At 67.2% G+C, this 110,178-nt stretch carries 107 protein-coding genes and 2 riboswitches (2 of these 109 only partly in view); of the genes, 57 read left to right on the top strand and 50 right to left on the bottom strand.

The window, feature by feature from the left end; translation table 11 throughout:
• Window positions 1-922: the 5' portion of an exodeoxyribonuclease VII large subunit gene (xseA, locus tag ACSLUQ_RS11905; protein WP_461808655.1), read on the bottom strand. Its footprint begins 539 nt before the window's first position; only the first 922 of its 1,461 coding nucleotides appear in the window; it begins with the start codon at window positions 920-922; its stop codon lies off the left edge, out of view.
• Window positions 923-1,086: 164 nt separating this feature from the next.
• Between xseA and ACSLUQ_RS11900 the strand changes: the two genes are divergently transcribed.
• The 3 genes from ACSLUQ_RS11900 to ACSLUQ_RS11890 all read left to right on the top strand — a co-directional run bounded on the left by ACSLUQ_RS11900 (window position 1,087) and on the right by ACSLUQ_RS11890 (window position 4,247).
• On the top strand, window positions 1,087-1,836 hold the full coding sequence (locus ACSLUQ_RS11900; protein WP_461808654.1) for a 16S rRNA (uracil(1498)-N(3))-methyltransferase: 750 nt from the start codon (window positions 1,087-1,089) through the stop codon (window positions 1,834-1,836).
• Window positions 1,837-1,946: 110 nt separating this feature from the next.
• The gene (locus ACSLUQ_RS11895) at window positions 1,947-3,320 is read left to right on the top strand and encodes a glutamate--cysteine ligase (RefSeq protein WP_461808653.1); all 1,374 of its coding nucleotides are present in this window, start codon (window positions 1,947-1,949) and stop codon (window positions 3,318-3,320) included.
• Window positions 3,321-3,476: 156 nt separating this feature from the next.
• Window positions 3,477-4,247 (top strand): DUF937 domain-containing protein, encoded by a 771-nt coding sequence (locus ACSLUQ_RS11890; RefSeq protein WP_461808652.1) that lies wholly within the window; start codon window positions 3,477-3,479, stop codon window positions 4,245-4,247.
• Between the two features lie 212 nt (window positions 4,248-4,459).
• Here ACSLUQ_RS11890 and ACSLUQ_RS11885 read toward each other — a convergent pair whose 3' ends face one another.
• The gene (locus ACSLUQ_RS11885) at window positions 4,460-4,768 is read right to left on the bottom strand and encodes a DUF1127 domain-containing protein (protein ID WP_461808651.1); all 309 of its coding nucleotides are present in this window, start codon (window positions 4,766-4,768) and stop codon (window positions 4,460-4,462) included.
• A gap of 188 nt (window positions 4,769-4,956) precedes the next feature.
• Here ACSLUQ_RS11885 and ACSLUQ_RS11880 point away from each other — a divergent pair, with 188 nt between their 5' ends.
• On the top strand, window positions 4,957-5,841 hold the full coding sequence (locus ACSLUQ_RS11880) for a LysR substrate-binding domain-containing protein (RefSeq protein ID WP_461808650.1): 885 nt from the start codon (window positions 4,957-4,959) through the stop codon (window positions 5,839-5,841).
• A 7-nt stretch (window positions 5,842-5,848) separates the two neighbouring features.
• Here the strand turns inward: ACSLUQ_RS11880 and ACSLUQ_RS11875 are convergent, their stop codons facing one another.
• From ACSLUQ_RS11875 to ACSLUQ_RS11860, 4 genes are all read right to left on the bottom strand, one after another.
• Window positions 5,849-6,790, bottom strand: coding sequence for a DMT family transporter (locus tag ACSLUQ_RS11875; protein ID WP_461808649.1), 942 nt, complete (start codon window positions 6,788-6,790; stop codon window positions 5,849-5,851).
• Between the two features lie 63 nt (window positions 6,791-6,853).
• Window positions 6,854-7,441 carry a hypothetical protein gene (locus ACSLUQ_RS11870; RefSeq protein WP_461808648.1) on the bottom strand — a complete coding sequence of 196 codons (588 nt, stop codon included), beginning with the start codon at window positions 7,439-7,441 and terminating at the stop codon, window positions 6,854-6,856.
• Between the two features lie 71 nt (window positions 7,442-7,512).
• Entirely contained in the window at window positions 7,513-8,142 is a 630-nt protein-coding gene (locus ACSLUQ_RS11865; RefSeq protein ID WP_461808647.1) for a thioredoxin family protein, read from the bottom strand.
• Window positions 8,143-8,320: 178 nt separating this feature from the next.
• Entirely contained in the window at window positions 8,321-9,043 is a 723-nt protein-coding gene (locus ACSLUQ_RS11860; RefSeq protein ID WP_417772327.1) for a protein phosphatase CheZ, read from the bottom strand.
• A gap of 267 nt (window positions 9,044-9,310) precedes the next feature.
• On the opposite strand from ACSLUQ_RS11860, the gene ACSLUQ_RS11855 reads away from it, so the two are divergent.
• Together ACSLUQ_RS11855 and ACSLUQ_RS11850 are read left to right on the top strand one after the other, a co-directional pair.
• The gene (locus ACSLUQ_RS11855) at window positions 9,311-10,018 is read left to right on the top strand and encodes a DUF2927 domain-containing protein (RefSeq protein WP_417772558.1); all 708 of its coding nucleotides are present in this window, start codon (window positions 9,311-9,313) and stop codon (window positions 10,016-10,018) included.
• Window positions 10,019-10,212: 194 nt separating this feature from the next.
• On the top strand, window positions 10,213-10,953 hold the full coding sequence (locus ACSLUQ_RS11850) for a L,D-transpeptidase (protein ID WP_417772328.1): 741 nt from the start codon (window positions 10,213-10,215) through the stop codon (window positions 10,951-10,953).
• A gap of 102 nt (window positions 10,954-11,055) precedes the next feature.
• Here the strand turns inward: ACSLUQ_RS11850 and glcF are convergent, their stop codons facing one another.
• Genes glcF through ACSLUQ_RS11835 form a run of 3 tightly spaced genes read right to left on the bottom strand, consistent with a single transcriptional unit; the run spans window position 11,056 to window position 15,166 of the window.
• Entirely contained in the window at window positions 11,056-12,414 is a 1,359-nt protein-coding gene (gene glcF / locus ACSLUQ_RS11845; protein ID WP_461808646.1) for a glycolate oxidase subunit GlcF, read from the bottom strand.
• A gap of 2 nt (window positions 12,415-12,416) precedes the next feature.
• The gene (locus tag ACSLUQ_RS11840) at window positions 12,417-13,634 is read right to left on the bottom strand and encodes an FAD-binding protein (RefSeq protein ID WP_461808645.1); all 1,218 of its coding nucleotides are present in this window, start codon (window positions 13,632-13,634) and stop codon (window positions 12,417-12,419) included.
• Between the two features lie 35 nt (window positions 13,635-13,669).
• On the bottom strand, window positions 13,670-15,166 hold the full coding sequence (locus ACSLUQ_RS11835; RefSeq protein ID WP_417772331.1) for an FAD-linked oxidase C-terminal domain-containing protein: 1,497 nt from the start codon (window positions 15,164-15,166) through the stop codon (window positions 13,670-13,672).
• 157 nt (window positions 15,167-15,323) lie between these two features.
• On the opposite strand from ACSLUQ_RS11835, the gene ACSLUQ_RS11830 reads away from it, so the two are divergent.
• Window positions 15,324-16,274 (top strand): LysR family transcriptional regulator, encoded by a 951-nt coding sequence (locus ACSLUQ_RS11830; protein ID WP_461808644.1) that lies wholly within the window; start codon window positions 15,324-15,326, stop codon window positions 16,272-16,274.
• Between the two features lie 141 nt (window positions 16,275-16,415).
• Entirely contained in the window at window positions 16,416-16,817 is a 402-nt protein-coding gene (locus ACSLUQ_RS11825) for a c-type cytochrome (protein WP_417772333.1), read from the top strand.
• An 81-nt stretch (window positions 16,818-16,898) separates the two neighbouring features.
• Here ACSLUQ_RS11825 and ACSLUQ_RS11820 read toward each other — a convergent pair whose 3' ends face one another.
• Entirely contained in the window at window positions 16,899-18,236 is a 1,338-nt protein-coding gene (locus tag ACSLUQ_RS11820; RefSeq protein WP_461808643.1) for a DUF3422 family protein, read from the bottom strand.
• Window positions 18,237-18,897: 661 nt separating this feature from the next.
• On the opposite strand from ACSLUQ_RS11820, the gene ACSLUQ_RS11815 reads away from it, so the two are divergent.
• From ACSLUQ_RS11815 to ACSLUQ_RS11780, 8 genes are all read left to right on the top strand, one after another.
• Window positions 18,898-19,728 carry a (Fe-S)-binding protein gene (locus ACSLUQ_RS11815; RefSeq protein ID WP_417772335.1) on the top strand — a complete coding sequence of 277 codons (831 nt, stop codon included), beginning with the start codon at window positions 18,898-18,900 and terminating at the stop codon, window positions 19,726-19,728.
• Window positions 19,729-19,761: 33 nt separating this feature from the next.
• The gene (locus tag ACSLUQ_RS11810; protein ID WP_417772336.1) at window positions 19,762-21,207 is read left to right on the top strand and encodes a LutB/LldF family L-lactate oxidation iron-sulfur protein; all 1,446 of its coding nucleotides are present in this window, start codon (window positions 19,762-19,764) and stop codon (window positions 21,205-21,207) included.
• Window positions 21,204-21,899: a LutC/YkgG family protein gene (locus tag ACSLUQ_RS11805; protein WP_417772337.1), complete on the top strand. Its 696-nt coding sequence runs from the start codon at window positions 21,204-21,206 to the stop codon at window positions 21,897-21,899. Before ACSLUQ_RS11810 ends, ACSLUQ_RS11805 begins: the two co-directional genes overlap by 4 nt.
• A gap of 187 nt (window positions 21,900-22,086) precedes the next feature.
• Complete coding sequence (locus ACSLUQ_RS11800; protein ID WP_417772338.1) at window positions 22,087-22,773, top strand: DNA-3-methyladenine glycosylase I; 687 nt, start codon at window positions 22,087-22,089, stop codon at window positions 22,771-22,773.
• Between the two features lie 391 nt (window positions 22,774-23,164).
• Window positions 23,165-24,163, top strand: coding sequence for a TRAP transporter substrate-binding protein (locus ACSLUQ_RS11795; protein WP_417772339.1), 999 nt, complete (start codon window positions 23,165-23,167; stop codon window positions 24,161-24,163).
• Between the two features lie 67 nt (window positions 24,164-24,230).
• A complete protein-coding gene (locus tag ACSLUQ_RS11790; protein ID WP_461808642.1) occupies window positions 24,231-24,755 on the top strand; it encodes a TRAP transporter small permease in 525 nt (174 codons plus the stop codon).
• Between the two features lie 5 nt (window positions 24,756-24,760).
• The gene (locus ACSLUQ_RS11785; protein ID WP_461808641.1) at window positions 24,761-26,035 is read left to right on the top strand and encodes a TRAP transporter large permease; all 1,275 of its coding nucleotides are present in this window, start codon (window positions 24,761-24,763) and stop codon (window positions 26,033-26,035) included.
• Window positions 26,036-26,101: 66 nt separating this feature from the next.
• On the top strand, window positions 26,102-26,971 hold the full coding sequence (locus ACSLUQ_RS11780; protein WP_461808640.1) for an isocitrate lyase/PEP mutase family protein: 870 nt from the start codon (window positions 26,102-26,104) through the stop codon (window positions 26,969-26,971).
• Window positions 26,972-27,268: 297 nt separating this feature from the next.
• Here the strand turns inward: ACSLUQ_RS11780 and ACSLUQ_RS11775 are convergent, their stop codons facing one another.
• Window positions 27,269-28,729, bottom strand: coding sequence for an amidase (locus ACSLUQ_RS11775; protein ID WP_461808639.1), 1,461 nt, complete (start codon window positions 28,727-28,729; stop codon window positions 27,269-27,271).
• A gap of 278 nt (window positions 28,730-29,007) precedes the next feature.
• On the opposite strand from ACSLUQ_RS11775, the gene yciA reads away from it, so the two are divergent.
• On the top strand, window positions 29,008-29,418 hold the full coding sequence (gene yciA / locus ACSLUQ_RS11770; RefSeq protein ID WP_417772344.1) for an acyl-CoA thioester hydrolase YciA: 411 nt from the start codon (window positions 29,008-29,010) through the stop codon (window positions 29,416-29,418).
• A gap of 4 nt (window positions 29,419-29,422) precedes the next feature.
• Here the strand turns inward: yciA and ACSLUQ_RS11765 are convergent, their stop codons facing one another.
• Window positions 29,423-29,785: a hypothetical protein gene (locus tag ACSLUQ_RS11765; protein WP_461808638.1), complete on the bottom strand. Its 363-nt coding sequence runs from the start codon at window positions 29,783-29,785 to the stop codon at window positions 29,423-29,425.
• Between the two features lie 46 nt (window positions 29,786-29,831).
• Window positions 29,832-29,965: riboswitch (SAM-I-IV-variant riboswitch) on the bottom strand.
• Window positions 29,966-30,038: 73 nt separating this feature from the next.
• Window positions 30,039-31,451 carry an MFS transporter gene (locus tag ACSLUQ_RS11760; RefSeq protein WP_417772346.1) on the bottom strand — a complete coding sequence of 471 codons (1,413 nt, stop codon included), beginning with the start codon at window positions 31,449-31,451 and terminating at the stop codon, window positions 30,039-30,041.
• Window positions 31,452-31,865: 414 nt separating this feature from the next.
• Here ACSLUQ_RS11760 and ACSLUQ_RS11755 point away from each other — a divergent pair, with 414 nt between their 5' ends.
• A complete protein-coding gene (locus ACSLUQ_RS11755; protein ID WP_461808637.1) occupies window positions 31,866-33,011 on the top strand; it encodes a GGDEF domain-containing protein in 1,146 nt (381 codons plus the stop codon).
• 31 nt (window positions 33,012-33,042) lie between these two features.
• Here the strand turns inward: ACSLUQ_RS11755 and ACSLUQ_RS11750 are convergent, their stop codons facing one another.
• The 3 genes from ACSLUQ_RS11750 to groES form a co-directional block, all read right to left on the bottom strand.
• Window positions 33,043-33,258 (bottom strand): SlyX family protein, encoded by a 216-nt coding sequence (locus ACSLUQ_RS11750; protein WP_417772348.1) that lies wholly within the window; start codon window positions 33,256-33,258, stop codon window positions 33,043-33,045.
• An 83-nt stretch (window positions 33,259-33,341) separates the two neighbouring features.
• Entirely contained in the window at window positions 33,342-34,988 is a 1,647-nt protein-coding gene (gene groL, locus ACSLUQ_RS11745; protein WP_417772349.1) for a chaperonin GroEL, read from the bottom strand.
• 169 nt (window positions 34,989-35,157) lie between these two features.
• A complete protein-coding gene (groES, locus tag ACSLUQ_RS11740; protein WP_417772350.1) occupies window positions 35,158-35,445 on the bottom strand; it encodes a co-chaperone GroES in 288 nt (95 codons plus the stop codon).
• A gap of 288 nt (window positions 35,446-35,733) precedes the next feature.
• On the opposite strand from groES, the gene ACSLUQ_RS11735 reads away from it, so the two are divergent.
• The gene (locus ACSLUQ_RS11735; RefSeq protein WP_461808636.1) at window positions 35,734-37,398 is read left to right on the top strand and encodes a TadE/TadG family type IV pilus assembly protein; all 1,665 of its coding nucleotides are present in this window, start codon (window positions 35,734-35,736) and stop codon (window positions 37,396-37,398) included.
• Window positions 37,399-37,417: 19 nt separating this feature from the next.
• On the opposite strand, the gene ACSLUQ_RS11730 is transcribed toward ACSLUQ_RS11735, so the two are convergent.
• From ACSLUQ_RS11730 to ACSLUQ_RS11720, 3 genes are all read right to left on the bottom strand, one after another.
• Window positions 37,418-37,960, bottom strand: coding sequence for a hypothetical protein (locus tag ACSLUQ_RS11730; protein ID WP_461808635.1), 543 nt, complete (start codon window positions 37,958-37,960; stop codon window positions 37,418-37,420).
• A gap of 136 nt (window positions 37,961-38,096) precedes the next feature.
• On the bottom strand, window positions 38,097-39,614 hold the full coding sequence (locus ACSLUQ_RS11725) for a sigma 54-interacting transcriptional regulator (protein WP_461808634.1): 1,518 nt from the start codon (window positions 39,612-39,614) through the stop codon (window positions 38,097-38,099).
• Between the two features lie 332 nt (window positions 39,615-39,946).
• On the bottom strand, window positions 39,947-40,144 hold the full coding sequence (locus ACSLUQ_RS11720) for a heavy-metal-associated domain-containing protein (RefSeq protein WP_417772354.1): 198 nt from the start codon (window positions 40,142-40,144) through the stop codon (window positions 39,947-39,949).
• Window positions 40,145-40,385: 241 nt separating this feature from the next.
• On the opposite strand from ACSLUQ_RS11720, the gene ACSLUQ_RS11715 reads away from it, so the two are divergent.
• Window positions 40,386-41,993, top strand: coding sequence for an EAL domain-containing protein (locus ACSLUQ_RS11715; RefSeq protein WP_461808633.1), 1,608 nt, complete (start codon window positions 40,386-40,388; stop codon window positions 41,991-41,993).
• A 266-nt stretch (window positions 41,994-42,259) separates the two neighbouring features.
• Here the strand turns inward: ACSLUQ_RS11715 and ACSLUQ_RS11710 are convergent, their stop codons facing one another.
• From ACSLUQ_RS11710 to ACSLUQ_RS11680, 7 genes are all read right to left on the bottom strand, one after another.
• The gene (locus tag ACSLUQ_RS11710) at window positions 42,260-43,627 is read right to left on the bottom strand and encodes a M16 family metallopeptidase (RefSeq protein ID WP_417772356.1); all 1,368 of its coding nucleotides are present in this window, start codon (window positions 43,625-43,627) and stop codon (window positions 42,260-42,262) included.
• Window positions 43,628-43,671: 44 nt separating this feature from the next.
• Entirely contained in the window at window positions 43,672-45,201 is a 1,530-nt protein-coding gene (locus ACSLUQ_RS11705; protein WP_461808984.1) for a M16 family metallopeptidase, read from the bottom strand.
• Window positions 45,202-45,468: 267 nt separating this feature from the next.
• Window positions 45,469-46,197 (bottom strand): hypothetical protein, encoded by a 729-nt coding sequence (locus ACSLUQ_RS11700; protein WP_461808632.1) that lies wholly within the window; start codon window positions 46,195-46,197, stop codon window positions 45,469-45,471.
• A 195-nt stretch (window positions 46,198-46,392) separates the two neighbouring features.
• Entirely contained in the window at window positions 46,393-46,923 is a 531-nt protein-coding gene (gene lspA, locus ACSLUQ_RS11695; protein WP_417772358.1) for a signal peptidase II, read from the bottom strand.
• A 31-nt stretch (window positions 46,924-46,954) separates the two neighbouring features.
• Window positions 46,955-47,908, bottom strand: coding sequence for a DMT family transporter (locus ACSLUQ_RS11690; RefSeq protein WP_417772359.1), 954 nt, complete (start codon window positions 47,906-47,908; stop codon window positions 46,955-46,957).
• A complete protein-coding gene (locus ACSLUQ_RS11685) occupies window positions 47,905-48,906 on the bottom strand; it encodes a bifunctional riboflavin kinase/FAD synthetase (protein WP_461808631.1) in 1,002 nt (333 codons plus the stop codon). The genes ACSLUQ_RS11690 and ACSLUQ_RS11685 overlap by 4 nt, the downstream gene beginning before the upstream one ends.
• Before the next feature lie 182 nt (window positions 48,907-49,088).
• Window positions 49,089-49,538, bottom strand: a complete 450-nt coding sequence (locus tag ACSLUQ_RS11680) for a MaoC family dehydratase (RefSeq protein ID WP_417772361.1) — start codon at window positions 49,536-49,538, stop codon at window positions 49,089-49,091.
• 238 nt (window positions 49,539-49,776) lie between these two features.
• Between ACSLUQ_RS11680 and ACSLUQ_RS11675 the strand changes: the two genes are divergently transcribed.
• Both ACSLUQ_RS11675 and ACSLUQ_RS11670 read left to right on the top strand, forming a co-directional pair.
• A complete protein-coding gene (locus ACSLUQ_RS11675; RefSeq protein WP_067220588.1) occupies window positions 49,777-50,160 on the top strand; it encodes a response regulator in 384 nt (127 codons plus the stop codon).
• A gap of 142 nt (window positions 50,161-50,302) precedes the next feature.
• Window positions 50,303-50,965: a protein phosphatase CheZ gene (locus ACSLUQ_RS11670; protein WP_417772362.1), complete on the top strand. Its 663-nt coding sequence runs from the start codon at window positions 50,303-50,305 to the stop codon at window positions 50,963-50,965.
• A gap of 159 nt (window positions 50,966-51,124) precedes the next feature.
• Here the strand turns inward: ACSLUQ_RS11670 and ACSLUQ_RS11665 are convergent, their stop codons facing one another.
• Together ACSLUQ_RS11665 and ACSLUQ_RS11660 are read right to left on the bottom strand one after the other, a co-directional pair.
• On the bottom strand, window positions 51,125-51,997 hold the full coding sequence (locus ACSLUQ_RS11665) for a TIGR01459 family HAD-type hydrolase (protein WP_417772363.1): 873 nt from the start codon (window positions 51,995-51,997) through the stop codon (window positions 51,125-51,127).
• A gap of 120 nt (window positions 51,998-52,117) precedes the next feature.
• Entirely contained in the window at window positions 52,118-53,548 is a 1,431-nt protein-coding gene (locus ACSLUQ_RS11660; protein ID WP_461808630.1) for an Nramp family divalent metal transporter, read from the bottom strand.
• A gap of 190 nt (window positions 53,549-53,738) precedes the next feature.
• Here ACSLUQ_RS11660 and mutL point away from each other — a divergent pair, with 190 nt between their 5' ends.
• The 4 genes from mutL (at window position 53,739) to ACSLUQ_RS11640 (ending at window position 57,343) form a co-directional block, all read left to right on the top strand.
• Complete coding sequence (gene mutL / locus ACSLUQ_RS11655) at window positions 53,739-55,622, top strand: DNA mismatch repair endonuclease MutL (protein ID WP_461808629.1); 1,884 nt, start codon at window positions 53,739-53,741, stop codon at window positions 55,620-55,622.
• Between the two features lie 96 nt (window positions 55,623-55,718).
• Window positions 55,719-56,024 (top strand): hypothetical protein, encoded by a 306-nt coding sequence (locus tag ACSLUQ_RS11650; RefSeq protein ID WP_461808628.1) that lies wholly within the window; start codon window positions 55,719-55,721, stop codon window positions 56,022-56,024.
• A gap of 75 nt (window positions 56,025-56,099) precedes the next feature.
• Entirely contained in the window at window positions 56,100-56,708 is a 609-nt protein-coding gene (locus tag ACSLUQ_RS11645; RefSeq protein WP_461808627.1) for a hypothetical protein, read from the top strand.
• Window positions 56,705-57,343, top strand: coding sequence for a hypothetical protein (locus ACSLUQ_RS11640; protein ID WP_417772368.1), 639 nt, complete (start codon window positions 56,705-56,707; stop codon window positions 57,341-57,343). Before ACSLUQ_RS11645 ends, ACSLUQ_RS11640 begins: the two co-directional genes overlap by 4 nt.
• Here ACSLUQ_RS11640 and rsmD read toward each other — a convergent pair.
• Together rsmD and ACSLUQ_RS11630 are read right to left on the bottom strand one after the other, a co-directional pair.
• Window positions 57,318-57,875: a 16S rRNA (guanine(966)-N(2))-methyltransferase RsmD gene (gene rsmD, locus ACSLUQ_RS11635; RefSeq protein ID WP_461808626.1), complete on the bottom strand. Its 558-nt coding sequence runs from the start codon at window positions 57,873-57,875 to the stop codon at window positions 57,318-57,320. The genes ACSLUQ_RS11640 and rsmD overlap by 26 nt on opposite strands.
• Window positions 57,872-59,989: a pseudouridine synthase gene (locus ACSLUQ_RS11630; protein WP_461808625.1), complete on the bottom strand. Its 2,118-nt coding sequence runs from the start codon at window positions 59,987-59,989 to the stop codon at window positions 57,872-57,874. The genes rsmD and ACSLUQ_RS11630 overlap by 4 nt, the downstream gene beginning before the upstream one ends.
• Window positions 59,990-60,187: 198 nt before the next feature.
• Between ACSLUQ_RS11630 and ACSLUQ_RS11625 the strand changes: the two genes are divergently transcribed.
• Together ACSLUQ_RS11625 and ACSLUQ_RS11620 are read left to right on the top strand one after the other, a co-directional pair.
• Complete coding sequence (locus ACSLUQ_RS11625; RefSeq protein ID WP_461808624.1) at window positions 60,188-60,667, top strand: nucleoside deaminase; 480 nt, start codon at window positions 60,188-60,190, stop codon at window positions 60,665-60,667.
• Window positions 60,668-60,705: 38 nt separating this feature from the next.
• Window positions 60,706-61,053: an antibiotic biosynthesis monooxygenase family protein gene (locus ACSLUQ_RS11620; RefSeq protein WP_417772372.1), complete on the top strand. Its 348-nt coding sequence runs from the start codon at window positions 60,706-60,708 to the stop codon at window positions 61,051-61,053.
• Window positions 61,054-61,060: 7 nt separating this feature from the next.
• Here the strand turns inward: ACSLUQ_RS11620 and ACSLUQ_RS11615 are convergent, their stop codons facing one another.
• From ACSLUQ_RS11615 to ACSLUQ_RS11605, 3 genes are all read right to left on the bottom strand, one after another.
• Window positions 61,061-61,861: an MBL fold metallo-hydrolase gene (locus tag ACSLUQ_RS11615; RefSeq protein WP_461808623.1), complete on the bottom strand. Its 801-nt coding sequence runs from the start codon at window positions 61,859-61,861 to the stop codon at window positions 61,061-61,063.
• Window positions 61,862-61,920: 59 nt separating this feature from the next.
• Complete coding sequence (locus ACSLUQ_RS11610; protein WP_461808622.1) at window positions 61,921-62,772, bottom strand: patatin-like phospholipase family protein; 852 nt, start codon at window positions 62,770-62,772, stop codon at window positions 61,921-61,923.
• A 91-nt stretch (window positions 62,773-62,863) separates the two neighbouring features.
• The gene (locus ACSLUQ_RS11605) at window positions 62,864-63,562 is read right to left on the bottom strand and encodes a TylF/MycF/NovP-related O-methyltransferase (protein ID WP_461808621.1); all 699 of its coding nucleotides are present in this window, start codon (window positions 63,560-63,562) and stop codon (window positions 62,864-62,866) included.
• Between the two features lie 283 nt (window positions 63,563-63,845).
• Between ACSLUQ_RS11605 and ACSLUQ_RS11600 the strand changes: the two genes are divergently transcribed.
• Together ACSLUQ_RS11600 and ACSLUQ_RS11595 are read left to right on the top strand one after the other, a co-directional pair.
• Window positions 63,846-65,630 (top strand): monovalent cation:proton antiporter-2 (CPA2) family protein, encoded by a 1,785-nt coding sequence (locus tag ACSLUQ_RS11600; protein ID WP_461808620.1) that lies wholly within the window; start codon window positions 63,846-63,848, stop codon window positions 65,628-65,630.
• 132 nt (window positions 65,631-65,762) lie between these two features.
• The gene (locus tag ACSLUQ_RS11595) at window positions 65,763-65,984 is read left to right on the top strand and encodes a DUF2093 domain-containing protein (protein ID WP_417772560.1); all 222 of its coding nucleotides are present in this window, start codon (window positions 65,763-65,765) and stop codon (window positions 65,982-65,984) included.
• 31 nt (window positions 65,985-66,015) lie between these two features.
• Here ACSLUQ_RS11595 and lpxK read toward each other — a convergent pair whose 3' ends face one another.
• From lpxK to ACSLUQ_RS11565, 6 genes are read right to left on the bottom strand one after another with little or no spacing between them, the layout of a single operon-like run.
• Window positions 66,016-67,053 (bottom strand): tetraacyldisaccharide 4'-kinase, encoded by a 1,038-nt coding sequence (lpxK, locus tag ACSLUQ_RS11590; protein ID WP_461808619.1) that lies wholly within the window; start codon window positions 67,051-67,053, stop codon window positions 66,016-66,018.
• A complete protein-coding gene (locus ACSLUQ_RS11585; RefSeq protein ID WP_461808618.1) occupies window positions 67,050-68,393 on the bottom strand; it encodes a 3-deoxy-D-manno-octulosonic acid transferase in 1,344 nt (447 codons plus the stop codon). The genes lpxK and ACSLUQ_RS11585 overlap by 4 nt, the downstream gene beginning before the upstream one ends.
• Window positions 68,390-69,100, bottom strand: coding sequence for a lysophospholipid acyltransferase family protein (locus ACSLUQ_RS11580; RefSeq protein WP_461808617.1), 711 nt, complete (start codon window positions 69,098-69,100; stop codon window positions 68,390-68,392). The genes ACSLUQ_RS11585 and ACSLUQ_RS11580 overlap by 4 nt, the downstream gene beginning before the upstream one ends.
• Before the next feature lie 54 nt (window positions 69,101-69,154).
• Window positions 69,155-69,397: a DUF4170 domain-containing protein gene (locus ACSLUQ_RS11575; protein ID WP_417772380.1), complete on the bottom strand. Its 243-nt coding sequence runs from the start codon at window positions 69,395-69,397 to the stop codon at window positions 69,155-69,157.
• Between the two features lie 27 nt (window positions 69,398-69,424).
• The gene (locus tag ACSLUQ_RS11570) at window positions 69,425-70,216 is read right to left on the bottom strand and encodes a 3'(2'),5'-bisphosphate nucleotidase CysQ (RefSeq protein WP_417772381.1); all 792 of its coding nucleotides are present in this window, start codon (window positions 70,214-70,216) and stop codon (window positions 69,425-69,427) included.
• 7 nt (window positions 70,217-70,223) lie between these two features.
• Window positions 70,224-71,567 carry a TldD/PmbA family protein gene (locus tag ACSLUQ_RS11565; protein ID WP_417772561.1) on the bottom strand — a complete coding sequence of 448 codons (1,344 nt, stop codon included), beginning with the start codon at window positions 71,565-71,567 and terminating at the stop codon, window positions 70,224-70,226.
• Window positions 71,568-71,803: 236 nt separating this feature from the next.
• Here ACSLUQ_RS11565 and ACSLUQ_RS11560 point away from each other — a divergent pair, with 236 nt between their 5' ends.
• Window positions 71,804-72,418, top strand: a complete 615-nt coding sequence (locus ACSLUQ_RS11560; protein ID WP_417772382.1) for a DUF6101 family protein — start codon at window positions 71,804-71,806, stop codon at window positions 72,416-72,418.
• A gap of 82 nt (window positions 72,419-72,500) precedes the next feature.
• Here the strand turns inward: ACSLUQ_RS11560 and ubiA are convergent, their stop codons facing one another.
• On the bottom strand, window positions 72,501-73,445 hold the full coding sequence (ubiA, locus tag ACSLUQ_RS11555; RefSeq protein WP_461808616.1) for a 4-hydroxybenzoate octaprenyltransferase: 945 nt from the start codon (window positions 73,443-73,445) through the stop codon (window positions 72,501-72,503).
• 174 nt (window positions 73,446-73,619) lie between these two features.
• Between ubiA and purD the strand changes: the two genes are divergently transcribed.
• Both purD and ACSLUQ_RS11545 read left to right on the top strand, forming a co-directional pair.
• Window positions 73,620-74,897: a phosphoribosylamine--glycine ligase gene (purD, locus tag ACSLUQ_RS11550; protein ID WP_417772384.1), complete on the top strand. Its 1,278-nt coding sequence runs from the start codon at window positions 73,620-73,622 to the stop codon at window positions 74,895-74,897.
• 130 nt (window positions 74,898-75,027) lie between these two features.
• Complete coding sequence (locus ACSLUQ_RS11545) at window positions 75,028-75,945, top strand: alpha/beta fold hydrolase (protein ID WP_461808615.1); 918 nt, start codon at window positions 75,028-75,030, stop codon at window positions 75,943-75,945.
• Window positions 75,946-75,962: 17 nt separating this feature from the next.
• Here the strand turns inward: ACSLUQ_RS11545 and tldD are convergent, their stop codons facing one another.
• Window positions 75,963-77,387: a metalloprotease TldD gene (gene tldD / locus ACSLUQ_RS11540; protein WP_417772386.1), complete on the bottom strand. Its 1,425-nt coding sequence runs from the start codon at window positions 77,385-77,387 to the stop codon at window positions 75,963-75,965.
• 145 nt (window positions 77,388-77,532) lie between these two features.
• Window positions 77,533-78,024: an invasion associated locus B family protein gene (locus tag ACSLUQ_RS11535; protein WP_417772387.1), complete on the bottom strand. Its 492-nt coding sequence runs from the start codon at window positions 78,022-78,024 to the stop codon at window positions 77,533-77,535.
• A 564-nt stretch (window positions 78,025-78,588) separates the two neighbouring features.
• On the opposite strand from ACSLUQ_RS11535, the gene coxB reads away from it, so the two are divergent.
• The 9 genes from coxB to ACSLUQ_RS11490 all read left to right on the top strand — a co-directional run bounded on the left by coxB (window position 78,589) and on the right by ACSLUQ_RS11490 (window position 86,096).
• Window positions 78,589-79,581 (top strand): cytochrome c oxidase subunit II, encoded by a 993-nt coding sequence (gene coxB / locus ACSLUQ_RS11530; protein WP_417772388.1) that lies wholly within the window; start codon window positions 78,589-78,591, stop codon window positions 79,579-79,581.
• Window positions 79,582-79,679: 98 nt separating this feature from the next.
• Window positions 79,680-81,287 (top strand): cytochrome c oxidase subunit I, encoded by a 1,608-nt coding sequence (ctaD, locus tag ACSLUQ_RS11525; RefSeq protein ID WP_417772389.1) that lies wholly within the window; start codon window positions 79,680-79,682, stop codon window positions 81,285-81,287.
• Window positions 81,288-81,534: 247 nt separating this feature from the next.
• The gene (gene cyoE / locus ACSLUQ_RS11520; protein WP_417772390.1) at window positions 81,535-82,497 is read left to right on the top strand and encodes a heme o synthase; all 963 of its coding nucleotides are present in this window, start codon (window positions 81,535-81,537) and stop codon (window positions 82,495-82,497) included.
• A complete protein-coding gene (locus tag ACSLUQ_RS11515) occupies window positions 82,494-82,652 on the top strand; it encodes a hypothetical protein (RefSeq protein WP_417772391.1) in 159 nt (52 codons plus the stop codon). Before cyoE ends, ACSLUQ_RS11515 begins: the two co-directional genes overlap by 4 nt.
• A gap of 12 nt (window positions 82,653-82,664) precedes the next feature.
• The gene (locus tag ACSLUQ_RS11510) at window positions 82,665-83,315 is read left to right on the top strand and encodes a cytochrome c oxidase assembly protein (protein WP_461808614.1); all 651 of its coding nucleotides are present in this window, start codon (window positions 82,665-82,667) and stop codon (window positions 83,313-83,315) included.
• A gap of 57 nt (window positions 83,316-83,372) precedes the next feature.
• Window positions 83,373-84,239 (top strand): cytochrome c oxidase subunit 3, encoded by an 867-nt coding sequence (locus ACSLUQ_RS11505; protein WP_417772393.1) that lies wholly within the window; start codon window positions 83,373-83,375, stop codon window positions 84,237-84,239.
• A 58-nt stretch (window positions 84,240-84,297) separates the two neighbouring features.
• Complete coding sequence (locus ACSLUQ_RS11500) at window positions 84,298-84,846, top strand: L,D-transpeptidase family protein (protein ID WP_461808613.1); 549 nt, start codon at window positions 84,298-84,300, stop codon at window positions 84,844-84,846.
• A 46-nt stretch (window positions 84,847-84,892) separates the two neighbouring features.
• Complete coding sequence (locus tag ACSLUQ_RS11495; RefSeq protein ID WP_461808612.1) at window positions 84,893-85,306, top strand: DUF983 domain-containing protein; 414 nt, start codon at window positions 84,893-84,895, stop codon at window positions 85,304-85,306.
• A complete protein-coding gene (locus ACSLUQ_RS11490; RefSeq protein WP_417772396.1) occupies window positions 85,299-86,096 on the top strand; it encodes an SURF1 family protein in 798 nt (265 codons plus the stop codon). The genes ACSLUQ_RS11495 and ACSLUQ_RS11490 overlap by 8 nt, the downstream gene beginning before the upstream one ends.
• 90 nt (window positions 86,097-86,186) lie before the next feature.
• Here the strand turns inward: ACSLUQ_RS11490 and ACSLUQ_RS11485 are convergent, their stop codons facing one another.
• Window positions 86,187-86,669: a peroxiredoxin gene (locus tag ACSLUQ_RS11485; protein ID WP_417772397.1), complete on the bottom strand. Its 483-nt coding sequence runs from the start codon at window positions 86,667-86,669 to the stop codon at window positions 86,187-86,189.
• 171 nt (window positions 86,670-86,840) lie between these two features.
• Window positions 86,841-87,719 carry a protein-disulfide reductase DsbD domain-containing protein gene (locus ACSLUQ_RS11480; RefSeq protein ID WP_461808611.1) on the bottom strand — a complete coding sequence of 293 codons (879 nt, stop codon included), beginning with the start codon at window positions 87,717-87,719 and terminating at the stop codon, window positions 86,841-86,843.
• Window positions 87,720-88,007: 288 nt separating this feature from the next.
• On the opposite strand from ACSLUQ_RS11480, the gene ACSLUQ_RS11475 reads away from it, so the two are divergent.
• From ACSLUQ_RS11475 to ACSLUQ_RS11455, 5 genes are all read left to right on the top strand, one after another.
• Window positions 88,008-88,607 carry a YqgE/AlgH family protein gene (locus ACSLUQ_RS11475; RefSeq protein WP_461808610.1) on the top strand — a complete coding sequence of 200 codons (600 nt, stop codon included), beginning with the start codon at window positions 88,008-88,010 and terminating at the stop codon, window positions 88,605-88,607.
• Between the two features lie 317 nt (window positions 88,608-88,924).
• Window positions 88,925-90,334, top strand: coding sequence for a threonine synthase (thrC, locus tag ACSLUQ_RS11470; protein ID WP_417772400.1), 1,410 nt, complete (start codon window positions 88,925-88,927; stop codon window positions 90,332-90,334).
• A complete protein-coding gene (locus ACSLUQ_RS11465) occupies window positions 90,334-91,617 on the top strand; it encodes a M16 family metallopeptidase (RefSeq protein WP_417772401.1) in 1,284 nt (427 codons plus the stop codon). Before thrC ends, ACSLUQ_RS11465 begins: the two co-directional genes overlap by 1 nt.
• Before the next feature lie 19 nt (window positions 91,618-91,636).
• Complete coding sequence (locus tag ACSLUQ_RS11460) at window positions 91,637-92,314, top strand: GNAT family N-acetyltransferase (RefSeq protein ID WP_417772402.1); 678 nt, start codon at window positions 91,637-91,639, stop codon at window positions 92,312-92,314.
• A gap of 49 nt (window positions 92,315-92,363) precedes the next feature.
• The gene (locus ACSLUQ_RS11455; protein WP_417772562.1) at window positions 92,364-95,252 is read left to right on the top strand and encodes an EAL domain-containing protein; all 2,889 of its coding nucleotides are present in this window, start codon (window positions 92,364-92,366) and stop codon (window positions 95,250-95,252) included.
• A gap of 64 nt (window positions 95,253-95,316) precedes the next feature.
• On the opposite strand, the gene rnhA is transcribed toward ACSLUQ_RS11455, so the two are convergent.
• The 3 genes from rnhA to ispH form a co-directional block, all read right to left on the bottom strand.
• Complete coding sequence (gene rnhA / locus ACSLUQ_RS11450) at window positions 95,317-95,802, bottom strand: ribonuclease HI (RefSeq protein WP_461808609.1); 486 nt, start codon at window positions 95,800-95,802, stop codon at window positions 95,317-95,319.
• The gene (gene thrB, locus ACSLUQ_RS11445; protein ID WP_461808608.1) at window positions 95,799-96,764 is read right to left on the bottom strand and encodes a homoserine kinase; all 966 of its coding nucleotides are present in this window, start codon (window positions 96,762-96,764) and stop codon (window positions 95,799-95,801) included. Before thrB ends, rnhA begins: the two co-directional genes overlap by 4 nt.
• Before the next feature lie 143 nt (window positions 96,765-96,907).
• Entirely contained in the window at window positions 96,908-97,909 is a 1,002-nt protein-coding gene (gene ispH, locus ACSLUQ_RS11440) for a 4-hydroxy-3-methylbut-2-enyl diphosphate reductase (RefSeq protein ID WP_417772405.1), read from the bottom strand.
• Window positions 97,910-98,095: 186 nt separating this feature from the next.
• Here ispH and ACSLUQ_RS11435 point away from each other — a divergent pair, with 186 nt between their 5' ends.
• The 9 genes from ACSLUQ_RS11435 to ACSLUQ_RS11395 all read left to right on the top strand — a co-directional run bounded on the left by ACSLUQ_RS11435 (window position 98,096) and on the right by ACSLUQ_RS11395 (window position 106,160).
• Window positions 98,096-98,704 carry a hypothetical protein gene (locus ACSLUQ_RS11435; protein ID WP_417772406.1) on the top strand — a complete coding sequence of 203 codons (609 nt, stop codon included), beginning with the start codon at window positions 98,096-98,098 and terminating at the stop codon, window positions 98,702-98,704.
• Between the two features lie 169 nt (window positions 98,705-98,873).
• Window positions 98,874-98,966: riboswitch (glycine riboswitch) on the top strand.
• Window positions 98,967-99,169: 203 nt separating this feature from the next.
• Window positions 99,170-100,333, top strand: a complete 1,164-nt coding sequence (gcvT, locus tag ACSLUQ_RS11430; protein WP_461808607.1) for a glycine cleavage system aminomethyltransferase GcvT — start codon at window positions 99,170-99,172, stop codon at window positions 100,331-100,333.
• 64 nt (window positions 100,334-100,397) lie between these two features.
• Entirely contained in the window at window positions 100,398-100,769 is a 372-nt protein-coding gene (gene gcvH, locus ACSLUQ_RS11425; protein ID WP_417772408.1) for a glycine cleavage system protein GcvH, read from the top strand.
• 2 nt (window positions 100,770-100,771) lie between these two features.
• On the top strand, window positions 100,772-101,263 hold the full coding sequence (locus ACSLUQ_RS11420; protein ID WP_417772409.1) for an OsmC family protein: 492 nt from the start codon (window positions 100,772-100,774) through the stop codon (window positions 101,261-101,263).
• A 35-nt stretch (window positions 101,264-101,298) separates the two neighbouring features.
• Window positions 101,299-102,645 (top strand): aminomethyl-transferring glycine dehydrogenase subunit GcvPA, encoded by a 1,347-nt coding sequence (gcvPA, locus tag ACSLUQ_RS11415; RefSeq protein WP_461808606.1) that lies wholly within the window; start codon window positions 101,299-101,301, stop codon window positions 102,643-102,645.
• The gene (gene gcvPB, locus ACSLUQ_RS11410) at window positions 102,642-104,237 is read left to right on the top strand and encodes an aminomethyl-transferring glycine dehydrogenase subunit GcvPB (RefSeq protein ID WP_461808605.1); all 1,596 of its coding nucleotides are present in this window, start codon (window positions 102,642-102,644) and stop codon (window positions 104,235-104,237) included. The genes gcvPA and gcvPB overlap by 4 nt, the downstream gene beginning before the upstream one ends.
• A 139-nt stretch (window positions 104,238-104,376) precedes the next feature.
• Complete coding sequence (locus ACSLUQ_RS11405) at window positions 104,377-104,856, top strand: MarR family winged helix-turn-helix transcriptional regulator (protein WP_461808604.1); 480 nt, start codon at window positions 104,377-104,379, stop codon at window positions 104,854-104,856.
• 24 nt (window positions 104,857-104,880) lie between these two features.
• Complete coding sequence (locus ACSLUQ_RS11400) at window positions 104,881-105,582, top strand: cysteine hydrolase family protein (protein ID WP_461808603.1); 702 nt, start codon at window positions 104,881-104,883, stop codon at window positions 105,580-105,582.
• A complete protein-coding gene (locus tag ACSLUQ_RS11395) occupies window positions 105,579-106,160 on the top strand; it encodes a hemerythrin domain-containing protein (protein WP_461808602.1) in 582 nt (193 codons plus the stop codon). Before ACSLUQ_RS11400 ends, ACSLUQ_RS11395 begins: the two co-directional genes overlap by 4 nt.
• Window positions 106,161-106,274: 114 nt before the next feature.
• Here the strand turns inward: ACSLUQ_RS11395 and ACSLUQ_RS11390 are convergent, their stop codons facing one another.
• On the bottom strand, window positions 106,275-107,420 hold the full coding sequence (locus ACSLUQ_RS11390; protein WP_461808601.1) for a DNA methyltransferase: 1,146 nt from the start codon (window positions 107,418-107,420) through the stop codon (window positions 106,275-106,277).
• Between the two features lie 399 nt (window positions 107,421-107,819).
• On the opposite strand from ACSLUQ_RS11390, the gene ACSLUQ_RS11385 reads away from it, so the two are divergent.
• Complete coding sequence (locus ACSLUQ_RS11385) at window positions 107,820-109,373, top strand: AMP nucleosidase (RefSeq protein WP_461808600.1); 1,554 nt, start codon at window positions 107,820-107,822, stop codon at window positions 109,371-109,373.
• Window positions 109,374-109,391: 18 nt separating this feature from the next.
• Here ACSLUQ_RS11385 and ACSLUQ_RS11380 read toward each other — a convergent pair whose 3' ends face one another.
• Window positions 109,392-109,940, bottom strand: a complete 549-nt coding sequence (locus ACSLUQ_RS11380) for a 2OG-Fe(II) oxygenase (RefSeq protein WP_417772417.1) — start codon at window positions 109,938-109,940, stop codon at window positions 109,392-109,394.
• Between the two features lie 105 nt (window positions 109,941-110,045).
• Window positions 110,046-110,178, bottom strand: the final stretch of a protein-coding gene (gene mutY / locus ACSLUQ_RS11375; protein ID WP_461808599.1) for an A/G-specific adenine glycosylase. It continues 959 nt past the right edge of the window; 133 of the gene's 1,092 nt are visible here — the last part of the coding sequence; its start codon lies beyond the right edge, outside the window — the gene reads right to left on this strand; the stop codon is at window positions 110,046-110,048.

Raw genomic sequence — 110,178 nt, 5'->3', positions numbered from 1 at the left:
GGGCGGCCGCCGCCGCCCGCAGTTCGGTACGCCGGCCGGAGATCAGCCTCAGCAGCCCGGCAATCTGGCGACGGGCGAGGTCGTCGACAGAGGCGATCAGCTCGCCGCGCACGGGAACCGCGATTTCCGCCGCGCCTGTCGGCGTCGGCGCGCGCAGGTCTGCCGCATGATCGATCAGCGTCCAGTCGGTTTCATGGCCGACCGCCGAGATCAGCGGGATCGCGGAGGCCGCCGCCGCGCGCACCACGATCTCGTCGTTGAACCCCCAAAGGTCCTCCAGCGAACCGCCGCCGCGCGCCACGATGATGAGGTCGGGGCGCGGGATCGTGCCGCCCGAGGCAAGCCGGTTGAACCCCTCGATGCCGTTCGCCACCTCGCGCGCGGAGGTCTCGCCCTGGACGCGCACCGGCCAGACGAGCACATGCAGCGGGAAACGGTCGGAAAGCCGATGCAGGATGTCGCGGATGACGGCGCCCGTCGGCGAGGTGACGACGCCGATCACCCGCGGCAGATAAGGCAGGCGGCGCTTGCGGTCCTCGGAAAACAGCCCTTCGGCGGCGAGCTTCTTGCGCCGTTCCTCGAGCAGCGCCATCAGCGCGCCGACGCCGGCTGGCTCGATCGAGTCGATCACCATCTGGTATTTCGACTGCCCCGGGAAGGTTGTGATCTTGCCGGTGGCGATCACCTCCAGCCCCTGTTCGGGCTGGATCTTCAGCCGCGCCGCCTGACCGCGCCAGATGACGCCGGCCAGCACCGACTGGGCATCCTTCAGGTCTAGGTAGATATGTCCCGACGCGGGACGGGAGATGCGGCCAAGCTCGCCGCGCACGCGCACATAGCCGAACGTGTCCTCCATGGTGCGCTTGATCGCGCCGGAGATGTCCGAGACGGTATATTCGGCGACATTGTTGCTCTCGGCCAAGGCGAACTGCCTCTCCCTGCATGGTTCGAAACGGATGCCGAGGGGAGCCCAGCCGCCTCTTCCAGTCAAGGGGGCTGCCGGCCTTGTCGACAGGCGACGGCTTGCGGGGCAGGGCGCATGGCGCTAAGCCGCTTGGCAAGAGATGACTGTCCCAGTGAGGTATCATGCCGCGCTACGAGTTCCGCATGCAGCGCCTTTTCCTAGAGGCGGACCTGTGCGCCGAAACGCCGGTCGCCACCGACAGGGCGCAGGCCAACTATCTTCTCAACGTGCTTCGCCTGAAGGACGGGGAGCAGGTGCTGGTCTTCAACGGGCGTGACGGCGAATGGATCGCGCGGATCGCCGTTGCCGGGCGCAAGCAGGCGAGCCTTGTTCCGCTGGAACAGACACGCGCGCAGACACCGCCGCCCGATCTTCACTACCTCTTCGCGCCGCTCAAGCACGCCCGGCTTGACTATATGGTCCAGAAGGCGGTCGAGATGGGCGCGGGAACCCTCGTGCCGGTGCTCACGCAGCACACCCAGTCGACGCGGGTGAACCTGGAGCGCATGCGCGCCAATATCATCGAGGCTTGCGAGCAATGCGGGGTCATTTCCGTTCCCTCTATCCGTGAGCCCGTTGCGCTGACGAGGCTTCTCGCCGGCTGGAGCGCGGACGAGGAGAGCCGCCGGCTGCTGTTTTGCGACGAGGGCGAGGCGAGCCAGAACCCGCTTGCCGCGCTTGAGCGCCTGGAGCGCGGGCCGCTTGCCGTGCTGATCGGGCCGGAGGGCGGTTTTTCGGAAGCGGAGCGGACGGAACTGCGATCTTTCGATTTCGTCACGCCGGTGCCGCTGGGGCCGCGAGTGCTCAGGGCGGACACGGCCGCGGTGGCCGCGCTCGCGGTGGTCCAGGCGCGGCTCGGCGACTGGCGATGAGCTCGCCGCCGGCGTTGGGAACGTTCGCGCGCGATCACGGAAAATCTCATTTGTTTTGGCGGGGGGGGCTGAGTAAGGTGCCCGCCGACCACGCGAAGGAACCAATCTGAATGGCCCGCGACACCCTAGATTCGACCCCGATCACCGGGGTTGCCGAACTGGCCGCGACGCTCGAGGCCGGATGCAAGCCGGAAAGCGATTTCCGGATCGGCACCGAGCACGAGAAGTTCGGCTTCAACCTCTCCGACAATTCGCCGATTCCCTACGAGGGACCGCGCGGTATCGAGGCCGTGCTGACCGGCATGGAAAAGCTCCTCGGCTGGGAACGTATCGAGGATAACGGCCTCATCATCGGCCTTGCCGATCCAATTGGCGGCGGTGCGATCTCCATCGAGCCCGGCGGCCAGTTCGAGCTGTCGGGCGCGCCGCTCGACAATCTCCACCAGACCTGCCGCGAGACCAATTGCCATCTCGCCCAGGTGCGCGAGGTGGCCGAGCCGCTGGGTATCGGCTTCCTCGGGCTCGGCATGACGCCGACCTGGCGCCGGGAAGACGTGCCGGTAATGCCGAAGTCGCGCTACCAGATCATGGCGCGCTACATGCCCAAGGTCGGTTCGCTCGGCCTCGACATGATGTTCCGCACCTCGACCATCCAGGTGAACCTCGACTTCTCGTCGGAAGCGGACATGCGCCGGAAGATGCAGGTCGGCATCGCCCTGCAGCCGGTGGCGACCGCGATCTTCGCCAATTCGCCCTTCACCGACGGCAAGCCGAACGGCTTCCGCTCTTTCCGCGCCGAGGTGTGGAAGGACACGGACAACAACCGGTCCGGCAATCTGCCCATTGCCTTCGACCCGGCCTTCGGCTTCGAGAGCTATGTCGAGTGGGCGCTCGACGTGCCGATGTATTTCGTCAAGCGCGGCACGACCTACTACGATGTCACCGGCACCACCTTCCGCGCTTTCATGAACGGCGCGCTGAAGGACACCGTGCCCGATGGCCTGCCGAACATCGGCGACTGGAACAACCACCTTTCGACCCTTTTCCCGGATGTCCGGCTGAAGAAGTATCTCGAGATGCGTGGGGCGGATGGCGGCCCGTGGCGGCGCATCTGCGCGCTTCCCGCGCTGTGGGTCGGCCTTCTCTATGACGACGGCATTCTGGATCAGGCGGCCGATATGGTGGCCGACTGGACCCAGGAAGAGCGCGATGGGCTTCGCAACGACGTGCCGCGCGGCGGCCTGGAGACGCGCTTCCGCAACCGCACCGTGCTCGAGCTGGCGAAGGACATGGTGGCGTTGTCGCGCGAGGGACTGAAGCGGCGCGCCCGGATGAGCGACGGGGGACAGGACGAGCGCGTCCATCTCGCCGCCGTCGAGGAAACGCTGGCAAGCGGCATGACGCCGGCCGACGTCCTGCTGCAGCGCTACCAGGGCTCCTGGGACGGGGATCTTGCCCGTATCTACAAGGACTACGCCTACTAGACAGGGACCCGGCCGGATCAGGCAGGTGCATGGCGCGGGCGCGGAGGCAACTCCGCGCCCGTTTGCCTTTTGTCGACGGCGCGTCCGCAGAACGTCGTTTGACCGCGGCGGCGCAAAAGTCGATGATGCGATGTCCCGATCCGGAAAGTGCGCGCCATGTCAGACAGTTTCCCCAGTTTCGGAGCTTTCGATCCCGCCTCCGTCAACGAGGCGATGAAGAGCCGGTTCGGCTGGAGCGAGGCCGAGATCCGAAAGGCCGCGGAGGCGTTGATGCCGGCCGCGCTTGCCGGCATCCGCCATTTCGGCTCGACGCCGTCTGGCTTCGAGGCGCTGATGGCGCTGATGCCGGGACCGGGGCGCGTCTCGGCGCTGCCGCCCGGTGGCTTTGTCGGCGAGCCGCTCGCCTTCATCTTCGGCCCCGAGGACATGCGCCGGCGCGTCGCGGAATATGTCGCCGAGCAGACGGGGCTCGAGATACCCGGCATCGAGACGATGATGCCGGTCGCCGCGACACTGGCGCTCGGGCAGGTGGCCCGCCGCTTCACCGTCGGCCCGGCGCGCGACCTTCTGGATGCCTTTCTCTCCGGCTATGCGCGCGGCCGGCCTAAGCCCGTGCCCAATCCCATGCGGATGATCGCGCCCTATGCCGATGCGATGCGCTCCTTCTGGGACGGCTACATGGGCCTCTTCTCCGCACCGGACGGCGCCGGCGACGCCGCTGATGTGCGGCCGCAAGAGGACAATCCGGCCGAGGACGCGGGCACGCTTGGCACGGTGGCCGGCGGCAGCGAGACGCCGGTGGAAGGCGATGCCGGTTCAAGTCTGGTGGAGAGCTGGCTTGCACTTGGCCGCGACATTCAGGACCATCAGGTTCGCCAGTTCGAGGGCCTGTTCGACCGCGCCGACGGTCCCTCCGGCACGCGCTGACGCGAAGGCTCGTTCCCGACTTCCCCCCTCGCGCCTCCCTGCGCTTCGGCGCAGGTGCGACGATGCGGATCCCCACTCCGGCGCTAGAACGAAAAAAAAGCCCGCCTCCGGGGAGGCGGGCCAGGTGTGTCGGCGAGGGGCCGACAGGGCAACTGCGCGGGAGCCACGCCGTGGCGGACGTGGAGCTGCCTCCCGCGCGTATGCGGGGAAAATCAGGGGCGGCGAATGCGCCGGGCAGAGAGTGCGGATGCCTTGCGCTCGTTGCGCAGCAGGGCAAGTTGGATGCTGGGATCGCCCGCGTCGCTGGTCGCCAGGCTGGCTGCGACATCTCCACGCGTGATGCCGAGATCCGCGAGCATGTGATCCTCGAAGTGCATCAGCTCCGAGATCTGGATCCGGTTGCGCCGGCGCCGCCAGTAGGAGGAAAGCGCCTGGCCAAGCCCGGACAGGCCTCCCACGGCAAGTGCCGCGATGGAAAGACGGTTGGGGCGCGCGGATGATGAATGGATGAACGGGGCCATGACGGCACTCTCCTTTCCGGCCCTAGGGCCTCGATTTTCTGGCGGTCGGGCGGGATGCCGTTCCTTCGCCTTGCTTGAGTAAAACTAGCTGCCGGGCTTCCATTACACTAACGAATGTTTTTTATGGAAAATCATCGCGATTGGTGATGTATTGAAATTTACCCAGGGTTTGCAAGGCGGAGGCCGCTATGGCGCATGCGCTCGACATCGACCAGCTTCGGACATTTCTCGCAATCGCGGAGCTTGGCAGCTTTACCAAGGCGGCTGACGCGGTGAACAAGACCCAGTCGGCCGTCTCCATGCAGATGAAGCGTCTCGAGGACCGGCTTGATCGCCAGATCTTCGTCAAGGATGGTCGCCAGTCCCGCCTGTCGGAGGATGGACACCGCCTTCTCGAGTTCGCACGGCGCATGATCCGGCTGAACGACGAGACCGTCTCCGCCTTCGCCTGCGAGCAGAGCATCGGCAGCGTCCGCCTCGGACTTCCGGACGATTACGCCGAGCGCCTTCTGCCCCAGGTCCTGGCCGCCTTCGCCCGTCTCAACCCGGCAATCGAGATCATGGTCCAGTGTCAGGGCTCGATCATCACCGGGCAGATGATCGAGCGCGGCGAACTCGATATCGCCATCGTCACCTCCGGCGACTGCGTGCCGATGCAGGGCGAGGTGATCCGCCGTGAGCCGCTGCACTGGGTGGCTCCTGCCAACATGTGCATCCACTTCGAGGAGACGGTGCGTCTGGCGCTTGGCCCCACCACCTGCTCGTGGCGGCGACAGGCGATGGATCTTCTCGACCGCGTCAACCGCCCTTACACCGTGTCCTATTCCTCCTCCAGCGCCGCGGCCCTCATCGGTGCGGTGCAGGCCGGGCTTGCCGTAGCGGTTCTGCCGGAAAGCGCCGTGCGCTCCGGCATGCGCATTCTCGGCGAAAGCGATGGCTTTCCCTCGCTGCCCCCCTGCGACATCACGCTCCTGCGCGCCGCCGCCTCGACGGATCCGGTCCATGATGCGCTCTGCGCCCATATCCGCGCCGCCATCGGCAACGTGTCGCTGGAACTGATGGCCGCCGAATAGGTCTGTCTCAGACGGGAAGCCGCGTCCGCCCGCGCCGCAGCACGAGCAGATTGCCGGCCAGGACGAAACCGAGGCCGGCGAGTGCGTCCGGCCCCCAGGTGAACCCCTCCATTACCGTCGAGACGAGCAGCGCCGCGATCGGAAACATCACCGTGGCGTAGCCGGCGCGCGCCGATCCGATCCGCCCGAGCAGTGTGAGATAGCAGGCGAAGGCGATGACGGAGGCGATTATCGCGAGATAGACCAGCCCGCCGAGGTAGGAAGCCGTCAGAGGCACCGCGAAACTGTCGCCGCGCGCCAGCGAGACCATGCCCATGAGCGCCGCGCCGTAGACCATGCCCCAGGCGCTGGCCGAGACCACCGGAATGCCGGAACGCTGGTTGGACGCCGACACCATGTTGCCAAGGCAGAAGGAGAGCGTGCCGGCGATGCAGAAGCCGAGCCCGACCAGCGCGGAGGCGTCGAAGTCGCCGCCGCCCATGACCTGGGGGCGGAACAGCAGCGCCACGCCGACGAAGCCGAGCGCTGCGCCGACAAGCACCCGCCGGCTGATCGTCTGTCCGAAGATCAGGAAGCCGAGCACGATGTTGAAGATCGACGTCAGCGAGAAGATCACCGACAAAAGGCCCGAGGGCACGGTGCGCCCGCCATAGTAGAAAAGCATGAAGTTCGTCGAGAACAGGAGCGCGCCAAGCGCGGCGAAACGCAGGTGTGTTGTCACGGGAAACCGCAGCCGCGCCCCGCGCGCCAGCGCCCAGGCCATCGTCACGCCCGAGGCAAGGACGAATCTCCAGAACACGGAGACCTCCGGCGGCACCTCCCCGACCTGCAGCTTGATTGCGTACCAGGAGAACCCCCAGGCAAGCACGGTGAGCCCGTAGAGGCCAAGGTCGGCGGGTCCGAGCCCGGAGTCGTCGCGGGACGGAAGCGTGGCGGACAGCGATGTCATAGAAAGCCTTGCAAGGGGGAGATACTTGCATTCACGATACGATATCGGTTCGGGACAAACCAATCAGAATGTTTGACGTGTTTTTCGTTCGTCGCTGATGGTTCCAGCGCTTGCGTGCCAGGCGGGGCGATATCCCGCCGCAAGAACTGCAACGATTGCCGGTGGTGTCAGCACCTCGACTTCGCCGGTCGAAGCGGCGCCCGCCACGTCTCGGTAACCGGAGAAATCCCATTGCAGAAGGCGGTCCGCCCGCTTGACGAGGATGTTGCCGGCCTGGCGGAAGAAGGCACCTTCCGGGAGACGTTGGAGCGGCGCGGCGAAGGTCCGCTTCTCCCGTCCGTTGCGCCTTTCCGCATCAAGCCGGCGGTCCATGTCAGGTGCGCTCGGCGTCTCTTGCGAGAGGCCCGCCGCCACCCAGAAGGCCTGGAAGGCGTGGGCGTCCGCGCGCCGGCATTCGAAGCAGGGCCGGTGGCCGGCCGCCAGTGCGGTCGCCTCGTCGAGAAAGAAGAATTCCGTGTAGCTTCGGCCCATCACTTGCCGTTGCCGGTCTCGGAAGCTGAGCCGGCAGCAGATCCAGGCACGGGAGCGCCAGCGCGCGCCGCCGAGCTCGCGTGTGCGCGGATCGTGCAGCCGGCCGCCGCGATTGCCCATGAAGGTTCCGCGGGCCGAGGTTGCATGGATCGACCCGTCCGGCGCGATGCGGTTGCAAAGGGGCAAGCCGCTCAGCCAAGCCTCCAGGTGTCGCGGGTCTGGCCGCGGGCGCGCATCTCCTCCAGCCGGGCGTTTGAATAACGCTGGAAGCCCTCCTCCTTATAGCTGCCGGAGCGGACCCATTCGAAGAAATGATAGAAGTAGAAAGGCGGCAGGTAGCCCTGGATGCGGGCGATCTCCGCCTCGTGCCCTGTCTTGCCGGCCACGGCGGCTGGATCATTGGGGAAGAAGAGGATGGTGGGCGTGAAATTGACCAGCCATCGCCGGCCGAGAGCCCGTTCCTCCAGCGCCTCGCCGTCGAAGTCCGTCGCCTCGCGCGCGCCGAAGAGGTCCAGCTGCACGATGCTGAAATTCTCTTTCAGATAGGGCACATAGTCGTCGCGGGTCAGGTTGACCTCATGCGTCTGGCGGCAGAAGGGGCAGCCCGCCTGCTCGAACATGACGACGAAATGCTTGCCCATGGCATGGGCTTCGCTGAGGTCGTCGCCCATGTCGAGGAAGCTGTCGACGAACCAGTCCTGCTTGTAGAGACCGTCATCGCCAAGCGTTGCGGCCCGCGCCGGGCCGGCCAGGCCCGGAGCAAGGGCCGCAGCCGCGCCGAGTGCCATGGTTCCTTGCGTGAAACGTCTGCGGGTGATCATTCCGTCCTCCCAGGGCAGGGCCCTTAAACACATTCCCTAGCGCGAATGTATCATTCCCTTTCCGGGCGCGCACGTCTTGACTGCGCCTCGCGTGCGCGGGGCGGGCAAACGCAAAACGCGCGCCGGACGGATCGTCCGGCGCGCGTTTGCAAGGAAGCGGGGAAGTGCGGGATGCTGTTCAGGCGAACAGGGCGTCGATGTCGTCCTGGCTGGCGACACCCTCGTCGATGTCGAGCGCCGGGCCGTTGAGCAGCGCCGCGTCGCCCTCGCGCGAGGGACGGCTTTCCGGTTCGATCGACTGGAAGCTCTCGATGCCGCCCCAGATGTCCATCATCTTGATGATGCGCTCCTCGATGAAGCGCAGGGTGCCGACGACCTTGGTGATGCGCTGACCGGTGAGATCCTGGAAGTTGCAGGCCTCGAAGATCTGCACGACCTTTTCCTGGATGTCGTTGGCAAGCTCCGCGTCCTGACCCTTGAGCCGGGCGCTCAGCGTGTTCGCGGTCTCGTCAATGTACTCCGCCGAGGACAGGATCGTCTCCGTCGCGCCTTCTGTGCCCATGACCACCGCATCCAGCTCGTTGGTGACGCGGGTCATGTCGTGGCTTTCAGCACTGGTCGTGCTGTGCAGTGTCGCGATCTCGTGCTTCGTCTTGGCGATGGCCTCGTAGATCGAATCAAGCTCGCCCTTGAGCTTGGATGCCTCGCCAAGCTCCTTGCGGAAGTTGGAGAGCATCTGCTCGCTGATGTCCTCGACCGGGCGGATCAGGGATTTGATCGACGCGATCTCGGCCATCAATTCGTCATGCTGGGCTGACGACACGCTGGATTCGGTCGGAGCCGCGACCTGCGATTTTTGCAAGAGACTCTCGGCTCGAAAGGCCCGTCTTGTCGCCGTCATGTTCGTATTCGTCTCCGGGTCGATGGCCGTGCCGGTGCGTGTTGGTAATCCCTATATAGCTGGCGAGTTTTAAGGAATTCTTCCCCGACGGCGGGAAGATTTGCCGTATTGTCGATTTGGCTTCCCTCGGCAAGGCTCGGTTCTGTATGCTCGCCAGGCCGTAGTGCCCGCCGAGGCGAGCCCGGGGCGGCCGGGGAGACGGCGGCCGAAGACATCACGAGCGCCGGGACATCGAGCGAAGTGCGTCGAGCGAAATATCTCTTGTCCATGGCGGTCGTTGCCGCCCTTTTGGTGTCGGGTCCGCTTGCGTCGCGGGTGGGCGCGGAGCCCTATACCTTTTCCACCGAGGAATTGATCGACGGCTTCATGAAGACGGTGTTCGGCCTCGAGTACCGCTCGTGGAGCTGGCAACCCTATCTCGTGAAGAAGTACCCCGGTCCGGTGCGTTTCTACGTGCACAACCTCGCGCGCAAGAATCGCAAGCCGATGGTTTATCGGTTCATCGAGAACATGGGCAAAAGCATAAAGGGGCTGTCGGCGCAGGTCGTGCCGACGCCTGACGATGCCAACTTCCACGTCTATGTCGTCGACCGCGACCAATATGCCGGCGTCGTGCGCAAGACGATCTACAAGGATCCGCGCGCGAACGCGCCGGGGCGCTGTCTGGTTCGCGTCGTTTCCGACCGCAGCGGCATTTCGCAGTCGGCGGCGGTGATCGTTTCCGACGAGGGCGACTTCCTGTTTCGCCGATGTATGGTCGAGGAGCTTCTGCAGGGCCTGGGTCCGATGAACGACGACGCCTCATTGTCCCATTCGGTCTTCAACGACCGCTCCCGTCACAGCCGCTTCACGTCTTTCGACCGGCTGATCCTCAACATGCTCTATCATCCGCGCATCAAGCCCGGCATGCGGCCGGAAGAGGTCAAGCCGATGCTGCCGTCGATCGTGCGCGAGGTGCGTCCGCTGGTGAACTGAGCCGGCGGCGTTTACGGAACCTTCACCACGTCCCGCAACCGGCTGCTAACCAAGCGGACGGAAAGTCGCGCGCGTCGCGAAAGGGTTTACGGTTTGCAACCTTCGTCCGACCTAACGTCGGGGGTGCGGCCATCTTCCGTTCACCATGGGCGGAAAGGCGCGTTCCTGTTCGGCGAAAGGTTGCGAGTACGTCGATGCGAAAGACCCGATTGTTCATGATGGCGCTCACGCTTGGCCTGTTGCCGGCGCTGGGCCCTGCAGAGGCCGGCAGTCGCGGCGTTGGCGCCCCGCCGCTCCTGCTCTCCCCCGATCTCACCGAGCCCTGGGTGCTCCAGTTGCGCCCGCGCAATCAGGCGATGCGGCCGGCGGTCGCCGCAAGGCCGCTGCCCCAGCAGGCGCGCCCGCTGCCGGGGCGCGCGCGCACGGCGGTCTACGGATCGCCGCGCATTGCCCGTCCGGGCAAGCCGGCGCGCGCGGTGGCGCGTCAGGTCGATCCGCGATTCCTGCCCACCACCGTTGCCTATGATGGGCGCGAGAAGCCCGGCACGATCGTGATCGACACCGACAACCGTTACCTCTACCTGGTCGAGAAGGGTGGCTTCGCCCGCCGCTACGGCGTCGGCGTCGGGCGTCCCGGCTTCGAATGGGCCGGCACCCACAAGGTGACGCGCAAGGCCGAATGGCCGGACTGGCGTCCTCCGGTGGAGATGCGCAAGCGTCAGCCGGGCCTGCCTTCCCATATGCCCGGTGGGCCGAAGAACCCGCTTGGCGCGCGCGCCCTCTATCTCGGCTCGACCCTTTATCGCATCCACGGGTCGAACGAGCCCTGGACCATCGGACGGGCCGTATCCTCAGGCTGCATCCGCATGCGCAACGAGGATGTGATCGATCTCTACAGCCGCGTTCCGGTGGGGGCGACCGTCAGGGTCATCTGAGCCCGTCGCCTCCGCGCGCCTGTTGAGGCATCGCCATGCAAAAGGCCCGCCGTGGTAAAACCGCGGCGGGCCTTTTGTGCGTGTCGGGCAGGAGCCTTGCAGCTATTCGGCAGCCTCCAGCGGCCATTCGCCGGCGCGGGCGGCAAGCCCGCTCTCCTCAAGCGCCTCCGGCGTTGCGCCGCCATAGACCCAGTTGAGCAGTTCCGCCGTGTGAACCACCGGCAGGCCGGTGCCGCCGCCGATCTGTGTCATGCAACCGATGTTGCCGGCCGCCACCAGATCGGGGGCGAGCTTCTCGATGTTGGCAACCTTGCGGTCGCGCAGACGCCGGGCCAGGTCGGGCTGGAGAATGTTGTAGGTGCCGGCCGAGCCGCAGCACAGGTGGCCCTCCGGAACGTCGCGCACCGCGAACCCGGCGGCGGAGAGCAAGGTCTTCGGCAGGGCGGTGATCTTTTGTCCATGCTGCATCGAGCAGGCGGAGTGATAGGCGACGGTCAGGCCGGGACGGAAGGCGGGTGCGCCAAGGTCGATCTTCGCCAGATACTCGGTCACGTCCAGGGCAAGAGCTGAAACGCGTGCGGCCTTGTCCGCGTAGGCCGGATCCCCGCGCAGCATGAAGCCGTAGTCCTTGATCGTGGTGCCGCAGCCCGACGCTGTGATCAAGATCGCATCCAGTCCCGCGCCATCGATCTCGCGCATCCAGGCGTCGACGTTGCGCCGTGCGTCTGCAAGCGCCTTCTCCTCCTTGCCCATATGGTGGACAAGCGCGCCGCAGCAGCCCTCGCCCCTGGGCAGCACCACCTCGACGCCGGCGCGGTTGAGCAGCGCGATTGTCGCCTCGTTGATGCTGGGCTGGAGCACCGGCTGGGCGCAGCCGGTCAACAGCGCGACGCGGCCCTGGCGCTTGGCCGCCTGCGACGCGAAGCTGCCTGGCCCGGAGATCCGCGAGCGCACCGGCGCCCGCGACGGCGCGAGCTCAAGCATCGCGCCGAGCGGCTTCAGAGGACCGCCGAGGGCTTTGAGAACCGGCGCGAGCGGGCGGGCAAAGAAGGCGGCGACCAGCGACAGGCGGAAACGGCCCGGGTGAGGCAGCACGGCGGCCAGCAGCGCGCGGGTGAAGCGGTCCGCCAGTGGCCGCTTGTAGGTCTTGTCGATATGTGCGCGGGCATGGTCGACAAGGTGCATGTAGTGAACGCCCGAGGGGCAGGTCGTCATGCAGGACAGGCAGGACAGGCAGCGATCGATATGCTTGACCGTGCGCGCGTCCGCAGGCCGGTCGTTCTCCAGCATGTCCTTGATCAGATAGATCCGCCCGCGCGGGCTGTCGAGCTCGTCGCCGAGAAGCGCGAAGGTCGGGCAGGTGGCGGTGCAGAAACCGCAGTGCACGCATTTGCGCAGGATCTTTTCGGATTCCGCCACATGCGGATCGGCGAGCTGGTGGATCGAGAAAGTCGTCTGCATGGTCAGCTTCCCATCCGGCCCGGATTGAGGATCATGTGCGGATCGAACTGGGTCTTCACCCGCGCGGCGAGTGCGGCGAGCGCCGGTTCCTGTGGCTGGAACACATGGAGCGCGGCGCGCAGGGGCGCGGGCGCGCGCACCAGCGTCGCATGGCCGCCGCCGCAGGCCGCGACAGCCGCGCGGACCTCGTTCTCTTTTGCATCGGCGCCAGGAACCGTGAGCCAGACCAGACCGCCGGACCAGTCGTAGAACGCCGTCGTGCCGGCGACACTCTCGGCGATACGCGCGGCCGCCTCGGCACCTGCCGTCGGTGCGACCGAGAGGCGCCAGACCAGATCGTCCGTTCCCGCGAAGGGTTCGGCATCGCGCACCGAGCGCCACAATGCCCGCGACGCGTCCGCCTCGATCCGCGCGATGGGTGCGCGTGCGCCCAGAAGCCGGTTCAGAAGCTCGAAGCGATAGTCGACCGAGGGACCGAAGCCCTCAAGGCGCAACAGCGTCGCGGCGCCGGAAACAACATCATGTCCCCGCGCGCGCAGCCCGGCGCTTGCCGCCTCCGGCAGATGCGCGGCCGCCGAGACCTCCGCCGAGGATCCCATCGCATCGGTCATCGCCGCGATGGCCTGCGTGTCGGACAGGCCGGCGAGATGGAACGTCGCCTCGGTCTCGCAGCGCGGATGCACCTTCAGCGTGATGCGGGTCGCGACCGCGAGCGTGCCCCAGGAGCCAGTGAGCGCGCGCGGCAGGTCGTAGCCCGTCACGTTCTTCACCACCTGTCCGCCGGACTTGAAGATCTCGCCACGGCCGGAGACCGCGTCCATGCCGAGAATATGGTCGCGCGCGGCCCCGAACTTCAGCCGCTTCGAGCCGGCGAGATTGGCGCCGATGACGCCGCCAAGCGTGCCCTGTCCGGCGGGCTGGCCAAGCAGTGGGCCGTAGTCGAGCGGATCGAAGGAGAGTTCCTGGTTCTCGCTGGCGAGCGCTGCCTCGATCTCCGCGATCGGCGTGCCGGCGCGCGCGGTGAGGATCAGCTCGGCCGGCTCGTAGAGCTCGATGCCGGAAAGGTCGGAGAGGTCGAGCACATGGCCCGCCTGCACGGGCTTGCCGAGCGCCCGCTTGGAGCCGCTGCCGATGATCTCGACGGGCTCGTGCTCGGCCATCGCCCATTGGACGGCGTCGCGGGTTTCCTCGGCCGTGCGCGGCTTGAACGTGTCGGACATGGTCGTCGTGTCGTCCTGGCTTCTTGCGGGGGCGCTCAAAAGCGCGGAATGTCGGGGAAGGGGAGCTGTCCCTTGTGGACATGCATCCGGCCGAGTTCGGCGCAGCGGTGCAGCACCGGAAACACCTTGCCCGGGTTGAGGAGCTGTTTCGGGTCGAAGGCGCATTTCACCCGTTGCTGCTGCTTCAGGTCGTCTTCGGTGAACATCTCCGGCATCAGGTCGCGCTTCTCAATGCCGACCCCGTGTTCGCCCGTCAGAACGCCGCCGAATTCCACGCAGAGCCGCAGGATATCGGCGCCGAAGGCTTCGGCCGCCTCCAGTTCGCCCGGTTTGTTGGCATCGTAGAGAATGAGCGGATGCAGGTTGCCGTCGCCGGCGTGGAAGACATTGGCGCAGCGCAGGCCGTGCTTCTCGCCGAGCGCCCGCATACGGGTCAGCACCTGCGGCAGCGCCTTGCGCGGGATGGTGCCGTCCATGCACAGGTAGTCCGGAGAAATCCGCCCGACCGCGGGGAAGGCGGCCTTGCGCCCGGCCCAGAAGTTCAGCCGTTCCTCCTCGCTCGTCGAGACGCGCACCGAGGTTGCCTTGTTGGCGGCCGCGATCGCCTCGACGCGGGCGAGCAGATGGTCGACCTCGGCTTCCGGTCCGTCGAGTTCGACGATGAGCAGCGCCCCGGCCTCGCGCGGATAGCCCGCATGGACGAAGTCCTCGGCCGCGTTGATCGCGAGTTCGTCCATCATCTCCATGCCGCCGGGAATGATGCCGGCGCCGATGATTTCCGCGACGCAGCGCCCGCCATCCTCGCTGCTGGGAAAGCCGATCAGCGCGGCGCGCGCCGTCTCGGGCTTTTGCAGGATTCGCACGGTCACCTCGGTGACGACGCCGAGCAAGCCCTCGGATCCGGTCATCAGTGCCAGCAGGTCGTAGCCCTCGCTGTCGAGATGCTTGCCGCCGAGCCGGATCACCTCGCCGGTGACCAGAACCATCTCCAGGCCCAGCACATTGTTGGTGGTCAGCCCGTATTTCAGGCTGTGCACGCCGCCGGAGTTCTCGGCGATGTTGCCGCCGATGGAACAGGCGATCTGCGAGGAGGGATCGGGGGCGTAGTAGAAGCCGAGATGCTCGACCGCGCGGGTGATGCCGAGATTGGTGACGCCGGGCTGGACCACCGCCGCCCGGTTGGCCGCGTCGATGTCGAGGACCCGGTTGAACTTCATCATCGACAGCAACACGCCGTCGCCGACGGGAAGAGCTCCGCCGGAGAGCGACGTTCCGGCGCCGCGCGGCACCACCTTGACCGCATTCTCGTGGCAGTAGCGCAGCACGGCGGCGACCTGCGCAACGGTCTCCGGCAGCACCACGACCAGCGGCAATTGCCGGTAGGCGGTGAGCGCGTCCGTTTCATAGGGGCGCATTTCAACATCCGCGTCGATGACGCCCTCGCCGGGCACCAGCGCCTTCAGCGCCTTGACGATCTCGGCGCGTCGCTCGAGCACGCCCGCGTCGGGCTTCGGCATGGCGATGCCGCTCATGGCTGGCTCCTCCCGTGGTTTTCTTCGGCACGCTCCGCCGTGCGCCGTCCTTCGGCGCGCAGGCCGATGCGCGGATTCTGATTCTGCGAGTGTGACAGGACGCGAGACTGCGATAAACAGTCTAAAGTGGACAAGAATAAACTACGGTATGTTGAAAATGAGCAGCTTCCCCGACATGGAGATCTTCGCCCGGGTCGTCGGTGCCGGCAGCATGTCGGCGGCGGGGCGCGAGATGGGCTTGTCCCCGGCGGTCGTTTCCAAGCGTTTGCGACGGCTCGAGGACAGGCTGGGCACGCGCCTTCTCCAGCGTACGACCCGTCAGCTCACCCTGACCGAGGCGGGGCAGGGCTACTATGAGCGCGTGGTGGCCATTCTCGCGTCGGTGGAGGAGGCGGAGGCTTTCGTTTCGCGCCGCTCGGCGGTGGCCCGCGGCACCTTGCGGGTGAGCGCGCCGACCTCTTTCGGACGCATGCACATCGCCCCGCATCTGTCGAAGTTTCTCGCCGTCAATCCAGAGCTTGCCTGCAACCTCGATCTGTCCGATGCGCTGGTCGACATTGTCGGCGAGGGCTACGATCTGGCGATCCGCATTGCCGAGCTTGAGGATTCGAGCCTCGTCGCGCGCCGTCTGGCTCCGGTCCACCGGGTGCTCTGTGCCGCGCCCGCCTATCTCGAGAAGGCCGGGGCGCCGCTGTCCATCGCCGACCTCCAGGACAATCACGTCTGCGTCTCCACCACCCAGCAGGAAGTGTGGCGGCTCGCCGGGCCGCAGGGGATCGAGCTGGTCAGGACCGGCGGCCCGATCCGCACCAACTCCAGCGAGGTCGTGCGCGAGGCCCTGCTTTCGGGCGCGGGCGTTGCACTGCGCTCGACATGGGACATCGGTCCGGAGTTGCGCGCCGGCCAGCTTTCCATCGTGCTGCCGCAGTATCGCGCGTCGAAGAACGTCGGGCTTTTCGCTGTCTACCCCAGCCGCCGCTTTCTGCCGGCGAAGGTGCGCGTCTTCATCGACTTCCTGGCCACGCTCTACGGTCTCTCGCCGTATTGGGACGAGGGGCTGGACACCTGGCTGGAGGCCGGGGCCACGGTGGATGACCCCGCGGATTGAGCCTGTTCGCGATGACGAGGTTGCGACAAAGTGCCCTGTCGGGGTGACGTGCCGGCGGATCGTGCTAGTGTTCGCGGGTGTGAAGACAGCGGCGGCCAGTGGCTGCCCGCTTCCAGAAAGCATGTTTCGGGAGAGATGCGAATGAAACGCGTGATGATGCTCGCTGGTGCCGCCCTTGTGGCGCTCACCTCGGCTCAGGCATGGGCCGACGGCGACCCGGCCAAGGGCGAGAAGATTTTCAAGAAGTGTGCTGCCTGCCATGCGGTTGGCGAAGGCGCCAAGAACAAGGTCGGTCCGGAGCTGAATGGCGTTGTCGGCCGCCCGATCGCCTCGCTGGAGGACTACAAGTACTCCAAGGCGATGACTGCGTTCGGCGAAGGCGGCAAGGTCTGGGATTCCGAGGCCCTGCATGGCTACCTCGAGGCCCCGCGCAAGATTGTGAAGGGCACGAAGATGGCCTTCGCCGGTCTGCGCAAGGAAGACGATCGCGACGATATCGTCGCCTATCTGTCGCAGTTCAATCTGGACGGCACCGCAAAGTGACAACCCGGCCGCGGGTCCTCGCGGCTCGCGGTCGTCGACAGGGGCCGGGCGTTTCGCCCGGCCTTTTTGCGTGCGGAGCCTTCAGCTCTCGCCGTGGCCGTCATCGTGATGCCGGCGGATGCGGCGCACGGTCAGGAAGACGATGGCGAGAGCCGCCGGAACGGCCAGGCCGGTCATCGTCTCGGCGGATGGCAGGAACACGCCGAGCGGCCCCTTCTTCGCGCCCTTTGCAAGATATCCGAACAGTCCCACCACATAGTAGCTGATCGCCGCCACCGACAGGCCTTCGACCGTCTGTTGCAGGCGCAGTTGCAGCCGCGCGCGGCGGTTCATCGCCTCGAGCTGGCCGCGCGCCTGCTCCTGCAATTCCACGTCGACGCGGGTTCGCAGCAAGGTCGCGGCGCGGGCGAGCTTGCGCGACAGGTTGGCCTGCCGCTCCTCGAGCGTCTCGCAGGTGCGCATCGCCGGCGCGAGCCGGCGGGAGAGGAACTGCGCCAGGGTGAAATGACCCTCGCGGGGGCTTTCGCCGATCGCCTCCAGCCGCTGGCGCACGATCTGGTAATAGGCTCGGCTCGCCCCGAACCGATAGGCGCTCGCCGCCGCGCCGGCCTCCAGGTCGGCGGCCAGACGGGTCAACTCGCTCAGCAGTCCGCGATTGGCATCCAGCCCCTCGCTCTGGCGCATCCGCTCGGTGAGCGCCAGCAGCTTGCGCTCGATGCCGGCGACACTGCCGGACTGACGGTGCGCCTCGGCAAGGCCGAGCATGGCGAAGCTGCGATAGGTTTCCAGCTCCAGCAGCCGCTGCACCAGCGCGCCCGCCTGAACCTCGCTCTGTCCGCGGGTGCCGACAAGGATCCGCGTCAGCCCGTCCCGGTCCTGACGGAAGTCGGTGGCGATGGTCGCCTCGCCATTGCCTGCTTCCGCGACAGAAAGGCTGGTCTGGTCGAAGCCGGAGAAGCGTGTTTCGTAGCCCTCGCTGCCGGCGGGCAGCACGTCGCAGCGCATGGCGACGAGCAGCGGCCCGGGAGCGCGGAAACTGGTGCCGAAGGGATGGCCTGCCGGGGGCACGTCGGGAGCCGAGACCGGGTCCATAGGCCCGTCCCAGGTGTAGGTCACGAACTCACCGTGGCGCTCGCGGCGCAGCACGGTGTCGCCGATTTCCACCATGTGATGACGCGAGGCGGGCTCGGGGCCGGCAAGTCCGGCGGCGCGGCAATGGCCGGAAAACCAGTCGCGGTCGGCCTCGGCGGCCGTATCGTCCACCTGAAAGCCGTAGCGCAGGAACACCCGAGGGGTCTTCAGCGGGTGAAAGGGGCGGGCGTGAACCTCGCCGAGCACCAGATCCCGTGCGGGATGCGGCGCAAAGGACGGCATGCCGCCGGCCGTCCTTGCGGTCCCACTCTGCGTGTTGCCTGTCATCGTGCCCCCTCCGTGCGTCGCGCTTCCCACGCCATGCGGCGTGGAAGGCGCGACGCCGCCGGCAGGGGTGCCTGCCCCGCCCGCGGTGTTGTCCTCATGCGCGAGAGCCCGTCCGCTCCGCCGCGCGATCCTAGTGCATCGCGTTCGACAACAGAACATCCGCAAGCCACGGCACGAGGGCCATGAAAGGGAATGCACGGCGCCAGCCCGATCAGGGGAAGCGTACGAAAGGCGTGCTGTCCTTGTGGATGCGCTGAATCGTCACGCCGGGAGCCTGCCTCGCCCTTCAGGTCGCAGAAGGCGAGGCGCGCGGGCTGTCGCGATCACCTTGCAGAGCTGGATGTCGAGTTCCCTCAGGTGATTGGCGAGACTGCGCGCAACATCGTCTTGCTGCATACGCCGTGCTCCTGCTACCGTTCCTCCTCGACGGTGTGTTCTACAATCGGGCTTCGTTCTATCGCCATCCTGGATTTTGCGAGAAAATCTTCGACCAGCAGCGCGCCGTTCACGCGGCGCTTTGCGGGCCGATGCCGATGCCGCGGGACACGCGGCGGCGGCGCATCGTCTCGGCGTTGCGTCTGGAGCAGCGCCTCGACACGACGTACGAAGACAGCAAGCGGCGGCGAACGTCGCGGCGATCGACGGAGGATGTAATCGGATCATGACCGAATCCGCGCCCCAGGGGGCATCCGCGCGGCCCGAGACAGGGCAGGGCGCACCAGGCCAGGACACACCGCCGCTTCGGGTCGGTCTGTTCGTCACCTGCCTCGTCGACCTCTTCCGCCCGAGCGTCGGCTTTGCCGCCGTCAAGCTGATGGAAGATGCCGGCTGCACGGTTGAGGTTCCCGTCGCCCAGACCTGCTGCGGCCAGCCGGCCTTCAACTCTGGCGACCGGGCCGATGCGCGTGCCATCGCCGAGCAGGTGATTCGCGCCTTCCAGGGATACGACTATGTCGTCGCCCCTTCCGGATCCTGCGCCGGCATGCTGAAGAAGCATTATGCCGAGCTCTTCGACGGCGATGCGGCCGCGACGGAGCGGGCGGAGGCGTTTTCCTCGCGCGTTTTCGAGCTTGTGAGCTTCCTTACCGATGTGCTGGGCCTGACGCAGGTCGACGCAGTGTTTTCCGGCAAGGCCACGTATCACGACAGTTGCTCGGGCCTGCGCGAGCTTGGCATCCAGGCGCAGCCGCGCAAGCTGCTTGCCTCCGTCGAGGGGCTGGAGCTGACCGAGATGCAGGATGCGGATGTTTGCTGCGGCTTTGGCGGCACCTTCTGCGTCAAGTATCCCGACATCTCCGACAAGATCGTCAGCGAGAAGACGCGCACCATCGCCGACAGCGGGGCGGAGTTGCTTCTGGCCGGCGATCTCGGCTGTCTCATGAACATGGCCGGCAAGCTCAAGCGCGAGGGCAAGGCCGTCCAGGTGCGCCATGTCGCCGAAGTTCTGGCGGGCATGACCGACCAGCCTGCGATCGGCGAGCGTCGGCGCTAGGCCGCGGACCGGATTTCACCGGGGAGGGAAACGATGCGGATCACGTCACCGCAGTTCAGGGAAAATGCCCGCGAGGCGCTGCACGACCAGTCGCTGCAGCGCGCGCTCGGCAACGTGCGCTCCGGCTTCATCGGCAAGCGCGCGAAGGCGGCGGCGGCACTGCCGGAGTTCGACGCGCTGCGCGACAACGCGCGCGACATCAAGAACCACGTTCTTGCTCATCTTGACCTCTATCTCGAGGCCTACGCGGAAAAGGTCGAGGCGGCCGGCGGCCACGTTCATTTCGCGCAAGACGCGGAGGAGGCCCGCCGCATCATTCTCGATCTGTGCAAGCAGAAGGGCGCGCGCACGGTCACCAAGGGCAAGTCGATGATCACCGAGGAGATCGGCCTCAACGCCTTTCTCGAAAGCCATTCGGTGACGCCGGTCGAGACCGATCTCGGCGAATACATCATCCAGCTGCGTGGCGAGCATCCGAGCCACATCATTGCCCCGGCGGTGCACGTCAACAAGGATCAGGTGGAGGCCGACTTCCGCCGTGTCCACACCCAGTTCGATCCGGGCCGCAACCTCGAGGAGGCGACCACGCTGCTGAGCGAGGCGCGCTCGGTCCTGCGCGAGAAGTATTTCCAGGCGGACATCGGCATCACCGGTGCCAATTTCCTCGTCGCCGAGACGGGCAGCTCCGTCATCGTCACCAACGAGGGCAATGGCGATCTCACCCAGATCCTGCCGAAGACCCATGTGGTCGTCGCCTCGATCGAGAAGATCGTGCCGACGCTCGAGGACCTCTCGCAGCTGCTGCGGGTGCTGGCGCGCTCCGCCACCGGCCAGGACATGTCGGTCTACACCACCGTCTCCACCGGCCCGCGCCGGGCGGAGGACCCGGACGGGCCGGAGGACTACCACGTCGTCCTGCTCGACAACGGTCGCTCGTCGATGCTCGGCACCGAGTTCGAGGAGATGCTGCGCTGCATCCGCTGCGGCGCCTGCATGAACCATTGCCCCGTCTATCACGCGGTCGGTGGCCATGCTTACGGCTGGGTCTATCCCGGCCCCATGGGCGCGGTGCTGACCCCCTCGCTGATCGGCGTCGACCAGTCGGGCCACCTGCCCAACGCCTCGACCTTCTGCGGGCGCTGCGAGAGCGTCTGCCCGATGCGTATCCCCTTGCCCAAGATGATGCGTCACTGGCGCGAGCGGGAGTTCTCGCGCAATCTCAATCCCGCGGCCGCCCGCTACGGTCTCGCGCTGTGGGCCTGGCTTGCACGCCGTCCGGCGCTGTACCAGCGCGCAACCCGGATCGCGGCCGGTCTTCTCGGCTGGTTCGGCAAGGGGAGCGGCCGCTTCGCCTCCCTGCCGCTTGCCGGCGGCTGGACCAGGCACCGTGACTTTCCCGCCCCGGAGGGCGAGACGTTCCAGGCGCGCTGGGCGCGCGAGCGGGGCGCGGCCCCGGCCGGAAAAAGGAGGGCCGCATGAGCGACGCCAAGGCATCCATCCTGGCGCGCATGCGCGCCTCCATGGGACAAAAAGGCGATGACCCGGCGCGGCGCGCCGCCGTTGCCGACCGTCTCCAGCGCGCGCCGCGCGGACTGATCCCCGCGCGAGGCAGGCTTGAGGGTGCGGCCCTCGTCGATCTCTTCTGCAACATGGCCGGCGCGGTCCAGGCGACGGTTGCGCGCGTCGCCGCTCCCGCCGACGTGCCGAAGGCGGTCAGCGATTATCTGAAGGACAAGAACCTGCCCGCCCGCATTCGCCACGGTGCCGATCCGTTCCTGGCGACCATGCCCTGGGCGGAACAGAAGCAGCTCGAGGTCGACGAGGGGCGGGCGGAAGGCTCAGATCTCGCGACCGTCTCGCATGCGCTGGGAGGCGTCGCGGAGACCGGAACGCTGATGCTGACCTCCGGCCGCGACAATCCGACCACGCTCAACTTCCTTCCCGAGCATCACATCGTGGTGCTTGCGGCCGAAGATGTCGCTGGCGACTACGAGAGCCTTTGGGACCGCGTTCGCGCCCGCTTCGGCAAGGGCGTCATGCCGCGCACGGTCAACATGATCACCGGCCCGTCGCGCTCGGCCGACATCGAGCAAACCCTGCTCCTGGGGGCCCACGGGCCGCGCGCTCTGCACATCATCGTGGTGGATAAGGCGACTTTCGGCACCGCGTGAGGCGGCCTGGAGGCCACATGTCGGAGCAGACGCGGCGCCAGCGCGCCGCGTCATCGCCTTGCACGGCCGACGATGGCTCTGTATCATGAACAAAAAGGGAACGACATCTTCCCCCTCCGCTCGACGCTGTCGGGGAGGGGCGGGAAAAGTCATGCGCGCAATGCGGCTTGGAGAAAAGGACGAAGGCGTGAGCGAGACGAATGGAACGGCGGGAGATCGCCAGGAGCAGCAGGTTCCAGCCGGTCTGATCCGGGGCGAGGACGGTCGTCTGCGCTGCTGGTGGCACGGCAACAAGCCGGACTATCTGAGCTATCACGATGAGGAGTGGGGCCGGCCGGTGACGGATGACTGCCGGTTGTTCGAAAAGATCTGCCTCGAGGGCTTTCAGTCCGGTCTCTCGTGGCTGACGATCCTGCGCAAACGCGAGAATTTCCGCGCCGCCTTCGCCGGTTTCGACCTGGCGCAGGTCGCGCAATTCGGCGATGCCGACATCGAGCGGCTGCTTGCCGATGCCGGCATCGTGCGCCATCGCGGCAAGATCGTCTCGACAATCAACAACGCGCAGCGGGCACTTGAACTGGTGGCGGAGAAGGGCTCGCTTGCCGCCTATTTCTGGTCGTTCGAGCCCGCGCCGGAAGACCGTCCCGAGCGCTGTGACCATGCCACCTTGTCGGTTCTCGGGCAGACGGAGACCTCCAGGGCAATCTCGAAGGATCTCAAGAAACGCGGCTGGAGCTTTGTCGGTCCGACGACGGTCTATGCCTTCATGCAGGCGATGGGCATGGTCAACGATCATCTCGAGGGGTGCTGCGTCCGCGAGGCCGTCGAGGAGGCGCGAAACGCGCTCTCCCGTCCATCGGTTTCCGCTGGTTGAAATCGCCGGGCTCCGGCAGATGATCTTGGTCATCCGTAGAAGATGCAGGGAAGGAGTTGCGTAAGGCTGGCGGAGTCGTCTACCGTCATCGTGTTTTCGGAAGTCGGTCCGTCATGTCTGTTGTCGCCAGCTTCCAGGTTCCGGAGAGAAACCGGGGCCCGGCGGCGCGACGGTCAGGCAGTGCGACAGACGGGCAGCGATGAGGACGCTGCCTGTGATGTCGCTGACTGGGACGACGCTGACCGGGACAACACTGATCGCGATGACACCGGCAGGGAGGACACCGGCCGGAAGCGGGAGAGCGCGAGGGGCCGGAAAGCCGGCGGTCTCGCGGCATGCAACGCGGAGAGCGCCCTGAAAGAAGGCGCGACACGCGCTCTGGGAGGAGAACATGAAGCTTATTCGTCTTGCGGTCGGCCTTGCCGCCGGCCTCGCCTTTTCCGTTTCCGCCGCCATGGCCGAGACGACCACGCTGCGCATCACGCTGCAGCTTCCACTGAAGAGCCATCTCGGTGAGAACGTCAGCGTTTTCAAGGAGAAGGTGGAGGAAATCTCGAAGGGCGAGATCGCCGTCGAGATCTATGATTCCGCCCAGCTCTACAAGGACAACGAGGTGCCCGAGGCCGTCGGCTCCGGTGCCATCGAGATGGGTGTCGCCTCGCTGACGCGCTATGTCGGCGACGTTCCTGCCGTCGATCTCTTCTACCTGCCCTTCCTGCTCAACAGCGAGGAACTGGTGCGCAAGGCCGTGGCACCCGACAGCCCCGTGCGCGGGCCGCTCGACGAGGCGATCCTCGAGACCGGAGGCCGTGTGCTCTGGTGGCAGGCCTATGGCGGCTCGGTGTTGCTGTCGAACGGCGAGCCGATCCGCACGCCCGCCGATCTCAAGGGCAAGAAGGTCCGTGTCTTCGGCAAGACGCTCGGCGAGTGGATCAAGGCGGCGGGCGGCGCGCCGACGCTGATCTCCGGCTCGGAGCAGTATATCGCCTATCAGCGCGGCACGGTCGACGTCGGCATGACCGGTGTTTCCGGCGTCAAGAGCCGGCGCCTGTGGGAGGTGATGGACACGATCACGGTCACCAACAACGCCGACATCGAGTTCATTGTCGTGGTCAACGACGACTTCTGGCAGGGGCTTCCCGAGCAGCACCGGGCCTGGATCACCGAGGCGGCGCGCTATGCCGAGAAGGACGTGCGCGACCGCATGTCCTCCATCGAGCAGGAAGCCTACAAGGCGGCCGAAGCAAACGGCATGAAGGTCTACGCGCTTTCCGACGCGGAGGTCGAGACCTGGCTTGCCGACGCCCAGCCGGTTTACGACCAGTACAAGGCCGATGCCGGCGCGCTCGGCGAGAAGGTGCTTGCCGCCGCCCGGGCCTTCCGGAACTGATCCCCTCCGCATCCCGCGCCGGCGGCGGTCTGCCGCCGGCGTATCCCCTCTCGATGATGGATCCGCCATGCTGCGTGCGATCGACCGGGTGTCCCTCTTTGTCGGGACGCTGGCCGGATGGGCCTATTTCGCCATTGCCCTGATGCTGGGCTACGAGGTGGTGATGCGCTACGTCTTCATCGCTCCGACGATCTGGGCGGAGGAACTGTCGCGGCTGTTTCTCGTCTGGGCGACCTTCGGCGGCGCGGCGCTGCTGGTGCATCGCCGCCAGCATATCTCGATCACGCTGGTGACCGACCTTTTGCCGCCTGAGGTGCGGCGCTGGCAGGAGGTCTTCGCGCTGCTCTTCATTGCCGCCCTTGCGCTGGTCGTCGTCAAGGACGGCGGCGGCATCGCGCTGAACTCCTTCGAACGAGGGCGCACGACAGGCTCGATGCTCGATCTCCCCGCCTGGTGGGGACAGGCATCGCTGCCGGCCTGCTTCCTGCTGCTTGCCGTGCAGGCGCTCCTCGAGGCCGCGCGCGTTGCTCTTGCTCCGCCGCGCCAGGACGGGGAGGGCGGCCTGCCTTCTCCCCGGCATCCGGGGCACTGACGGCCATGGTGACGCTGCTTATCCTCGTCGCGCTCTTCTCCCTGCTGCTCGCCGGCATCCCGGTCGCCTTCGCGCTTGCCGGGCTCGGGCTGGGGTTGCTGACCCTGGGCGGCTTCTCGCCGCTGATGGTGCCGCAGGGCCTGTTGTCCTCGGCAGACAATTTCGTGCTGATCTCGGTGCCGCTCTTCCTGCTGATGTCGAACGTGTTGCTGAAGGGCGGCGTCGGACGCGATCTCTTCGCCGCCGTCCAGGCCTGGGTCGGCCACTGGCCGGGCGGTCTGGCGATCGCCACGATCCTGTCGTGCGGCATCTTCGCGGCAATCTCCGGGTCCTCGGTCGCCACCGCGGCGACCATCGGCACGGTGGCGATTCCGGAAATGACGGCGCGGGGCTATCCCCGCCGTTTCGTCCTCGGGCTGCTTGCCGCCGGCGGCACGCTCGGCATCCTCATCCCGCCGTCGATCCCGATGATCGTCTATGGCGTGATCACCGAGGAATCGATCATCGCGCTGTTTCTCGCCGGCATCGGGCCGGGCCTGCTTCTCATGGGCCTCTTCATCCTGTGGTCGGTGGTCTATGCCAGCTTCGCCTCCGACTATCAGCCGAGCCCGCGGGCGAGCTGGCGCGAGCGCTGGCAAACGGCGCTGCGCGCCCTGCCGACGGCGCTGCTTGCGGCCTTCGTCATCTCCGGCATCTATCTTGGTGCCTTCACTCCGACCGAGGCGGCGGCGATCGGTTTCCTCGGGGCGCTGTTCGTTGTCGGGGTGGTGCTGCGGACCCTCGACTGGCCAAAGCTGCGCGATGCGGTGCTGGAGGCGATGACGACGACGGTCGCCATCCTGCTCATCGTTGCCGGCGCCAAGGTCTTCGGCAAGGCGATCACCCTCTACCGCATCCCTCAGGACATCTCGCTGTTCCTGTCCGAGCACATATCCACCGCCGGCCTGTTCGTTCTCGTGGTCGCGCTGGTGCTGCTCGTCATGGGGCTCTTCCTGGAGGCCCTGTCGATGATGCTGATCATGGTGCCGGTGCTCTCCGGCGCGCTGCTCGGGCTGGGGATTGACCCCGTGTGGTTCGGCGTTTTCTTCGTCATCATGGTGGAATGCGCGCTGATCACGCCGCCCGTCGGGCTCAATCTCTATGTGATCCAGGCGGTCGGGAAAGCGACCATGGGGGAGGTCTCGACCGGCGTCTGGCCCTTCCTTGTGATCATGCTGGCGAGCGTCGTCATCCTCTTCTTCTGGACCGATCTTGTCCTCTATATTCCCTTCAGGATGTGAACCCCGCGCGGGCGCGAATGTCGCCCGCGCGAACCCCGCCACGACGCAGCCCGCACGAGTGCCCCCATGACCACGCCCGCCGCGCGCCTTCGCGCCCATCTCGAGACGACGCCGTTCACGCCGATGCCCTGCTGCTTCGACGGCCTCTCCGCCCGGCTGATCGGAGAGGCCGGTTTCCCCGTCACTTTCATGTCCGGTTTCGCGGTCTCCGCGACCCGCATAGGCCAGCCAGACACCGGCCTGATCTCCTACGCGGAGATGGTCGACACCGCCCGCAATGTCGCCGCCGCGACCTCGGCGCTCGTCATCGGCGATGGCGATACGGGCTATGGCAATGCCCTCAACGTCAAGCGCACGGTGAAGGGCTATGCCCAGGCGGGGCTGGCCTGCGTGATGATCGAGGATCAGGTCGCGCCCAAGCGTTGCGGCCACACCAAGGGCAAGCTCGTCGTCGACCGCGCGGAGGCGGTAAACCGGGTCAAGGCGGCGGTCGACGCGCGCGAGGAAGGGCAGGATATCCTCATCCTGGCGCGCACCGACGCGCGCCACGGTCACGGGCTCGACGAGGCGCTGGAACGGGCGCGGCTGTTCCGGGAAGCGGGTGCCGACATTCTCTTCGTCGAGGCGCCGCAAAGCGTGGAGGAGATGGAGACGATCTGCCGGGAGGTGCCGGCCTGGCACATGGCAAACCTTGTCGAGGGCGGCGCGACGCCGCTTCTCTCCCATGCCGAACTGGCGCGCATCGGCTTCCGGCTCGCCGCCTATCCCCTGACGCTGCTTTCGGCGGTGACGCGGGCGATGCAGCAGGCGCTGGCGGTGATGAAGGACGGGCGCCATCCCGACGACCTGCTTCTCGACTTCGCCGACCTGCGCAAGGCGGTCGGCTTCGACGCCTATTACGAGGAAGAGGCGCGCTACACCGACCGCCGCGACTGACGCGGCATTTCCGCTTCAGGGCCTGCATTTCCTGCAATATCGCGCGTAATTTTCGAAAACATGTGTTGCGCGCAAGCCGGATTGTATCAGGAGCGCCATCGCCGCGACCGGATTGTGATCCAGCCGACCTCCCCTCGCGTAATGCGCCAGAGAGAGGCACGGCTGCGGACGTCACCACCCGATCCCGCCGCCTACCCCACGCCTCTCTCGTGCGGGAGGTTCAACACGGTAGCAGCCCGCAGCGGAGGTCGCTCTTCCCCCGAGAGCGACCTCCTTTTTCTTGCCAATGCCCTTTCGTCAGCCGAGATCCGGTGCCTGGCCGAGCCAGTCCGTCGCCGCCTCATAGGCCGACGCGATCTTCAGCAGGCCGATATCGTCGCGCGGCCGGCCGATGAGCTGAAGGCCGGCGGGAAGACCGCCGCCACCAAAGCCGGCGGGCAACGAGATTGCCGGCAGGCCGAGCAGGCTCGCGGGGACAACGCATTCCATCCAGCGGTGATAAGTGTCCATCGTCCGGCCGGCGATCTCCTTCGGCCAGGCAAGGGTCACGTCGAAGGGAAAGACCTGTGCGACGGGGGCCGCCAGGAAGTCGTGGCGCTCGAACAGGCGCATCGCCGCCCGGTACCAGGCGCTGCGGGTCTGGCTCGCCTCCTCGATGCGCGCGAGCGACAGTGCCCGGCCACGCTCCACCTCCCAGACCGCCTCCGGCTTCAGCGCATCGCGGGTGGCGGGCGCATCGAGGATCGGACCGAGCTTGCCGGCCACGCGCCAGCTCCTGAGGTCGGTCCAGGCCTGCCAGATGCGCTCGGCATCGAAGCCGAGCGATGCGTGCTCCACCTCGGCGCCGAGGCCGGAGAAAACCTCGAGCGCCCGCCGGTCGAGATCGAGCACCCCGTCTTCCATGGCGAGGTGGCCGCCGAAGTCGCCGAGCCAGCCGATCCTGACCCCCTTGAGGCTTGCCGCCGCCGGCTGGTCGACCAGCGCGGCAAACTCGGTGCCGTCGCCAGGCAGTGACTGGGGCGCTGAGGGATCATGACCGGCCTGCAGCGACAGCAGCAGGGCGAGATCGCCGACCGAGCGCGCCATCGGCCCGTCCGTCGCCATGCTGTCCATGAAGAGTTCCGGGGCGGGGCCGGATGGCACGCGCCCGTAGCTCGGCCGCAGACCAAGGACATTGCAGAACCCTGCCGGATTGCGCAGCGAGCCCATCATGTCCGAGCCGTCGGCAAGCGGCAGCAGCCGGGCGGCGAGCGCGGCCGCCGCGCCGCCGCTCGACCCGCCGGCCGAGCGTGTCCGGTCGTAGGGGTTGAGCGTCGCGCCGTGCAGCGGGTTGTAGGTATGCGAGCCGAGACCGAACTCCGGCGTGTTGGTCTTGCCGATCAGGATCGCACCGGCGGAGCGCAACCGCGCCACATGGGTCGCATCCTCCGCCGGGATCTGCCTGGCAAAGACCGGCGAGCCCATGGTTGTGGGAATGCCGGCGGTCATGGCCAGATCCTTCACCGCATGGGGAAAGCCGTGCAGCACGCCGCGCGAGCGTCCCTGCGCCAGTTCGGCGTCGGCCTGTTCCGCTTCCTTCAAAAGCGCGTCCTCGTCGCGAAGCGAGATGACGGCGTTGATCTCGGGATTGATCCGCGCAATGCGCGTCAGTGTCGCCTGCATCAGTTCGCGCGCGGAAACCTCCCGCCGGTGGATCGCGCGCGACAGGGCGCGGGCGCTGAACTCGTGAAGATCAGTCGGAAGGGCTGAGGTCGTCATGGCTGCTGGTTTTCTCTCGGCATGGTTCTGGAAAGCGGGGCGTTCTGGAAAGGCGGGGGCTGGATGAAGGGGCGCGCCGCCGGCATGGCGTCGGCCGCGGACAGGAAGGACGCCGACTTTCCCACGCACATCGCGGCTTGCCAAGCCCGGCGCGGGCGCGCAAGGCCGCCCCGTAGCGGGGGATCATGGCGTGGCGCCGGGTGGGCAAGGCCGCGTCCCGCCTGTAAGCTTGCCTCTTCCCAGACAAGGTGGCCAGACCCAACCGGAAGAGAAGATCAGTGAGCGAGACAGACGAAAGCGAAAGCCCGAAGGGCGAACTCACCCTGCGCACCATGGCCATGCCCGCCGACACCAACGCGTCCGGCGACATCTTTGGCGGCTGGGTGCTGTCGCAGATGGATCTGGCGGGCGGCATAGCCTGCGGAGAACGCGCCGGCGGGCGGGTCGTGACGATCTCCGTCGACCGGATGACCTTCATCCGCCCGGTCCACGTCGGCGACGTGCTTTGCGTCTATTGCCGCATCGTCGGGGTCGGGCGCACCTCGCTCAAGGCGGAGATCGAGGCCTGGGTTCGCCGGCAGCGCCGGGGCGACCGGGTCAAGGTCACCGACGCGGTCTTCACCTTCGTCGCCGTCGATGACGACGGTCGCCCGGTGCCTGTTCCCCCCGAGGAGCCGGCCGACGCCTGACGGATCAGCCGTGGGCGCGCGAACCGCGCGCCCGTCGGCGCAGGCGGGTCCGCACAAGGGCGGCAAGCTCGGGATGGCGGGCTGCGAGGTCGGTGTAGAGAGCCTCGTCGATCACGCTGCGGCAGCCTGTCTGCCAGAGCGCAAGAAGGGCCTCGATGCGCCGCCGGCGTTCGACCTGCGAAAGGCCGGGGCCGGCGTTCGCGTTTGCCCGCACGCCGAGTGCGGCGCCGGCGGCGAGCACCCGCAGTTCCGCGAAGCTCGGCGTCGGAGCTGGCGCAAGGGAGCTGGCGGGATCTGTCTTGAGCGCGCATGGCCGCGGACGTTGCGGGCGGGGAGCGTCGTGCTCCGGTGCAAGCGGTGTCGACATTAAAAAATCCTCCATCGGTTTCCCGAGGAGGACTGGCGCAGTTTCGGTTCGACCGTTTGGTTGTCGCTTTCGCGACCCCATCCCCAAGTTCGGGTTCCCGCGAGGGACCCCGGTCAGGGAGACCACCTTGCCCGGTCGGGCAGGTTGGCGAGGGCGCCAGCCCTTCTCTTGATGATGGAGCTTCTATGCCACGGCGGGCGAGGCGGTGCAAGTGCGGGGTACGTCCGCCCGCGCCGCCAGCTGGGGCAGGGTGTCACGCGCCGGTCGGCGGCTTCGTGTCGTCCGTCGTCGGGGCGTGGTCCTCGTCAGGGGCTGTGTCGGCCTCCGTTTCGGGCTCGCTTTCCTGCGGCGGCATGTCGTCGAGGCCGGCCTCGAACTCCGTTTCCTGAGGCTCGTCGGTCTCGGCGTCGGGCTGGCTTTCCTCGATCTCGCCCTCCTCCGTGCGCGGGTCGAGCGCGAGGGCTTCCGGCGTGGTCAGGCGACCGCCGGCGGCCATGGCGACGAAGTCTTCCTTGTCGTCCGTCGACAGCGCCTTGCGCTGGGTGATGCGCCATGCGGCGAAACCGATGATCAGCGCATGGGCGGCGGAGGTCACGATGAAAAGCCCGGCGGCCGTGGTCATTTCCATCATCACGGCGGCGAACAGCGGGCCGACGACCGAGCCGACACCGTAGAGCAGCAGCAGGCCGCCGCTGGTCTTCAGGAACTCGCCGTTCGGCGCGTGGTCGTTGGCATGGGCGACAATCACCGGATACATCGAATAGACCATGCCGCCGAAACCGCCGATCAGCGCAATGATGGCGACGGGTGGGAAGCTGGCGGCGAAGCTCAGCATGGCGCCGATGGCGCTGCCGGCGCAGGCGAGCCCGATGAGCACGACGCGCCGGTCCATGCGGTCCGACAGCATGCCGACGGGGATCTGGATCAGCGAGCCGGCAAGCAGCGCCACCGACATCATCGTGGCGATGTCGGAGATGGCCAGGCCGATGTTGCGGCCGTAGACCGCGCCGAGCGTGCCAAAGGCGCTGTTGGAAATGCCGATCAGCACGACGCCGACGACGGCGATCGGCGAATGGTGCCAGAGTGCGCGCACATCGAGACGCACGCGCGCCAGGGGAACCGGCTGCACGGCGGTGGAAAGCGCCGTCGGCAGCAGTGCCAGCGAATAGATGATCGAGCCAATGACGAAAAACAGGTAGCCCCGCGGGTCGCCCACGGTCAGCAGCATCTGCCCGGCGGTCGTCGCCCCGAGATTGATCATCGTGTAGAAGCCGAAGATCCGCCCGCGCGTGTCCGGCGTCGCCCGCTCGTTGAGCCAGCTCTCCACCACCATCGCCCCGCCGGCGAAGCAGAAGCCGGAGATCGCCCTGAGCGGAACCCAGGCAAGCGGGTGCATGAAAACCAGGTTGAGAAGCACCACGATGCCGGCGAGCGAACACAGGACGCCGAAGGTGCGGATGTGCCCGACTCGCGATACGGTCACCGGAGTGAGCACGCAGCCGGCGATATAGCCGATGGCCCAGCCTGTACCTAGCAGACCGAGGGAGGTGTCGCTGAAACCCTCGATCGAGCCGCGCAGCGGCAGCAGCAGGCCGTGCAGTCCTCCCGCCATCAGGAGCAGGGCGGAACCGGCAAGAAGCGCCGCGATCGGGATGATGTGAGCCATGGTGGGATGCGGTGCCTTGCGTGGGTTCGGTCCGGCGTGGTTCGCGACGAAGCACCACGCCGGACCGACCCTAGCAAATTCTCCGGCCACCGCCACACCGCTGCCCGATATGCCGATAAATGATCGGCGGATAGATCAAACAGTTACGGAAAGATTTTTCGAATATTATATGCCGGCGTGAAATTCCTAGGTACAAATTACAGTGAATTATGGTGCTGCGGCCTCGAAGGCAGGGTATGCTGCGGTGGTTTGATCGTAACGGGGACCAGGGAAAGATACGGCAAGGACCTGATGCTCGATATCTCTACGTTACAGTTCGCGAGCTTGTCCGCCCGACTGGCTTTTGTCTTGCTTTTCCTGATTGCCTGCTTTCGCGGACCGGCGACGGCCGCGTTCCGTCACTGGACAGCCGGGATGGTGGCAAGCTGCGCCGGTATCTCGATCATCTACGGCGGGTGGGGGCTTTATGAGAGCGAGCCGCTGTTGGCCGCGATGGCCTTCATGTTCCTGGGATTCAGCATCGCCTTCGCCGCGGCCGGTGGAGCGCGCTTCTTCGGGCACAGCTATGCGATCCGCAGGCTGCTTTTGACGGGGCTGGCGCCCGGAGCCGCCTACCTTGGCGCCTGGCTTGCCAGCGGATCCTTCCACATCGCCATCCTGCCGGCGCTGCTGCTCCTGAGCTTCTTCAGCCTGAGGGCGATGGGTGCCTATGTGGCGCGGCGCGGCGAACCCTGGCTCCCCTCCCGCATCATCGTCGTCTCATCGCTTGCCACCTATGCCGGCGTGTTCGGCATGGTGGCTGTTGTCGTGCTGGTCGAGATCCTGCTCACCGGAGCTGCCCAGGCGCATTCGGACAATGAGTTCGCCACGATCTTCGTCATCGATCAGGCGATCGGCACGATCTTCTATGTCGGACTTTTGACCATGTCGCTGGAACGCGCCCAGGCGGCGCTGCGCGAGATGGCGACGACGGATCCGCTGACCGGGCTCGCAAACCGGCGCAGCGTGCAGGAACGCACCGGCCCGGTGTTCGTGGCAGGCCGCAGAAACCGCCGTCCGATGGTGGTGTTGCTGGCGGATCTCGACAACTTCAAGAGCATCAACGACCGCTACGGGCACGAGGCCGGCGACGCGGTTCTGGCCGAGTTCGCCACACGCTTTCGCGAATTGGTCCGTGGGCAGCAGGACGTGGTGGGGCGTTGGGGAGGCGAGGAGTTCATCGCCGTACTCCACGATACGGACGCGGGGGAGGCGCGTCAGCTTGGCGAGCGCCTGTGCCGGGAAGTCGCCGGCACGCCCTTCGGCATCGAACGGGACGAGGGGCGCGCCCTTGTCGATCTGACCGTCAGCATCGGTGTCGCCGAATTCGAGGCGGAGGACGGTGAGCTCTCGAAAGTGATCGCCAAGGCCGACAAGGCGCTCTACGCAGCCAAATACGGCGGCCGCAACCGGGTCGACGTCTATTGCGCGGAGGTGTCTGATCGCACGCGGCCGGCTCCCGCCGCTCCCGGTGTGGCTCCCCGGGCCGGATCGCTTCCGCCGCAATCGACGCCAGCCTGAGCGCGGTTTCGCTCGCCGCCGCCCGGCCGTGTCAGTAGTGAGGCGGGCGGGCCACCGGGGTGGGGTTCGCCGAAAGATCCTCGATTTCCTCGACATGCTCGCTCAGCCGGCGCAACTGCAGCGTCAACGCGTCGATCAGGTCTGCCTGGCGGGTAACAACCTCGTTGAGGTCCTCCAGGCTCTTTTCCTGGTGGGCGATCTGCTCCTCGAGCCGATCGATCCGGCCCCGTGTATCGCTGTCGTTCATCATGCGCTCCTTTGATGGTGCCGCACAAACGGAATGGGCGGCACGAGGCCGCCCATTCACTTGATATCGGTCGGAAGGACTTCTTAGAAGTCCATGCCGCCCATGCCGCCCATGCCGCCGCCCGGCATTGCCGGAGCGCCGCCGTCCTTCTTCGGGATCTCGGCGACCATGGCTTCGGTCGTGATCAGCAGGCCGGCGATCGAAGCCGCGTCCTGGAGAGCCGTGCGCACGACCTTGGTCGGATCGATGATGCCGCACTCGACCATGTTGACGAACTTCTCCGTCTGGGCGTTGAAGCCGAAGGTCTCGTCGTTGTTCTCGAGGATCTTGCCGACCACGATCGAACCCTCGACGCCCGCGTTCTGGGCGATCTGGCGGATCGGAGCCTCAAGCGCGCGCAGCACGATCTTGATGCCGGCCATGATGTCCGGATTGTCGGAGGTCAGGGCCTCGACGGCCTTCTTGGCGCGCAGGAGAGCGACGCCGCCGCCCGGGACGATGCCTTCTTCGACGGCCGCGCGGGTCGCGTTGAGAGCGTCGTCGACGCGGTCCTTCTTTTCCTTGACCTCAACCTCGGTGGCACCGCCGACGCGGATCACGGCAACGCCGCCAGCGAGCTTGGCAAGACGCTCCTGGAGCTTCTCGCGGTCGTAGTCAGAGGTGGTCTCCTCGATCTGCGCCTTGATCTGCGCGACGCGGCCTTCGATGTCGGCCTTGTCACCAGCACCGTCGACGATCGTGGTGGTCTCCTTGGTGATGGCGACCTTCTCGGCGGTGCCGAGCATGTCGAGCGTGACGCTCTCGAGCTTGATGCCGAGGTCCTCGGAGATCACCGTGCCACCCGTCAGGATGGCGATGTCCTCGAGCATGGCCTTGCGGCGATCGCCGAAGCCCGGAGCCTTGACGGCAGCGATCTTCAGGCCGCCACGCAGCTTGTTGACCACGAGCGTGGCAAGCGCCTCGCCTTCGACGTCCTCGGAGATGATCAGCAGCGGACGGCTGGACTGAACGACGGCCTCGAGGATCGGCAGCAGGGCCTGGAGGTTGGAGAGCTTCTTCTCGTGAAGCAGGATGTACGGCTTCTCGAGATCGGCGACCATCTTCTCGGCGTTGGTCACGAAGTACGGCGACAGGTAGCCGCGGTCGAACTGCATGCCCTCGACGACCTCAAGCTCGGTCTCGAGCGACTTGGCCTCCTCGACGGTGATCACGCCCTCGTTGCCGACGCGCTGCATCGCTTCCGCGATGTCGGCGCCGATCTGGGTGTCGCCGTTGGCGGAGATCGTGCCGACCTGAGCCACTTCGGCCGAGGTGGAGATCTTCTTGGAGCGGGCCTCGAGGTCCTTCACGGCGGCAGCCGCGGCAAGGTCGACGCCACGCTTCAGGTCCATCGGGTTCATGCCGGCGGCAACCGACTTGGCGCCCTCGCGGACGATCGACTGGGCCAGAACGGTCGCGGTGGTCGTGCCGTCGCCAGCGATGTCGTTGGTCTTCGACGCGACTTCGCGCAGCATCTGCGCGCCCATGTTCTCGAACTTGTCCTCAAGCTCGATTTCCTTGGCGACCGACACACCATCCTTGGTGATACGCGGAGCGCCGAAGGCCTTGTCGATGACGACGTTGCGGCCCTTGGGGCCGAGCGTCACCTTGACGGCATTGGCGAGAATGTCGACGCCGCGCAGCATGCGGTCGCGGGCATCAGTGGAAAACTTGACTTCTTTGGCAGCCATTTTCAGGTCTCCTTGACAGAAAATCGCCCCGTGGGGCGCGGCTTGCGGCGGACGACGAGGTTCGGCGTCCCGTTTTCAGGGCCGGGGCGGAACCGGCTTTCGCCATCCGCCTGTCTTCGGCCCCCGCAAGCGCCCCGGCATGGGGCAGATCAGGGAAGGTGCGTCGGTATCAGCCGACAACGCCCATGATGTCGCTTTCCTTCATGATCAGCAGGTCTTCACCGTCGATCTTGACCTCGGTGCCGGACCACTTGCCGAACAGGACGCGATCGCCAGCCTTCACGTCGAGAGCGACGAGGTCGCCGTTTTCCTTGCGCGCGCCGGGGCCGACGGCGACGACTTCGCCTTCCTGCGGCTTCTCCTTGGCGGTGTCCGGAATGATGATGCCACCGGCGGTCTTGGCCTCGGAATCGACGCGGCGGACAACGACGCGATCATGCAAAGGGCGGAATTTCATGTTGTGCTCTTTCCTTTCCCGGCCAGCGTGGTACTTCCTCCGCCGCGTTCCGCGCCATGCATGGGTCAGGAGAGCGCCTGTCCCCCGCCGGCATTGCGGATCCGACGACGGAAGCCGCGGACCACGTTGGCACTCTGTTGATGAGAGTGCTAACAGCGAGCTTGATGTAGGATGGGCCCCGGCGGCTGTCAATGACTCAGCGTCGAGTTTTTCCCAAGCCCTCGAAAGCCTTCGAAATGCACGGTCCGTGCAAGGAATTCGAAACCTGACGGGGATACCGTCGGCGCCATGAAAAGACCCCCTTCCGACGCCCCCCGCCAGAGCGGAATCCGCGCGCGCCTTGCCGGCTTCGTCCGCGACAGGCGCGGCAACATCGTCATTCCCTTTGCCATCGCGGCGGGGCTGATGATCATGATTGTCGGAGCGGGCGTCGACTTTTCGCGCGGCTACACCGTCAAGATCGGCCTGCAGCAGGCGGTGGACGCGACGGCGCTGGCGGCGAACTACGACAGCAACGGCCTGTCCGACGCCAAGATCCGCGAACGGGCGGAAGCCTATTTCAACTCCATCTACAAGGATCCCGACGGGGTTGCCCCCGAGCTTCTCGTCTCCGTCGAGAAGGGAACGGTCAGCGTCACCGCCAAGACGAGCGTCCCGACCAAGTTCGGCGGCCTGCTCGGGCTGTCGGCGCTCGATGTCGAGGTCAACTCGCAGACCGTGGTCGGCAAGGCGGTCTTTGACGTGGCGATGGTGCTCGACAATTCCGGCTCCATGCGCGGCAGCAAGATGTCGACGCTGAAGAGCGCGGCGACGGATCTGACCAAGACCCTGTTCGCCATCAACGAGGAGAGCGACCGCAAGGACCGGGTCAAGATCGGGCTCGTGCCCTTCACCTCCTTCGTCAACATCGGTCCCGCGAACCAAGACGCGACCTGGATGGACAGGGAAGGCAAGTCGCCGATCCACTGGAAGAACTTCGAAACCCGGCCGAACGGCACGCCGGACCCGGCCGAGTTCGATCGTGACGCGCTGATCAACGGACAGCCAAGCCGCTTCAGTCTCTACAAGCAGCTCAAGTACACCAGTTGGCGCGGCTGCGTGGAGTCCCGGCCGATGCCCTATGACGTGGATGACACGGCGCCGACCGCGTCCAACCCGGCGACGCTCTATGTCCCGCAATTCGCGCCCGACGAGCCGGACGACTCCAATGCCGGCTGGTACGACTATTTCTCCAACAGCTATCTGTACGATGACGACGGCTCTTGCGACAGCCGCGTGCGCGACGTCTACTGGCGCGAGGGCATGGAGCGCTGGGAATACGCGCAGAAGCGGTTGTGCAAGTATCGCAGGCAAACGCGGAACTACGGCACGAGCTGGAGCCGCGGCCCCAATTACAATTGCCGCACCCAGGAACTGACGGACCTGACCAACAACAAGTCCTCGGTGCTCAACGCCATCAACAGCATGAACGCCGACGGCAACACCAACATCCATCAGGGTGCTGTGTGGGGCTGGCGCCTGCTGACGCCGCAGGCACCCTTCACCTCGGCCCGGGATCCGGAGAAGGAAGAGGAGGATACGGAATATGTCCGCATCCTCATCATCATGACCGATGGCGACAACACCTATGGTCAGCAGAATTCGCCCAACAACACCCAGCCGGAAGCCTATGGCTACGGCACGGAGGAGCGTCTCGGGCCCGGTGTGAACACGTCCTGGTCGATCCCAAACAAGATGGACGAGCGCGTCGCGCTGACCTGCTCGAACGCCAAGAAGGACGGAGTGCAGATCTATACGATCGCCTTCCAGATCCGCGACCAGAACACGGTCACGCTGCTGCGCAATTGCGCAACCACCTCGGCCATGGCCTTCGATGCCCAGTCGAACGGCGATCTCGTCGATGCGTTCAAGCGCATCGCCAACGAAATCACCCGCCTGCGCCTGAGCCGATAGAGGACAGTCCGCCGCCGCGTCAGTTCGCCTGCGTGGCGGCCTTCACGGTGAAGGGCAGGACGAAGCTGCCGGTCTTGTCGCTGGCCGTGTCGCGCAGCCGGGTCACCAGGCGGTAGTCGCCCGGACGCAATCCCTCGAACGCAAAACGCAGCGTGGTGTGGAACTCGCGGATCTTCACGCGGGCGCTGGCCCCGAGTTCGGCGAAGCCGGACTGGCTGGCAAGCACCTGACCCGAGGGGTTGAGGATCTCGTAGTCGGCGGCAAGCGCCACGCGGAAACCGTCGTCGGTCGCCGCATGGCCGAAGCCCACCGGTTCCGCGTAGACGACGAGAGGCTCGCCGGCGGCAAAGACCGCGTCGGCGCGCGGCGTATACTGGCCGTAGCCCGTGACATCGCCGGAAACGAAGGTGGCGGCGGTGAAGCCGAGCGGCGCTTCGGCCCAGGCCGCATCGAGCCGCTCATAGGCGGAGGCGAGGGCGGGCGGCACCGTGGCCGTGTCCTGGGCGGCCGCGCAGGTTGCGCCCACCGTCAGCAGCGCCACGCCTGCAAGAAGATGCCGCATGGCTCCGCCTGGGGTCCTGCCGCCGCAAATCCCTGTTCTCGTCATCCTAAGCCCCCGCCCTGATCTGGTCCGCGACGTGCGGTGAAACCGCATTTTCGCAGCGCCCGTATAGACCGGGCGGGGATGTGCGACAAGGTTATCCGGCGAAACCGGTAAAGCCAGCCATCGCCGTTTCATCTCCCCGCCCGCTCCACGACTGGCGCTTGCGGTAAATGGTCGACGGGCTGATCTCAAGCGCCGCCGCCGCCTTGGCGATGTTGCCGTCGAAGGCGTCGAGGGCGCTCTCGATGATGCGCTTCTCCTGGGCCCAGAGCGGCTCGATCTCGATCAGCCGGCGCGGCTGCACGCCGCGTGGCGTCTCGAGGCGGACCGACAGGCCCTCGCCCGACAGGAAGGCGGGCAGCATCTGCGACAACAGCCGCGTGCCGTCGTTCATCACCACGGCCTGGCGAATGGCGTTCTCGAGCTGGCGGACGTTGCCCGGCCAGTCGTGGGTGAGCAGCCGCTCACCGGCGCAGGGCGCAATCTCGGTGAAGCCGCGCTGTTCCTCGGTGGCGTAGCGGGCGAGGAAGCTCTCGGCCAGCGGCAGGATGTCCTCGCGCCGGTCGCGCAGGGCCGGCATGCGGATCGGCAGCACATGCAGCCGGTAGAACAGGTCCTCGCGGAAGCGTCCGGCGGCGATTTCGCTCTGCGGGTCGCGGTTTGTGGCGCAGACGATGCGCACGTCGACCGAGCGCAGGCGGGTCTCGCCGCGCCGCTGGATCAGTCCGGTCTGGACAAAGCGCAGCAGCTTCGACTGAAGCGAGACATCGAGTTCGCCGACCTCGTCAAGAAACAGCGTGCCGCCGTCGGCAAGCTCAGCCGCGCCGGCACGATCCTCGCGCGCCCCGGCGAAGGCATCGCGGGCATGGCCGAAGATCTCGCTTTCCATCGTCTCGGCCGGAACCGCGGCGCAATTGAGGGCGATGAAGGGGGCGTCGTTGCGTTGCGAGCGCATGTGGATGGCGCTGGCGCAAAGATCCTTGCCGGAACCGGATTCTCCGGTGACGAACACGGGCGCGGTGGAAGGCGCGATGCGGCGGATCTGGTCGTAGACCTCGCGCATGCGGGCCGACCCGCCGACGAAACGCTCGAAGGTGAAGGTCGCCGCGGGCGGCGTCGCTTGCTGGGCCGAGCGCCCGCCGTCTCCGGCCTCCGCCTGGGCGGTGTCGCGTGGTCTCGGCGTGCGCATGCGGCGACTGCCGGGATCGCGCTGGCCGCGGGTGTTCTGGATCAGGAAGCGGTCGATCTTCTCTGCGACCGCCCTGGGGTTCGCCGGGAAGGCGATGACGTCATGGGCGCCGGCCTCCATCGCCGAGAGGCTGCGGGTCAGGGATTCCCGCGCGCTGACCGCCATCAACATCGCCTGCGGCTGGGCGGCGGCGAGACGCGACAGGAAACCGTCCTGTCCCAACGTCTCCAGGTCGACGATCATCACGTCCGGTCGCACCTGGGTGTTGGCCGCGTAAAAGGGCTCGAAACTGTGGTAGGTCACAGGCGTGGCACAGGCATGGTCCATGGCATCGGCGATCGAGCCGGCGAGCTTGCGCGTCGCCCCGTCGCCATCCAGCACGGCCAGTCTGATCTGTCCCTCATCGCCAGGCATGGATTCCATGCTGTGGCGTCCCCCTTGCTGCTGTGCCGCCAGAAGCGGCATCGATTTGATTTGCCGGGGAGAATCTTCCTCCGACATGGTAAACAAAGTGTTGCCATTGTGGTTAACGAATGGTGACCGACGCCGTTTGCCGGCGTATTTGCACCGCAAATCGGCAAAGCCGCGACGGAAACCGGGGGTTGGGGAGCGTTGCGGCGGCAAAAAAGCCGCGCCGAGGGGCCGGCGCGGCGCGTGTCGTCGCCTGCCGGGAGGCGGCGAAGTTAACGAATGGCGTTCCGGCGTTAACCTGTGCGGCGCCGCGCGGCCCTGGCCTGGCGGACCTCAGACGGACCTCAGGCGGCCTCGACGTCGTAGCCGGCCGCCTCGATCGCCTCGACAAGGCGTTGGCGCGGCGCGCTGCCCGATACGCGGGTCACGCCGCTCGCCAGGTCGATCTCGACCGTCGCGCCAGGATCGGCGGCGGTCACCGCCTTCGTCACGGACTTGACGCAGCCCTCGCAGGCCATGCCTTCGACCTTCAACTCGATCATCTCGCAATCTCCGTCTTCGCCGCCCCATGCGGGCGGGCTTCCGACCGGTTATATGGTGCTTCCAGCAGATGGAAGGTCAAGGGGAGGCCGACAGGCGATCCGCCGAGCCGGTCTTTGTTGTGCCCGAAAGGCCGCCACGGTCCGGCGGGGGCTGGAGATTGGCAAGAATCATCGTATTCATGCCCTATAAAGGGTATCGTTGATTCGGCTTCGGCTAGTCCTCGAGTATGGCCGGATGGGTATGGCAAGGGCGACAAACGTCTTCATAGTCCTCTGCATGGGGGTGATCTCCGCCTCGGCGGTGGCGATCATGATGTTCCAGTTCGCCCGGCCGTTCGGCGAAGCGCTTTCGCTCGGGCTCGCGTCCATGTGCACCATGGTCGTTCTGCATCTCGTCTTCTCCCGTCAACGCGAACGCGGCGAGGTCACCCGCAAGGTGGCCGCGCTCGAGGAACGCGTGCTCGAGGTCGACGAGGACATCGGCAATCTCGAGGGACGTCTGTCCGGCATGGAGACCAACCTGCCGCGCCGCACCCGCGAGGAGATCGACCCGCTCTTCGCCGAGGTCGAGGTGCTCGGCAGCCTGATCAAGCAGATGGCAGAGGCCATGGCCGGCATGGAGGAGCGCATCGACGAGCAGGACAGCCGTCAGCTCGAGCCGCCTCCGCCGCCCGAGCGCTATGCCCGCTACGAGGACACCCCGCGCGCGCTCGGCTACAACAGCCCGCCGCCTCCGCAGCAGCAGCGGCAGCCCGCGCCGGCCCGCCACCAGCCCGAACCTCAGGATTTCGGCGGCTACGGCCAGGCTCCCTATCAGTCCGACTTCGCTCCCCCGCAGCCGCAGCACCAGCCCGAGCCGGCCTATGAGGAGGCCGCCTACCGGCAGCCGCCGCGCGAGCCCTCCCGTGCCGCGCCGCCGGTGCAGCCGGATCCCGCCATGCGCCGACCCGCCCCCGCGCCGGCCGCCGAAGACCGCATGCCGGTCGCCCATGCGCCGGGCCCGCGTCCGGGCGCCGGTGCACCGCGCGCGCGTCCCTCCGATCCGCAGATGCGCCGGGTGATCGAGGAGGCGCTCGACGCCAACCGCGTCGACCTCTATCTCCAGCCGCTCGTTACCCTGCCGCAGCGCCAGGTGCGCGAGTACGAGGCGCTGACCCGCATTCGCGATGCCGATGACAACCTGCTGGAGCCGGTCGACTTCATCGACGAGGCCGTGCGGTCGCGGCTGATGCCGGCGATCGACAACCTGATGCTGCTGCGCTCGATCCAGGTGCTGCGCCGCCTGTCGAGCCGCAACCGCAAGTCCGGCCTCTTCGTCAACCTGTCGATCCAGACGCTGGCGGACGAGCGCTTCTTCCCCGGCTTCCTCGATTTCCTCAGGGCCAACGAGGCGTTTTCGGGGATGCTCACCTTCGAGTTCACCCAGGCCGATGTCGCCGAGATGGGCGCTCTGGAACACGAGAGCCTCGCGGCGCTGTTCGAACTTGGCTACCGCTTCTCCATCGACCGGGTCGAGGACCTGCGGATGGACTTCAAGGGCCTGTCAGACCGTGGCTTCCGCTTCCTGAAGCTGCATGCCGGCCGGTTGCTCGGCACTGAGCGGATGCAGGCAAGCCATATCCATCCCGCCGATCTCGGCGACCTCTTGCGCCGCTACGCGATGGAACTCGTTGTCGACCATATCGAGACGGAGTCGCAGGTTCTCGATATTCTCGACCTCGATGTGCGCATCGGCCAGGGCTATCTCTTCTCCGCGCCGCGCCCGGTGCGCCCGGAAGTGCTCCAGCCCGCCGGCCGCTCCGCAGCCGCCGTGTCGCGCGGTCCGGCCTCCCGTCGCGCTGCGGAATAACCTTCCTTCTACACAACGCCCCGCACCCCGGAGGCGCGATGGCATGGTTGCTATGCGCCGTGCTTGCGGGCTTCGTTGGCGCTGCGAAGATGCAGCGCGCGCGCCGCTCCCGCTCTCCGCGCCCGAAGCTGTGTTTGTTGGCAGGGGCGAGAGACGGGGAGAGGGGCGTGGCCGCGTTCGGCCCTTTCGGCGATAGCGGGTGTGCATAAAAAAAGGGGAGGCGCCCGGGCCTCCCCTTGTCGTTGCGTTGTCGTCGCTTGGTCTGGCTATTGCGCGGCCGCGGCTTCCGCTGCGTCGGTCTGGCCGACGGTGACGACGATCGGCTTGGCATCGGAAAGCAACCGCTGGCGGACCCTTGCGATGTCCTCGAGCGTCACCGCCTCGATGAGGCTGTTGCGCGTTTCGATATAGTCCTTGCCGAGCCCCTCGATCTGCAGGCCGAGAAGCTGGTTGGCGATCTTGTCCGACGTGTCGAAGCGCAGCGGGTAGGATCCGGTCAGATAGGCCTTCGCCTTGGCCAGCTCTTCCGCGCTCGGTCCCTTGGCCGCCATGCGCGCGAACTCCTGACCGATGATCTCCAGCGTCTCGCCGGCCCGCTCGGAGCGGGTGCCGGTGGCTGCGATCAGCATCCCCGCATGGGCGTAGTCGATCAGATAGGAGCCGACCGAATAGGCCAGGCCGCGCTTCTCGCGCACTTCCTCATAGAGCCAGGACGAGAAACTGCCGCCGCCGAGAATGTGGTTCATGACGAAGGCCGGGATGAAGTCCGGATCCTCGCGCTTCAGTCCCGGCAGGATGACGCGGATCGAGGTTTGCGGCACGTCGAGCGCAACCGCCTTCTCGATGTCCGTCTTCGGCGTCACGTCCGCGACAGGCGTGAGGTCGCCGGTCTCGGGAAGGCCGGCAAACACCGTGTCGAGCAGCGTCGCCAGATGTTTGGCGTCGATGGCCCCGACCACGGCGATCTTCAGGCCCGTGCGGGCAAACAGCCGGGCGCGCAGGTCCTTCAGGTCCTGCGGCGCGAGCGGGGTGACGGTCTCCTCCGTGCCGTCGCTGCGCCGGCCGTAGGGATGGCCGGGGAAGGCGAGCTCGGCGGAGGTCCAGGAGGCAATGGCATCCGGGTCGGTCGCCTGGCGGCGCAGGCCGGAAACGATCTGGCGCTTCATCCGCCCGACCGCCTCCTCGTCGAAGCGCGGCTCGTTGACGGCCATGCGCAGCAGGTCGAAGGCCTCGTCCGTGTTGGGCGACAGGGTGCGCAGCGAACCGTAGAAGGAATCGCGGCCGGCATCGAAGCCGATGCGCACCGACAGGTCCTGCAGCCTGGTCTGGAAGGCCTGGGAATCGAGATCGCCGGCACCTTCGTCGAGCGTTGCCGACAGCAGGTTGGCAAGCCCTTCCTTGCCGTCGGGATCCTGCGTCGAGCCGCCGTCGAAGGCGAAGTTGACGGCAACGATGGGAACCGTGTGGTCCTCGACCAGCCAGGCGGTAAGCCCGCCCGGCGTCTCAACGGTCTGGATGTCCATCGCCTCTGCCGAAAACGGCGTGGCGACGACGCTCAGCAAGGCGAGAGCGGCGACGGCGGTGCCGCGCCATGAGGCCTGGAGCGTCCGGCGGCCGGCTGCGATACGTCCCATGAGGGGTCTCTCCGGATTGGATGCGGGGGCGTGGCGGGGGGCGCTCATCGCGCCACCGTCGTCGGCGCGGGGACGCCCGATGCGTCGCCGGCGGAAGCCGCCGAGGCACCGGCCGACGGGTCGCGGCGCAGATAGGCGGTGACGGGCTCATGGGCGAGATGGTCGGCGGCGGCCTTCTGCACGTCGGCGGCGGTGATCGAGCCGATCAGCGCCGGCCAGTCGCGCACCGCCTCGACACTCGAGCCGGTGGTGAGCGCCACGCCAAAGATGCGGGCAAGGCTCGTCTGGCTGTCCTGGGCATAGAGCGCGCTGGACAGCAGCGAGGTCTTGGCCCGTTCCAGTTCCTCCTCGGTGATGCCGTCGCGCACCAGCGTGGCGATGGCCTCGTCCGCGGCCGCGGCCACATCCTCCATCTTCGCCCCGTCGGCGGGCACGGCGTAGATGGCGAACTGGGTCTCGTCGAGCGCGCTCGACTGGTACCAGCCGCCGGCGGAGGAGGCGATGCCCTTGTCGATCACCAGCGTCTTGTAGAGCCGGCTGGTGCTGCCGCCGCCAAGAACTTCCGAGAGGACATCGAGGGATGCGGCGGTGCGGGCACCGTTCTCCGCGTCGGCGCGGATCGCCGAGGTGTAGCTTGGCACCAGCCACGCCTGGCGCAGGCTTGGCTGGTTGACGCGCGGGTCGGCAAGGCTGACCTGCAGTGCGCCGCGAAGCTGCTGCGGCTCGGGCCGGATGCGCGCGCCGGGCTCCGCGCGGCGGGCAACCTTGCCATAGGTCTCCTCGGCAAGCTTGCGCACCTCGTCGGCGGTGACGTCGCCTGCAACCACCAGCACGGCGTTGTTCGGCGTGTAGAAGCGGTTGTAGAAGGTGATCGCATCGTCGCGCGACAGCGCCGTGATCTCGTCCGGCCAGCCGATCACCGGCGTGCCATAGGGGTGGTTGACGTAGAGCATGGCGTCGAGCGTCTCGCCCAGCAGCGATGAAGGGTCGCTGTCGACGCGCATGCGCCGCTCTTCCTTCACCACCTCGCGCTCGGGCGTCACCACCTCGTCGGTCAGAACGAGGTTCTCCATGCGATCGGCTTCGAGCGCCATCATCTCGGCGAGATGCTCCTTGGCGACCCGCTGGAAATAGGCCGTGTAGTCGTCGGAGGTGAAGGCGTTTTCCTCGCCGCCGATTGCGGCCACGCGCTTGGAGAAGGCTCCGTCCGGATGCGCCTTGGTGCCCTTGAACATCAGATGCTCGAGGAAATGGGCGATGCCGGACATGCCGGCGGGCTCATCCGCCGCACCGACCTTGTACCAGATCATATGGGTGGCCACCGGGGCGCGGTGATCCGGGATGACGAGAACCTCGAGCCCGTTGTCGAGGGTGAAATGCGACAGCTCGCCGCCGATGCGGATATTGGCGAAGGCGGCCGCGTCGGCGGCCTGCGCGGTCTCGGCGCGCACGGCCGGTGCGGCGAGGAGCCCGCCGCCAAGTGCCAGCGGCAGCGCGGCCACGGCCAGCGCGCGCGCAAGGCGAAAGCGACGGCGTCTCGGCGGGGCGGCCGGCGCGCGGCTGTCCTGCGACATGTCGGAAGGGGAGAAGGGGACTGTATTCGGCACGAACGCTCTCCGGTTTGCGGCGCGGGGGCGCCGGACGGGAGCACGGCTCCGGCAAAGCTCGCCGGCGCGGTGCGGTGATGAGAGATATAGGCCGGAAGGGCTGCTTTGCCCCGTGAACTTTTCGTAAGGTTGGACCGGGCGGCGGGCGGCCGATCCGGCCGGAATGCGGGCATGCGCAAGCGGTCGGCGACAGGCGAGGCCCCGCCGTCCACGTTCGGCTTCGCGGGCGCGCGCCTACTTGAGCGTGCGCGCCGACTTGCCGTCCATGAGCTGTTCCGTGGTGGAGAGGCGCGGCTTGTCCTGCTCCATCTTCTCCGGCGCGCGCATCGGCGCGGCGTCGGAGGGCTTGGAGTATTCGGTCGGCGGCTCGATCAGGTACCGGCGCACGGGCTGTCCGTTGGCGTCCAGAACGGCGGTGTCCTGCTTGGTGATGCCGACGCGCTGGTTCAGCTCGCTGGGCTTCAGGCGCCCGCTCTCAAGACGGTTTTCCTGCTTGATCTCGGCCGCGATGTTGCGGTCGGAGCCGCCGTTGGCGAGTTGCTTGATACCGCGCGACTGTACCGCGTTGCTTCGGCCGGCATCCTCGAGACGGTCGGGGTTTTTGTCCCGGTAGACGTCCTGGATCTTCTTGAATTCGGCGTCATTGGCCTCGGGCCAGTTGGCGACGACTTCCTTTTCCTCCGGCGGCGGCAGATTGTCGACCGTGGTCGGCATCGCCAGCGGCGCGCGGGGCGTGTATTCGATCTTCTTGTTGGTCTTGGCGTCGACCGCGCCCAGACCTTCCATCAGCGAGCGCACCATCGAAACGTCGGGCGCCTCGTCGTTGGTCGTGCCGTCGCTGAAACCGTCGGAACCCGACTGGCAACCGGCGAGCGTGAGCGTTGCCACGGCGATTGCCGCAAGCGCTCCGCGCCGCGAGGCGGGCCGGAGGGAACGGGTCAGGGAAAGTGAACGACGCGGCACTGCGACTATCCTTGGTCCGAAGGTTGGGTCCGAAGTCCCGAAAACGAGGCTTCCTGTCTTGTCGGCCCCCGTTCTTGCCAGCTCCCTGCTTGCCGGCCCCGTGCTGGCGGGCCCGGTCTCGCCGGAGCGCCCTTCGGCCGGGGGTGGCAAAGCATGCAAAAGCCAGCCGGCGGGCTGCCAACAGGCATCCGCGCGCTACTCAGAGGGCCGATTTGCGGCATCATTAGGGCTGCCGCGGAAACTGTCATACATGAGCAGCGCCGCACCGGCAACGATCCAGACATCCGCCAGGTTGAAGACGTACCAGGAGAACGTCCCGACGTGGAAATGGAAGAAGTCGGCCACCGCGCCATAGGCTATCCGGTCGATGCCGTTGCCGAGCGCGCCGGAAATGACGAGCGCGAGCCCCAGCGCCTGCAGCCGCCGCTCGCTGCGCGCGCCCCAGACCCAGAAAACCACGGTGACGAGCGCGGTGACGCCGACAAGCAGCCAGCGCCCGAGATCGCCGTCCTGCTGGAAGAGCCCGTAGGAAATGCCGTAGTTCCAGACCATCACCAGATCGAGGAACGGGGTGAGGACGACCCGTCCGCGTCCGGCGATGTCGAAACCGTCGAGCATCCACAGCTTGAAGGCCTGGTCGATCGCCATGCCGACAAGGGAGACGGCCAGCACGAGGCCGCTGTTGCGGCCCCACAGCAGGGGAGAGGGGGGGGCGGAAGACGTCATGACAACCTCGTTGGCGCGATCCCGGGCGCGGTCAGTCGGGCGGACCGGTGCGGTTGATCCGGGCGGCGAGCTCTTCCTGGCTGCGGCGGCTCTCGCGATGGGCGATGTAGATGCCGCTGCCGACGATAAGCGCGATGCCGATCCAGGTCGGCCCGTCGGGGAAATCGCCGAAGACGAGATAGCCGAACAGCGTCGCGCTGATGATCTCGAGATAGTTGAAGGGCGCCAGCACGGAGGCGGGCGCGGCCGCGAACGCCTTGACGATCAGCCCGTGGGCGAAGAACGAAAGCGCCCCGACGGTTGCCAGCAGTCCCCAGTCGGGCAGCCGTGGCGTGACCGCCATCGCCGGCGCGTAGCCCGCGATGTTGGCCGCGATGAAGGCGACGCCGAGCACCACCGTGCCGGCAAGGCCCGCGGTGAACTGCACGCAGAGCATGCCGCCGGAGCCGGACAACTGGCGGGTGATCATCAGGTAGAGGGCGAACAGCAGCGCCGTGGCGAGCGGCAGCAGGGCCGTTGCCCCGAAGGTGGCGAAGCCCGGCCGGATGATGATGATCGCGCCGACGAGGCCGACGGCCACCGCCGCCCAGCGTCGCGGTCCGACCGGCTCGCGCAGCACGACGGCCGAGAGTGCGGTCAGGATCATCGGCTCGATGAAGAAGATGGCGATGGCATCGGCCACCGGCATGATGGCGATGGCGGTGAAGAAGCACACCGAGGCGCCCGACAGGAACACGCCGCGCAGCAGGTGCGGCCAGATGTTCGGCGCCTTCAGTACGGCAACGCCCGGCCCGATTGCCGCCGTCGCCAGCGCGAAGAGCATCTGGAAGGCGAAGCGGCCAAGGGTGATCTGCAGCGGCGGCAGCGTGGCGGTGAGGTATTTTGCCGTCACATCCATCAGCGGAACGAGCAGCATGGCCGCCGACATCAGCACGATGCCGCGCATCACCGTGGCCGCCGGGATCTCTGGCCCCTGGACGCTCATTGTCCCGGCCCGCCGTTGAGGGAGAGGTCGAGTGCGGAGAGCGGCGTCAGGCTGGCGAGCAGGGCGCGCGCCTCGGCGCTGTCGCGGTCCATCTGGGCGACGAGCGCCTCGGCGCTGTCGAACCGCAGTTCGGGGCGCAGGTGGCCGGCGACCACGACCCGCATGCGCTGGTCGTAGAGGTCGCCGGAAAAGTCGAGAAGATGCACCTCGAAGAGCGGCGCGCCATTGTCGAAGGTCGGACGGCGGCCGAAGCTTGCAACGCCATCGTGCCAGATACCTCCGATTTCGGCGCGCACGGCGTAGATCCCGTGCGCCAGCCCGGTCTCGGGAGGCAGGGCCAGATTCGCCGTCGGATAGCCAAGGTCGCGCCCGCGCTTGTCGCCATGGGTGACGTCGGCCTCGAAGAACCAGCGATAGCCCAGAAGCGCGTTGGCGAGCGCCACGTCGCCCTCGGCAAGGGCCGCGCGGATGCGGCTCGAGGAGACGGCCTCGCCGCCCTCGTCGGTTTCCGCGCGCACGATGGTGACGCCGAAGCCCTCGGCCTGGCCGGAGGCGACGAGGAAATCCGGCGTGCCGCGCCGGGCGCGGCCGAAATGGAAGTCGTAGCCGGTCACCGCGTGGACGATGCCCATCTTGTCCTTGAGGATGCGGGCGACGAAATCCTCCGCCTCAATGGAGGCGAAGGCGCGGGTGAAGGGGGCGGTGACGATGCCGTCGAGCCCGCAAGCCCGTGCGATCCGGGCCTTGGCGTCGGCTGGCGTCAGGCGAAAGACGGGCCGATCCGGCGCGAAGACGGACCTGGGATGCGGCTCGAAGGTGAGCGCGTAGGCAGGCAGGCCCTTGCCGTGGGCGACCGCAAGGGCGGCGTCGAGCACCGCGCGGTGGCCGCGGTGAACCCCGTCGAAATTGCCGATCGCGACGACGCCGCCACGCAACGCCTCGGGAAAGGCGTCGAAGTCGGTGACGAGGGAGAAGCTGGTCGGGGCAGGCTCTGACATGGACGGCGGACCGGTACTGGCACCGGCTGGCGCCGGCAGGGCAGGAAACCGGCCGGATTCGCCGGATGGCGACTTCGCGCGATGCCGGCGCACCCGTCCCGCGGCCGGATGGCGGCGGGTGCCGGCGGACCCTGCCCATTCGGTCGGAAAACGTCAAGCGCGACGGGCCGCACCGATGAAACTCAGTCGTGCTCCTCCGAGGCCTCGGCGCGGGTCGGAACCTTGACGGTCGCCTCGCCCTCCAGGACGATGGTTTCGCCGACCCGGCAGAGGCAGTCGAGACGGGCGCGGTGGCCCCGCTCCGTGAGCTCCGCGACCGTCACCGTGACGACCACGTCATCGCCGATTCTCACCGGGGCACGAAAGTTCAGGGTTTGCGAAAGGTAAATGGCGCCCGGTCCGGGCAGCCGTGTGCCGAGCAGCGCGGAGATCAGACTGGCGGTGTAGAGCCCGTGTGCGATGCGGGTCCGGAAGGGGGTGTTGGCGGCGAAATGCTCCGAGAGATGGATGGGGTTTCGATCCCCCGAGACCTCGGCAAAACCGACAACGTCTGAAGAGCTTACGTGCTTCGTCAGAGTCTCGCTGTCACCCACCGACAGGTCTTCGAAATAGAGTGTGCGCAAGGCCAGCACAGGACATTCCCTCCGTAGTTTGAGCGAGCCTCGGAGGCTATTGGCTTCCTGTGTGCAGTGCAACAATCCATTCACTGCATCTGAACCTGCGCATTAACGGAGTTTTCAGGGGCGCGGGCTACAGTAAGGCAGCGTGGGGAGGCAGAGACACAAAGAAAACGTGTCGTCCTCCTGGAAACAGGAAGCATCAAGCGCCCGTTCATAACGGGTCGGGCAGATTGACAGTATGGAGTAGACAATGGCCCTCGATGTTCAGATGCCGGTCCTCGTGGTGGACGATTACAAGACGATGATCCGCATCATTCGTAACCTGCTGAAGCAACTCGGGTTCGAGGACATCGACGATGCCGCCGACGGTACCGAGGCGCTCGAGAAGATGAAGCAGCGCCGCTACGGGCTTGTGATTTCCGACTGGAACATGGAGCCGATGACCGGCTACGAACTGCTCAAGCAGGTCCGCGCCGATGCCGGTCTCTGCAAGACGCCGTTCATCATGGTAACGGCGGAATCCAAGACGGAGAACGTGATCGCGGCCAAGAAGGCTGGCGTGAACAACTACATCGTGAAGCCGTTCAACGCACAGACGCTGAAGGGCAAGATCGAGGCGGTCTTCTCCGACTGACGATCGGCAATCGTTGATTTCTTTCCGTGTGATGCCGGCCTGCGGGCCGGCAGCATGGCGGCCGTTCCCGCGGCACGCCAACGGGTGCCTGCGGCCTGTTTTGGGCCGGGACAATAATGATAACGGGGCAGTCATGGGTGCAATGACGAAAGAGGACGTCGCCGGTCTTATCCAGTTTCTGGAGGAGAACCGGGACCGCGACGTCACACTGAACGACGTGATTCACCTGGCCGACATGATGACCGGGTCGATGCGCGAGTTTCTTGCCGGCGTGCAGCCGACGATCACCGCCGAGCTGACGGCGATCGCCGGTGAGATCGGACGCCTCAAGGACGAGATCGTCAAGCTGCGCCCGCATGACATGAAGGCGAACCAGATCCCGGACGCCGGCCGCGAGCTCGACGCGATCGTCGAGTCGACGGAACAGGCGACCCATACGATCATGGGCGCCGCCGAGACGATCATGAGCGCCGACGCCCTGTCGGAGCAGGACTACCGGGATCTCGTCAACGACAAGATGATCGCCATCTTCGAGGCCTGCGCGTTCCAGGATATTACCGGACAGCGGATCTCAAAGGTCGTCAGCACCCTGAATTCCATCGACCGTCGCGTCTCGGCCTTCGTCGAACGCCTGCGCATCGCCGAGAACGACGATGCCCCGAGCGAGGAGACGGCGGAGGAGCGGCGCAAGCGCGATCTGATCCTGCACGGCCCCCAGCACGATGGCGAGGGCGTGTCGCAGGACGACATCGACAGCATGATGTCGGGCGACTCGCAGGACGAGATCGACAAGCTTTTCGACTGAGGGCGCAGCGGCGACAGCCGACGCGCCATGGTTCGGCATCCGCAACAAGAGATGCCGTTTCGTCCTGGCCCGCGACCCCGCGAGTGGCCGGCGACCTGAAGGAGGCCGGAGCCGAAAGGTTCCGGCCTCTTTTTCGTTCGTGTCGTGGTTGCGCGCGGCCTACCAGGCGAGGCGCGGAACGGCGGCGCGGGCGGTGAGCCCTTCTTCTTTCAGCCGGGCACGCACCAGCGCCTCGTCGGGCTGGCCGGCGGGACCGAAGTCGGCGCCATGGATGCCGTCGGTGATGAACAGCGCGTCGAGCCGGTTGGCGACCGCGCCGCGAATGTCGGTCGGCAGCCCGTCGCCGATGGCCAGGATCGCCGAGCGTTCCAGCTTGCGCCCGGCCGCCGCCTCGGCCCGGGCGATGGCGGCCTCATAGATCGGTGCATGTGGTTTGCCGACGATGGTGACCCGGCCGCCCATGTCCTCATAAAGCCTGGCGAGTGCGCCGGCGCACCAGATCAGCGTGTCGCCGCGCTCCACGACGATATCCGGATTGGCGCAGATGAAGGGAATGTCGCGCGCGATCAGCCGCTCGAACAGCGGCCGGTAGGTCTCTGGCGTCTCCTGCTCGTCGTCGACAAGGCCGGTGCACACCACCGCCTCTGCGCCGTCCTCGCCGGACAGCGGGGCCTTCAGGCCCTCGAACAGCGTCAGGTCGCGTTCCGGGCCGATGTGCAAAACCGGCGCGCCGTCGAGCGCCTCGATGGCGCCGCGCGTCACGTCACCGGACGTGACAATGTCGTCGAAGGCGGAGGTCGGTACGCCCAGTTCGGCAAGCTGCAGGCGCACCGGCGCGTTCGGGCGCGGGGCGTTGGTGATCAGCACCACCGGGCCACCGGTCTCGCGGCGAAACGCCGTCAGCGCCTCGCATGCCGGCCCGAAGGCGGCGACACCATTGTGCAGCACCCCCCAGACGTCGCACAGGACGGCGCCATAGGACGGGGCGAGGGCCGAAAGGCCTGGAACCAGAAGCGGGGTGGAAGACGGCATCGAAGGCTCTCTCGGGCTGGAAATCCGGTCATGGCGGGCTGCCGGCATGCCGCCGGCCAGTCGGCGGCGACCATAGACGCCCTTTCCTGAAAGCAAAAGACCCGCCCGCCGGCCGGCTCGTCAGTGCAGGGGCGGGGAGCCGCCGGGCAGGATGAAGTCGGCGACGAGCTTGACGTTGAGCGCGATGATGATGAGCGCGATCAGCCAGGCGCTCCCTATCAGCCAGCGCGGGGCGACCAGAAAGCCCATCTTGCGCCGGTCGGAGGTGAACTGCACCAGAGGCACCACGGCGAAGGAGAGCTGCAGGCTCAGCACCACCTGGGTCAGGATGAGCAGCCGTCCCGTCTCGGCCTCGCCATACAACAGGATGACGCCGGAGGCGGGCAGAATGGCGATGGCCCGCGTCACCAGCCGTCGCAGCCAGGCCTTCACCTTGATGTTGATGAACCCCTCCATCACCGCCTGTCCGGCGAGCGTTGCCGTTACCGTCGAGTTGAGCCCGCTGGCCAGCAGCGCCACGCCGAAGAGGATGGGCGCGGCGGCGGAACCGAGCAGGGGCTCGAGCAGCGTCTGCGCCTGGCTGATATCGGTCACGTCGGTGCGCCCGCTGGCGTGAAAGACGGCGGCCGCGAGGATCAGGATCGAGGCGTTGATGGCGAGCGCCAGCATCAGGGCGATGGTGGCGTCCAGCGTGGCGAAGCGCAGCGCCTCGCGACGCTCCGGCTCCCCGGCCCCCCAGGCGCGCGTCTGCACCACCGCCGAATGCAGGTAGAGATTGTGCGGCATCACCGTGGCGCCGAGAATGCCGAGCGCCAGATAGAGCATGTCCGGGTTGGAGAGGATGTCGGTCGTTGGCGCGAAACCGCGGATGACAGCGCCCCAGTCCGGATCCGCCAGCCCGATCTCGACCGCGAAGCAGATACTGATCACCGCCAGCAGCGCGATCACCACCGCCTCCAGATAGCGGAAGCCGAGGCGCTGCAGATAGAGGATCAGGAACACGTCGAGCGCGGTGACAATGACGCCGATTTCCAGCGGCAGGCCGAAGATGAGGTTGAGGCCGATGGCGGTGCCGACGACCTCGGCGATGTCGGTCGCGATGATGGCGATCTCGGCAAGCAGCCACAGCGGCCACACCACCCAGCCGGGATAGGCGTCGCGGCAGGCCTGCGCGAGATCGCGGCCGGTGGCGATGGCCAGTCGCGCGCACAGCGACTGCAGCACGATCGCCATGATGTTGGAGACCAGCGCGACGACGAGAAGCTGGTAGCCGAAGGCCGAGCCGCCGGCGATGGAGGTCGCCCAGTTGCCCGGGTCCATGTAGCCGACGGCGACCAGATAGCCGGGGCCGACAAAGGCGGCGAAGCGGCGCATGCGGCTCTTGGCGGTGGTCACCGCGATGCTGCGGTGAACATCAGAAAGCGCCGCGCCCTTGCCGGAACGTCGCCAGCCGCTCTCATCGGCCGTGGTGGGCGGGGAGGCGGGCTGGCGGGAAGTGGCGGAACGGGGAGCGGCCGGGGTGTTCGGCTCTCCCGATGGTCCATTGCTCACGGGGATCTGGCCTTCGCGGGCTTGCTTGCCGGTGTGGCTGGCTTTTGCGAATGATATGCAATAGCGTTATTGCACTGCGGCGCATCTGTCAAATGCCGTTGTGCGCTTCCCGCGCGCGGCGGTGGCGTCGGGCGGGCAAACGGGGGATGTTGTCGCAGGACGAGGGCGACGATTCGGAGTGGCGAGCGGAATGGCAATCCGGCAGTTGAGCGATCACGCGATCAACCAGATCGCTGCCGGCGAGGTGATCGAGCGTCCGGCGAGCGTGATCAAGGAACTTGTTGAGAACGCCATCGATGCCGGCGCGCGGCGCGTGTCGGTGGTGACGGCGGCAGGCGGCAAGACGCTGATGCGCGTCGAGGATGACGGCGCCGGCATGGCCGCCGCCGACCTTGCGCTCGCGGTCGAGCGGCACTGCACCTCAAAGCTCTCCGAGGAGGATCTCTTCGACATCCGCAGCCTCGGCTTTCGCGGCGAGGCGCTGCCGTCCATCGGCGCCGTGTCGCGGTTGACGCTGACCTCCCGCCATGCGCAGGAGCCCCATGCCTGGGCCATCGACGTGGAAGGCGGGGCCAAGTCGCAGCTCCGCCCGGCCAGCCGTCCCCTGGGCACGCGGGTGGAAGTGCGCGACCTCTTCTACGCGACGCCGGCGCGGCTCAAGTTCCTGAAGTCCGACCGGGCGGAAGCCGGCGCGATCACCGATGTGGTCAAGCGGCTGGCGCTTGCCCATCCCAGCGTCCGCTTCGAGCTTTCCGGCTCGGACCGGCAGGCGCTGGGCTATGCGGCGGCGAGCGGCGAGAGGGCGCTTGCGGCGCGCATCGCCCAGGTTCTCGGCGAGGAATTCGTCGAGAATTCCTGCGAGATCGACGCCGAGCGCGAAGGTGTGCGGCTCTATGGTCTCGCCGGGCTGCCGACGTATCATCGGGCCAACTCGCTCTCCCAGTTCTTCTTCGTCAATGGCAGGCCGGTGCGCGACAAGCTGCTGATGTCGGCGCTGCGCGGGGCCTATGCCGACGTGCTCGCCCGCGACCGGCACGCGGTCGTGGCGCTGTTTATCGAACTCGATCCGCGCCAGGTCGACGTCAACGTGCATCCGGCCAAGGCCGACGTGCGCTTCCGTGATGGCCAGCTTGTGCGCGGCCTTGTCGTCGGCGCGCTGAAGCGGGCGTTTCACGAGGCGGGCCATCTCTCCTCCTCGCACAATGCCGCCTCGGCGCTGGCCGCCTTCGCCACGGGTGGCGCGCAGACGCGCGCACCGGGGGCGACCGGCGGCGGCCATCCTGCTTCCTCCATGCCCTCGGGGCGCGGCTTTGCGGCGGGTGACTGGCGCAACTCGCCCTACCGCCCGCTTGCCGGGCAAACCGGCGAGGGGGACGCGGTGGCGGGCATTTCGCCAGGGCTTGCGGAGGAGGGCGAAAGCGCCTTCGCCGCCGTCGATCTGCCCTCGGCGGATGCGCGCGCCCATGCGCAGGACGCAAGCGCCGAGCGCATGGCTCGGCCACTCGGCGCGGCGCGGGCCCAGATCCACGAGACCTATGTCATCGCCCAGACCGAGACCGGTCTTGTCATCGTCGACCAGCACGCCGCGCACGAGCGGCTCGTCTACGAGCGGCTGAAGCAGGCTCTGGCCACCCGCGCGGTGGCGACCCAGGGCCTGCTCATCCCGGAGATCGTCGAGCTGCCGGAGGAAGACGTTGCCCGCCTGGCCGAACGGGCGGAGGAGCTGTCGTCCGTCGGACTCGTGCTGGAGCCCTTCGGACCGGGCGCCATCGCGGTCAGGGAAACGCCGGCGATGCTCGGCCAGATCGACATTCGAGGGCTGGTGCGCGATCTCGCCGACGACCTCGCCGAATGGGACGAGGCGACGCGGGTGCGCGAGCGGCTGGACCATGTCGCCGCCACCATGGCCTGTCACGGCTCGGTGCGCGCCGGGCGCAGGCTCCGTCCCGAGGAAATGGACGCGCTGCTGCGCGAGATGGAAGCGACGCCCAACTCCGGCCAGTGCAACCACGGCCGCCCGACCTGGATCGAACTGAAACTCTCCGACATCGAGCGGCTGTTCGGGCGCAAATAGCGCGGCCATTTCCGGGCAAGGCCCGGCGTCACCCGCCTGTCGCGCAAATCATGTTCAACTGCGGGATCGAACGCGGGACGGTCGGGGCACGCCGCAATGAGGGTTCTCGTCTGGGCGGCCGCGGTCGTCCTCATCCTGCTCGGACTGCTGACCGTCTGGACGCCGATCCCGACCGGCGTGCCGCTGCTTGCCGGCGGCTTCGTGCTCATTCTCGGCACCAGCCGGCATGCCTTGCGCTGGCTGCGCGGCCACCGGCGCCGGAAGATGCGCCTCGACGCGCTCTTCACATGGGTCGAGGACCGCGCGCCGCCCGCCTTTTCCGCCGTCCTTCGCCGCAGCCGGCCCAGGCGAAAGCCTCCGCAGCTCCCCGGGGCTTCGCAGTCAGCCTGCTTGAACCGGTGAGATGAGCTCGGGAGTTGCAATCCAAGATTGCGTGGCTGATAGTATTTCACATCTCTTTTCGACAGGAGGCGGGCCATGCCACACTCCGGATTTATTGGTTTTCGGGGTGCTCTTCTTGCATTTTCCGCATTGGCTTTTCTTGTTCTTTCGCCGGACGCGCAATCCCGGGAGGAGACTTGCAGACTTGAAAAGTCGCTTGCCGACAAATACCCGGACGAACTGCTTGCGATGCAACTTCTTGAACAGTGTCAAAGGCGCGCCGCCGTGGTGATGCCCGCTGCACGTGGCGCAAGCGTGCCAAACGGGCGGTCCGCCGCTCTTGCGCCGTGTCTCCCACGCGAGCCGGCGCGGCTGCGGATCGGCACCATACAGGCCGGAAATCCAAACGGTTTTACGTTGCGGGATCTTGAGCGTTCCCTGAGGAGCATCAAGAGCGAACAGGGAATTGCCGACGGTGACTGGATCGCTCTGATGGCAGCGGGAATTCAGGACAAGAACTCCGTGCGCCTGCTGATCGATGAGGCCAACATCGCGCCGAAAGCGGATCAGCTTTCAGGTTTGAACAATGCAGGTATCGCGCCTGACAACCTGGGCATCGTGCCGGGCGACGCCGCCGATTTTTTGAAGTTTGATCGTCAGTTCAACCGGCCCATGCCGGCCTCGCCGGCAGGGGCGGCGCAGTGAGCGCCGACGCTCTCTTCGACAGCTGGGTTCTGGAGGGCACTTTCGTTGCCTACAAGGCCATCTTGCTGAGTGTCGCGGTGGCAGCCGCCAGTTCCGTGGCGATTGCTCTTGTCTTTTCCGGCTTCCGGGCTCTGCGGCGAGGGCGGGAGACGTCGTTCCCCGGAGCCTGGCTGACCGGCTTTTGCGCCTGCCTGCCGTTTGTCGCGCTCACCGGGCTCATCGGTGCGTTTACCGGCCAACTTGGCGGCTCCAGCCGCGACAGCGTCGTCGGCGATCTCGTGCCGGCGGTGTTCACACTGTTCGGCGGCTACATGATCTACTACATGGGTCAAAAGCAGGATCAGGGCGGCAGGATCACACTGTCTTCCCTGTCTTTTCTCCTGTGCTTTTTCTCGATGTACAACGTCGCGTCCGTCGTGCGGCAGAGCAATGAGAACTGGCAATTCTGCCGCGAGCTGTTTTCAAACCCCGACTTCAACACGGTCGAACTGCGAGTGGACCGGCACGAGTCCTGGGGATTGTTCTGCCAGAGCGTGTTCGATCAATGGACAAAGCCGGTCATTCCGCCGCCTGCGGAAGTGGACGCAAACCAGGCCGGGCCTGAGAACCTCAGGACGAGGACCTCAGGAAAATGACCTGGCTGTCGCCGACCGTGCGGCGGTCGAGTTCCTCGAACCCGTCAGGGAGCTCGATCTCGGCCTTGGCGTCTTCCTCAAGAAGCGCCAGCGCGCCGGGCTTCAGCCAGCCGCCGGCGCGCGCCGAGGCAAGCGCCGCCTCGCCGAGGCCCTTGCGATAGGGCGGGTCGGCGAAGACCATATCGAAAGGCTCGATGGTGCCGACCGGGCCAAGGCTCGTGGCATCGCGGCGAAAGAGCTTGGTTGCTCCGGTTAGCCCAAGCGCCTCCACATTGGCGCGGATGGCCGCGCGCGCCCCGGCGGCCTCCTCGATGAAGATGCAGTGCCGGGCACCCCGGCTCAGGGCCTCAAGGCCCAGAGCGCCGCTGCCGGCGAAGAGGTCGAGCACGCGCGCGTCCTCAAGCAGGTCGCGGTAGCCGTGAGCAAGCACGTTGAACAGGGTCTCGCGCAGCCGGTCGCTGGTCGGGCGTGTCGAGGCTCCACGCGGAGCCTCGATCGCCTTGCCGCGAAACCGGCCGGCAACGATCCTCAACGCTTGCCTCCGCGATCCGGACCGCCACGGCCGGGGCCGCCTTTTCCGGGGCCGTTGCGGGACGGGCCGTTGCGCGAGGGACCACTGCGGGAGGGGCCATTGCGCCCCGGACCGCCGCGACCGGGACCGCCCGCGCCAGGGCCACCCCTGCCTGGACCGCCCCTGCCTGGACCGCCGCTGCCAGGACCGCCCTTGTTCGGACCGCCGCGCGGAGCAAACCCGCGTCCGCCCTCACGTGGGCCGTCGCGTCCACGCTCCCTGTTGGGGCCGCCGCGATCCCCGCCATCGCGGTCGCGTCCGAAGCCGCCGCCGCGCGGAGCATCGCCGCGCGGAGCAAACCCGCGTCCGCCCTCACGTGGGCCGTCGCGTCCACGCTCCCTGTTGGGGCCGCCGCGATCCCCGCCATCGCGGTCGCGTCCAAAGCCGCCGCGTTGCGCATCGCTGCGCGGCGCAAACCCGCGTCCGCCCTCGCGAGGTCCGTCGCGTCCGCGCTCCCTGTTGGGGCCGCCGCGATCACCGCCATCGCGGTCGCGCCCGAAGCCGCCGCCGCGCGGAGCATCGCCGCGCGGCGCAAATCCGCGTCCGCCCTCACGTGGGCCGTCGCGTCCGCGCTCCCTGTTGGGACCGCCGCGCTGCGCATCGCTGCGCGGCGCAAACCCGCGTCCGCCCTCGCGAGGTCCGTCGCGTCCGCGCTCCCTGTTGGGGCCGCCACGATCACCGCCGTCGCGTCCGCGATCCCTACCGGGACCGGTGCGGTCGCCGCCCTTGCCGCGGGTATCGCGCTCGGGAGCGGGTCCGTTCTCCTCGATGAGCGAGCCGTCCTCGTCCCAAACCCGACGCCTGGCGCCCTGTTCGGGGCGCTGGTCGCCACCGCCGCGCGGCATCAGGTCCGGGGTGAAGCGGAAGCGAGAGCGCGGCGAGATATAGGTGGCCTTGGCCGGGGCATCCCGGCTGCCGGTCTTGCGGTCGCCACTCTCGGGCTTGCGTCGGCCGTCGCGGTCGCCGTCGCGCTTTTTGCGTCCGCGCCCGTCGAATTCGGCTTCGCCCTCGCGCTTGCTGAGATAGCGGCCTTCCTGCTGCGGGGCCGGTCGGCCGGCACGGGCGGTTGCCTTGGCCGGCGCACGGGCCGGCTTTTCGTCGCTGTCGGCGCCGGGGCCGAGCAGCGGCGCCTCGAAGTCGGCGCTGGCCTCCTTGGCGAGACGCTCGCCGAGCTGGTCGCGCAGCACCCGCCCGCGGATTTCGCGCACCTCGCCCTCGGGCAGCTCGGCGAGCTGGAACGGGCCGAAGGAAACGCGGATCAGCCGGTTGACCGAAAGACCCAGGTGTTCGAGCACCTTCTTGATCTCGCGGTTCTTGCCTTCGCGCAGCGCAATGGTGAGCCAGACGTTGTCGCCCTGCTCCTTGTCGAGGCTTGCCTCGATCGCGCCATAGAGAATGCCGTCGACGGAGACGCCGTCGGCGAGCTTGTCGAGCTCCGTCTGGGCAATGCGGCCATAGGCGCGGACCCGGTAGCGACGCAGCCAGCCGGTCTCCGGCAGTTCCAGAATGCGCGCCAGACCGCCGTCATTGGTCAGGAGCAGCAGGCCCTCGGTGTTGATGTCCAGCCGCCCGATGGTCAGCACGCGCGGCAGATCCCGCGGCAGCCGCTCGAACACGGTCGGCCGGCCCTCGGGGTCGTGGTTGGTGGTCACCAGCCCGCGCGGCTTGTGATAGAGCCACAGGCGCGTGCGCTCGCGCTCCGGCAGCGGCTCGTCGTCCACGGTGATCCGGTCCGATGGCGTCACGGTGACGGCCGGGGTCTTCAGCACGATGCCGTTGACGGCGACGCGGCCCTCGACCACCCAGCTCTCGGCGGTGCGGCGCGAGCACAGGCCAGCGCGCGCGATCACCTTGGCGACACGCTCCTCGACGGCGGCCTCTGTCGCACCCGCCTCCTCGGCGGCGGCGCGTCGGGCCTTGTCGGGGCGGCCCTTCGCGGCATGCCCCTTGTCGAACCGGGCGCCACGCGGGGCCTTGCTGTGATCGGCCTTGCCGCCGGGCTTGCGAGGCCCGCCGGGGCCGCGCGGAGATGTGGGGCGGCCGCCAGGCCGCTTGGGGCGATTGTCCTTGTTCATGGCGCGCGTCATACCAGAGCGGCGAGGTGCGGGGAAGCGCGCTTTTGCGCCAGCCGCAGACGGCGCGGCGCGGGGGTTGCGGCTGGCGGGTTTCGCGCGTACCACGCTTGCGCCCGAAGGGGCTCTCCGCCGCAGGCGCAAGGGGCCGGAAACCGGCCCGGATTGACGCGACGCGGCGCAAGGCGGAAAGATCTGCGTATGACCAAGTCCCCGGTGTCCGCCGCGCGTCCGAGCGCCGGCGGCTTCATGGATCTGGCGCTTGCCGAGGCGCGCGCTGCGGCGGCGCGCGGCGAGGTGCCGATCGGCGCGGTGCTGGTGCGCGACGGCGTGCTGCTCGCCGCCGATGGCAACCGCACGCTCGAGCTTTGCGACCCCACTGCCCATGCGGAGGTGCAGGTGATCCGCGCCGCTTGCGAAAAGCTCGCCAGTCAGCGCCTGCCGGATTGCGACCTCTATGTCACGCTCGAGCCCTGTCCGATGTGCGCGGCGGCGATTTCCTTCGCCCGCATTCGCCGGCTCTACTTCGGCGCGGGCGACCCGAAGGGCGGTGCGGTGGAAAACGGCGTGCGGCTGTATGGCCAGCCGACCTGCCACCATGCGCCGGAGGTCTATTCCGGATTGGCGGAGGCCGATGCGGCGGGCCTGCTCAGGGATTTCTTCCGCAACAGGCGCGACTGAAGCGGAGGCGGCGCGGCCGCACAAGGGAGGAAACGACAATGATCGCCGTGATTTTCGAGGTCTGGCCGAAGGACGGCCACAGGGGCGCTTATCTCGACATCGCCGCCGAACTGAAGCCGCTGCTGGTCGAGGCCGACGGCTTTCTGTCCGTCGAGCGCTTCGAAAGCCTGGCGGAGCCGGGCAAGCTCCTGTCGCTGTCCTTCTGGCGCGACGAAGAGGCGGTTGCCGTGTGGCGCAAGACGGCGGAACACCGGCTGGCGCAGGCGGCCGGTCGCAACACGCATTTCGCCGGCTACCGCCTGCGGGTCGCCGGGGTGATCCGCGATTACGGCATGGATGCGCGCGACGAAGCGCCGGCGGACAGCCGCGCCCGGCTGGAAGGCTGAAGGACGCCTATCCGCCCGGCAACACCAGCACGCGCGCCCGCTCCGGCAGCTCCGCGCGGCGGGCGATGAAAAGCGGGCCGGCGGAGCGCGCCACCTCGTAGCCCTCGACGGCCATGCGCGCCAGGAAGCTCTCGAGCGAGCCATGGGTATGGGCGTGCATCGGAATGACGATGCGCGGCTTCAGCGAGGAAAGCACCGCAATCATGCTGTCGAGCCGCAGGGTCGTGGCGTTGTCGACCGGCGCCATGACGATGTCGATGGTCCCCAGCCGCGCCAGGTCCTCGTCGGTCAGCCGGTGGTGCAGATGGCCAAGATGGGCGATGCACAGGTCCGCCACCTCGAAGACGAAGATCGAATTGCCGAGCAGGCGCGTCTCGCCGCCCCAGGTGCGCGTCGCGGTCTGGAGATTGCGGATGCGCACGTCCTCGACGGTGAGGTCGTGGTTCATCGGCCCGCCGGCCGGGTTCCAGCCCAGCAGAACGTGCTCGATCTCCGGCTCGGGATCCGGGGTGAAATGGGTGCGATGCGCGCCATTCATGGTGACCACGCGCGGCAGCCGCGCCGGGCGGTGGACGGCGTTGTAATCGGTTGCGATCCGCACGCCCTTCGGCGTTTCGATCTCGAAGGTCGCGTGGCCGATGTAGCGGATCGCAACCTCGTCGGCGGCAAGGCTCGCCCGCAGCAGCGGAAAGTCGCCCGCGTTGGCAAGAAGCTGGCAGGACGCCCGAGCTCCTGGCAGGCCGGCGGCAAGCATCGTAAGCGCCGCCGCGACGACAATGGCGGCGCGGCGCGGAAGTCGGGCTGGCATGGCGTCACGCTCCAGGCTGTCCTAACGTAAGGTGAAGGATAGCGCCGGAGGTTGGCGGTTCAAGCTGTTGTGCCGTCCTTTTCGAACCGCTCGATCATTGCCGCGAGCTCGCGCTTGACCTGCTCGCGCATGGGCTCGGCGCGCGCGAGGATCTCCTCGGTCTTGAGGAAGTCGAGCACCCGATAGCCGGGAATGTCGGGTTTCACGAGAATGTCCGGCGCGCGGTTCTTCAGCTTTTCCACGGTGATGGACTGCATGAGAACCTGGATCGAGCCGAACAGCGCATCGCCGGCGCGCGGGATCCTTCGCCCCTTGCGCGGCATCGGCGAGCCGACCACGTCGCTGGCGACGACGATGTCGAGGTCAGGGGGCAGCGCATCGAAGGGCAGCGGGTTGACGATGCCGCCGTCGACCAGCACCCGGTCCTCGTAGTTCACGGGCTTGAACAGCGCCGGGATCGCCATGGAGGCGGCGACCGCGCTGGGCAGGCTGCCCTGCGCGAGCGTGACGGCGCAGCAGGCGTAGAAGTCGGTGGCGATGACGCTGAGCGGGATCTCCAGTTCCTCGAAACTGCCGGGGATGCTCTCGCCGACGAAGGTCTCGAGAACGCGCAGCGCGTCGAACTGCATGAGGCCGGGGGAGCCGAAGAAGTCGCCGAAGCGGCGGGGCCGAAGCTTCCAGAGACGCGCCAGCACCGCGTTGCGGTCGCGGAAGGTGGTGGTGGCAATCTCGCGCAGCGCCTCGCCGGAGAGCCCGCCCGCATAGCCGGCGGCGAAGATCGCACCGATCGATGTGCCGGACATGGCGGCCGGCCGCACGCCGAGGTCGTCCAGGGCCTCCAGCACGGGCACATGCGCCATGCCGCGCGCGCCGCCGCCGCCGAGCGCGATGCCGATCCTCGGTGCTGTCATGAAACCGTCTCCGCCATTCCGTCTTCCGTCTGCCTCGGGCAATGGGCCTTAGGGACAAAAAGCGGAGCCATTGTGACAAGCCTCGAGATGCTCAGGCGCGGCCGGCAGGCTTGCGCAGCAGCGTCGGCGTGCGGTTGAAGGGGGCCTTTTGCGGGACGAGGTCATGTTTGGCGGCGAAGGCGTCGAGCGCGTCGCTGGCGCCGGCGACCGCGTTGTAGTCGTCGACGACGATGATGCCGCCGGGCACGACGCGCGGATAGAGCGTTTCCAGCGCGAAGACGGTGGGCTCCATCACGTCCATGTCGAGATGAAGAAGCGCGATGCGCTGGGCGGCGTTGGCCTCCAGGAAGGCAGGCAGCGTGCAGAAGACATTGCCGGCGACGAGCTCCACATTGGCAAAGCCCTTGGCGGCGACGAGACCGGCGACCTCCTCGCGCGCGAGACCCTCGCCGCCCGCCCCCTCGAACCGCTCGACGAATGCCCGGTCGGCGGAAAGCGACAGCGCCTCGCGGGGGAAGGCGCCAAAGGCGTCGAACCCGACGATGCGCCGGGCGTGATCGCCCTCGAGCAGATGGCGGAAGGTGGCGAAGCGCAGCAGCGAGGCGGCCTTGAAGACGCCGAACTCGAGCAGATCGCCGGGCAGCGGCACAATCTGCTTGTAGATCTCGAAATGGGCGAGCGCCTTGGCGAGCCGGCTCGGATGGGAGAACCAGGCGAAGCCGTTCTCGTAGTCCCAGACGTCCCGGGCGCTGAGCCCTCTCAGGTCGCGGGGAAATCGCTCGTCGGACATCGGCTCTCCTGTCGTCCTCATGCGTCAGCTTGCGGCGCGGCTGGAGGGAACCACGGCGGCCGATCGCGTTCAACCGGCAATGCGGCGCGCCGGCGCGGGATTTCACCGCGGTGCATGTCGCGCGAGCCAAGCGGGCCGAGCGGATGACGGATGGCGGGGTGCGTTTGCGTCCGCGCGGCGTGCTAGTCTGCGCGGTATCCGGCACCGCGCGCCGGATTCGCAAGCAATTCATCAAGATCGGGCGCCGGGCGCGGTCCAACGCCTGAACAAACGGAAGGCCCTCATGGCAAGCGACGTCGCGCCGCCCTTCTTTGCCGAATCCATGCTGTTCCTGACGGCGACGGTGGTCGCCGTGCCGTTGGCGAAGCGCATCGGCCTTGGCTCCGTGGTCGGCTATCTGGCCGCCGGAATGGCGCTCGGCCCCTATGGGTTCGACTTCATCGCCTCCGCCGGGGATGTGCTTGGCGTCGCTGAACTCGGCGTGGTGCTGCTGCTGTTCGTCATCGGCCTGGAGCTGGAGCCGGCGCGTCTGTGGAAAATGAAGGGCGACATCTTCGGGCTCGGCACCTCGCAGGTGCTCGCCTGCGGCGCGGCGATGACCGGGCTTTTGCTGCTGGCCGGGAAGTCGCCGGAAGTCTCCGTCATCGCCGGTTTCGGCCTGGCTCTGTCCTCCACCGCTTTCGCGCTGCAGATTCTGCAGGAGCGCGGCCAGCTCACAACCTCATACGGCCAGCGCGCCTTCGGCATCCTGCTGCTGCAGGACATGGCGATCGTGCCGCTGCTGGCACTGGTCCCGATCCTGGCGCCCCACACGGGGCCGTCCTCCGGACGCGAGGTGTTTGTCGAACTCGGCATCACCATCACGGCGGTGGGCGGCGTGATCTTCGCCGGGCGCTATCTGCTGACGCCGCTGTTCACGCTGCTGTCGGCGGTGCGGGCGCGCGAGGTCATGCTCGCGGCGGCGCTTCTCGTGGCGCTCGGCAGCGGCGGGGTGCTGCATGCGGCGGGCCTGTCGATGGCGCTCGGAGCCTTCCTCGCCGGCGTGATGCTGGCGGAATCGAGCTTCCGCCACACGCTCGAGGCCGATATCGAGCCCTTCCGCTCGCTGTTGATGGGACTGTTCTTCATCTCCGTCGGCATGTCTCTCGATCTTTCCGTCGTGCTCGGGCGCTGGGAGCTGCTGCTTCTCGGCGTCGCCGGGGTGATGTCGGTCAAGGGCGGCCTGATCTGGGGGTTGTCGCGGATCTTCGGATCGTCCAACTCGGATGCGCTGAAGATTGCCGTCACGCTGCCGCAGGGCGGCGAGTTCGCCTTCGTGCTCTTCACCACGGCGGGTGCCGCCGGCATTCTCGGCGGCGAGGAGCAGACGCTGCTTCTGGCCGTCGTCGTCGTCACCATGCTGATGACCCCGCTCGGCTGCGCGGTGCACGATCTGGTGGCGCGCCGGTTGCAGAAGCATGGCGTCGAGAGCGACGCCATCGAGGTCTTCGCCGATACGCGGCCGGCGGTGATGGTCGTCGGCTTCGGCCGCTTCGGCATGCTGGTGGCACAGATGCTGACCTCCGAGGAGATCGAGATCATCGCCCTCGACAATCGTCCGGAGCGCGTCGCCTACGCCAGGAAGCTCGGCTACAAGGTCTTCGTCGGCGACGCCACCCGCGCCGATGTGCTCAAGGCGGCCGGCGGCGACGGCGCCGTGCTGATCGCGCTGTGCATCGAGAACGACCGGGTGATGGGGCAGGCGATCCAGATCGTCCGGGAGAATTTCCCAAAGGCCAAGCTGTTCTGCCGGGCGACCGACCGGGCCCATGCGCTCGACCTGATCCGGCTTGGCGTCGACTACCATATCCGCGAGACCTTCGAATCTGGCGTCACCTTCGGCCGCGCCGCTCTTGGCGAACTGGGCATCGCTCCGGAGCGGGTGGAGGAAATCGAGGAGGATCTGCGTCTGCGCGACCGGCAGGGCATGGAGCTCCAGCTCCGCGACGGGCCGAAGGCCGGCGACGAGGGCATGACGCCGCGCCGGTCCCCCGGGCGCGGCGGGGAGCCGGAGCGGGAAGAGGGCTGAGTTGCAAGATCGGCTGTGGCCAATCCGGGACGCGCCCGCTATTTAGGGGGCTCAACCTTGCAAGGACACGGCATGAGCGGCCGACGCGCTCCGCCAGGCGGCGCCAGACGGACCGCGAGAGGCAGAAAAATGATGAACCGACTGGAAACTCCCCGCGCCGAAGGCGAGGCGCGCGTGCGCTATCTCGACGCCGACTATCAGCTTCTGTCGCCGGGCACCTTCGTGCGCTGCGCCGTCACCGGCCAGTCGATCCCGCTGGACGAGCTGAAGTACTGGAGTGTCTCGCGCCAGGAGGCCTATGCCGACGCCCATGCCGCGCTCGCCCGCTACCGGGAAACCGGCAACCAGGCGTGAGCCGCCCGGGCCGAAGGGGCCGGCGGACAGGCTAGGGACGGGGCTGGCCGACCCGCCCGAGAATGAAATCGCGGAACCGCGCCGGCTCACCCATGTGCATCTCCACGGCAAGGACGGCGATCCGGTCGCGCAGCCGTGCGCGTGCACTTGCTGCCGGCACGCCCGTCAGGCGCGCCCGGTCCTTGGTGGTGGTGACGGGCAGCAGGTCTCCGGCCTCCGCCTCGGCGAGCAGCGAGCCGGCTTCCCCGTCGCTCAGGACATGATGATCGCCGAAGGCGCGGGTCGCGATGACCTCCGCGCCGGCCGCGCGCAGCGAGGCGAAGACCTTCTCCGGCCGCCCGATGCCGGCGAAGGCAAGCAGCCGCCGTCCTGACAGGCCTGAGGCCGGATCCGGCCGGATCGCGGCTTCGAACACCGGAATGCCATGGCTGTGCGCCTGCGCGACAATGCCGCGCGCGCCGGTGCCCGCGCCGACGACGACCAGCGCGTCGGCACGCGGCAGCTGCGCGCGCAGTGGCGCGCGCAAGGGGCCGGCAGGATGGCAAAGGCCGTTGCCGATGCCGGTCTCAGCATCGACGAGGACGAGGGACAGGGTCTTTTCCAGCGCCGGATTCTGGAAGCCGTCATCCATAATGAGGATGTCTCCGAGCGTCTCCGCGTGCCGCGCGCCGGCCACCCGGTCCGCGCTGACGACCGTCGGGCCGGCCTCGGCGAGAAGCAGCGCCTCGTCGCCGACTTCGGCAGCGGTGTGCCGGGCAAGATCTACCGCGACCGGCCCGCCGGCGCGGTTGCCGAGCGTTCCGCCGTAGCCGCGGGTCAGGAACACGGGATGCCAGCCGGCATCCGAAAGCAGGGTGCGGAGCGCCAGCGCCATGGGCGTCTTGCCGCTGCCGCCGGCGACGAAGTTGCCGACGCAGACAACCGGCAGGGCAGGGCGCGCCTGCGGCGGTCGCTGCATGCGCCGTGCCGAAATCGTGCCATAGATCCAGGAAACGGGGGCAAGCAGGCGCGCAAGCAGGCTCGGGCGTGTCCGCCACCAGAAGCCCGGCGCGCTCAGGCCCCCGCTCATGTCGTGCCCGGTCCGGTGCCGCCCCCGGCCGCCGGGGGCGCGAGAAGGGGCGTTAGCGCCTCGAGCGTGCGCGCGAGCGCGCCGCTGCCGGCGTCGACGACGCGTGCCGCCGTCGCGGCCCGGCGTGCGGCGAGCGCCGGATCTTCGAGCAGGCCGGCGACGGCCGCCCAGAGCGCTTCCTCGTCCTCGACCACATACGCACCGCCCGCGGCGATCAGCGGCGCGTAGATGTCCTCCAGATTGGACACATGCGGGCCGGTGAGGATGGCACTGTCGAGGCGAGCCGCCTCGAGCGGGTTCTGCCCGCCCTCGGAGACGAGAGACTTGCCGATGAAGGCAACCGGCGCGAGCCGGTAGAACAGGCCCATCTCGCCGATGGTGTCGGCGAGATAGATGTCGGTGTGCGCATCCATCGTTTCGGCTTCGGCGCGCCGGGTGACAGCGAGCCCGTGCCCGCGCAGCAGTGCGGCGATTTCCGCGCCGCGCTCGGGGTGGCGCGGCACCAGCAGGGTGAGAAGACCGGGAAAACGCGCCTTCAGCCGGGTGTGGACCCGCCCGACGATGGCTTCCTCTCCCTCGTGGGTGCTGGCGGCAAGCCACACGGGGCGCGCGCCGATGGCGCGGCGCAGCTCCGCCAGTGCCTCCGGGTCGGCGGGCAGCGAGCGGCTGTCGAACTTGAGGTTGCCTGCGACGACGACACGGCGCGCGCCGAAGGCGGCGAGGCGGCTTGCGTCGGTTTCGGTCTGGGCGAGGCAGAGAGCGATGCGCGAGAAGATCCGCCGCGCCAGCATCGGCACCCGCGACCAGCTTTTCTCGGAGCGCTCGGACATGGTGGCGCTGGCGATGACGAGCGGTATGCGGCGGTCGGACAGCGAGGTGATCGTCGTCGGCCAGATTTCCGATTCCAGCGTGATCGCCAGGTCTGGATGCCAGTGATCGAGGAAGCGGCCGATGTTGCCCGGTGTGTCGTAGGGGACGAACTGGTGGATGACGCCGGCACGGACGCGGCTTTCCGCGATGCGCGCGGAGGTGACCGTGCCGGTGGTCAGAAGCACCTTCGCGCCCTCGCGCAAGAGCGCGGCGAGAAGCGGCTCGGCGGCGTTCATCTCTCCGACGCTGGCCGCGTGAAGCCACACCAGCCGGCCTTCGGGACGTGCCTGCGAGGCGTGGCCGAAGCGCTCGCCGCGCCGCTCCGGATCCTCCTTGCCGCGCCGGGCGCGCCGCGCCCACACGACCGCGAGCGCCGGATTGGCGATGCGGCCGAACAGCCTGTAGCCGGCAAGCAGCGCCTCGCCGCAGAACCGCGAGAGCAAACCGTCGGTCGTCGCCTGTCCGCTCATGCCGGAGACCCCGCTGGGATCTTGCCGGCGGCGATGGCATAGGCGCGCTCGGTGACCGCTTCGAGGCTGGCCTTGACTTCGCCGCGCGCGCGCTCGATCGCGGCGTCGTCGGCACCCGGCGCGACGTGAATGATCTCGCCCATCGACAGCACGATGGTGCTGAAGGGCAGGTTGATCGTCGCCTTGTCCCAGGTGCGCAGGTGAATGTGGCGGCTGCTGGCCATGGCGAGCGGCACGATCGGCCGCCCCGAATGGCTGGCGAGCTTGACAATGCCGCTGCCCACGACGCCGCCAACCTTCGGCACGTCGGCGGTGAGCGCGATGCTCGCTCCCTGCTTCAGCGCCCGCATAAGCTCGATGAAGCCGCGCACGCCTCCGCGCTTGGCGATCTGGCGGGCGGTCTGTCCACCGGATCCGCGCACCAGGCCCATGCCGAGCTTGCGCGCCGCGATGGCGTTGATCTCGCCATCGGCGGAGCGGGAAATCATCACCCGTATGTCGAAATGCGGCGGTCGGCCGACGGGCAGCAGGAAATGCTGCCCGTGCCACATGGCGATGATGGCCGGAATTTCAGCTTCGAAGCGGTCGTAGAGGTCGGGGGGATCGAGGACGAACCGGCTGGTCTTGCGCACCCCCTGAAGGTAGGCGGCGAGCCCGTTGCCGAGAATGCCTTGAACGAGCGGGTGCCGCCCGGCGCGTTTCAGCATGATGCGCCCCGCGCGGACCCGCCCCGACGAATGGATGCGGTCATCGCGTTGGGATCAGTTATCGTCGGTCTCCGGGTCGAGCAGCCGGTGCATGTGGACGATGAAGTAGCGCATGTGCGCATTGTCCACCGACTGCTGGGCCTTCTGCTTCCACACCTTGAGGGCGCTCGCATAGTTCGGGTAGATGCCGACGATGTCGAGATCGTCGAGATCGCGAAAGGTCACGCCGTCCGGGGTTTCAAGTTCACCGCCGAACACAAGGTGAAGCAACTGCTTGCCGGTTACTGCATCGCTCATGAGATGTCTCCGGATGTTCCTGTCGCGCTAGAAGGTCTCGGCCAGCATGGCCCGCAGGGGGTCGACCAGTGCCGGCGGCCCCGCGAGGAGGGCGGGGTGTCGGACGCTCGCACGGTTGTAGGACAGCGGTGTGCCGCTGAAGTCCTCCAGCCGTCCGCCCGCTTCCTGCACCAAAAGATCGGCCGCCGCAAGATCCCAGTCGCAGGCGTTTTCCCGGGCGAGCGCGAGATCCACATCCCCCGCCGCGACCATCGCCAGGCGAAGCGCCAGCGAGGGGATGTAGCCGACGCCTTCCAGGCCCGCCGACGCGAGCGCGGCCTTGCCGGTGATCGACTTCGGCCCGGCGACGCGGGCACCCGACAGGCTGCCGCGCGCGGAGATCCGCGCGGACGCGCCGTTGAGCGTGGCGCCTTCGCCAAGTGTGGCGCGATAGAGATCCCCACCGACGGGCCTGTAGACGACGGCGGCCACCGGCCGGCCGGCCTCGACGACGGCCAGCGCGACCGTCCATTCGCTGGACCCGGAGAGGAAGCCGCGCGTGCCGTCGATGGGATCGACGACGAAGCTGCGCCGCGCGCTCAGGCGGGAATTGTCGTCGACGGTCTCCTCGGACAGCCAGCCGTAGTCGGACCGCGCCGCGCGCAGCAGCTCGCCGAGGTGTCGGTCGACCGCGAGGTCCGCCTCCGAGACGGGAGAATCATTCTCCTTCGTCCAGCGGCGCGGGTCCTTGCGGAAGAACGACAGCGCAATCTCGCCGGCCGCGCGCGCGGCTTCGGCGAGAAGGTCCGTATCGGTGCGATTGGTCGGGGCGTCGCTCATCGGGGCATCACTCACCGGCAATGGCCATGTTCCTCACAAGCAGGCTCGGCACGGCATAGGCCGAGCGGGTGTCGAGATCGCTGCCGGGCACCAGACCCGCGAACATGTCGATCAGGTTTCCGGCGAGCGTGATTTCGCTCACAGGATAGGCGATTTCGCCGTCCTCGACCCAGAAACCGGATGCGCCGCGCGAATAGTCGCCGGTGATGCCGTTGACCCCGTGGCCGATCAGGTCGGTGACCAGCAGGCCGGTGCCCATCTCGGCAAGAAGCGCGTCCTGGGAATGGGTGCCCGGCGCGAGGGTCAGGTTCGTGGTCGAGGGGCTGGTGCCGGAGCCGCCGCGCGCTGCCCGGCCGTTCGATGCAAGACCGAGCTCGCGGGCGGAAGGCGTGTCGAGCAGCCATTGTTCGAGCACACCGCCCTTGACCAGCGTCAACGGGCGGGCGGGCCGGCCCTCGCCGTCGAACGGGCGGCTCGCCGGACCGCGCGGCACGGTCGGATCGTCGGTTACGGTGATGCCCGCGGGAAAGATCGCCTCGCCCATGCGGTCCTTCAGGAAGGAGGTTCCGCGGGCGATCGCGGCGCCGTTGATGGCGCCGGCGAAATGCCCCAGCAGCGTGCGTGCGGTGCGCGGCTCGTAGATGACGTCGCAGCGGCGCGTCGAGAGTTTGCGCGGGCGCATGCGGGCAACGGCGCGCGCGCCCGCCTTGCGGCCCACTTCGGTGGCGTCCGCCAGATCGGCGAGCCAGGTCCGTCCGTCATAGTCGTGATCGCGTTCCATCGCCGTTCCCTCGCCGGCGATGGCTGTCACCGAAACGCCGTGGCGGGAAACGAGATAGCCGCCGGAAAAACCATTGCTGGTGACCAGCACCAGCCCGGCGATGCGCCAGGAGGCGCTGGCGCCGCCGGACTTGCTGACCCCGGGCACACTGAGCGCCGCTGATTCCGCTACGCGGGCGCGGGTGGCAAGCGTGTCGGCGGCGACGGCGACGGGATCGAGAAGGTCGAGGTCGGCGATGTCGGTGGCAAGCTCGCTTGCCTCGACGAGGCCGGCGAAGGGATCCTCGGGGGCCGCGCGCGCCATGGCGACAGCGCGTTCGGCGAGACGCTCGGGATTGGCGAAGGAGTTGGAGGAGACGCTGGCGACGCGCTGGCCGCAGAAGACCCGCAGCGTCACGTCGTCTCCTTCGGAGCGCTCGCTCTCCTCCACCTTGCCGTCGCGCACGTCCGCGCCGAGCGCGATGCCGGTTGCGGCAACGACCTCGGCGGCATCGGCGCCTGCCTTGCGCGCGGCGGCGACGAGGCGCTCCGCGCCGTCCCTGAGGAGTGTCTGGTCGATGGGTTGCGTCAGCGTCATGAAGCGGGTTCCCGACTGGCTGGTGTCGCGCGCAAACCTAGTGGTCCGAACGCGGTGCGGCAAGGAAGGCGTGGCTGCTGGTCACGATTTGTTTGCCTTGTCCGGTGACCAATCCCTAACCCTGGTTGCAGACAGAAAAACTTAACCGTGATCGTTAAGCCGATCGGGACACGGGCTTGCTAGAGTTCTTTCCATCAGAGGCCATCATAACCGGCCCGATGGAGAGCGAATTGAAGCGTCAAACAGCCCAACAGGATGCCGTATCGAACGGGTCGGGCCGCGCCAAGCGGCTCGACCCGGCCCAGATGCCGCATCGCTTTGCCGCCCGGGGAACGGGCTGCGGAGAGGCGGCGGAGGCTGTTGCCTTCGACGTCTACATCGACCCGGGGCAGGTCATCGTCAAGCGCCGGCTCGCCGGTCTGCCGCTGACCCTCGCCCAGCCGATGAGCGCCTTTCTGGGCGTCTTCGCCGAGGTCTCGCCGGGCGATGCGCCCGGATCCTTCAAGGCCCGTATCGGTCTCATGCACCGTGATCCGGCCCTGTCGATCGAACTGGCCAGCGACGAGGCCCTCGAGGTGCTTGCCGCCGACTGGCGCGCCTGGGCCGATGCGCTCTCGCTGCCGCTGCTGCTGGTGGAGGCGGATGGCCACATCACCCGGCTCGACGATCCGGTGACACCGGCGGGAGAGACAGGCACGATCCGTGGTCGCTGGCTGCCCACGCGCCGCCGCGTTGCCGCCCTCACGGCCCGTCGTCCGCGCTTCCTGGTGCGCCGCAAGGCCGGTCGGGCTATCGGCACGGCGCCGGTCCATCGCGGCGAACGCGAGATCATCGCCCGGACCTGACGCGGGAGGCCCCGGCCCCCCGCCGCTACCCCCGGCCAAGCCGCCAGGGCAGAGAAGGTGCCTGACCTAGAAAGGCGTCTGACTAGAGAAGCGCCTGGACGAGGGCGTCGGCGACGAGGCCGGCAAAGAGGATCCAGCCGTAGCCGCCGTTGGAGCGGAAGAGCTTCAGGCACTGATCGTTGTCGTCAATGTCGAGCACGATGATCTGCCGGGCGAGATGGCCGAGGCCGAGAACGAGTCCGGCGAAGGCCGCCGGCCCGGCGTCCGCGCCGAAGAATGCCAGCCCGAACAGCAGCGTCGCCCCCCCGTAGAGCGCGATCAGCGCGAGTTTCGTCCAGTCGCCGAAGAGCCGCGCCGTGGAATGAACGCCGACGATGGCATCATCCTCCTTGTCCTGATGGGCGTAGATCGTGTCGTAGCCGATTGTCCACAGGATGCCGCCGGCATAGAGCGCGAAAGCGGGCCAGGCGAGGCTGCCGAAGGCTGCCGCCCAGCCCATCAGCGCGCCCCACGAAAAGGCGAGGCCGAGGAAGAGCTGCGGCCAGTTGGTGACCCTCTTCATGAACGGATAGATGGTCACGACCGCCAGCGAGCCGATGCCCAGGAGCACGGTGAACATGTTGAACTGCAGCAGTACGACGAGCCCGACCAGAGCCTGCGCGACAAGGAAGATCTTGGCCCTGAACGGCGTGACCTGTCCGGAGGGCAGGGGGCGCGAACGGGTGCGTGCCACCTTGTCGTCGATGTCCTGGTCGACGAGGTCGTTGTAGGTGCAGCCGGCCCCGCGCATGGCGATGGCTCCGACCATGAAGAGCACGAGGTGCCAGATGTCGGGCACCGGCCGGCCGCCGGCGATGGCGGCAAGTCCGGCCGACCACCAGCACGGCCACAGCAGCAGCCGCCAGCCGATCGGCCGCTCCCAGCGCGCGAGCCGGGCATAGGGCCTGAGCCAGTCCGGCGCCATCGTGTCGACCCAATGGCCGCGAACCGCGTCCGCGACCCGTCCCCTGACCGTGCCGTCGTTCATGCTTTCCACCGATGCGCTTGCGTGTTTCCCGGGTGATAGCGGCTTTGGCCGTCCGATGAAAGGCCGGGTCTTGTCTCTCCCGCCCGCGCGCTGTACCACCCGGGCGCGGCCGGCGGGTCGCGCGCGCCGGCGCAGGCCGGACGCGGACGTGGCACCAGACGGGACAGGCGCGCGATGAACATTCTTCTGATCGGATCCGGCGGGCGGGAACATGCGCTTGCCTGGGCGATGGCGCGCTCGCCGAAGTGCGACCGGCTTTATGTCGCGCCCGGCAATGCCGGCATCGCCGCGGAGGCGACCTGCATCGCGCTCGATGTCTCCGATCACGCCGCCGTCGTGACGTTCTGCCGCGATCACGAGATTGGCTTCGTCGTCGTCGGCCCCGAGGCCCCGCTGGTCGACGGTCTGGTCGACAGCCTGACCCGGGCCGGCATCATGGCCTTCGGCCCGCGCCAGGCGGCCGCCCGCCTCGAAGGGTCCAAGGGTTTCACCAAGGACCTGTGCGCGCGCGCCGGCATTCCCACCGCCGCCTATGGCCGCTTCTCCGATGCCGAGGCGGCGCGCGCACATGTGCGCAAGGCAGGCGCGCCCATCGTCGTCAAGGCCGATGGGCTGGCGGCCGGCAAGGGCGTCATCATCGCCATGACCGAGGAGGAGGCGCTGGCGGCCATCGACGCCTGCTTTGACGGCGAGTTCGGCGCGGCCGGCGCGGAAGTGGTGGTCGAGGCGTTCCTGGAGGGCGAGGAGGCGAGCCTCTTCGTGCTTTCCGACGGCGTCAACGCGTTGCCGCTCGCCTCTGCCCAGGACCACAAGCGCGTCGGCGAGGGCGACACCGGTCCGAACACCGGCGGCATGGGGGCCTATTCGCCCGCGCCGGTGATGACGCCGGAGATGACCGAGCGGGCGCTCGCCGAAATCGTGCGCCCGACCATCGCCACGCTCGCCGCCGAGGGAACGCCTTTCGTCGGCGTGCTCTTCGCGGGACTGATGATCACCGCCGACGGGCCCCAGCTCATCGAATACAACGTCCGCTTCGGCGACCCCGAGTGCCAGGTGCTGATGATGCGGCTGCGCTCCGACATCGTCGATCTGCTCGTGGCCGCCTGTGAGGGGCGCCTCGGCGAGACGGAGGCCGACTGGCACGACGCCGTGGCGCTGACCGTCGTGCTGGCGGCCAAGGGCTATCCGGGGGTCTACGAGAAAGGCACCGAGATCCGCGGCCTCGATGCGCTCGAGGCAACGCCCGACCTCAAGGTGTTCCACGCCGGCACCCGCGCCGAGGGCGCGCGCATTCTCGCCAACGGCGGACGCGTGCTCAATGTGACGGCGATGGGCGCCACCGTCGCGGAAGCGCGCGCGCGCGCCTATGCCGCGATCGATCGCATCGATTGGCCCGAGGGCTTCTGCCGCCGGGATATCGCCTGGCGCGCGCTGGAGCGCGACGGACACTGACGCGCGGCGCGGTGCGAAGAGCTTCAGCTTCGGTTATTGCCTTGAACTGAAAGGGCGGCTCCCACATTCTCCTGTTGCGGGAGAGGGAAGCGCGTCATGTGTCGCGATCTCCGCAAGGGGGGATATGGCGATGGTGGAAGCCGCGCGCGATCTCTTTCCGGGGTTTGCCGCGCGGCGGCTGCCTGGAGAGGGAGTCGAGATTTTCTGCCGCATAGGCGGGGAGGGGCCGCCGCTTCTGCTGCTGCACGGATATCCGCAGACCCATGCCATGTGGCACGGCATCGCCGGCCGGCTCGCAGAGCATTTCACGGTGGTCGCGGCGGATCTGCGCGGTTACGGCCAGTCCGACGCGCCTGCGGGCGACGAGGGGCATCACCTCTATTCGAAGCGCGTGATGGCGCGCGACATGATTGCCGTCATGCGGGCGCTCGGTCACGAGCGCTTCGCGCTGGTCGGGCATGACCGCGGCGGCCGCGTCGGCTACCGGCTGGCGCTCGACCATCCCGAGCGCCTGACAGGGCTTGCCGTCCTCGATATCCTTCCGACCTACGACTACTGGCGCAACATGGATTGGCGCTACGCCATGGCGATCTATCACTGGACGTTCCTCGCCCAGCCCAGACCGCTGCCCGAACGGCTGATTGCCGGCGCGCCGGAGTTCTATCTCGATCACACGCTGGCGAGCTGGACGGCGAGCAAGGACTTGTCCGCCTTCCACCCGGCGGCGCGGGCGGACTATCTCGCCTCGTTCTCGCAACCCGAACGCCAGCACGCGGCCTGCGAGGACTACCGCGCCGGGGCGACCGTCGACATGGTTCTGGATACCAGCGACCGGGAGAGCGGCCATCGTATTTTCTGCCCGGTGCTGGCGCTGTTCGGCGCGGCTGGCCTTGCCGGCAAGACGGCGCTTCCGCTGAATACCTGGTCGGACTGGTGCGACAATGTTTCCGCCGCCGGCGTCGAGGCAGGCCACTTCCTGGTGGAGGAGAACCCGCAAGGCACGCTCGAGGTGCTGCTGCCGTTCCTGCTGGAGAATGCCGGCGCCTGAGGCGCCGGCCTCCCGGGTCAGACGGCGGTGCCGCCGATGGTCATCTTGTCGATGCGCAGGGTCGGCTGGCCGACGCCCACCGGTACGCCCTGACCCTGCTTGCCGCAGGTGCCGATGCCGGGATCGAGCTGCAGGTCGTTGCCCACGGCCGAGATGCGGGTGAGCGCGTCCGGTCCGTTGCCGATTAGCATCGCCCCCTTGATCGGCGCGCCGACCTTGCCATTCTCGACCCTGTAGGCCTCGGTGCAGGAGAAGACGAACTTGCCGCTGGTGATGTCGACCTGGCCGCCGCCGAAGGAGACGGCGTAGATGCCGTCCCTGACGCCTTCGAGGATCTCACCCGGATCGCGGTCCCCGGCGAGCATGATCGTGTTGGTCATGCGCGGCATCGGAATATGGGCGAAGGACTGGCGTCGGCCGTTTCCGGTCGAGCGTACGCCCATCAGCCGCGCGTTCTGCCGGTCCTGCATGTAGCCGGTGAGGATGCCGTCCTCGATCAGCACGGTGCGGCCCGTCGGCGTGCCCTCGTCGTCGATGGTGAGAGAGCCGCGCCGGCCGCCGATGGTGCCGTCGTCGACGATGGTAACGCCGCGCGAGGCGACCTGCTGGCCCATCAGCCCGGCAAAGGCGGAGGTCTTCTTGCGGTTGAAATCGCCCTCAAGCCCATGGCCCACGGCCTCGTGCAGGAGAATGCCGGGCCAGCCGGGCCCGAGCACGACGTCGAAGCTGCCGGCCGGCGCCGGCACCGCCTCGAGATTGACCAGCGCCTGGCGCAGGGCCTCGTCGACGGCGTGTTTCCAGCTCTCTTGCGTGACGAAGGCATCCACCATGTCGCGACCGCCGAAGCCGTGTGATCCGGCCTCCTGGCGGGTGCCGTCGCCGGCGACGACCGAGACGCCGAAGCGCACCAGCGGGCGCACGTCGCGCACCCGGTGACCGTCGGCGCGCAGAATGTCCACCACCTGCCAGGAAGTGGCGAGCGAGGCGCTGACCTGGCGCACCTTGGGATCGCGTGCCCGCGCATAGGCGTCGATTTCCTCGAGCAGGCGTGCCTTTTCGGCAAAGCCCGGCGCGAGCAGCGGGTTGGCATCGGAGTAAAGCTTGCCGTTGGTCCCCTGCGGTGGCTCGCTGTAGGTGCCTGAATGGCCGGCGGTAACGGCGGAGACCGCGTCGGCAGCGCGCTTCAGCGCGGCGACCGAGATCTCGCCCGAATGGGCATAGCCGGCCGCCTCGCCGGCGACGGCGCGCAGGCCGAAGCCCTGCGAGGTGTCGTAGTTCGCGCCCTTGAGCCGGCCGTTGTCGAAGACGAGGCTTTCGGACTCCCTGTACTCCAGGAAGAGTTCTCCATCGTCGGCACCCGAAAGGGCGCTGGCGAGGATCCGGCGCGCCTCGTCCTCGCCGAGATCGGCGCCGGCAATGAGATCGATGGCGGGCTGGGTCACGAAAAGCCTCCTCGGCGTGGGCCGCAGGCGCGCGGGCGCTTGCCGGCGGCATCGGGACATGAGCTTGCCCGCCCCGCCAAAGAGGCCGGCGCGGACGGGAAAACAGAGGGGATGCGGCCTGGGCGTCCCGCGCCGCGATCCGTACTCAGGGCAGTGTGGCGAAGCCTTCGGAGAAGCCCTTCAGCGAGATCGGGATGCCGATGCCTTCTTCGGGTGTCTGGAAGATGACGAAGGTGGCGGCCTGGCCCTTCTGCATCTTCTCGAGCAGGTCGTCCTGCATGACGACCTCGACGATGCAGCCGTTCGGCAGGCAGCGCACGAAGCCGGCGCTGCCGACGTCGACGCCGTCGACCCGCAGGCCCAGGCCCATCGGCAGCAGCACGCCGAGCGGGGCCAGCACGCGCAGCAGGTAGGATTTCTTGTCGGCCGTCTTCAGGACGATCACGGACAGACCGACATTCTCGCGGTCGTCTGCGGTCACGTTCTGGATCAGCGCGCATTGCTCCTGCTGTGCGCCGGCGGGCGTGTCGCAGCGCATCTGCCAGTCGCCATGGACGGAACGCACCGCCCCTTGCGCGAAAGCGGCGGGCGTCGTGGCAAGAACATGGGCGAGAATGACGGCGGCTACAGCGGCCATGCGCATCATCGGCGATCTAGCAAGAGGCACAGGCGGAACTCCGTTGGCTCGCGGCTCGTCGTTGCGTCACGTCGCCTGAAGGGCCGACCCGTGCACCGTCTCTCCGCGCGGGAGACATGGCGGCATGATTCGCCCGAAAAGGACGCGACACTGCTTTTTCGTTCCTCGACAGGCCGATTTCAAGGCGAAAGACCGACAATGGGCGATCGCGCCTGTCCGGGACGTGGGAAAGATGCGGCGAGCCGGTCGGGGGAGCCACGCAACGCCCTGAATTGGCCGGAATTTGGGCATTCGCGAAACTAGTGCATTGCGCAATGCGGCCGCATGTGGTTTTTCATCCCCGCTTTGATCTTGATCATGCGCGGCTGCGGCGTTTTGACGCCCCTTCATGCCATGGCGAGGTAAGATACACTCCGCGCAAGGAACGTTCCGCAGGCTGGCTCGGCCCGTCCATGCAGACACGGCGAGCGCGGACAGGATACGGCGGCGGCACGCAAGGTCGCCCCGACGGGCACTTGCGATCCGGGCACGCGTCGGCCGCGTGCTGATCGCGAAGATGAAGAAATGACCCGCACGCTCCGGCAGGGGCGGGGGCAGGAAGGGAGCACGGACGTGACACAGATGGTCAAGCCGACACGGGTGTTCAAGCGTCTGATGGGCGTGGCGGCGGGCGCAATGACAGCGCTTGGCGGTTTCGTGGGCACCGCGCTCGCGGCGCAGCCGGAGCCCTGGAAGATCGACATGCAGCCGGCCGTCACCGAGGTGATGGGCGATGTCCGCTGGTTCAACCACTTCACGCTTGTCATCGTCACGGTCATCGTGCTGCTCGTGACGGCGCTCCTGGGGTGGTGCGTCCTGCGCTTCAACGCCAAGAGCAACCCGAAGCCCTCGCGCACCTCGCACAACACGATGATCGAGGTGGTGTGGACGCTGGCGCCGATCCTGATCCTCGTCGTGATCTCGATCCCCTCGTTCCGCCTTCTCTACAAGGAGCTCGAGGTGCCGGCCTATGACATGACCGTCAAGGCGACCGGCTACCAGTGGTACTGGGGCTACGAGTACACTGACGAGGGCATGGAAGACGTGGTCTTCGACAGCCTTCTGATTCGTGACGAGCAGGAGCGCAAGGCGCGCGCCGCCGACTTCAAGCGTCCGGAGAGCGAATATCCGCGCCTTCTGGCCGTCGACAACGAGATGATCGTGCCGATCGGCAAGGTCGTGCGTGTCCAGGTGACCGGCGCCGACGTGATCCACTCCTTCGCCATGCCGGCCTTCGGCGTGAAGGTCGATGCGGTCCCGGGCCGTCTGAACGAGACCTGGTTCCGCGCCGACCAGACGGGCATCTACTACGGCCAGTGCTCCGAGCTCTGCGGCAAGGATCACGCCTACATGCCGATCGCCATCCGCGTGGTCGAGCAGGCGCAGTACGACAAGTGGGCAGAAGGCGCCAAGACGGACGTCGAGGGCGCCACCAAGGAACTGATGGCCGCGATTGCGGCGTCGAACGGCACCGCTGCCGTCGAGACGCCGAAGGCGCTGGAACTCGCCGCGCGCTGATCGCGGACGCGAATTTCCGCCGCGGACGGTTCGCCGCCCGCGGCTCACGGCGGACCTAAGGCGTCCGTCAACCGGAATCAAAACGAGGGAGCTGGAAGATGGCCTATGCAGCGCATGCGCAAGGCGACCATGACCATCCGACCGGATGGACGCGCTGGGTCTATTCGACCAACCACAAGGACATCGGTGTCCTCTATCTGATCTTCGCGATCATCGCGGGCATCATTGGCGGCGCGCTCAGCGTCGGCATCCGTCTGGAGCTGCAGGAACCGGGTCTGCAGATCTTCTCCAACCCGCACACCTTCAACGTGTTCACGACCTCGCACGGCCTCATCATGATCTTCTTCATGGTCATGCCTGCGCTGATCGGCGGTTTCGCCAACTACTTCGTGCCGATCATGATCGGCGCGCCGGACATGGCGTTCCCGCGGATGAACAACATTTCCTTCTGGCTGCTCCCGCCGGCCTTCCTGCTGCTCCTGCTCTCGCTCTTTGTCGAGGGTCCGACGGGCGGCTTCGGATTCGGCGGCGGCTGGACGGCCTATCCGCCGCTCTCCTCGGCCGGTCCCGAGGGCCATCCGGGTCCCGCGATGGATCTCGCCATCCTGGCGCTGCACATCTCCGGTGCGTCGTCGATCCTGGGTGCGATCAACTTCATCACGACGATCTTCAACATGCGCGCTCCGGGCATGACGCTGCACAAGATGCCGCTCTTCGCCTGGTCGGTGCTCGTCACCGCGTTCCTTCTGCTGCTGTCCCTGCCGGTGCTCGCCGGCGGCATCACCATGCTGCTGACGGACCGCAACTTCGGCACCACGTTCTTCGATCCGGCCGGTGGCGGTGATCCGATCCTGTTCCAGCACCTGTTCTGGTTCTTCGGTCATCCCGAGGTGTACATCCTGATTCTGCCGGCCTTCGGCATCGTCAGCCACATCATCTCGACCTTCGCCCGCAAGCCGATCTTCGGATACCTGGGCATGGCCTACGCCATGGTCGCGATCGGCGTTGTCGGCTTTATCGTGTGGGCGCACCACATGTACACGGTCGGTCTCGACGTGGACACGCAGGCCTATTTCGTCGCCGCGACGATGGTCATCGCGGTTCCCACGGGCGTGAAGATCTTCTCGTGGATCGCCACGATGTGGGGCGGCTCGATCACCTTCCGCACCCCGATGCTCTGGGCGGTCGGTTTCATCTTCCTGTTCACGGTCGGTGGCGTCACGGGCGTTCAGCTCGCCAACGCCGGTCTCGACCGCTCGCTGCACGACACCTACTACGTGGTGGCCCACTTCCACTACGTGCTGTCGCTCGGCGCGGTCTTCGGCATCTTTGGCGGCTGGTACTACTGGTTCCCGAAAATGTTCGGCTACATGTACAACGAGACCATCGGCAAGGCCCACTTCTGGATCACCTTCGTCGGCGTGAACATGATCTTCTTCCCGCAGCACTTCCTCGGTCTGCAGGGCATGCCGCGCCGCTACGTCGATTATCCCGATGCGCTCGCCGGCTGGAACGCTGTCTCCTCCTATGGGTCCTACATCTCGGCCTTCGCGGTCCTGGTGTTCCTGTTCGGCATCGTCGAGGCTTTCTCCAAGAAGCGCGTCGCCGGCAACAACCCGTGGGGCGAGGGCGCAACGACGCTGGAGTGGACCCTGTCCTCCCCGCCGCCCTACCACCAGTTCGAGGTCCTGCCGCGCATCAAGTAAGCGGCACGGCTGAAAACGATACCCGCGCCGCGGCTCTCCGCGGCGCGGTCTTTCCGTCGGACCGAAAGGCCCGGCGGCGGCGCGATGACAAAGGGACGGCCTGGAGCCGGACCGCGATGTCCGCGCACGAGACTTCGAGACCGGCTCCCGTCCGGGAGAGGCACAGGGCCGCGCAAGCGCTCGCGCCTGACGGGAAACGGGATGGGCCTGCCCCCGGATGGCGGGCGAACGAGACGAAGAGCAGAACATGTCGCTTGCTGAACTTCGGGACGGGCCGCTTGACGACGTCGCCGCCTTTGGCGGTGAGGGAGAGGTCCGCGATTATCTCGCGCTGCTGAAGCCGCGGGTCATGTCGCTGGTCGTGTTTACCGCGCTGGTCGGCATCCTGATCGCGCCGGGCGAGCTGCATCCGGTGCTTGGCCTCGTCGCGATCCTGTGCATCGCCATCGGCGCCGGCGCGTCCGGCGCGCTCAACATGTGGTACGACGCCGACATCGACGCGGTGATGTCGCGCACCCGCAAGCGGCCGATCCCGGCCGGTCGCATCGCGCCGAACGAGGCACTGGCCTTCGGCCTGACGCTCTCGGCGTTTTCGGTTGCGATCCTGGGGCTTGCCGTCAACTGGCTGGCGGCCGGCCTGCTCGCCTTCACGATCTTCTTCTACGCCGTCGTCTACACGATGTGGCTGAAGCGCTCGACGCCGCAGAACATCGTTATCGGCGGCGCCGCGGGGGCCTTCCCGCCGATGATCGGCTGGGCGGCGGTGACGGGCGATGTCAGCCTGCACAGCTCGATCCTGTTCCTCATCATCTTCATGTGGACGCCGCCGCACTTCTGGGCGCTGTCTCTGTTCAAGCGCGGCGACTATGAGGATGCGCGCATCCCGATGCTTCCCGTCGTCGCCGGCGAGGACACGACCCGCACCCACATCCTGGTCTATTCGATCCTGCTTGCACCCATCGGGGTCGCGCCGGCGCTGCTCGGGTTCGCCTCGCCGGCCTATGGCGTGATCGCCGGAGTCCTGGGCGCCATCTTCGTCGCCTATGCCGTTGCCGTCTTCCTCAGGCGCGAGGGCGATGGCGCGCGCAAGGCGGCGGTGGCGCTTTTCAAGTTCTCGCTGGTCTATCTCTTCCTCGTCTTCGCCTTGCTGTTCGCCGATACGCTGGCCGGCGATCTCTTCCCTGCATTCTGGTTTCCGGGGGCGGCATGAGCGAGAACGACGGCATTCGGCAGACGGAAGAGCAGAAGCGGCGTCAGCGCGCACGCTCGAGGGCCATCGGCATCACGCTTGGCGTGCTGGCGGTGCTCTTCTTCGTCATCACCCTGGTCAAGATGGGGCCGGGGATCATGAACCGCCCGCTCTAGGAGGTGACGCGCATGACGCAGGACAGCCAGACCCCGGTCACGCCGGAACAGACCTCGCAAGAGGTCCGCGCGGCGCGCATGGCGCGGGTCAACCGCCGCATCGGCGTCGCCGCCTTCTGCGGTGTGCTCGCCATGGTCGGCGCCGCCTATGCCGCCGTGCCGCTCTACCAGCTCTTCTGCCAGGTCACCGGCTATGGCGGCACGACGCAGCGCGCAGATGCCGACAGTGGCACAGTGATCGGCCGCAAGATCACCGTGCGGTTCGACGGCAACGTCAATGCGTCGCTGCCGTGGCGCTTCGGTCCCGACCAGCGCTCGGTGACGATCCGCATGGGCGAGACCAAGACCATTTCCTATCACGCGACCAATCTTGGCGCGGAGGCCAACACGGGCACGTCCGTGTTCAACGTCACGCCCTTCGAGGCGGGCGCCTACTTCAACAAGATCCAGTGCTTCTGCTTCACGGAGCAGCCGCTCAAGCAGGGCGAAAGCGCGGAAATGCCGGTGGTGTTCTTCGTCGATCCGGAGATGGACGAGAATCCGGAGTTGAAGCATATCAAGGAGATCACGCTCTCCTACACGTTCTTCCCGGCCAAGGAGCCGGAAACGCCCGTGGCCGCGAAGGCGACCAAGGCGGAAGACGCAAAAAACAACAACTTGTAGAATAACGTAGCCCGCCACCTGGGGGCGTTCAGAGAGAGAAAGATCGGGGGAAGACCCATGGCGCACGCCAAGAACCACGATTATCACATCATCGACCCGAGCCCGTGGCCGTTCCTCGGCGGTGTCGGTGCGTTTCTTCTGGCCATTGGCGCCATCGGCCTGTTCAAGCACGTCGGCGACAAGCCGTTCCTGCTGTTCGGCGTCGATCTCGCCGGCTGGGGCATCTTCGCCGTCGGCCTGCTGGTCGTGCTCTATGTGATGTTCATGTGGTGGCGCGACACCATCCGCGAGTCGATCGCGGGCGACCATACGCCGGTGGTCCAGCTTCACCTGCGCTATGGCATGCTGCTGTTCATCGCTTCCGAGGTGATGTTCTTCGTGGCCTGGTTCTGGGCGTTCTTCGATGCCTCGCTCTTCGTCGGCGAAGCCAACCAGTACGCCCGCTTCGATGTCACCGGTGGCGTGTGGCCGCCGCATGGCATCGAGACCTTCGATCCCTGGCATCTGCCGCTGTTCAACACGCTTATCCTGCTGACCTCGGGCACCACGGTGACCTGGGCGCACCACGCGCTGTTGCACAACGACCGCGAAGGCCTGAAGTGGGGCCTGACGCTGACCGTCATCCTCGGCCTGTTCTTCTCGATGGTGCAGGCTTATGAGTACAGCCATGCGACCTTTGCCTTCTCGGGCTCGATCTATGGCGCGACGTTCTACATGGCGACCGGCTTCCACGGCTTCCACGTCATCGTCGGCACGATCTTCCTGATCGTCTGCCTGATCCGCGCGCTCGCGGGCCAGTTCACCCCGCAGAAGCACTTCGGCTTCGAGGCTGCTGCCTGGTACTGGCACTTCGTCGACGTGGTCTGGCTCTTCCTGTTCGTCTCGATCTACATCTGGGGTGCCGGGTCTTCCTACCACTCGTAAGGGCGTGGGCCCGGCTCATGGCCGGGCCACGGTCCTTGTCGCAGATGCGAGCGCAGACATGCGGGTGGCCCCTGTCGCGATCCTGACATTGCTACTGGTTGCGGCGGCCTTGGCCGCCGCAGTTGCTTGGGCCGGTGGTTCGACTGCGGTCCCCCCGCCGACGCCCGCCGCGCATGAGGCGGAAATCGCCAGGATCCTGCTTCTCAAGAGCGAGCGTCGGCTGGCTCTGATCGATCGGGAGGGTGTCGAGCGTCGCACCTATCAGGTTGCTCTCGGCGGGCAGCCTGTCGGGCACAAGCAACGCGAGGGCGATGGCCGCACGCCCGAAGGGACCTATGTTCTCGATTGGCGCAACCCGAAAAGCGCCTATCATCTTTCGCTTCACGTCTCCTACCCCGATGTCCGCGACCGCAGGGCCGCCTCCCGGCGGGGGGATGATCCGGGCGGCATGATCATGATTCACGGCCTGCCAAACGGGCTCGGCTGGTTGGGGAGCGCGCATCTCCGCCTCGACTGGACCGACGGCTGCATCGCCGTGACCGATGCGCAGATCGAGGAGATCTGGCGGATGGTGCCGAACGGCACGCCGATCGAGATCCGTCCCTGACCCGGCCCGCGTGCCGGGCGAGGGAAGACACCAAGGAGCGACATTCATGGCAGACGCAAGAGACAGCGCGCACTATCCGCCGCAGGACCCGCTGCGCACCGGGCTTGCCGGCCGCTGCCCGCGCTGTGGCCAGGGCAAGCTTTTCGACGGCTACCTGACCGTGCGCCCGACCTGCCGCAATTGCGGACAGAGTTTCGAGTTCGCCGACAGCGGCGACGGCCCGGCGGTGTTCATCATGATGCTCGTCGGCTTTGTCGTCGTCGCTCTCGTGCTGGTCACGGAACTGGCCTACCGACCGCCTATCTGGGTGCATCTCGTCCTGTGGCTGCCGCTGACGGTGATCCTGGCGCTTTTGATCCTGCGCCCGCTCAAGGGCGTGATGATCGCGCAGCAGTTCAAGCATAGCGCCCGCGAGGGACAGATCGACGATGCCGGGGAGGAGGACAAGGACCTTGACTGATCCCGCCACCTCGAGCGCTTCCGCCGAAGAACGGCCGGCCGCGCCGCGCCGCCGTCTGCTTGCGCCTGCCATCGCCGCCGTCGTCGTGTTCGCCGCACTCCTGGGCCTGGGCACCTGGCAGGTGATGCGCCTGCAATGGAAGCTGGACCTGATCGAGCGTGTCGAGGCGCGCACCGGCAGCACGCCCGTTCCGCTGCCCGACCCAGCCGCCTGGGCAGGGCTTTCCGAGGAAGCCTGGGACTATCGCCCCGTCGAGACACACGGTCGCTTCCTGGAGGGCGAGGCCTACTATTACATCACGCTTGGCGATGCCAAGGGCGCCTACGACGGGCCGGGCTATTTCGTCTATGCGCCGTTCGAGCTTGACGGCGGCGAGATCGTGATGGTCAACCGCGGTTTCGTGCCCGACCGCCTGCGCCAGCTGGAAACGCGGCCGGCGAGTGCCGCGCCCGCGGGCGAGATGACGATCAGCGGGCTGCTGCGGCGCGACGAGCGCGGCAACATGTTCATCATCGGTTCGGACCCGCAAAAGCGCATCTTCTTTGTGCGCGAGGGTGACGAGATGGCAGCCGCTCTCGGCCTCGATCCGTCGCGCGTTGCCCCCTTCACCATCGATCTGCCGGCGCGTTTCACGCCCGAGGGCGGTCTGCCACAGGCGGGGGAGACCATCGTCTCCTTCACCAACAACCACCTGCAATATGCGGTGACCTGGTACGGGCTGGCGGTGGTGCTGATCGTGATCTTCATCGTCTATGCCCGCGGCGAGGCGCGGCCACCCCGAAAGGGCTGAGCAAACGCGACGCGCGCGCGTCAAAAGGAAACGGCCGGGCGATTGTCGCCCGGCCGTTTCCGTTTTCAGGGCCTTGCCCGTCGTTTTCGCTCAGAGAGCCGAAAGGATCGCCGCCGCGCCGGAAACCTCGGCGGTGCCGGGCGTGTCCTCGACGTTGAGCGCCGTGACGACACCATCCTTGACGATCATCGCATAGCGCTTGGATCGCACGCCCATGCCGAAGCCGGAGGCGTCCAGCTCGAGGCCGATGGCCTTGGTGAACTCGGCGCTGCCGTCGGCCAGGAAGGCGATCTTGCCGGCGCCGCTCGCCTTCTCCCAGGCGTCCATGACGAAGACGTCATTGACCGAAACGACGGCGATCTCGTCCACGCCCTTCGAAAGGATCGTGTCGGCGTGCTCGACGAAGCCCGGAAGGTGGTTCAGGTGACAGGTCGGCGTGAAGGCGCCGGGAACGGCGAAGAGGACAACCGTGCGGCCGGAGAAGAGGTCCGCCGAGGTGCGCTCGGCCGGGCCGTCCGCGGTCATGATCTTGAATTTCGCGTCGGGAAGCTTGTCGCCAACCTTAATGGTCATGGGAAACTCCGGTATCGGTCAGTGGGAACCGCATGGCGCGGGCCGGGCGCATGCCTGGCCTCGAGCGAAAATGTGCTCGGGAAAGGCAAGCCGACGCCCGACACATAGGGTGAAAGAGGAACGCAGTCGAGGGGCGCTGCCGGTCGCAGCGGAGCCAATCGCCGGCGATCCTCAGCGCAGGCGCCCGAAAATCGGAGCGAGGTCGACGTCATGTTCGACAGTCCTTGCCCCGTCGATCAGCGTCAGCCGCAGCGGCCGGCTGCCATCGGCCGCATCGATGAAGCCTTCGCCGGAAAGCGAGAAGCGGGCGCGCGCGCCGGTGCGTTCCACCAGCACGGGCACGCCGTTGTAGGAGCCTGCCACGCCTTCGGCGAAAAGGTCGATCGGCTCGTCGACGCCTGCCAGTTGCACCTCGATCAATATCTCGGGAGCGGCGTCGGGGTCCGCCGCGGGCGAGGCCGTCACCGTCGCGACGCGCGGGGCCGCCTCGCCCTGCGGGGTTGCAAGCGTGGCGCGCGCGGCGTTGATCGCAGGGCGGCGGGCCGAAGGCGCGCTTTCGGGAGGAAGCGCGAGCGCGAGGCGGGCTTCGCCCGGAACGCAGATGTCGCTGCAGATGCCGAAGCGCAGGTCCGCGACCAGTTCTGCTCGCGAACCTTCGCTCTCCAGCCGCAGGTCGACCGGCAGGAGAGTGTGCGTCTCGTAGACGATGGAGGTGAAGGCACCGTCGAAATGGCGTTGCGGCGCGGGAAAGCGCAGGTGCGCTTCGGTGATGCCGGAGGAAGCGGAAAAGTCTGCCTCCGTCGGAATGCCGGTCTCACCGGGAAAGCGCCAGTAGATGTGCCAGCCCGGATCGATTTCGAATTCGACGGCGGCGTCGAGCCGGTTGTCGTCCACTCCCTCTACCGCCGACGGCACGGCGACAAGGCGAACCCGCGCGCCGGCCACTTTCTGCCAGGGACTGGCGCCGGCCTCGTCCGCCCGTGCGCCGTGCACGGGAAGCGCCAGACAGGCGACAAGCGTCATGAAACAGAGGCCGGTGATCACGCGCATCCTGTGTCGTCTCCTGCAAGTTTGTGTCGACTGATGTCGAGACTTGCCGCAATTCGCATGCAGGGTCCAGCGGTCGGGCGGGAACATGCGCGTGATCGGCGACGGGCGGGCCGGCCCATCAGGCCTGTTAACAAGGAAGAAATGGCGGCGTACACTGATTGTGACGCACCGTGAAACGAGACGGGCGAGACGGCGGCGCAAACGCCACGGGTTCCCTGCCGCAAGCCGGTTCGCCATCGGACGGGCTTCGAGCAGAACGGGATTTCGAGCAGAACGGGATGAGGTGGCATGGAACGACATGAAACACATCCGCAGACGCTGGCAGGTCAGTTCCTGATCGCTATGCCGCAGATGGCGGATAGCCGATTCGCCCACACGGTCATCTATCTGTGCGCGCATTCTCCCGAGGGCGCGATGGGCATCGTGCTGAACCAGAAGGCACCGAGCCTGACCTTTCCGGATCTGCTGCGCCAGCTCGAGATCATCGATGCCGGTGCCGACATCGTGCTGCCCGCGCCGGCCGACCGTATGGAGGTTCATCGCGGCGGTCCGGTGGAGACCGGTCGCGGCTTCGTGCTCCATTCCCAGGATTATCTCGCGGCGCATTCCACCATGCCGATCCACGACGGCATCTGCCTGACGGCGACGCTCGACATCCTGCGCGCCATCGTCGACGGCAAGGGGCCGAGCCGGGCAATGCTGGCGCTCGGATATGCGGGCTGGGGCGCCGGCCAACTCGAGACGGAGATCCAGGAAAACGGCTGGATTACCGGGCCGGCCGACAGCGAGATCATCTTCGATCCGGCAACCGAAACCAAATGGGACCGGGCCTTGGCCAACATCGGGATCCACCCGGCCATGCTGTCGAGCGAGGCCGGTCACGCCTGATCTTCGGGCCGGCCGTGGCGTGTGGCCGGTCGGCGCAATCGCCTTGCCCGGGGCGGGACGCGAGTCTAGGGTGCGCGGATGGATCGGCCGGTCCGTGCCGGAATGCCGTCGGTTGACGGTGCTCTCAGGACGCTCCGGCCAAGTTTTCCGGGTGAAACCCGTTCGCATGGCCGTGACAACCGGCCGTCCCGGGCGCGGTGGCCTTTGCCGCCCGCACGCGGGCTTTGCGTTCGCGGGTCGCAGGATTTGCCGCGCGCGCAGATGATGAGCGGCGGGGCAGTCGTTCCCCGGTGAGGTATCTGGAGGTCGTCTCGGTCGTGAAATACGTGAGTACAAGGGGTGAGGCGCCGGTCCTCGGATTTGCCGACGTTCTCCTGACCGGCCTTGCCGCCGACGGCGGGCTTTATGTTCCCGCCGAATGGCCGCGCCTGTCGGCAGACGAGATCGCTGGCTTCGCGGGTCGTCCCTATGCCGAGGTCGCCGAAGCGGTGATCGCGCCCTTCGTCGCCGGCGAGATCGCCCGCGACGACCTCGCGGCGATGATATCCGAAGCTTACTCCGGTTTTCGTCACGAGGCAGTGACACCACTGGTGCAGATCGCACCGGGCCGCTTCGTGCTTGAGCTCTTTCACGGCCCGACGCTTGCCTTCAAGGACGTGGCCATGCAGCTTCTCGGCCGCATGATGGACCATGTCCTGGCCGAGCGCGGCCGGCGCGCCACCATCGTCGGCGCCACCTCCGGTGACACTGGCGGCGCGGCAATCGAGGCCTTCCGGGGGCGGGATCGCACGGACGTCTTCATTCTGTTCCCCGACGGGCGGGTCTCCGATGTCCAGCGCCGGCAGATGACGACGCCGACCGACAGCAACGTCCACGCCCTGTCGCTCACCGGCACGTTCGATGATTGCCAGTCCATTGTGAAGGGCATGTTCACCCACGCCGCCTTTCGCGATGAGGTGCAGCTTGCCGGCGTCAACTCGATCAACTGGGCCCGCATCGTCGCCCAGGTGGTCTATTACTTTGTCGCCGGCGCGGCGCTCGGCGCACCGCATCGCAAGGTGTCCTTCACCGTGCCGACGGGCAATTTCGGCGACATCTTCGCCGCCCATGTCGCGGCCCGCATGGGCCTGCCGATCGAGCGGCTGGTGATCGCCACCAACGCCAACGACATTCTCGCCCGCACGCTGGAAACAGGAACCTACGAGACGCGCGGCGTGGTGCAGACCACTTCGCCGTCGATGGATATCCAACTCTCCTCCAACTTCGAGCGGCTGCTGTTCGAGGTGCATGGACGCCAGGCGGGAGAGGTGCGTGGCCTGATGGACCGCCTCGCCCAGTCGGGTGGCTTCACTCTCGCCGAAGGCCCTCTTGCGGAGATCCGCGCCGGCTTCGACGCCGGGCGCTGCGGAGAGGCGGAGACGGCGCGCACCATTGCCGAAACGCTGGCGCGCACCGGCTACCTGCTCGATCCGCACACGGCGGCCGGCGTTCATGTGGCCGGGGAGTTGCCGCAGTCGCCCGTGCCGATGGTCGTGCTGGCGACCGCGCATCCGGCCAAGTTCCCCGATGCGGTGGAGGCCGCCTGCGGCATCCGGCCCGAGCTGCCGCCCGAGCTGCGCGCGATGATGAGCGCGCCCGAGCGGCTGGAGAAGGTCTCGGCCGACCGCAAGGCCGTGGAGGATCATATTCTGGAGCGCGCCCGCGCTGCCGGACTGGAGGTGTCCTGATGCAGGTACGCGTGAGCCGGCTGGCGAATGGCCTGACAGTCGTGACCGACACATTCCCCTACCTGCGTTCCACCGCGCTCGGCGTCTGGGTGGGGGCGGGTTCCCGGTCGGAGCTTCCTCACCAGAACGGCATCACCCACCTGCTCGAGCACATGGCGTTCAAGGGCACCGCGACGCGAACGGCACGCCAGATCGCCGAGGAGATCGAGGCGGTCGGCGGCGAGCTCAATGCCGCAACCAGCGTCGAGCACACGAACTACCACGCCCGGGTACTGGCCGAGGATGTGCCGCTCGCGGTCGAGATCATCGCCGATATCCTGCAGAACTCCGCCTTCGATCCTGATGAACTGCTGCGCGAGAAGCATGTGATCCTGCAGGAGATCGGTGCCGCGCACGACACGCCCGATGACAAGGTCTTCGACCAGTTCCAGGAAACCGCCTGGGCGCGCCAGGCCATCGGGCGACCGATCCTCGGCACCCGCGAGACGGTGATGGGCTTTTCGCCGGAAGACCTGCGGGCCTATCTCGCCGAACACTACACCGCCGGAAACATGGTGCTCTCGGCCGCCGGCGCGGTGGACCATGATGCGCTTGTTGCGCTGGCCGAGACGCATTTCGCCGGCCTGCCGGGCGGTGGCGCGGAAAAGCCGGCGGGCGCGCGCTACACCGGCGGTCAGACCCGCCTCGAGCGCGAGCTGATGGAACTGCAGCTCATCCTCGGCTTCGAGGGCAAGCCCTACAAGGCGACCGATTACTACACGATCCAGGTGCTGGCCTCGGTGATGGGTGGGGGCATGTCCTCGCGCCTGTTCCAGGAAATTCGCGAGAACCGGGGCCTGTGCTACGCGATATATGCGTTCCACTGGGCGTTTCAGGATACCGGCCTGTTCGGCATTCACGCGGCGACCGGCGAGGATGACATCGATGAGTTGTTCCCGGTGCTTCTCGAGGAGGTCGCAGCCGCGTCCGAGCGGATCGACCAGTCCGACCTCGACCGCGCCAAGGCGCAGATCCGCGCCGGCATCATGATGTCGCTGGAAAGCCCGGCCGCGCGCGCCGGCCAGATCGCCCGCCAGTGGATGATCCATGGCGAGATCGTTTCCCCCGAGGAAATCCAGGCCCGCGTCGATGCGGTGACGCTCACCGACCTGAAGCGGGTTGCGGCCGATGTCTTCTCCGGCTCGCCGACGCTTTCCACCGTCGGCCCGAAAGGGGCGGTGCTCGATCTCGACACGGTCACCTCGGTTCTCGGCCGAAACCCGGGTCGGGCGGTTGCGGGCTGAACCCCGGACGGAGGTCGCGATGGCGTTCTTGCGGGCATTCGGTGCGGCGGACGCGACGCGGGTCCTGCGCGGCGCGCAGAGCCGGGAAGGCGCCGTCTTCCTGCGCATGCCGCTGGCCCAGGACTATCCCGCGTGGGCGGCCTTACGTGCGGAAAGCCGCGACTTTCTCCAGCCCTGGGAACCCCTGTGGGCGTCGGACGAACTGACGCGCGGCGCGTTCCGGCGCAGGCTTCGTCGCTACGCGCGCGAGCTGCGCGAGGAGCGGGCCTTTCCCTTCTTCGTCTTCCGTGAGAGCGACGGAGCCCTCCTTGGCGGCGCTACCCTGTCAAATGTGCGCAGAGGCGTTGCCATGGCCTGCACGCTCGGTTACTGGATGGGTGCCCCCTACGCGGGCAAGGGCTATATGGGCGCGGCGGTGTCGCTGCTCGTTCCTTTCGCCTTCGGCGAGCTTGGCCTGAACCGCGTCGAGGCGGCGTGTCTGCCCACCAACGCGGCCTCGCGTCGCCTCCTTGAAAAAGCCGGTTTTGAGCGGGAAGGCTACGCCCGCCGCTACCTGCGCATCGCCGGGGAATGGCAGGATCATGTGCTCTACGCGCGGATCGCGGGACAGGCTGGCGGAGGGGCCTCCGACTTCCTTGCAGCGCTTGAATCCTACCGGCGCGACGGGCTCGGCAGCTCCCGGAAAGAAGCCTTGTGACATGCAGCGGATGCCGATACGTGTCCGCGACGACGTGAAAGCCGAACCTGTGCGGATAATCCGATTGCGTTTCTTCATTCTTGTCGCGCTTGCCTTTTTTGCCTGTCTCGGCGTCGCCTCGCCGACGCTTGCAATCGAGGCTGTTGAGGTTCCCCCCAACGCGGACGCACTCGATCTGACGCGCGCCGTCGATCTCTATCCCAATGCCGGACCGAGCCTTCAGGTCTCGACCGCGCCGGGCGCGGATGGGATCGTGCGGCGCATCGAGGTGAATTCGCTCGATGACGCCAACTCGAGCTGGGCGGTCTTCGCGCTGTCGAACCCGGGCGACGAGCAGATCGACCGGCTTATCGTCGCCCCCTTCTTCCAGCTCGTCGGCTCGCGGCTGATCTGGCCGGACCTCGGGTCCTCGCGGATCGCCTCGATCACGCCAAGCCAGGGCATCGCCCCTGAGCGCCAGTCGAGCCAGGAAGCGGACGTCTTCCTCGTCACCCTCGATCCGGGCGCGGTCGTCACCTATGTCGTCGAGCTGCGCAGTCCCGCGCTGCCGCAGATTCGGCTCTGGGAACCCGACGTCTACAAGGACACCGTCAACGCCTACACGCTCTATCGGGGCATCATCCTTGGCATCTCCGGCCTGCTGGCGCTGTTCCTGACCATCCTCTTCGTGGTCAAGGGCACCATCATGTTCCCGGCGACCGCCGTGCTCGCATGGTCGGTCCTGTCCTATCTGACTATCGATTTCGGTTTCTGGAACAAGGTCCTGCAGATCACGCCGGGTGACGAGCAGCTCTACAGGGCGTGCGCCGAGGTGGGGCTCGCGGCGAGCCTGATTATCTTCCTCTACGCCTATCTGAACCTCAATCGCTGGCACATCCGCTACAGCCATCTGGCGCTGGCGACGCTGATTCTCGTGCTGGGCCTGCTGGGTGTCGCGGTGTGGGACCCTTCGGTCGCGGCTGGCATCGCCCGCATCTCGCTCGGCGTTATTGGCGTGCTCGGCTTTGCGGTGATCGCCACGCTCGCCGTGCAGGGCTATGACCGGGCGATCATGCTGGTGCCGACCTGGGTTCTGCTGCTTGCCTGGCTGGTCGGCGCGGCGATGACGGTGACGGGCGTATTGGCCAACGATATTGTCCAGCCGGCGCTGGCTGGCGGTCTCGTGCTCGTCGTGCTGCTCATCGGTTTCACGGTGATGCAGCATGCCTTCGCCGGCGGCGCGATCGCGCAGGGACTGATTTCGGACGTGGAGCGCCGGGCGCTGGCCTTCACCGGATCGGGCGATATCATCTGGGACTGGGATATCGACCGCGACCGCATTTCGACCGGCAACGAGGTGGAGGACCTGCTTGGCCTCAAGCAGGGGGTGCTCGAAGGGCCGGCGCGCGACTGGCTTGACGTCATTCATCCGCAGGACCGCGACACGTTCCGCACCACGCTCGATGCGGTCATCGACCAGCGTCGTGGCCGGATCTCCCAGGCGTTCCGCCTGCGTTCGGATGATGGCCACTACCGCTGGTTCCGCCTGCGTGCCCGCCCCATCGTCGGGTCGGATGGCGAGGTGATCCGCTGCGTTGGCACGCTCCTCGACATCACCGAGCAGAAGGTGACCGAGGAACGTCTGCTGCACGACGCGGTGCATGACAACCTGACCGGTCTGCCGAACCGTGAACTGTTCATGGACCGCCTGGATGCGGCGTTGGCGCGCGCGCGGGCCGAGGGGCTTGGCCGTCCTTCCGTGCTCGTTCTGGATCTCGACCGTTTCAAGCAGATCAATGATTCCATTGGCTTGTCCGCCGGTGACAGCATCCTGCTGACCATCGCCCGGCGCGTCTCGCGCCAGCTCAAGCCGCAGGATTCGCTCGCGCGCCTGGGCGGCGACACCTACGCCCTGCTGCTTCTCTCCGAACAGTCGGCTGACCGTGTCGCGGCCTTCGCCGATGCGGTGCGCAGGGCCGTGCGCTCGCCCATCACCTTTGGTGAGCGCGAGGTTTTCCTGACCGCTGCCGTGGGCATCGCCATTTCCGAGAGCGGAACCGCGGGCGCATCCGAGCTTCTGCGCGAGGCCGACATGGCGATGAACCACGCCAAGCGCATGGGCGGTGACCGCGTCGAGGTGTTCCGCCCGACCCTTCAGACGGCCGGATCGAACCGTGTCGAGCTTGAGGCTGACTTGCGCAAGGCGCTGCAGACCAACGGCATCGCGGTCCATTTCCAGCCCATCGTGCGGCTGGGCGACCGCTCCATCGCCGGCTTCGAGGTTCTGGCGCGCTGGAACCATCCCAAGCGCGGGCCGATCTCGCCGGCGGAGTTCATTCCGATCGCCGAGCAGTCCGGCCTCATCAACGAACTGGGCCTGTTCGTGCTTGACCGTGGCGCACGGCAGCTTTCCGAGTGGCAGACCGCGTTCCGCCTGCCGGTGCCGCTTTTCGTCAGCGTCAACATCTCCTCGCTCCAGCTCCTGCGCCACGACCTGATCAACGACGTGAAGTCGGTGCTGTCGCGGTCCTCGCTTGCGCCGGGAACACTGAAGCTGGAACTGACGGAATCGGTCGTCATGGCCAATCCCGAGTATTCCGCGCGCATGCTCGAACGCCTGCGTCATCTCGGCGCCGGCCTGTCGCTCGACGACTTCGGCACGGGCTATTCCTCGCTGAGCTACCTGCAGCGTTTCCGCTTCGACACGATCAAGGTGGACCAGTCCTTCGTGCGTCCGAACGGGCGTAGCGCCCGGCCGGTGATCCTGCGCTCGATCATCGCGCTCGGCCATGATCTCGGCATGCAGGTGGTGGCGGAAGGGGCGGAGAGCGAGTCCGATTCGCTCGAGCTGCACCAGCTTGGCTGCGAATACGCGCAGGGCTTCCTGTTCGGCCAGCCGATGGAGGCGGCCGAGGCGACAAAGCTGCTCAAGGCGGAAATGGACGCGCTGCGCAACTGACGCAAGAGAGGCCGGCCGGCGCTCGCCGACCGGCCCTGGCCGCCTCCCGCCCGCTCGTCGGGCCCTACTTCTTCTTGAAGGGCGCCATGCCCCTGCGGGCAAGTTCGTCGGCGCGTTCGTTCTCGTCGTGCCCGGCGTGGCCCTTGACCCAGTGCCAGGTGACATCGTGACGGGTACGCGCCGTGTCGAGCGCCTGCCACAGCTCGGCGTTCTTCACCGGCTTCTTGTCACTGGTGCGCCAGTCGTTGCGCTTCCAGTTGAACATCCACTTGGTGATGCCGTCGCGCACATATGTGCTGTCGGTATGCAGCTCGACCCGGCAGGGCCGCTTGAGCGCGTTCAGCGCCTCGATGGCCGCCGTCAGCTCCATGCGGTTGTTGGTGGTCTTCTCCTCGCCGCCACAGAGCTCACGCTCGTGATCGCCCGAGCGCAGCAGGGCGCCCCAGCCGCCAGGCCCCGGATTTCCCGAGCAGGCGCCGTCGGTGTGGATCGTCACCGTCGGTCCGTCCGGTGCGACCGCGGCAGCGCCCTTCGCCCGCGCCCCGCTCATGCCGTCAGCCCGTAGTCGGCCGCTGTTTCCACGCTTTGGTGGAAGCGCAGCTTCTTCAGGTACTCGCGTGGATCCTTTGGCGTGACGAGTGCGCCCTCGGGAACGCGCAGCCAGTCGTGCAGGCGGGTCAGCAGGAAGCGCAGGGCCGCGCCGCGCGCCAGCAACGGCAGGCTGTCGAATTCCGCCTGGGTGAAGCCGCGTACCGAGCGGTAGCCATTGAGAAGCGCCCGCGCCTTGGTGACGTTGAATGCCATGTCCGGTTCGAAACACCAGGCATTGAGGCAGATCGCCACGTCGTAGGCGAGCGCGTCGTTGCAGGCGAAATAGAAATCGATCAGCCCGGAGAGTTTCTCGCCAATGAAGAAGACATTGTCGGGAAAGAGGTCGGCGTGGATGACGCCCGAAGGCAGCTCGCCCGGCCAGTTGGCCTCCATGTATTCGACCTCGCGGACCAGCTCCTCGCCAAGTCCCTCGACGATGGTGTCGGCCTGATCGAGCGACAGCTCCAGCAGAGGTCGCCAGCTCTCGACCGACAGCGCGTTCGGACGGCGGATCGCGAAGTCCGCCCCGGCCAGGTGGAACTCCGCCAGCGTCGTGCCGAGGGCGGCGCAATGGGCGCGCTGCGGCCGGCGCACCCACATGCCGTCCAGGAAAGAGATGATCGCCGCCGGCCGTCCGGCAAGCTGGCCGAGCGTCTCGCCGTCACGGTTTGCGACGGGTTGCGGGCAGGAGAGGCCGCGCGCCGCGAGATGGCGCATCAATCCCAGAAAGAACGGCAGGTCACCCGGATCCACGCGCTTCTCGTAGAGCGTCAGGATGTAGTGGCCCGTGCGCGTGTGCAGCAGGTAGTTCGAATTCTCCACGCCTTCCGCGATACCCTTGAGGGCAAGCACCTCGCCGATGTCGTAGCCGGAGACGAAGGTCACCAGCTCCTCGTCGGAGACGTCGGTATAAACGGCCATGGGTCGGTCGACTTTCCTGTGGTTCCGGTTTGGGCGGGGAGCGCCCTGGGACGGGGGGAGTGGGCTGCGGCATTGACGGGAAGCAGCCCGCCAACGCCGATGGAACAGATGCCGACGGCCCGCTCGATGGCGTGCCGGGCGCTTTACTCCGCCGCCTCGCGCAGCGCGCGCGGCAGGTTGAAGGCGATGGTCTCCTCTGCCGTGCGCACGGTCTCGACGGTCACGTCGTGGCGTTCGGCGAAGGCGGCGATGATCTCCTCCACCAGAATTTCCGGGGCGGAGGCGCCGGCGGTGATGCCGAGGCGCGACAGGGCGGGCAGGTCATCCCAGGGAATGTCGGTGGCGCGCTGGACGAGAATCGAGACCGGGCAGCCGGCCCGTTCGGCGACCTCGCGCAGACGCTGCGAGTTGGACGAATTCGGCGCGCCGACGACGATCATGGCATCGACGCGCGGAGCGATTTCCTTCACCGCTTCCTGACGGTTCGTCGTGGCGTAGCAGATGTCGTCCTTGTGCGGGGCGACGATGTCGGGGAAACGCTCGCCGAGCACCGCGACGATGGCCCGGGTGTCGTCGACGGACAGCGTCGTCTGGGTGATCCAGGCAAGCGGGCGGTCGCCGGCGGGCGTGAAGGCGCGGGCGTCCTCCACCGTTTCCACCAGGCGCACGGCGCCATCGGGCAACTGGCCCATCGTGCCGATCACCTCCGGGTGTCCTGCGTGACCGATCAGCACGATCTCGCGGCCGCGCCGGTGATGCAGTTCGGCTTCCTTGTGGACCTTGGAAACCAGCGGGCAGGTGGCGTCGAGATAGAACATGTTGCGCGCCTGCGCGTCCGCCGGCACCGACTTCGGCACGCCATGAGCGGAAAACACCACCGGCCGGTCTTCCTCGCCCGCCGGAATCTCGCCGAGTTCCTCGATGAAGACCGCGCCTTTCTTGCGCAAGCCGTCGACGACGAAGCGGTTGTGGACGATCTCGTGGCGCACGTAGACCGGCGCGCCGAAGCGGGCGAGCGCCAGTTCGACGATCTGCACCGCCCGGTCGACGCCGGCGCAAAAGCCGCGCGGCGCGCACAGGAGCACGGAAAGCGGCGGCAGTCCGCCTGCCTTGCCGTTTGGTTCGCCATCCAGGGTCGAAGCCATGAGGTGTCCTTCCAAAGTCGCCGTCCGCTCAGCCCCGGCGCCCGTCCTTGCGGGCAATAGAGGGAGCGTGACCGGCGCTGTCAAGGTCGTCGCCCCGGGCGGAAGCCTCTATGGCTCGCCAAGCCGGTGAGGCCCTGATATAGACGGGCGCTGAACCTGGAACGAAAAGCATCGGGATTGAAGGGCATGGATCACGCCGACTGGATGCGCCTGCCGGGCGCGGTTGCCGCGCTGACGGTTTCCCTGGCGCTCGCCGGCTGCGGCAGCGGCATCGGCGACATGGGCAACGATGTCGCAAAGACGGTGATCTCGGGCAACGCCGCCGACAAGTCGGCGGTGGATTCGATCGATCCGTCGATCTTCGAGCGCGATGTGCCGTGCCCGCCGGTCTCGGTGGAAGATGGTCGCTACATCGTCATGCGGTACAAGCGCGGCAGCGACAATGATCCGCGCGCGCTGATCTATCAGGCGAATCTGGAGAAGTGGGCGCGCAAGTGCCGGCGCGAGGCGGATGGCGTCAAGATGACCCTTGGCGTTTCCGGTCGCATCACCCCGGGCCCGGCCTGGCAAGGCGGCGAGATCCTGCTGCCGTTGCGCGTGACCCTGATCGACACGCAGGACGACTCGAAGACGGGGCGCAAGCCCAAGCCTCAGGTCTACAGCGTCCCGGTGACGCTCGGCGCCGGTGCCCCGGCGGAGCAGTGGGCGCTGGTCGAGGAGAATTTCGTCGTTCCCCAGGATCGTTCGATCAAGGTGGAAATAGCTCTGGACGAAAGCGGAAAACGCCGGCAATAGCGGGCGCGCGGTTGACAGTCCGACATGGCCTGTCGACAATGCGACATTCTCCGGTGAACGCCCCTGGCGGGCAGTCACCGGGAGATGTTGGAGTTTTTTGGCGGCGTTGACGTTGTGCGCCGCAGGCCGGAGAGCAGGGTTCGGGAAGCCGGAGCCGTGTGTCCGGTGAAGACGATACGCGGGAGAGGTCGGCGCCACGGGCGCCGGCGCCGAAGGAGCAACCGCCCCGGAAACTCTCAGGCAAAAGGACCGCGGATCGAGCAACGCTCTGGAAAGCAGCCCGGACGGGTCGTGGCCTTGGCCTCGACGCGACCGGTCTCACCGAAGGAGTAACCGCCGGGATCGGCGTCGGCCATCGGGCCTTCGCGCGGGCGGGAAATCTCTCAGGTCGTCAGGACAGAGGGGGTGCGTGGCCGGGTGAAAACCCGCGTTCGCGTCACCGACCCTCGAGTTCAGGACGACACGATGAGCGATGCTGCATCCGATAGCCTTCTTTCCACGCCCCTTCTTTCCACGCCCCTGACCGATCTGCACCGGGAGCTCGGCGCGCGTCTCGTGCCCTTCGCCGGCTACGAGATGCCGGTCCAGTTCCCAACCGGCATCCTCACCGAGCATACGCACACCCGCGAGAAAGCCGGCCTGTTCGACGTCTCGCATATGGGGCAGGCCTGGCTTGTCGGTCCGGACCACGAGACCACGGCGCGCGCCCTGGAGACCATGGTTCCCTCCGATGTCGTCGGCCTGAAGCCCGGTCGCCAGCGCTACACGGTGCTGCTCAATGCCGAGGGTGGCATTGTCGACGACCTGATGGTGGCGCGTCCGCTTGGCGAGGAGAACGACGGCCGCCTCTATCTCGTCGTCAACGCTTCGCGCAAGCATGTCGATTATCCGATGATCGAGGCCGGCCTGCCCGATGGGGTTCGGCTGGAGAAGATCGATGACAGGGCGCTCATCGCGCTGCAGGGGCCGCTTGCCGCCGATGTGATGAAGGCGCATGCGCCGGCGGCGGCGACGCTGTCGTTCATGGGTGTCGCCGAGATGGAGTTTGACGGCATCAAGGTGCACGTCTCGCGCTCTGGCTACACGGGCGAGGATGGCTACGAGATCTCGCTCCCCGCGGGCGCGGCCGAGCCCATTGCCCGCGCCTTGCTCGCCGACGAGCGCGTCGCCCCCATCGGCCTTGGCGCCCGCGACAGCCTGCGCCTCGAGGCGGGGCTTTGCCTCTATGGCCATGATCTCGACGAGACGACCTCGCCGATCGAAGGCGCCATCCCCTTCGTGCTGCAGAAGCGGCGTAAGGAGGCGGCCGATTTCCCCGCCGCCACGCGCATTCTCAAGGAGCTTGCCGAGGGGGCCGCGCGCGTTCGCGTCGGTTTCACGCTGGAAGGGCGCGCTCCCGCGCGCGAGGGCGCCGAGGTGCGTTCGGCTTCCGGCGAGCCCATCGGCACGGTGACCTCGGGCGGTTTTGCCCCGACCCTCGGCGCGCCCATCGCCATGGGTTATGTCGCCGCCGCACATGCCGAGGTCGGCACGCCGGTCAAGCTGGTCGTGCGCGGCCGCGAGCTGGAGGCGAAGGTTGCGGCCATGCCGTTCGTTCCGCAGCGCTACTATCGCAAGCCGTCGGCCTGACGGCGGCACCCGATCCAGAAGCATCGCCGGGAAAAACCCCGGCTCTTCCAGAGGACTGAATCAGATGAGCACCCGTTTCACCGAAGACCACGAGTGGATCACCGTTTCCGGCGACGTCGCCACTGTCGGCATCACCGATTACGCGCAGAGCCAGCTTGGCGATGTGGTCTTCGTCGAGCTTCCCGATGTCGGCCGCAAGCTCGCCAAGGGCGACGAGGCCGCCGTGGTCGAGAGCGTCAAGGCCGCGTCCGAGGTCTACGCCCCGCTCGATGGCGAGGTCGTTGAGGTCAACGCGGCGCTTGCCGATGCTCCGGGCACGGTCAACGAGGACCCTGAAGGCGGCGCCTGGTTCGTCCGGATCAAGCTTGCCGACGCCTCTCAGCTCGAGAGCCTGATGGACGAGGCCGCCTACAAGGCTCACGTCGAGGGGCTCTGATCATGGCCGGGCACATTCACACCGCCGAGGTCGTCTGGACCTGCAAGGGCGAGGATTTCTCGAAGGGAAAATACTCGCGCGGGCATGTCTGGCGCTTCGACGGCGGCGTCGAAGTGCCCGCCTCCGCCTCTCCGGCCGTGGTGCCGCTGCCCCATTCGGTGGCGGAGGCCGTCGATCCGGAGGAGGCGTTTATCGCCGCGATCTCGTCCTGCCACATGATGACCTTTCTCGATCTTGCCCGCCGCGACCGTTTCGTCATCGCGGCCTATGAGGACAAGGCCGAGGCCGTCATGGAGCGGATCGCCCCCGGGCGCATGGGCATCACCCGGGTGACGCTGCGCCCGGTGATCACCTTCCGCTCCGCGATCATGCCCGATGCGGCGAAGATCGAGGAACTCCACCGTCTGGCGCACGAGATGTGCTTCATCGCCAATTCGGTCAGATGCGAGATCGTCGTGGACACCGTGCCGCCGCGCCTGACCGCCCCCGAATAACGCACCCGACCCGCCTGAAAGGGAATCCGCTCCCGATGCGCTACCTTCCGCTTTCCGATGCCGACCGTGCCGACATGATGGCGCGCGTCGGGGTCTCTGACATCAACGAGATCTTCGTCGACATCCCCGAAAAGGCTCGCCTCGAAGGGCTGATCGACCTGCCGCTGCACAAGGGCGAGGCCGCTGTCGAGCGCGACCTTTCGCGCATGGCGGCTAAAAATGTCGCCGCCTCCGACGTGCCGTTCTTCGTCGGCGCCGGTGCCTACAAGCACCATGTGCCAGCGAGCGTCGATCACCTGATCCAGCGTTCCGAGTTCCTCACCTCCTACACGCCCTATCAGCCCGAGGTGACGCAAGGCACGCTGCAGTACTTGTTCGAGTTCCAGACACAGGTCGCCGCGCTCACTGGCATGGAGGTGGCAAACGCCTCCATGTACGACGGCTCCACCGGCACCGCCGAGGCGGTGCTGATGGCCCATCGTGTCACCCGGCGGAACAAGGCAGTCCTTTCCGGCGGCCTGCATCCGCAGTACCGCGAGGTTGTCGAGGGTCTCTCCGCCATGGCCGGCGACAGCACCCAGGCGCTTCCTGCTGACCCGAAGGGTACCGAGGACATTCTGGCCTCGATCGATGACGAGACCTCCTGCGTCGTCGTCCAGTCGCCATCCTTCTACGGGCATCTGATCGACCTCGCGCCGATCGCCGAGAAGGCGCACGCCCATGGCGCGCTGCTGATCGCCGTCTTCACCGAGGTCGTCTCGCTCGGCCTGATCGAGCCGGCGGGCGCCCAGGGTGCCGACATCGTCGTCGGCGAGGGCCAGTCCATCGGCAACGGCCTCACTTTCGGCGGGCCTTACGTCGGTCTCTTCGCCACCAGGCAGAAATACATTCGCCAGATGCCGGGCAGGCTGTGCGGCGAGACGGTCGACGCCAACGGCAAGCGCGGTTTCGTGCTGACGCTGTCGACCCGTGAGCAGCACATCCGCCGCGACAAGGCGACGTCGAACATCTGCACCAACTCGGGGCTCTGCTGCCTCGCCTTCACCATCCACATGACACTTCTCGGCGGCAACGGCCTGGCGAAGCTCGCCAGGATCAACCACGCCAACGCGGTGAAGCTGAAGGCAGGTCTCGAGAGCGTGCCGGGCGTCTCGGTGCTGAACGACACGTTCTTCAACGAGTTCACCGTGAAGCTGTCGAAGCCGGCGGCCGGCGTGGTCGAGAAGCTGGCTGAAAAGGGCGTTCTCGGCGGCGTGCCGGTCTCGCGCCTGGAGCCGGGCGCGTCCGATCTTGCCGACCTGCTGATCGTTGCCTCGAGCGAGGTGAATTCCGACGAGGATCGCGACGCCTTCGTCGCCGCGCTGAAGGAGGTGCTGGCATGAGCATGAACACGCAAGGCCGCCCGTCCGCCCCGGCCGAAATGGCGGATCCGCGCGCCATCCACGAGACCTTTACCGGCAACCGGGCGCTTGCCATGGAAGAGCCGTTGCTCTTCGAGAGCGGGCGCATGGACGTTTGCGGCGTCGATCTCGAGGAGCCGGATGATTTTGCCCCGGCGCTCGGCGCGCTTGCCCGCAAGGCAACGCCCGACCTGCCGGCGCTCACCGAGCCGGAGACCATGCGCCACTACGTGCGCCTGTCGTCCAAGAACTACGCCATCGACGCGGGCCTCTATCCGCTCGGCTCCTGCACGATGAAGCACAATCCGCGTCTCAACGAGAAGATGGCGCGGCTGCCGGGCTTCGGCGACATTCACCCGCTGCAGCCGCTGTCCACGGTTCCCGGCGCGATCGACCTGATCGCCGAACTCGGTCACTGGCTCGTCACCATGACCGGCATGAGCGCGGTTGCGATGAGCCCCAAGGCCGGCGCCCATGGCGAGCTGTGCGGCATGATGGCGATCAAGGCGGCGCACAAGGCGGCCGGACGCGATCCCAAGATCGTGCTGGTGCCCGAATCGGCCCATGGCACCAATCCGGCGACCGCCGCCCTTCTCGGCTACAAGGTCGTCTCCATCGAGGCGCGCGAGGACGGGACGGTCGATACCGCCGCTGTTCAGGCGCGGATCGCGGAGCATGAGGGCGATATCGCCGGCATCATGCTGACCAACCCGAACACCTGTGGGCTGTTCGAGCGCGACATCATCGCGATTGCCGAGGCGGTCCATGCCGCCAACGGCTATTTCTACTGCGACGGGGCCAACTTCAACGCCATCGTCGGCAAGGCGCGCCCGGGCGATCTCGGCGTCGACGCCATGCACATCAACCTGCACAAGACCTTCTCCACGCCCCATGGCGGCGGCGGTCCGGGTGCGGGTCCCGTGGTGCTCTCCGACAGGCTCGCGGCCTTCGCGCCGCTGCCGTTCCTGCGCAAGGAAGAGGGCGGCAGCGTCTGGGTCGAGACCGTGGCGGACCTGAAGGACGGCGAACAGCCCTTTGGACGGATGACCGCCTTCCACGGGCAGATGGGCATGTATGTGCGCGCGCTCGCCTACATGAAGAGCCATGGCGCCGACGGTCTGCGCCAGGCGTCCGAGGATGCGGTGCTGAACGCCAACTACGTGCGTGTCGGCCTCGAGGACCTCATGAGCCTGCCGTTCGGGTCACGCTGGTGCATGCACGAGGTGCTCTTCGACGACAGCTTCCTCAAGGACACGGGCGTGACCACCCTCGATTTCGCCAAGGCGATGATCGATGAGGGCTATCACCCGATGACCATGTATTTCCCGCTGGTCGTTCATGGCGCGATGCTGATCGAGCCGACGGAATCGGAGAGCCGCGCGGCGCTCGACCTGTTCGTGGCGACGATGCGCGATCTCGTCATGAGCGCGCAGAAGGGCGTGACCGAGCGCTTCAAGGGAGCGCCGTTCTTTGCTCCGCGCGGAAGGCTCGACGAGACCCGCGCGGCGCGCAACCCGGTGCTCAAGTGGCAGCGGCCGGAGCCGCGCAAGGTCGCGCCGCAGGCCGCCGAATAGGCCTTCGGGATCGACAGCAACAGGAGGACGCCCGGCCATCGTGCCGGGCGTTTTCATATGTGCAGGCCACTTCGCACTTGCCGGTGAAGAGAAACATGATATGTCATAATGACATCTTGTATGTCGTTTCAGGTGTCTCATGAAGGCCGATGTCGAAAGCCTCTATGCGCTTCTCCAGCAGGTGCGTCCGCTTCACCGCAGGGTGGCGCGCTCCGTTGCCGCCCACCTTGAGGGTACGGGCCTGGGGACCGGCGCGCGCGCCGTTCTCTCGGTTCTCTCGGTTCTCTCGTGCGAGGGCGCGATGAGCGTTCCGCAGATCGGCCGCACGCTGTTCCTGCCGCGTCAGAACGTGCAGAAGTGGGTGGACGAACTCCTGGCTCGCGGCCTTGTCGAGCGGCGCGCCAACCCGGCGCACCGGCGCTCCTGGCTGATCGCCCTGACGGTGCAAGGCAAGGAGCTCTTCGCCGCGATCCGCGAGCGCGAGGACGGCTTTGCCGCAGCCCTGGCGGGGCGGCTCGACGCTGCGGACGTGGACACCGCCCGGCGCGTGCTCTCGGCCTGTCTCGACCATTTCACAGCCTTCGAGGACGACCCTGATCGTCCTCGCCCTCTCGCCTGACCCTCGCAAGCGCAGGAAATTGTCATGTGGTTCTCGGTTCTTGCCGTCGCTTTCCTCGTCATGTGCGCGCTGGGGGCCTGGTTCATCGCCACCGTGCGCCGGATCGCGCGGCCGACGACTGGCGCTCCCATCGCCGCGGACGCTGCGGGCGAGGCGCTTCTGGTCATCGACATGCAGGAGGACTTCACCCGCTCGGAGGGTCCCCATGCCTATGGCGAGGAGCGCCGGAACCGGGCTGTGGTGAGGATCAACGAGCTTGTGTCGAAGGCAAGGAGTGCGGGGCAGGCGGTTGTCTACATCCGCCAGCAGCACAAGGGCTGGGCGATCCGGCTTGCCGCCGACATGCTGCTCGGCGGGGCGGGCAACCCGGGGCGACCGGGCGCGCGGCTTGACCGCGATGTCGATGCGGCCGGATTCCCGGATTTGCTGAAGCACGTCGGAGATGCCTTCTCCAACCCGGAGCTGGATCGTCTCCTGCGACAGGAGAACGTCGGACTCCTTCGTCTCACGGGCCTGGATCTCGCCCATTGCGTCACCAGCACCGCGCTTGGCGCCCGCAACCGCGGCTATGGGGTCGTCATCGATCTTGACGGTTCGCTCGCCGCCGACGAGAAGGCATGGGCCCGCCAGCAACAGCGGCTTGCCGCCGCCGGCGTCGCCACTTGCCGGCAGGGCGAGGAGCCCCATCTTGCCGGGCAGTCAAGTGACGCGGGAAAGAGTGAATGACCGATACGGACCTCGACACGCGAGCCGGCTTGCCCGGCGAGCTGCGCTTTCTACTCGAGCAACATCCGCGTGGCGTCTGGGAAACACACGAGAACCTCGGCGGCCTGATGCGCTTCTGGCTGTCGCGGCACGACGGCTTCCGCACGCTGGGCGGCACCCTTGAACGCATCATCGCCGACTTTCGCGAGGAGCGCCTGGAAGCGGGCAATCTTGGCGCGCTTCTGGCGCCGAGGCTCCAGCAGTTCCTTGGCGAGCTGCATCACCATCACATGATCGAGGACCACCATTACTTTCCGGTCTTCGCCGCTGCCGAGCCGCGTCTTGCGGCCGGCTTCGACCTTTTGGAGGGCGACCACGAGGCGATCCACGAGCGCATCGCAAGTCTCGCGCAAAGCGCCAACGTGCTGCTGCGTGACCTGCACGGCGCCGACGCGGACCGGGTGCGGCGCTCCGCCGATGCATATGCGCTCGAAAGCGGCCGGCTCGTCACCGGCTTGATGCGGCACCTGGAGGATGAGGAGGATCTGATCGTGCCGCTGGTCCTTGAGCGTGGCGAGGACGATCTCGGCGTCGGCTGAGCCGCTTGCGGCGCGTCGCCGCGCACGAGAACCGCCCCCGCCCGGTTGTCCGGGGGAGGCGGTCTGCTCGCGCGGGGAAGCGATGCAGTGCTCGAGGTCAGTCGCCCTTGGGTCTCAGGCGGCCGAAAGCCGTGTCGCGCGGAACTGGGCGCGCAGGTTGTCGATAGGCTGGCGCTTGCCGGCGTTCTCGACGTGCCAATAAGTCCATCCGTTGCAGGATTCCTGACCCTGCACAAGCGCTCCGACCTTGTGGATCGATCCGCTGTGCTGGCCGCAGACGAGCGAGCCGTCGGCACGCACCCGCGCCTCGTGCCGGCCCTTGGCGCAGGTCAGCCTGTCACCGGGCGACAGCAGGCCGACCTCGATCAGGTTGCCAAAGGGAACGCGGGGGGCAGCGCGCTTGCCCTGGCTGACGCCGAGCGCCTCCATGTCGATCGGCTCGACGCTGTCGATGCGCTTGCGGGCGGCGTCGATGTATTCCTGTTCGCGTTCCACGCCGACGAAATGGCGGCCGAGCTTCTTTGCCACGGCACCCGTCGTGCCGGTGCCGAAGAAGGGGTCGAGCACCACGTCGCCGGGATTGGAGGAGGCGAGCAGGACCCGGTAGAGCAGGGACTCCGGCTTTTGCGTCGGATGCACCTTCTGGCCACCGTCATCCTTCAGGCGTTCGGAGCCCGTGCAGATCGGCAGGTGCCAGTCCGAGCGCATCTGAAGATCGTCGTTGAACGTCTTCAGCGCCTCGTAGTTGAAGGTGTATTTCGCATCCTTCGACTTTGACGCCCAGATCATCGTCTCGTGGGCGTTGGTCAGACGCTTGCCGCGGAAGTTTGGCATCGGATTCGACTTCAGCCACACCACATCGTTGAGGATCCAGAAGCCGAGATCCTGCAGGATCGAGCCGACCCGGAAGATGTTGTGGTAGGAGCCGATGACCCACAGGCCGCCGTCCGGCTTCAGCACCCGCCGCACGGCCATCAGCCACGCACGGGTGAAGGCGTCATAGGCCTCGAAGCTGTCGAATTGATCCCAGTGATCGTCGCAGGCATCGACCCGCGAATGATCGGGGCGGTGCAGCTCGCCACCGAGCTGCAGATTGTAGGGCGGGTCGGCGAACACGAGGTCCACGGACTGCCTGGGCAGGCGCTCGAGCGCGGCGACGCAATCCCCCTTGAGGATCGAGTCGAGCCACTCGGCGTTGGCGTTTGACGCCTCGGGAAGGCGGGGTGCCACGAGGGGCACCCCTTTACGCTGTACACTCATTGCGACGCAGAACCTCACGCAATTACGAGCATCATGGTTACCGGTCTTGGTAAATCGCTGGTTAAGGCGCTTTGGTAAAAATCTTTTTTGAATCAAGGTATTGTTTACAATTGTGACGGTTCCGCGCGAAGCTGCTTCGCTTTCTTAACGCGCTGTCGGGCGATGGCTTGCCTCCCTGCCGGCACTATCTACCGGCCTCGCTTCGATTTTCCGCGCCCCGCGCCATCGACCGTTGCAAATTGCATGTAAACAAAGGCGGAAACGGTTAACGGCGGCGTGCGGATATCGACCGCCGGAGCGGGGCGGAGAACGATGAAAAATCTTTCTGCCGCCTTACGGAACTCCCATAGTCCGGTGATGGTTGGAAACGAAAACAGCAAGCAACGGAGGCAAGCGGCCATGACGCGAGGTGCGGGACCGAACGAAACGGGAGCGGGAAGCGGCGGCGGCGGCGATGTTCGCGGGGCTGTCGCGGCTGGAACGCCCGTCGTGCATGAGTTGCCGCGCGCCGATTTCGTCGCCTTCGACGATGCGGGGGAGGCGGTCGAGCGGCTGAAGGAATTGTTCGAGACCGCCACCGCATTCCTGCGCGAGGCCTTTCGCGCCTTCGTCGCGGGCGAGCTGCCGGAGGGGCGGGTGCGCGCCTGCTACCCGGAGATCCGCCTGCGCACCAGGTCCCATTCGCGCCTCGACAGCCGCCTCTCCTATGGCTTCGTCTCCGGTCCGGGACTGCATTCGACGACGATCACCCGGCCGGATCTCTTTTGCGAGTACCTCAAGGAGCAGATCGAGCTGCTTTTGCGCAACCACGAGGTGCCGGTGGAAGTCGGTGCCGGCGATACGCCGATACCGCTGCATTTCGCCTTCTATGACGGCACCCATGTGGAGGGGGTGGCCGATGCGCTGCACCGCCCGCTCGCCGACGTCTTCGACCTCCCGGACCTGTCGGTGCTCGACGATGCCATCGTCAACGGCACCTTCGAGCCGGCGCCGGGCGCGGCCCGTCCGCTGGCTCCCTTCACCGCGCCGCGCGTCGACTACTCGCTGCACCGTCTCCAGCACTACACGGCAACGGGGGCGGAGCATTTCCAGAACTTCGTGATCTTGACCAACTACCAGTTCTACATGGACGAGTTCTGCCGGATCGCCGCCGACCTTCTGGCCGATCCGCAAAGCGGCTACTCCCGTTTCGTCGAGCCCGGAAACGTGATCACCGAAGCGGGCTCTGGAGGGCGCCCGAGCGGCGAGCTGCCCGCCCGCCTGCCGCAGATGCCGGCCTATCATCTCGTGCGACCGGACCATTCCGGCATCACCATGATCAACATCGGCGTCGGTCCTTCCAACGCCAAGACGATCACCGACCACATGGCGGTGCTGCGTCCTCATGCCTGGCTGATGCTTGGCCATTGCGCGGGCTTGAGGAACAGTCAGAAGCTCGGCGATTACGTTCTCGCCCACGGCTATGTACGTGAGGATCATGTGCTCGACGCGGACCTGCCCAACTGGGTGCCCATCCCTCCGCTTGCCGAGGTGCAGGTGGCGCTTGAGGGCGCGGTGGAGGAGGTGACCGGCTGCGGGGGCTACGAGTTGAAGCGGGTGATGCGCACAGGCACGGTCGCCTCCATCGACAACCGCAACTGGGAGCTTCGCGACCACCGCGAACCGGTGCAGCGTTTCTCGCAGTCGCGCGCCATCGCGCTCGACATGGAATCCGCGACCATCGCCGCCAACGGCTTCCGCTTCCGCGTGCCTTATGGAACGCTGCTTTGCGTCTCGGACAAGCCGCTGCACGGCGAACTGAAGCTGCCCGGCATGGCGACCGATTTCTACAAGCGCCAGGTCGCCCAGCATCTCAGGATCGGCATTGCCGCCATGGAAAAGCTGCGCTCGATGCCCCGCGAGCGGCTGCACTCGAGGAAGCTGCGCTCCTTCGCCGAGACGGCCTTCCAGTAGCCGACCGTCCGCCGGAGCTCAGCGAAAGGCCGGGCCGTGGCACCAGCAGGTGAGCGAGTGACGGCGGCCGCGCGTCACCGGCGCGACACGGTGGAGCATGAAGGAGGCGAAGAGCGTGGCATCGCCGAGGCCGCGGTCCGATGTGTGGATCGCTCCGCCGAGGTTGATCTGCAGCTCGCCGCCCGCGTAGCCCTCCGCCTCGCTCAACTGCACGACGACCGTGAGCTTGCGCCGGCGCGCGATGGGCCCGTCGCCGATGTCTGAATGCCAGTCGTAGTGGCCGGCGTCGCTCTCGTCGTAGGAGGCGACTTGCAGGCGCTCGCCGAAATCCGTGATGTCGAAGTCGAAATGCTCTCGGTTGGCGCGCGCGACGGTGGCGACCACCCGCTCCATCACCCAGGCGGCGCTGCCGGTGTCGTCGAGCCAGGCGATCTCGGCGCGTCGGATGTTGTGGTGGTGCAATCCGCCGACGAGACCGCCGGAAGCGGCCTGGGCCTGCTCCGCCAGCCGGATGACTTCGGTGGCTTCCCTAAGGGAAAAAACAGCGGGAATGGAATGCGTGAACATTGGCCGAAGTCTCCGCAACGGCGAAAAGATGCGGGTCTATGCGGCAGTTCCCGTGAAAACGCAACGGATTTGACGAGGGGGGCGGGCGATGTTGCGTTGCGCGGTTCAGGCCGCCTGGCCGGCGCGGCCGGCGTCCACCGCCTTGCGCATCACGGTGGGCAGCGCCTCGCCGTCGATCTCGCCGGGTTCGGACCACCACCAGCCGTCGGGCGCGGGTGCCGTCATCGGTGCGTCGGCG

The organism is Stappia sp. ICDLI1TA098, from assembly GCF_054880955.1.
The sequence above is the reverse complement of the archived record's forward strand: the minus strand, read 5'-3'. Positions and strand labels throughout refer to the sequence as shown.

Bases quoted from the DNA above. Each gene is read 5' to 3' on its own strand.
- ACSLUQ_RS11630 (WP_461808625.1), bottom strand. From the start codon at position 59,989: ATGAACAAGGACAATCGCCCCAAGCGGCCTGGCGGCCGCCCCACATCT.
- ACSLUQ_RS11480 (WP_461808611.1), bottom strand. From the start codon at position 87,719: ATGCGCGTGATCACCGGCCTCTGTTTCATGACGCTTGTCGCCTGTCTG.
- ACSLUQ_RS11885 (WP_461808651.1), bottom strand. From the start codon at position 4,768: ATGGCCCCGTTCATCCATTCATCATCCGCGCGCCCCAACCGTCTTTCC.
- lpxK (WP_461808619.1), bottom strand. From the start codon at position 67,053: ATGAGCGGGGGCCTGAGCGCGCCGGGCTTCTGGTGGCGGACACGCCCG.
- ACSLUQ_RS11735 (WP_461808636.1), top strand. From the start codon at position 35,734: ATGAAAAGACCCCCTTCCGACGCCCCCCGCCAGAGCGGAATCCGCGCG.
- ACSLUQ_RS11720 (WP_417772354.1), bottom strand. From the start codon at position 40,144: ATGATCGAGTTGAAGGTCGAAGGCATGGCCTGCGAGGGCTGCGTCAAG.
- ACSLUQ_RS11725 (WP_461808634.1), bottom strand. From the start codon at position 39,614: ATGGAATCCATGCCTGGCGATGAGGGACAGATCAGACTGGCCGTGCTG.
- ACSLUQ_RS11600 (WP_461808620.1), top strand. From the start codon at position 63,846: ATGGCAAGCGACGTCGCGCCGCCCTTCTTTGCCGAATCCATGCTGTTC.
- ACSLUQ_RS11765 (WP_461808638.1), bottom strand. From the start codon at position 29,785: ATGTCGACACCGCTTGCACCGGAGCACGACGCTCCCCGCCCGCAACGT.
- ACSLUQ_RS11400 (WP_461808603.1), top strand. From the start codon at position 104,881: ATGTGGTTCTCGGTTCTTGCCGTCGCTTTCCTCGTCATGTGCGCGCTG.
- gcvH (WP_417772408.1), top strand. From the start codon at position 100,398: ATGAGCACCCGTTTCACCGAAGACCACGAGTGGATCACCGTTTCCGGC.
- ACSLUQ_RS11535 (WP_417772387.1), bottom strand. From the start codon at position 78,024: ATGGCCGCTGTAGCCGCCGTCATTCTCGCCCATGTTCTTGCCACGACG.
- ACSLUQ_RS11495 (WP_461808612.1), top strand. From the start codon at position 84,893: ATGGCAGACGCAAGAGACAGCGCGCACTATCCGCCGCAGGACCCGCTG.
- ACSLUQ_RS11875 (WP_461808649.1), bottom strand. From the start codon at position 6,790: ATGACATCGCTGTCCGCCACGCTTCCGTCCCGCGACGACTCCGGGCTC.
- ACSLUQ_RS11830 (WP_461808644.1), top strand. From the start codon at position 15,324: ATGAGCAGCTTCCCCGACATGGAGATCTTCGCCCGGGTCGTCGGTGCC.
- ACSLUQ_RS11570 (WP_417772381.1), bottom strand. From the start codon at position 70,216: ATGAGCGACGCCCCGACCAATCGCACCGATACGGACCTTCTCGCCGAA.
- purD (WP_417772384.1), top strand. From the start codon at position 73,620: ATGAACATTCTTCTGATCGGATCCGGCGGGCGGGAACATGCGCTTGCC.
- ACSLUQ_RS11715 (WP_461808633.1), top strand. From the start codon at position 40,386: ATGGCAAGGGCGACAAACGTCTTCATAGTCCTCTGCATGGGGGTGATC.
- ACSLUQ_RS11610 (WP_461808622.1), bottom strand. From the start codon at position 62,772: ATGACAGCACCGAGGATCGGCATCGCGCTCGGCGGCGGCGGCGCGCGC.
- ACSLUQ_RS11615 (WP_461808623.1), bottom strand. From the start codon at position 61,861: ATGCCAGCCCGACTTCCGCGCCGCGCCGCCATTGTCGTCGCGGCGGCG.
- ACSLUQ_RS11825 (WP_417772333.1), top strand. From the start codon at position 16,416: ATGAAACGCGTGATGATGCTCGCTGGTGCCGCCCTTGTGGCGCTCACC.
- ACSLUQ_RS11385 (WP_461808600.1), top strand. From the start codon at position 107,820: ATGACGCGAGGTGCGGGACCGAACGAAACGGGAGCGGGAAGCGGCGGC.
- ubiA (WP_461808616.1), bottom strand. From the start codon at position 73,445: ATGAACGACGGCACGGTCAGGGGACGGGTCGCGGACGCGGTTCGCGGC.
- ACSLUQ_RS11860 (WP_417772327.1), bottom strand. From the start codon at position 9,043: ATGACGGCGACAAGACGGGCCTTTCGAGCCGAGAGTCTCTTGCAAAAA.
- ACSLUQ_RS11475 (WP_461808610.1), top strand. From the start codon at position 88,008: ATGGAACGACATGAAACACATCCGCAGACGCTGGCAGGTCAGTTCCTG.
- mutL (WP_461808629.1), top strand. From the start codon at position 53,739: ATGGCAATCCGGCAGTTGAGCGATCACGCGATCAACCAGATCGCTGCC.
- lspA (WP_417772358.1), bottom strand. From the start codon at position 46,923: ATGACGTCTTCCGCCCCCCCCTCTCCCCTGCTGTGGGGCCGCAACAGC.
- ctaD (WP_417772389.1), top strand. From the start codon at position 79,680: ATGGCCTATGCAGCGCATGCGCAAGGCGACCATGACCATCCGACCGGA.
- ACSLUQ_RS11820 (WP_461808643.1), bottom strand. From the start codon at position 18,236: ATGACAGGCAACACGCAGAGTGGGACCGCAAGGACGGCCGGCGGCATG.
- ACSLUQ_RS11755 (WP_461808637.1), top strand. From the start codon at position 31,866: ATGGTGGCAAGCTGCGCCGGTATCTCGATCATCTACGGCGGGTGGGGG.
- ACSLUQ_RS11620 (WP_417772372.1), top strand. From the start codon at position 60,706: ATGATCGCCGTGATTTTCGAGGTCTGGCCGAAGGACGGCCACAGGGGC.
- ACSLUQ_RS11390 (WP_461808601.1), bottom strand. From the start codon at position 107,420: ATGAGTGTACAGCGTAAAGGGGTGCCCCTCGTGGCACCCCGCCTTCCC.
- ACSLUQ_RS11580 (WP_461808617.1), bottom strand. From the start codon at position 69,100: ATGCTGAAACGCGCCGGGCGGCACCCGCTCGTTCAAGGCATTCTCGGC.
- ACSLUQ_RS11605 (WP_461808621.1), bottom strand. From the start codon at position 63,562: ATGTCCGACGAGCGATTTCCCCGCGACCTGAGAGGGCTCAGCGCCCGG.
- ACSLUQ_RS11405 (WP_461808604.1), top strand. From the start codon at position 104,377: ATGAAGGCCGATGTCGAAAGCCTCTATGCGCTTCTCCAGCAGGTGCGT.
- groES (WP_417772350.1), bottom strand. From the start codon at position 35,445: ATGAAATTCCGCCCTTTGCATGATCGCGTCGTTGTCCGCCGCGTCGAT.
- ACSLUQ_RS11710 (WP_417772356.1), bottom strand. From the start codon at position 43,627: ATGGGACGTATCGCAGCCGGCCGCCGGACGCTCCAGGCCTCATGGCGC.
- ACSLUQ_RS11730 (WP_461808635.1), bottom strand. From the start codon at position 37,960: ATGCGGCATCTTCTTGCAGGCGTGGCGCTGCTGACGGTGGGCGCAACC.
- ACSLUQ_RS11810 (WP_417772336.1), top strand. From the start codon at position 19,762: ATGCGGATCACGTCACCGCAGTTCAGGGAAAATGCCCGCGAGGCGCTG.
- ACSLUQ_RS11850 (WP_417772328.1), top strand. From the start codon at position 10,213: ATGCGAAAGACCCGATTGTTCATGATGGCGCTCACGCTTGGCCTGTTG.
- ACSLUQ_RS11625 (WP_461808624.1), top strand. From the start codon at position 60,188: ATGACCAAGTCCCCGGTGTCCGCCGCGCGTCCGAGCGCCGGCGGCTTC.
- thrB (WP_461808608.1), bottom strand. From the start codon at position 96,764: ATGGCCGTTTATACCGACGTCTCCGACGAGGAGCTGGTGACCTTCGTC.
- ACSLUQ_RS11750 (WP_417772348.1), bottom strand. From the start codon at position 33,258: ATGAACGACAGCGATACACGGGGCCGGATCGATCGGCTCGAGGAGCAG.
- ACSLUQ_RS11895 (WP_461808653.1), top strand. From the start codon at position 1,947: ATGGCCCGCGACACCCTAGATTCGACCCCGATCACCGGGGTTGCCGAA.
- gcvT (WP_461808607.1), top strand. From the start codon at position 99,170: ATGAGCGATGCTGCATCCGATAGCCTTCTTTCCACGCCCCTTCTTTCC.
- ACSLUQ_RS11815 (WP_417772335.1), top strand. From the start codon at position 18,898: ATGACCGAATCCGCGCCCCAGGGGGCATCCGCGCGGCCCGAGACAGGG.
- ACSLUQ_RS11790 (WP_461808642.1), top strand. From the start codon at position 24,231: ATGCTGCGTGCGATCGACCGGGTGTCCCTCTTTGTCGGGACGCTGGCC.
- ACSLUQ_RS11785 (WP_461808641.1), top strand. From the start codon at position 24,761: ATGGTGACGCTGCTTATCCTCGTCGCGCTCTTCTCCCTGCTGCTCGCC.
- ACSLUQ_RS11835 (WP_417772331.1), bottom strand. From the start codon at position 15,166: ATGAGCGGCATCGCCATGCCGAAGCCCGACGCGGGCGTGCTCGAGCGA.
- ACSLUQ_RS11485 (WP_417772397.1), bottom strand. From the start codon at position 86,669: ATGACCATTAAGGTTGGCGACAAGCTTCCCGACGCGAAATTCAAGATC.
- ACSLUQ_RS11840 (WP_461808645.1), bottom strand. From the start codon at position 13,634: ATGTCCGACACGTTCAAGCCGCGCACGGCCGAGGAAACCCGCGACGCC.
- ACSLUQ_RS11435 (WP_417772406.1), top strand. From the start codon at position 98,096: ATGGATCACGCCGACTGGATGCGCCTGCCGGGCGCGGTTGCCGCGCTG.
- cyoE (WP_417772390.1), top strand. From the start codon at position 81,535: ATGTCGCTTGCTGAACTTCGGGACGGGCCGCTTGACGACGTCGCCGCC.
- ACSLUQ_RS11865 (WP_461808647.1), bottom strand. From the start codon at position 8,142: ATGATCACCCGCAGACGTTTCACGCAAGGAACCATGGCACTCGGCGCG.
- ACSLUQ_RS11670 (WP_417772362.1), top strand. From the start codon at position 50,303: ATGACGAAAGAGGACGTCGCCGGTCTTATCCAGTTTCTGGAGGAGAAC.
- ACSLUQ_RS11510 (WP_461808614.1), top strand. From the start codon at position 82,665: ATGACGCAGGACAGCCAGACCCCGGTCACGCCGGAACAGACCTCGCAA.
- ACSLUQ_RS11460 (WP_417772402.1), top strand. From the start codon at position 91,637: ATGGCGTTCTTGCGGGCATTCGGTGCGGCGGACGCGACGCGGGTCCTG.
- ACSLUQ_RS11805 (WP_417772337.1), top strand. From the start codon at position 21,204: ATGAGCGACGCCAAGGCATCCATCCTGGCGCGCATGCGCGCCTCCATG.
- ACSLUQ_RS11500 (WP_461808613.1), top strand. From the start codon at position 84,298: ATGCGGGTGGCCCCTGTCGCGATCCTGACATTGCTACTGGTTGCGGCG.
- rnhA (WP_461808609.1), bottom strand. From the start codon at position 95,802: ATGAGCGGGGCGCGGGCGAAGGGCGCTGCCGCGGTCGCACCGGACGGA.
- ACSLUQ_RS11515 (WP_417772391.1), top strand. From the start codon at position 82,494: ATGAGCGAGAACGACGGCATTCGGCAGACGGAAGAGCAGAAGCGGCGT.
- ACSLUQ_RS11690 (WP_417772359.1), bottom strand. From the start codon at position 47,908: ATGAGCGTCCAGGGGCCAGAGATCCCGGCGGCCACGGTGATGCGCGGC.
- ACSLUQ_RS11395 (WP_461808602.1), top strand. From the start codon at position 105,579: ATGACCGATACGGACCTCGACACGCGAGCCGGCTTGCCCGGCGAGCTG.
- ACSLUQ_RS11760 (WP_417772346.1), bottom strand. From the start codon at position 31,451: ATGGCTCACATCATCCCGATCGCGGCGCTTCTTGCCGGTTCCGCCCTG.
- ACSLUQ_RS11890 (WP_461808652.1), top strand. From the start codon at position 3,477: ATGTCAGACAGTTTCCCCAGTTTCGGAGCTTTCGATCCCGCCTCCGTC.
- ACSLUQ_RS11465 (WP_417772401.1), top strand. From the start codon at position 90,334: ATGCAGGTACGCGTGAGCCGGCTGGCGAATGGCCTGACAGTCGTGACC.
- coxB (WP_417772388.1), top strand. From the start codon at position 78,589: ATGACCCGCACGCTCCGGCAGGGGCGGGGGCAGGAAGGGAGCACGGAC.
- ACSLUQ_RS11420 (WP_417772409.1), top strand. From the start codon at position 100,772: ATGGCCGGGCACATTCACACCGCCGAGGTCGTCTGGACCTGCAAGGGC.
- ACSLUQ_RS11780 (WP_461808640.1), top strand. From the start codon at position 26,102: ATGACCACGCCCGCCGCGCGCCTTCGCGCCCATCTCGAGACGACGCCG.
- ACSLUQ_RS11705 (WP_461808984.1), bottom strand. From the start codon at position 45,201: ATGTCGCAGGACAGCCGCGCGCCGGCCGCCCCGCCGAGACGCCGTCGC.
- ACSLUQ_RS11665 (WP_417772363.1), bottom strand. From the start codon at position 51,997: ATGCCGTCTTCCACCCCGCTTCTGGTTCCAGGCCTTTCGGCCCTCGCC.
- ACSLUQ_RS11645 (WP_461808627.1), top strand. From the start codon at position 56,100: ATGCCACACTCCGGATTTATTGGTTTTCGGGGTGCTCTTCTTGCATTT.
- ACSLUQ_RS11900 (WP_461808654.1), top strand. From the start codon at position 1,087: ATGCCGCGCTACGAGTTCCGCATGCAGCGCCTTTTCCTAGAGGCGGAC.
- gcvPB (WP_461808605.1), top strand. From the start codon at position 102,642: ATGAGCATGAACACGCAAGGCCGCCCGTCCGCCCCGGCCGAAATGGCG.
- ACSLUQ_RS11595 (WP_417772560.1), top strand. From the start codon at position 65,763: ATGAACCGACTGGAAACTCCCCGCGCCGAAGGCGAGGCGCGCGTGCGC.
- ACSLUQ_RS11650 (WP_461808628.1), top strand. From the start codon at position 55,719: ATGAGGGTTCTCGTCTGGGCGGCCGCGGTCGTCCTCATCCTGCTCGGA.
- ACSLUQ_RS11685 (WP_461808631.1), bottom strand. From the start codon at position 48,906: ATGTCAGAGCCTGCCCCGACCAGCTTCTCCCTCGTCACCGACTTCGAC.
- ACSLUQ_RS11880 (WP_461808650.1), top strand. From the start codon at position 4,957: ATGGCGCATGCGCTCGACATCGACCAGCTTCGGACATTTCTCGCAATC.
- groL (WP_417772349.1), bottom strand. From the start codon at position 34,988: ATGGCTGCCAAAGAAGTCAAGTTTTCCACTGATGCCCGCGACCGCATG.
- ACSLUQ_RS11505 (WP_417772393.1), top strand. From the start codon at position 83,373: ATGGCGCACGCCAAGAACCACGATTATCACATCATCGACCCGAGCCCG.
- ACSLUQ_RS11795 (WP_417772339.1), top strand. From the start codon at position 23,165: ATGAAGCTTATTCGTCTTGCGGTCGGCCTTGCCGCCGGCCTCGCCTTT.
- ACSLUQ_RS11575 (WP_417772380.1), bottom strand. From the start codon at position 69,397: ATGAGCGATGCAGTAACCGGCAAGCAGTTGCTTCACCTTGTGTTCGGC.
- ACSLUQ_RS11775 (WP_461808639.1), bottom strand. From the start codon at position 28,729: ATGACGACCTCAGCCCTTCCGACTGATCTTCACGAGTTCAGCGCCCGC.
- ACSLUQ_RS11675 (WP_067220588.1), top strand. From the start codon at position 49,777: ATGGCCCTCGATGTTCAGATGCCGGTCCTCGTGGTGGACGATTACAAG.
- ACSLUQ_RS11545 (WP_461808615.1), top strand. From the start codon at position 75,028: ATGGTGGAAGCCGCGCGCGATCTCTTTCCGGGGTTTGCCGCGCGGCGG.
- glcF (WP_461808646.1), bottom strand. From the start codon at position 12,414: ATGCAGACGACTTTCTCGATCCACCAGCTCGCCGATCCGCATGTGGCG.
- ACSLUQ_RS11855 (WP_417772558.1), top strand. From the start codon at position 9,311: ATGGCGGTCGTTGCCGCCCTTTTGGTGTCGGGTCCGCTTGCGTCGCGG.
- ACSLUQ_RS11870 (WP_461808648.1), bottom strand. From the start codon at position 7,441: ATGGGCAATCGCGGCGGCCGGCTGCACGATCCGCGCACACGCGAGCTC.
- ACSLUQ_RS11380 (WP_417772417.1), bottom strand. From the start codon at position 109,940: ATGTTCACGCATTCCATTCCCGCTGTTTTTTCCCTTAGGGAAGCCACC.
- gcvPA (WP_461808606.1), top strand. From the start codon at position 101,299: ATGCGCTACCTTCCGCTTTCCGATGCCGACCGTGCCGACATGATGGCG.
- ispH (WP_417772405.1), bottom strand. From the start codon at position 97,909: ATGGCTTCGACCCTGGATGGCGAACCAAACGGCAAGGCAGGCGGACTG.
- ACSLUQ_RS11585 (WP_461808618.1), bottom strand. From the start codon at position 68,393: ATGAGCGGACAGGCGACGACCGACGGTTTGCTCTCGCGGTTCTGCGGC.